Below are 83,752 nucleotides of genomic sequence, written 5' to 3' on the forward strand. Positions count from 1 at the left end.
TTGGATACCACCTAAAACTTTTTATAAAATATTATAAAACAAAAAAGCAGAAGAAAGTTGTAATTTAAACATTCTTCTGCTTAATTAAGTACTAATTGTACATTCGATATTTAGCTTTTGAATGGAGCAAATGGCGTAGACTCCAGCGGGGGAAGAAGCGACATTGTTGAGACCCCGCAACGAAGTGAGGAGGCTCAAGGTCGCCCCGCGGAAAGCGAAGCCATTTGCGGAAATCAAAAGCGGTGTCTTAACAATATCTAAAATTAAGAACTTTTTCAGTGGCCTCCAACGAAGTGAGGAGGCTCACGGACCGCCCGCAGGCAAGCGAAGCGCCTGGAACGGAAATCAACCGATTCTCCTATCAAATAAAAAAAGTGAGGACCTAAGTCCCCACCTTCCTGTTAGTTTCTAGATAAAAACAGTTCTTCCAAAATCCGAATCTTTTCATCCGTATAATGTTCAAAACCATCATTATAGGACTTAGGATCTTTCGGATTGGCAAAGCGCGTGATCTTTCCTGTTTCAGGGTGAACAAACTTACTTGATGCCCCACATCCAAGTCCAATAATCGTCTGTTTCTCTTCCATAATCATGATGTTATAAATACTGTCCTGGCCTGGCAATGCATATCCGACATTCTCCAGATTACCAAGGATGTTTTTCTGGCGATATAGATAATACGGTACATAATTGTGGTTAGTGGTCCACTCCGTCGCCATATCCATCATCTTTCCAATCTCATAACGATCTGCCACCCTGTAGCGATTCTTATTTTGCGTCATTTCAGAAGCTCGTTTAAACGACAATGTATGAACCGTCAATGATTCCGGCATCAGTTTTTCCGTCTCTTCTAGTGTATGGGCGAACTCTCCCACTCCTTCACCAGGCAAGCCGATGATCAGGTCCATATTGATATTATTCATCCCCATCTCACGCGCAAGGTGGAATTTATCAATGGTTTCCTCTACAGTATGATGGCGACCGATGGCTTTCAATGTTTCCTGTGTATAAGACTGCGGGTTGATACTGATGCGGTCAATATTCCACTTTTTCAACACGTCAAGCTTCTCCGGTGTAATCGTATCTGGACGTCCGGCTTCCACTGTTACTTCTCGAACTTTTTCCATGTCAGGGAACGAAGCATACATCTGCTCATAAAGCATGTCCATCTCTTCTGCCGTGATACTTGTAGGCGTGCCACCGCCGTAATAGACCGTGGTGATCTTTATTCCTTTTTCCTTCAACCAGGCACCGATAGCATCGATTTCATGATGTAGACCGCCAAGGAAGGAGTCCACTTTCCCTTGTTTTCCATTAATCGCATAGGCAGGAAATGTACAATACGCACATTTAGTCGGGCAGAATGGGATCCCGATATAAATGCTGACTTCTTCGCCCAAGTCATGTAAATCTGGCACAACATCAAGCTGGCGATCTACAATCTGCTGCATTAAGTCTATCTTCTCATCTGTAATCAAGTAATCTTCTCGCAGCTGTTGATGGACTTTTTCTCGCGGCTCTCCCTTTTGAAGCTTAGAATGAAGAAGTTTTGTTGGACGGATCCCTGTTAGGATTCCCCACTTCTGAATAATTCCCGTATGCTCCTGCAATAAAGTCAAATAAACATAGGAAACGGCTTGTTTTTTACGGCGAAAGCTTTCTTTTTCATCTGACTCGCCTAATTCTTTCTCATGGGAACAAGTAAGTTCGCCGAGTTGTCCTTTTACAATAAACGTAGTGTCTTTCTCTTCCGCCTCAAACGTTATCTTTAATTCAGAAGATGGGTCTTCTCCAAGCACCACTTCTGTTTCTTCAAAAAACAAATCCGCAATCAATGATAACGGACGCTGATATCTATCATCATGCAAACCATTTATAGCAATCTTCAAGTTAATCACCTTTCACACTTGCCTTGTTATTCAGCAAGATTTTTCACTTCCACTAGTGTAACGGATGTAGCCGATGCATATCAAGATAATACCGTTGGAAAAGAAGTATCTATGACAAATAAAAAAGACAAACTCCACATACAGAGTCTGTCTCTTCCCTACTATACTATATTTTCATTTTATTTAAAAAGGCAATGCGTTGTTGTTTACGGAAATGTTCCTTAATCATATAGGCTACTCCGTTTTCATCATTGGTTCGAGTAATCCAGTCCGCAGCAAGCTTCACTTCTTTTGGTGCATTCCCCATCGCTACCCCCAGTCCTGCCACTTCAATGATAGGCAGGTCTTCCATCGTATCGCCAATGACCACCATTTCCTGCGGTGGAATTTTCAACACTTCACCAAGAGTTAACAAACCATCCATCTTTGTTCCACCGTCAGGTAATATATCCACTTTCCCGTCAGCATGAACAAGAATTTCAATCCCCTCAAACGCGGATTTCAAGGTTTTCAATACTCGTTCTCTCTCTTCTGGCTCTGTAAAATAAACCTCTATTTTCGGTGGTGCAATAGGATTGTCAATTAACGTATCTCCTAAAGACTCCACAAATTGCATCGGGTAAATTAATGGATCACTAGAACCAAGTACTGCCCTAGCCATCAAGTTGTTAGCACCTCGAAGTCTGTTTCCAATGGAATATCTCTCGTGCAAGATCCTAACGGTACAATCATAATTTTCAAGCACTTGCACAAGATTGAATGTCTTATCCTCTGAGAGCCGCTTCACATGAAGAGGTTGCTCCAGTTTAGAGGCAATAAATGACCCTCCGTGCGTCACTAAAAACGTATCAAGTTTCAATGATTTAGCCACTTTCTTAGCAAAAGCGAAGTTTCGGCCGGTCACTAATGTCACATAGACTCCCTTGTTTTTCACATACTCTATCGCTTCTTTCGTTTCCTTTGCCAATCTTCCATTTGATTTCAATAGCGTTCCATCTATATTGATGGCGAGCAGGCGGTATATCATGGAGAGACCTCCTTATCTAAGATGTTTGTACTTATTGATATGAGTATGAGGAATTTAAGGGAATTAGAACATAGGGAGCATCAGGTAGAGAAAAAATGAGAAAGAAAAAAAACGCATCTTCATGCAGATGCGTTTTTCCTGACAAGCGTCTTTCCACCAAATATTAGTTAGCGGAATCTACGTTGCTATATAATTCTTCTAGTGGTTTCATGATGATTTTGTTTAGTTCGCTTACCATCATGCTCATGCGTTGCTCTGCTTCCATAAGTTTTGCGATTGATTCGTTTTGTTGAACGACTGCAACAGTTTTTTGAGCTTGTTCTACTTCTTCTTGTGTAATTTCTTGGCCACTCATTTGTTTTTGTTGAAGTTCAAGTTGAATGTTGCGGAAGTTTTCGAACATGTTTTTTGTTGTTTCGTCAGCGAATACCTCTTTATATAAAGTTTGTAAGTTTTTGAACTCGTCACTTTCTTTTACTGCTGTTTCTAGGTTGTACGCTACATCGTATACGTTGTTTGCCATTTGTATGTCATTCCTTCCTTTTTTGCCCATCTTCCAGGCATGCTAGTGACCAGTATAACAAACATGCCACAGTCATTCAAACCATAAGGGTAGAGAAGTTTTACTTCCTCCTGTAGATTTCCGTTTCAGGTATTCGCTTTCCGCGGGACGGTGCTTGAGCCTCCTCGGCTTCGCCTGTGGGGTCTCAAGCTACCGTTATCCCCCGCAGGAGTCTCATACCTTACACTCCAATCTACAGGGAAAACTCTCTCTTAAAGAATCAGCACCAGCAGTCCTTGTAGCAGTCCGATAAGGCCGCCTAGTAGGGCTCCTAGGTAGGTGATTAGTTTTAGTTCGCGACGGGAGACGGAGAGGACCATTTCTTCCACTTCTCGCAGGGAAAAGGATTCGACCTGATCTCGCACCACTTCCTCGAGCTTTAATCTTACAAGCAGTTCTTCTAATTTCTCCAGCAAGAGCTCGCTGCCTGTGGAGAATGCGGAAGGGATTAATTTGTCCATCATCCATGGATAGATAGGTTCTATTGCTTCCTTCACCGTTTTATTCATCCATTTCGGAACGTTCACTGTGCGTTCTACCACTGTATGAAGAGAGGTAAGAATTGCTTCTCTGGAGATTTTATTTTCGAGGTCTTGAACCTCCATCTCCTTCAATTTATTCCATTCGCGGTACAGGACATTTATTAACACATCTTTTGTACCATCATGTTTGAGGAATTTAATGATTTCCGGCTGCACTTTATCGACCAACGGATAGTTGCCCATAAACATTTGCACAACACTTCCCAATTTCCCTCGGGTTGCGATAAAGTCGTTGATCATTTTAGACAACTGCCGTTTCCCTTCCACACTTTCAAAATGGTGGATTGCTTTATTCAGGATGAATTCAGAAACTGCAGGAATATTGCTCTCAACAGAATGCAGCAAATGCGCCGGCACTACCTGTCGAATTGGCTTCGAACGCAATTGTGTCATAACCTCTTCATATTTACTCTCCACAATTTGATGTAAGTTTTCTTGAAAGAGTGTTTCTGCGTCCTCTATTCCAAACTTCATTAGTACTTCTTGGACACTGACTCCTTTTTCAAGGTATCGGTCCACCTCTTCTTTAATCCATTGCTCTGACTTTTCCTTAAAAGAACTGTTCATTAGTCTTCTTTTCATACTTTCTGCGGTCAAAAGGTGCTCCATCACCAATTTTCCGAGTTGGTCTGCAAGTTCCGATCTTCTTTTTGGTATCAATCCAGGCGTAAAAGGAACTCGTTTTCCAAAGATATAAACAGGATTATATGGTCTGAAAAGCATTCGAATGGCAAGGGAATTGGTAACCCCTCCAATCAAGGCGCCAATCGCCATCATCATCACAATAACAAACAAGATATCCATCTATCGTCAACCTCTTTCTAATCACCGATTTATCTCCATTTCAATACTATAGATTGTGGGGCAAATTCCCCTGTTTCTCCTAAACAGCCTAACCTTAGACAAAAATGAGGGAAAAACATGAATTTTCTAGCAGCAAGGGTAATACCTTTTGAAAATAATACACCTGTACCAATTATACAAATAAGTGAAGCTTTAGCAAAAAAATTAAAGCTTCCAGAACATATATCTTTACTTACCATTCAATGCAGCCGGAATACAATGACGTGTAATATCGTAACTATCAATATAGTAGAAAACGTGTTGAAGATGGACCGCAGTATCCAAAAGTCCTTGTTTCTTTTTGAAGAAGAACGAACATACCTCATCACGTATAACAGGGAATCCAACACACTCCATATTGGTCCTGTAGTCGCACTCCTCACTGAAATTGGAATGAAAGATGAAGAATCTATCGACCTTAAATCCATTGAAGAGTATTGCATGGAGCTCGCCAACTATTCAGAGGATATCGGTATTATCTTCTATGTTTTCTCCCTTCACAATCATTGGAAGGAAAAATATATTGAAGGATACTACTTAGAGAACAGTAACTGGAACAAAGCGTTGCTTCCTTATCCTCAAGTGGTGCATAACCGTCTCCATAAACGTACGAACGAGAAGAGTGAAATGTTTCATGAATTAACGGTACAACTGCAAGAATGGGAGATTCCTTACTTTAATAATCATTTTCTCAATAAATGGACAGTGCATGAGCAACTTGCCTCCGCTGACCACTTGGCCCCTTATTTGCCTGAGACAGCACTATTTTCAGCCAAACGACTGGAGTCATGGCTAGAAACTCACTCGACTCTTTTTTTAAAACCAATCAATGGCAGTCAAGGAAAACAAATATTTAAAGTCTCTAAAACGGAAGAAGGATACACACTGGATTACTCTTCCCTTCAACAACAAGTATCACAACCATACAGCAGTATTACCGATTTGTACAAGCGACTTTCTCCTGAAATTAAAAAAAGACAATATATTCTTCAGCAAGGGTTAGACCTTCTTCACCTAGATGGGAGGCCGGTTGATTTCCGCTATTTGTGTCATCGAGCTGAAAACAATCGCTGGCAGGTTACCTCCTCTACCGCAAGAGCATCCAAAAGCGGGTCATTCGTCTCAAATCTTGCCCAAGGGGGAGAAATGCTTTCTGTCACACATGTCCTTCGAACGAAATTTGACACAAGGGAACTACCCCAAATCCGTAAACTTTTAAAAGAATTGGCACTTGAAGTGGCAAACGAAATCGCTAGTGCCTCAGAAGGGGTTTTCGGTGAATTGGGCATTGACCTTGCTATTGATACCGATGGTCATCCTTGGATCATTGAGGTAAATACCAAACCTTCTAAGAATTTAGATCAACCAGCAAACGCAAGAAGCATCCGCCCTTCTGCCAAAGCTGTCATCATTTACTGTCTATATCTTATACACGAACACTTAAAGGAGAGATAATATGATCACCCTAGGTGTCCTCTCATTTTCACAACCGACTTCTTATCTTACAAAAATAGCCGAACATGCTGCGAAAAATGGTGTCATGATGTGCATCATTTCACCAACTCAATTAACAGAAAGTAGATCTCACGTATCAGGCCTCATGTACACTTCAGACAAAAAGGAATGGAAGGATTCCACCTTTCCCATTCCTTCCTTTATTTATGACCGCTGTTATTACGGAACGAAGAAAGCGCAACTCTTTAAGACAGTAACAGACTCATTAAAGTTGCAGGAAAATGTACAGTTCCTCGGATACGGACTTCCAAACAAATGGGATGTCTATAACAAACTATCATCCATACAGGAAATTCAACCCTTCTTTCCACTAACAAAGAAACTAACCAGCGTCACATTTTTCTTATCTCACTTCCGTCTAAAAAACAGTTGGCTTATCAAGCCCATCAACGGCTCCCAAGGAAGGGGATTAATAAAGGTCGAACGAATCGAAAGTCAATATATCGTAAAAGAAGTGGTTCAGCCAGGAGAATCACTCTATATATTTAAGACAGACCATCACCTAAAAAAGTGGCTACATAGCCGTATGAAGATTTCAGAATATATTTTCCAACCGTTTTTACCTTTGCAAAATAAAAAGGATGTTCCATTTGATTTAAGGATATTTTTACAAAAAAACGAGGATGGGTACTGGACAGAAAGAGTAAGGTGTATCCGGACAGGCCCAAAGAACCATATTACATCCAATCTTGCAGGTGGCGGGGAGATGCTTCCTTTCTCTGTCATTACTCAGGGCTTGCAACGTGCAAAAAGAGAGGAATTAGAAAAAAAGTTGCAGATCATCGTGGAACATCTTCCTTCTGCGATTGACCAGTCAATCTCCCCTCTTTTTGAATTAGGAATAGACATTGGGATAGATCCTGACTATAATTTATGGATTTTAGATATTAATTCAAAGCCCGGTCATAAGATAGTAACAATGGCTTCTCCTTCTGTACAGGCAGAAATCTATGAAGCCCCGAGCAAGTACTGCATGTACTTGTCGTCTATCAAAAGGTGAGCAAACGGGAGTTGATGATGATGAAAGCACTCATACCTGTTAAATGCAGAGATGACTTAAAAGAACACCAAATTCTTGTTCCAGAACAGATCAGCGACGTCCACATAGAATCGATAGCTTTTGGAACACACCAGTATTCCTGCCATGGAATTTTACATGGCGGGCATTCTCTTTATCTTTCCGAATCATTATTTAAAAAGTTGCTCCTTCCTTATGAAGGAAACATCCATGTATTCGTCCATGAAGGCACTCTTCACCTTGGCCCACTGATTGGTATTTTCACAGCAGGCTTTACCAGTTCCATGATTCGGCCTATAGGAGAACGCTCTTTGTTTTTCTCCAAACTGCTTTCAACCGAAAGAAAAGTCGGTGCCTATATGTTTCTTTTCGGTGCCAATCACATTGATTGGGAAGAGGGTACAATGGAAGGCTTCATGTTTACAGAACATGGCTGGAAAAAAAAGACTCTCCCTTTTCCACATGTCGTTTACGATCGCCTTCCAAACAGGCGGACAGAAAAACATCGATTGCTTGCCCAAACGAGAGAAAAGATGCAAACAGATTATGCAATCCCATGGTTCAACCCAGGATTTTTTAATAAATGGGATATCCATCAAAAGCTGATGATTGAAGAAAATATCGTCCCTTACCTGCCAGAAACGCATAATGACGTGTCTATTGCGAAAATGGAAAAACTATTATCTAAGTATCCTTTCATTTACTTGAAACCTACAAATGGCAGTCTAGGCCTTGGCGTTTACAAAATAATTTATAACCGTGAAGAAGAAACATATTACGCACGCTATAAAAATGAGGACTTTGTCAATAAACTGCAGCGCTCCTCTTCCCTTGAAGCCTTATTGACTCATGTTTTGAAAAATAAGGACTTGTCCTGTTATCTCATTCAACAAGGCATTCCATTACTCAAAGTGGATGATTCCCTCGTTGATTTTCGCGTTCATACAAATAAAGACGAGCAAGGAAATTGGGTTGTAAGTGCGATGGCCGCGAAACTTAGTGGCAAAGGAAGCATTACCACCCACGCCAACAGCGGCGGGATAATCAAGACGGTTTCTGAAATTTTTTCAGATAAAACCGAACAAGAGGCAGTCATCCATAAATTGTCTCAAGCTTCCCTTTTAATAAGCAATGCCATTGATACACATATGCCGGGGTTTATCGGTGAAATTGGATTTGATTTTGGACTTGATAAAGAGCACAAGCTTTGGATGTTTGAAGCAAATTCCAAACCTGGCCGCTCCATCTTCTATCATCCAAAATTGAGAAACGAAGATATTTTAACACGCAAGCTGTCTATTGAATATGCGGTGTATTTGACCGAACATACAATAAAAAATCCGGAAGGTGTTTTTTCATGATTGAACTTTTTTATGAGATTGCCTCCCAGTCTTGGTACCAGCGTTTTGATAATGAGAAGAAAGTGACAATGGGAAAGTATTTTTCTGTCCCATATAAAAATGAGCATACCAGCAAATTTCTTAGCTTCACTTTTCTGCAAAAGGACATGAAAGCAGGTCCGCTCATCGGTATCCTAGCCAGTCCAAAAAAGGACGGATTTGTAGGGAATATCGGTCTGTTTAAAAGAATACAACGAAACCTCCAACAATCTGGTGGTTTATCAATAGTAGTTACTCCACAGCAACTTACAGAGGATGGAATGGATGGGTTTTGTTATCTGCCAACGCATGACCAATGGGTAAAAATACAAACTCCACTTCCAGATCTTTTGTATAATCGCTTGTCACGATATGAGGACGAAAAACTTTTCTTAGAGCAAACAGAAAAACTGACCTCTCTTTATCACATTCCCGTTTTCAATCCTCATTTTTTTGATAAATGGGAGTTATATTTACAACTGAGAGATAATGAGTTATTGAAACACCATCTCCCAAAAACGGACCTTCTATCTGAAGAAGCCTTAACCGAGTACTTAACAACATATCCTGAAGTGTACATTAAAAAAAGAAAAAGCAAGAAAGGAAAAGGAGTTTTCCTGATCATACGAAACGGAAACACATTTTTGATGAAATCAACGTCCACTACCACCGTTTTATTTCCGTCAATTAGTAAACTGGCAAGTTACTTTGAAAAAGAAGGATCATTAAATTCTTATATCATCCAAGAAGCCATCACCACTTTACCGATGAAAGGCAAGAAATTCGATTATAGAGTATTGGCTCACTCAAGTGGCAATCGCTTTGCTATTACTGGGGTTGGCGTTCGAATGGCTAAGAAACAGCAGGTAACCACCCACGTCCCTTCTGGTGGTGTAATAGTAGCAACAGAAGAACTTCCGGTAACAACCGACCATGAAACAATAGAACAGCTAATTAACCAATGTGGAAAACAGCTCACTTCTTTCTACGATGAAATTGGGGAATTTTCGGCAGACATTGGAATTACTCCTGAAGGTAAACATTACATTTTTGAATTAAATGCCAAGCCGATGGATTTTGATGAGGCAAAAATCAAACAGCGGGCCACCGAGAGTATTACCAAGGTTTTCTATGAACGATCTGGATTTCTCATGCAGGAATCCTCCACATAATGTCGAATAATATTACAAGTCGCCATTACATCATGAGGAGGAAAAGGCATGATTTCACACTTTCAATTAAAACCTTTCTATCAAAACAACCAACTACCTGGCTGGCATCTTTCTTTTTTTTACAAAGGGCACGCCATTAAAGCTGTCTATCACAAAAACGGTTCCATAGAATGGCCAGAATCACAGACCTTTTCCGAAGAAGAAAAACAAGCGGTGGAAGCGCAGATTCATGAACTCATGCTATTTCACGTTTACGATTGAAGAATCATTTTCCCTCCTTTAGATAAACTAACTAAAAAGGAGGGAATTTTTATGTCTGACGAGAAAAAGACGGATAAAGGTCCACAAAATGAAGGTCGAGATGAATATTTCATGGATGTAGACAGATATATTAATGAAGGACTTGCAGGTGGAACTGTCTTTGAAAGAGACCGCTACACGAACATAGAAGAAGCACGAGATTTGGTCAAAGAAGAACCTCCAACAGAAAACCAATAAAACTCTTCCCTTTAAGGAGGAGTTTTTTTAATTCCTTTGTATACTGCGTTCTCTTCGATATAATAGAAAGAATAGCTCAAAAGGAAAGGGATTAAGCATGTACAACCAATTAAAAAAAATATATAAGGATGCTCTCATCCAGACATCTGCCCCACATAGTTTTTCACGTTATCTTTGGTTCACTTCTTCAGACAATGATTATTATGGAATAGAAAAAGAAGCGTTGACTACAAAAGATATATTGCTATTAGAAACTTTTTTACAAAAGGTAGAAGAACATCAACTATCCATGAGTGAAAAGGAACAGTGGTGGCATGAATTATTATTTGGCCAAGCTTCTCAAAAGAGTCCCTACACGCAACCAAGGCCTTTCCGCTTTATCCACTTTGAATTTTCGGAACCATTGTTGAACAAAGAGGAATGGAAAGAAGCTCTTATTGCGTTTTTTGATAATGATTTGGAGATTGTATGGAAAAACTTCACTTCCGGCGTAATTGTAGACTTTTTGTCCGAAGTGAAAACGGAAGAAACTATCCCTCTTCATGACATCATCGACATCACCGCCTCCGACTTTTATACAAATGTAAAATTGTATATCGGAACATACACTCATTTAGAGGAAAATTTAACAGACTTATTTCACTGGGAGCAAACATGCTTTGAGCGATCGTTACAAACAAGGAGGCAGGCAAATATCCATACCTTCCAACATGCCCTCCCTTACATGCTGATCGAAAACATAGATGCCGAACACATCTCATATATTAAGAAAATGTTTGGCACGATACCGGAAGATGAAAAAGAACTACTGCAAAGCGTAAAAGTGTATATAGAAAATAATATGAATGTATCCCTAACAGCCAAAAAACTCTTCATGCACCGTAACAGCCTTCAATACCGAATTGATAAATTCATTGAACGGACAGGCATAGACATAAAAAACTTCCAAGGTGCCATGGCAGTCTACCTAGCAATAATCATCATCGAAAAGTAACACGATGTAATGCAAAACCCGAGTTGATTGTAGTGGAAGACGCGCAGACACCCGCGGGAGGAAGGGACAGGTGAGACCCCGCAACTGTAGGGGCAACTAAAATTCTGACAACATAAAGTTTTCGTAAATCCCTAGCTGGTGATTGGAGCAAAAGGCGAAGACTCCTGAGGGAGATAGTGCTAGGTGGAGACCCCGCAGGCTTGCCGAGGAGGCTCCAGCAGCGCCCCTAGGAAAGCGAAGCCATTTGCGGAAATCAACAGCGGCGTCTATACAACCGTTAAAATCCAAGAATTTCTCAATTGCCACCAACGGAGTGAGGAGCTCACGAACCGCCCGCAGGCAAGCGAAGCGCCTGGAACGGAAATCAACCGTTTTCATGAAACTAAGTAACGTTGCACAAAGACGTTGCTTTTTTTTGTGCAACTTGTACATTTACGAAATGTATGCGTTTTCGGTAAACTAATAACAGATTAAGAAAACGATTTCATAGGGGGAAACACAAATGGCAGAGTTAAAATTAGATCACATCTATAAAGTTTATGAAGGCGACGTAACAGCTGTTAAAGATTTCAATTTACACATTAAAGATAAAGAGTTTATCGTATTCGTAGGTCCGTCGGGTTGCGGTAAATCAACTACTCTTCGTATGATTGCAGGACTTGAGGAAATATCCAAAGGTGATTTTGAGATTGATGGTAAAAGAATGAACGACGTTGCACCAAAAGACCGCGACATCGCAATGGTTTTCCAAAACTATGCACTATATCCGCACATGAATGTCTATGACAACATGGCATTCGGATTAAAATTACGTAAGTTTCCTAAAGAAGAGATTGACCGCCGTGTAAAAGAAGCTGCAGCAATCCTTGGCTTGGAGCAATACCTTGATCGTAAACCAAAGGCATTATCCGGTGGTCAGCGTCAACGTGTAGCACTAGGTCGTGCAATTGTTCGTGATGCAAAAGTCTTCTTAATGGATGAGCCTTTATCCAACCTTGATGCAAAGCTTCGTGTAGCGATGCGTGCGGAAATTTCCAAGCTTCACCAACGTCTACAAACAACTACTATCTATGTAACGCATGACCAAACAGAAGCGATGACAATGGCAACTCGTCTTGTTGTTATGAAAGATGGAATCATCCAGCAACTTGGTTCTCCAAAAGAAGTTTATGAAAACCCTGAAAATGTATTCGTAGGCGGATTCATTGGATCTCCAGCGATGAACTTCTTCAATGGAAAATTAGAAGATGGCAATTTCATTATTGGTGATCAAAAAATTACGGTACCAGAAGGAAAAATGAAAGTACTTCGCGATCAAGGCTATGTTGGAAAAGAAGTAATTCTTGGGATCCGTCCAGAAGATATCCATGATGAGCCTGTATTTATCGAGTCCTCTGTTGGAAGCACGATCACAGCAGTTATCGAAGTATCTGAGCTTCTTGGTGCAGAATCCATGCTTTACTCTCAAATTCACGGCCAAGATTTCGTAGCACGTGTTGATTCTCGTACAGACGTGAAGCCTCAACAATCGCTTCAACTTGCATTGGATATGAACAAATGCCACTTCTTTGACCTTGAAACAGAATCTCGTATTCGTTCTAAATAATATATTTTATGAAAAACAGGTCCTAAGCGGCCTGTTTTTTTATTCTTGAATAGGAATGATCTGCTCTTTTTGACAAACTGGACAATTGAACAAATGCAAGCAAACGTGATTTTCTACACTGTTTAAGTCCCCATCCACCATCTTCAAAAGGTTTATTTCCATATATGCACTATAATCATCTAAATAGTCCGTCACCTTCCCTGTATCAATAAGCATGCTAGCGCAGGATACGCAAGTTCCATGATAATCTTCCAACCCATTACATAGCGGACATATCTCCATTAATGCTCCTCCAGTTCCTTACTTCTTCTACTTTCCATTAATTTTTACATCTTACCCTCAAATATGCGTAATACCGAAATAGAAAATATCCATAAATTACCTAAAAATAAATGGATAAAGATTTTAGGAAATTCCTATAATACAAGTAACAACTTATCACCCAATGGACCAAGCCTAGACGGCAGCAGAGACCTCTGCACTTACTGGTGCAATCCCAGTTGGTCCAGCCAAAACTATAGTACGAGGAGATGAATCACATCATGGCAAGCAGAAACAATTCGTCAAATCAATTAGTAGCACCTGGAGCTCAAGCAGCTATCGACCAAATGAAGTACGAAATCGCAACTGAATTTGGTGTAAATCTTGGTGCAGACACAACTGCTCGCGCTAACGGATCTGTTGGTGGAGAAATCACTAAGCGTCTAGTTCAAATGGCTGAGCAATCCCTAGGCGGAAGATAAGTTTTTAGTTTTTATGTAGCAACATAATTTTATATGTATGGCTTGAGGCACCTCAATTTTGGGGTGCCTTTCTTTTGTTATTACAAAATACGATTCCTATATATTAACATATTTTCAAAATATGGTATTTAATTTTAGTGGTTGGGGTATTAAATCCTATAGCTTTTAAATTAATTTGTGAATAGGAGGAAAAAAGATGCACTGGTATTTAGAGGGGTTTAGAAATTATTTTAATTTTAGTGGGAGGGCTGGGAGGAAGGAGTATTGGATTTTCACGCTTGTACATTCCGTCATTTTTTGGGTAATACCTATGTTTATAGCTTACTTTTTTCAAGATTCCGAAATAATCGTTGGTATCTTTGGTCTCTTTTATCTAATTTTTATCCTCGGGACAATCATACCCGTTATTTCCATAAATGTAAGAAGACTTCATGATATTGGTAAAAGCGGATGGTGGTATTTAATCATATTAATACCGATTGTAGGAGGGATAATTCTTTTCGTATTCGCATGCATTGAAAGTGAGCACGATAACAAATACGGACCCAATCCCAGAAAATATGATTCCTCTCCTAAAGGAGAAGCCCTGACTCATTAAATTAGTATTTGCCCGAATAATATATTACACTTTAGCCAAAACCATAAAGGCGGCGAAGTTATTGAACGTTGTATTAGTTGGTGGAGGCCACGCTCACTTGAAGTGTTTATTAGATATACGGAAGAAGCCTCTTCCCAATCAAAACATTTATTTAATCTCTCCTGACCGGTATCAATACTACTCAGGAATGTTTTCAGGGTATACGGAAGGCTTGTACTCTATAGAAGAAATAAGAATTGATTTAAAAGACATGTCTGAAAAAGCAGGGATAACTTTTATTGAAGATAAAGTGACAGAGGTTTCTGTTTGTGATAAAACACTCATGACAAAGGCTGGGACCAGCATTCCTTTCAGTGTAGTCTCATTTGATACAGGCTCATTTATAAAGGGTCCATCCTCTTTTAAAGATTACCTGATACAAATTAAACCAAATTATCTTTTTGCAGATAGGATGAAGGAATACCGCGCTGTTAAATTCCCAGTAGTTGTCGGGGGCGGTGCTTCAGGGGTAGAAATTGCCTTAGCAATTACGGCTTGGAGGAAGAAAAACGGCTATCCCACTAATGTCAAACTGATTACTTCCTCGAAGCTGTTGCCCTCTTCTTCTAGCAAAGCCTCCATATTGATTAGAGAAATTGCTGTGCACAAAGGACTATCAATAATCGAGGATGATAGTGTAGAGGAAATGAATGAGAGTCATGTAACAACACAAAAAGGAAGAAGTCTCCCTCATTCTCTAGTTCTGTGGTTGACTGGCCCAAGTTCACCTGACATCTTTAAGAGAGGTTCTCTTCCTTGTGATCAGAATGGCTTTCTCTTGGTTGAGAATACCCTTCAAGCCAAAGGGCTGCCGTTTATTTTCGGAGCAGGTGATTGTATAACTCTTGAATCGTTTCCTGACCTTCCTAAAAACGGGGTATATGCAGTGAGACAAGCGAATTTGCTTTGGAAAAACATCACCAGCTACCTGAATGGAGAAGTGTGTTCTACATTCTCTCCCCAGCGTCATTTTTTATCGTTACTATCCACAGGTAATAATGAAGCCTTACTGCAATACGGAAGCTTTACAGTTCACAGCAAGCTAGCATGGAAGCTTAAGAATAAGATTGATACAGACTATATGAAGAAATTTCAAAAATAAATCCCCGTAACTTTTAACAGTAACGGGGATTTTCTATTTAATCATACTCCACTTTCAATCATACGAAGGAATTGCTTCGTTCGATCTGTCTTTGGATTTATAAATATTTCTGCAGGTTTCCCCTTCTCGACAATCTTTCCGTCATCCATGAAAATCACTTCATCTGCCACTTCCTTGGCAAATTTCATTTCATGGGTAACGACCACCATCGTCATTCCTTCCTGTGCCAATTCCTTCATTACTCTTAGCACCTCTCCGACAAGTTCGGGATCTAGTGCAGAAGTAGGTTCATCAAACAGCATCACTTTCGGCTCCATTGCAAGTGCGCGGGCAATCCCGACACGCTGCTGTTGACCGCCTGAAAGCTGAAAAGGATAAAAGTCCAGTTTATCTCCAAGGCCTACCTTTTCAAGCAACCTTTTAGCTCTCTCTTCCACCTTTGCCTTTGCCTCTTTTTTCACTGTGATTGGACCTTCCATCACATTCTGAAGGGCCGTTTTATGAGGGAATAGATTATAACTTTGAAATACCATACCAGTTAGTCTTCTAAAGCTGGCAATCTTGTTGGAAGATACCTTTCCGGAAAAATCAAGGGCTTGCTGATCGATCTCCACCTTACCAGAAGTGGGAGTTTCTAATATATTTAAGCAACGCAGAAGGGTGGTTTTACCAGATCCAGATGGCCCGATTACCACTACCACCTTGCCTTGCTCCACGTTTAAATCGATGCCTTTTAATACTTCTAACTCTCCGAATTGCTTGTATAAGCTCTGTACTGATATCATATCTTGAGCTCCTTTATAAATGGCTGTTTTCTAAAAAAATCATTTTGCAACATATCTGTCCAAACGGCGTTCTACTCTACCTTGAACAAGTGACAAGCAGAAGCATATTACCCAATAGATGGCACCTGCTTGCGCATAAAGTAACAGGAATTCATAGTTGGTTGCAGCAATCTGTTGCGCCACCCTGAACATCTCTGTTACGAGAATTAAGGAAGCAAGCGATGTATCCTTTACCAAGCTAATAAATGAATTAGACAATGGTGGAATCGAAACTCTTGCTGCCTGTGGCAATATGATTCGTCTAAGCGCTTGAGGATAACTCATCCCCATTGAATATGCCGCTTCCCATTGTCCTTTTGGTGTGGAAAGGATCGCCGCACGGATTATTTCCGATGCATATGCTCCTACATTTAAGGAAAATGCAATCACTGCTGCTGGAAAAGAATCGATGGTAACCCCGATGGAAGGCAATCCATAGAAAATAAAAAATAATTGCACTAAAAGAGGAGTTCCCCGAATAATCGAAACATAAATTCTAGCTACAATCTGCAATGGCTTAATTGGCGATATTCGTGCCAATGCCATTAATATGGCAATCATCAACCCAAAACTGAATGAAAGTAACGTCAATGGGATTGTATTAGACAAAGCTCCCTTCAACAAAGGAAGAAGGGAGCTTTGTGCGATTGTCATCCATCTATCTAAACGTTCCGGATCTGTCAGGATATTAGTTAAGTACATTTTCACCAAACCATTTCTCTGAAATTTCTTCGTATGTTCCGTCTTCAATAATTTCAGCAAGAGCTTTATTTACCGCTTCTACTAATTCATCACTACCTTTGCGGAACATCATACCACTCTGTGCAGCATCTCCTGCTTCATCAACAATTTTAATTTGAGCATTTGGACGGTTTTTTTGGAAATCAAGAACAGATAATTTATCATTGATCGTTACATCAACACGGTTGGAGTTAATTAGTTCTATTGCTTGGTTAAATCCATCAACGCCTTCAATTTCAGCTTTATATTCACGCGCGATATCTGCATAGTTACTTGTTAAGGATTGTGCAGACTTCTTGCCTTCAATGTCTTCAAAACTTTTTATTTCATCATTATCTTCTTTTGCTACTAGTACTGCGGCTGAAGTAATATAGTGGTCAGAGAAATCGTATTTTTCTAAACGGTCTTCACGGATTCCCACTTGGTTCGCAATCATATCAAAACGCTTAGAATCAAGACCTGCAAACATAGCATCCCATTGTGTTTCCATGAACTTTACTTCTACACCCATTTTCTCAGCAATGGCTTCTGCTATTTCTACATCAAAACCTGTCAACTTTCCAGACTCATCATGGAATGTAAATGGAGGGTATGTACCTTCTGTTCCAACTAGAAGTTCCCCTTCCCCTTCCACCTTGCTAAGAAGATTATCCGTTTCTTCTTTCGGAGTATCTCCTGTAGCACCGTTATTATTAGTTGTACCACATGCAACTAAAAGTACTGCAGATAGTAAAAGTAATGTGAATATAGATAAAATTTTCTTCATCTTGTTAAACCCCCAGTATTCTTATATGAATTATTTTTTACGCAACATACTGTATAGTATAAGAAGTCTTTAAGCTTGTCAAAGACTTTGTTTTGCATATTTATTTTCTCCCAATATCCGTAAAAATAACAAAAAGGCCATGGAGGTAATTTCCCCCCATAGCCTAATGATTTTACACAGCAAGATCTTTTCCACCCTGCTGTAATTCGTACATCTGATAATACTTTCCTTTTATTTCCATTAGTTCGGAATGGTTGCCTCGCTCCACTATTTCTCCGCGGTCAAGTACAAGTATTTGATCTGCGTTTTTAATAGTAGAAAGTCGGTGGGCAATGATGAAAGTGGTTCTTCCTTTTTTCAATACTTCTAATGCCTGCTGGATAACAGCTTCCGTTTCTGTATCAATACTTGCTGTCGCCTCGTCAAGAATCAAGATAGCCGGGTCGAACGCAAGAGCACGTGCGAAGGAGATCAGTTGACGTTGTCCGGAAGATAACGTACTTCCTTTTTCAATCACTGGCTCCTCCAGTCCTTTTGGCAAGGCGTTGATAAAATCCATTGCCCCTACATCCTCTAGTGCCTTTTTCACGCGATCCATGGAAATGGAGGAATCATCTAGACTTACATTAGATGCAATCGTCCCAGTAAACAAGAACGGATCCTGAAGTACGATTCCCATATGCTGTCTGATTGCCTGTTTGGGCAGTTCCTGAATGTTTTGCCCATCAATGACGATTTTCCCTTTTTCAATATCATAAAAACGGAATAAAAGATTCATGATCGAGCTCTTTCCTGATCCAGTATGCCCGACCAGTGCTACTGTCTCCCCTTTTGAAGCAGTAAAGGAAATATCCTTTAACACATATTCATTTTCCTTGTAACCAAACCAAACAGACTGAAAGGAAACATTTCCTTCATAGCGGGGATGTTTTATATCAGAAACCTGAACTCCCGCTTCATCCATCAACTCAAACACGCGGACCGCAGATACACGTGCCTGCTCTAGGTTTGCCAATTGATTGACCATCCCGGTAATCGGACCGAACATTCTACCTAAGTAGTCAACAAATGCATATAAAACCCCTAGTGAAACAATGGTTCCAATCCCTAAAGAAGCACCTCCAAAATACCAAATCACGACGACAAATGAAATATTCCTAAGTACCCCCACAAGGTTATGGGATGTTAACGCATTTAGACTTAACAGTTTATTTTGGTAAGTGAAATGCTGCTCATTCCACCCTTCAAACTCTTCTGTTGCCTTCTTTTGACGTCTAAAGGCTTGGATGATGGTCATCCCTTGAATAGACTCATTAATATTCCCGTTTATATCACTTAGAAGCGCTCTGATTTTATGATTATAAACAGAGGCATATTTACGGTAAAAAATAAACCATACAATTAGAATCGGTATTAAGGTCAAGCAAATTAAGGCCAACCTTACATCAAGTAAAAATAAAGCGATATAAATTCCAGTTATATAAATCAGTCCCGAAAAGAAATGTTGCAAGGACTGTTACATATAACTCCTTGATCGTTTCCGTGTCATTGGTAATCCTTGATACTACTTTCCCTGCAGGGAGATGATCAAAGTATTGTATCGGTAATTTCTGTATCTGCCCAAACACATCCTCCCTCATTTTCTGAATGATGCGGTTGGCAGATGTCTGAAGATAATAACTTTGGCCGTATTGAAAAAATGAAGCCACTACAAGCAAGGCAAAATATAACCCTACAAGATAGATAATATATTTTACTTCTGGCTGATAAAAGTTGATCAATTCACTGTTAGTCAATCTTTGTGCAGGATAGCTTTGCTCCTCTTCTCCTCTTCTAATGGTGACCTCACTATTAGAAGCAGACCTTTCCCCATCAAAGCGGATATCTGAAGGCAAGAAATAATACTCTCTGCCGACCTGAAGTATCCTTGCTGTGTTTTCAGAGGTTGCACTTTCTTCTTCCCTGTCTTCCCTGCCATAATAGTTTCCTTCAAAATATACTCGATTTTCACCATCTTGCTCTGTTTCGATCCAAGCTTTTTCAATGCCAAGAATATGCTCGTCAATCATTCTTTTAGCGATAAAAGGACCAGTCAATTCTGCTGCAACCGCAATGGACAGCATGAACAATGCAATAATGATGATTCTCTTTTGAGTTAGTGCATATTGAAATAGGCGTTTGCCTGATTTTATTTCTTTGATGTCTTTCATGTTAAAACCTCGCCTCCTTTTGGCGATTGAACTTGCTGCCTAACAAACTGTTCTTTGTACCAGCCTCCGATGGCCATCAACTGGTCATGCATGCCGGATTCTACAATTTTTCCGTCTTCCAACACAATAATCCAATCAGCATGCTGTACCCCAGATAGGCGGTGTGTGGTAATTATTGTTGTTTTTCCAGCGCGTTCATTTCTAATATTTTCAATGATTGTTGCTTCTGTTTTCGCATCGACTGCTGATAATGAATCATCAAGTATCAATATTTGAGGATCTGCAATAAGGGCACGTGCAATGGAAATACGCTGTTTCTGTCCTCCTGATAACGATACTCCTTTTTCTCCAACCAACGTCTGCAGCCCTTCCGGAAGCAATTCTAGATCTTTTTCAAAAGCAGATGATCTGATAGCTTGCGCAATTTCTTCATCCGTTGCATCTTCTTTTCCAAATAAGATGTTTTCTTTAACAGACCGCGAGAATAGGATATGATCCTGTGGCACATAGCCAATCCAGCCTTGAACCGTATCCAACGGGATTTTTTCCAAATCCACCCCATTTATATTTATGGTACCTGTACCAAGTGGGTACTCTCTTAAAAGTTGCTTAATCAATGTTGTTTTTCCGCTTCCTGTTTTCCCGACAATACCAAGTGTTTGCCCTGCTTTTAGATGGAAAGAAACATTCTTTAAATTTTCCGCATTAGAGGAAGGGTATTTGAATGTAACTTTATTGAACTCAATCATGGAAGGAGTAGACACATCTATCGTTTCATGGTGATCGCGGACATCCTCTTTGTAAGCTAGGGTCTCGTTAACACGATCGAGCGATGCATTTCCCCTCTGCATGACGTTGATTAGCTCACCAATTGCAAACATCGGCCAAATTAACATTCCCAAATATACATTGAACGCCACGAGCTCGCCTAAAGTAATCGATTTATGGAAAACCAAGTAAGCCCCATATCCGAGACCAATCAGGTAACTTGCCCCGACAAGCAGTTTAATGGTCGGCTCAAAGAGAGAATCAATGATGGCAACTTTTACATTTTTCTTATACACATCATCCGTCATCTCATGAAATCTGCCCTGATCCGCTCTTTCCTGTACATAGGCGCGAATAACTCTGACCCCTGCAATGGATTCGAGGACTTTGTCGTTCATATCTCCAAAAGCATCCTGCGCTTCTGTAAAACGCTGATGAATTTTCTTCCCATATATATTCATAGCAATTGCCATCAATGGTAGTGGAATGATAGCTGCTAATGTCAGCTTCCAACTGATCATAAAGCCCATCGTCCCCAAGATGATCAACATGAACACACTAGAATCAATGAGTGTTAAAACCCCGAAACCTGCTGTGGTGGAAATGGCTTTCAAATCATTCGTTGCCCTTGCCATTAAATCCCCCGTGCGGTTTTTCTCATAAAATGTAGGTGTCATCTTTAACAAATGGCCCATCAATTTTGACCTTAGTGATCTTTCCACTAAGAAGGAGCTTCCAAAAAGCTGATACATCCATGTGTAGGTAATCCCATAAATGACTATCGCCAATATGGTTAGAAAAATTACGTATTGCATTAACTTTTCAGGCGTGAAGGCACCTATTTGTATATCATCAATGGCCATTCCGATCATCTTCGGCGGAATAACCTCTAAGATTCCTGCAAAAATAAGTAGTGCAATTGCTACTGTATATCTCTTCCAATGTTCTTTAAAAAACCAACCCAATTTTCCTAGTACTGAAAACATAATGAAAAACTCTCCCTTCTATGCTGAATTCAAGTTTCTTGCTACCCTCCATCTGAAGCCACTTTGTACATCATTAAACGAACATAAACATTTCCCATATTGTATTCCTCCTGTTTATATGGAAGCGTTGAGACTTCCATTGTTTAGTTTTTGGAAAATTATAGAAACTTTTCAAAACAAAAAGGTGGCATACCGAACGATCCTCGGTATGCCACCTTTTTTCTCCATAAAAAAAGCACACGTCACGCCCTGATGGTGACCTGTGTTTCCCCACAAAGAAATCCTTATACGTCTATACGTTGAAAGGAATAGATAATTCGATTAGTAAACAATAACCGAATTTCTTTCAGGACAGGTCACGATATTTATTAAATTGATGGATTTACGAACTACAATTTCAGTTGTCATTAATTTAATCATCATCGAACCCTCCCTTTCCTTCATAATTTGAATTAGTTTCATATAATTTCCACTTTTTAAACTTACCACCGAGGACAAGCACTTGTCAATCACCAATTTCACCAAAATTACAATAATTTAAATATTTCAATCATGTTACATTTATTAAATTAAAAGAGAGGGGACAGACCCGCAAAGGGATTTCCCCTTCTATAACGAAGCTCCACGCAGTTTAGTGTATTTGTGTTCTCCTCTTGCTATTTTTGGGTGAAACTGTTATTCTTAAGTAGAATTATTTTTGTTCGGTATGTAAGGATTCAAAGTTAAGATTTAACTTTCGCCTTGATATTTTTAAGAGCAAGAATAGTAATACATTGTGTGGCAAGCACACTAGGAGGTAACAACATGTTACAAGGTACAGTAAAATGGTTTAACGCAGAAAAAGGTTTCGGATTCATCGAGCGCCAAGACGGAGACGACGTATTCGTTCACTTCTCAGCGATCCAAGGCGAAGGTTTCAAATCTTTAGAAGAAGGTCAATCTGTTACATTTGAAATCGTTCAAGGTAACCGTGGCGACCAAGCTGCTAACGTTAACAAAGCATAATTTATAGCACAGCATATAAGGGCTCCCAGTAATGGGAGCCTTTTTGTTTTGGTTTTTATTATTAAAGAATTCATCAGACAGCCTAACTTGTGACCAATTTGTTAAAGATGTATTTTATATATTACTTTAATCTAGCCCTTCCTTTATAATAAAGATGTATTTAAAATATATCTTTATTATAGGGAGGCATTTCGATGCTTAGCTCAAATACTATACAAATTGTTAAATCAACCGCTCCAGTCTTAGCCGTAAAAGGTGAGGAAATTACTACTCATTTCTATAAAACTTTATTTACCAATCATCCAGAGTTATTAAATATTTTTAATCATGCCAATCAAAAGAAAGGTCGTCAGCAAACAGCCTTAGCAAACACGATATATGCAGCAGCTACTTACATCGATCAGTTGGAAGTCCTTTTGCCTGCTGTAAAACAAATCGCCCACAAACATAGAAGTTTAGCCGTTAAACCGGAGCATTATCCGATAGTCGGGGAACATTTACTTGAAGCAATCAAGGCTGTTCTCGGTGATGCAGCAACAGATGAAATTATTGAAGCATGGGGAGAAGCATACGGTGTAATTGCAGATGTCTTCATTTCTGTTGAGAAAGAAATGTATGAGACAGCAGCTCGACAAACAGGCGGCTGGGAAGATTTCAAAAACTTTGAAGTGGTGGAAAAAGTCGAAGAAAGCGATCTTATTACTTCCTTCTATTTGAAGCCTTCCGACGGTGCTGCTGTTCCTTCATTCACTCCGGGACAATATATTACAATCAGACTTTCTATTCCAGGAGAAACGAATTTATTTAACCGTCAATATAGTTTGTCAGATGCATCAAATGAGGAATATTTTAGAATTTCTGTCAAAAAAGAAATTGGTGATCCTAGCGGGGCTGTTTCGAATTATCTTCATGACCAGGTAGAAATCGGAAATACATTGGAAGTGACTGCACCAGCTGGTGACTTTATCCTCGAAACAAATCAAGACACACCTGTTTACCTAATAAGCGGTGGGGTTGGAATCACACCAATGCTAAGTATGTTAAAGACCATTGCCAAAGAACAACCGGCAAGACCAACCACTTTCATTCACGCTGCGAGAAATGGCTCTGTACATGCATTTAAAGATGAAGTCAGAGAAACCATTGAAATCATGGAGAACGGGAAAAAATTATTTGTTTATGAAAACCCATCAGATGAAGATGTAAGATTAGGAGCTTTTCATGAACAAGGTTTCATCTCGGAAAATATGTTAAAAGCGTTAAACATAGATAAAGAAGCACTGTATTATGTGTGTGGACCTGTTCCATTCATGAAGTACGTTATCTCGATGCTTGGAAAACTTGGAGTTGCTGAGGAAAATATCAGATACGAGTTTTTCGGCCCTTCCATTGATATGAAGAAGGAAGAAGAAGTGGTAGTAAAATAATAAATGTTGAGGGCTTGCTGCTTTTGTGCGGCAGGCTCTTATTTTCATAAAAAAACCCCCGCTCTAATGTAAGAGCAGGGGAATACATGCAAACATGTTATAAAGTAAATGGTGATTTTATTATATCATTGATTGGATGAATTAGTGATTAATTTGTGACAATGTTGTGAATACGGATAAACTCTTTCGCTGCTTCCAAAGCCGATTCCGCTTTTGAGATGGCAGAAATCACCGCAACTCCATCTGCTCCAGCCTCTAACACATCCAAAGCGTTTCCCGCATCGATGCCGCCAATTCCTACAATTGGAACCGTCAATCCAGCATGCCTAATCTCCCTGATTACCTCCGGCCCCTTTACTTCCCTGATGTCTTTTTTGGTCGTAGTAAAGTACATGGGACCTACTCCAATGTAATCTGCCCCATCATCCACAGCCGCTGAAGCCTCTTCCACCGTGTGACATGATACACCGATAATCATCTCAGGTGTTAGACGTTCCGCTACCATTGAAAAAGGTGTATCTTCCTGCCCAATATGCACACCATCTGCTTCAACCTCCAAAGCTAATTCAATGTCATCATTCACAATAAATGGGATATCATGCCTCTTACAGATTTCCTTAAGCTCCCATGCAAGCTTCCTTTTTTCCATCCCTACCTTGGCACCATGCCCTTTTTCACGAAACTGAAAAAAACTTACACCTCCATTGATTGCTTCCTGCAGCACACCCCTAGGATCGCGACCATCACAATCAGTACTCCCCATCACAAAATATAGGTTCAGCCACTCCCTCTTCATACCCCAACACCTGCTTTTCGGTATGCCCAATGATTGGTCGGGCCATGACCACTTCCAATTCCAAGCTGTACCTCAATGGCGAGGTGGATAAATCGTTTCGCCGTCAAGATGGCATCCTCTGCGGTACTACCTTTAGCAAGACCTGAAGCAATTGCCGCTGCGAACGTACAGCCAGTTCCATGAGTGTGCCTTGTATCAATTCGATTACTTTTCAATTCCAAAAAGCTACTCCCATCATATACAAGGTCAATCAACTCTTCCCCTTTCCCATGCCCACCTTTGATGACAACATGGGAAGATCCGAGTTTATGAAGCATTCGAGCAGCTTCTTTTCTTCTGTCCATGTTATCCAACGTCATTTCCGTCAGCACTTCCGCTTCAGGGATATTCGGCGTTGTAACAGTTGCAAGTGGTAAGAGCTTTTCGCGAATAGCTTTGATGGCATCCTCTTGTAAAAGTTTCGCTCCGCCCTTGGCTATCATAACGGGATCCACCACTACATTTCCCCAGCCATACTCTTGGATCTTGGCTGCTACCGATTCTATGATGACGCTGCTGAAAAGCATTCCGGTCTTTAACGCATCTGGTTTTAGATCTGTTGCAATGGAATGCAATTGTTCTAACACCATGTCAACGGGAATGGGATAGACGCTTTGAACCCCTAATGTGTTTTGGGCAGTCAATGCGGTGATGGCCGACATCCCATACACATCCAGTTCTTGGAACGTTTTGATATCTGCCTGGATGCCGGCCCCTCCGCCACTATCGGAACCTGCTATTGTTAATACTTTTGCTACCATAGGTTTCTCAGTCCCTTATCCTAAATATCGGTGATACAATGTTTTCGCTCTAACAATATCCTTTGTTCCATGAACTAGCACTCTACCGTCTTGGAAAGCTACCAAACGATGGCCTTCAACATGAAAGGACATCAAGTAAAGATTTGATTCCACACTTATTCCCTGAGTTGTTAAAAGCTCTTTCAGAACCACCAGATCTCTTGACATCGTTTCCGCCGGCCTTATCTGCACAGAATCCCTTCCGCATAGAACAGCCATTTTCGTCTGGTTTTCAAAAGATAGATAAGGATATGCCTTATTCTCTCCGCAACTTAAACACTCAGTGTTCTTCAATCCTGCTACATTCAAGGAGACATACTGCCCCTTCCATATGTCAAAGGAAACGAGCTTACGATTGCAGTCCCTTCTGTTACCTGAAAGGATTTTCAATGCCTCTGCAACTTGATGCGCGACCACCATCCCAACAGCAGGGGCAATGATTCCGACTGTATCGCAGGTTGCCCCTCCCAGTGGAACGGTTTTCAGCAAACACTGCAAGCATGGGCTTTCGCCTGGAAAGATCGTAAAAGAAATACCATAGCTCCCCACACATGCCCCATATATCCAAGGAATACCATGCTTTTGGCTTATATCATTCATAATCATGCGGATATCAAAGTTATCGGTTGCATCAAGCAACAGGTCGAATCCCTCTTTTTTCACTAGCGCATCCAGCATGTCTGCAGTCACATCCGCAACGTGAGCATTTATTTCCACTTCTGAATTGATTAGCTGGAGCCTCTGCTTTGCTGCCACTGCTTTTGGCAATTTTTCACGTGCATCCTTCTCGCAATAAAGCTGTTGACGTTGAAGGTTGCTCCACTCCACATAATCTCTGTCTATAATCGTTATCTTTCCGACTCCCGCTCTGACCAGCGCCTCCGCATTTCCCGTGCCCAATGCCCCTGCACCGATGAGTAACACGTGTTTTTCACCGATGCTTTTCTGGCCGTCCACTCCAATCGGTGCGAACAGAGTTTGACGTGAATACCGATCCATTACCCGACACTCATTCCTTCACTTGGGCTACTGGCTGTCGCATAACGTTTCTTTTCCATTCTTCCAGCCTCATAACCGAGACGCCCAGCTTCAATCGCAAGTTTCATAGCCTCTGCCATTTTCACGGGATCTTTAGCTGCTGAAACAGCCGTATTTAATAGCACTCCATCGGCTCCCAATTCCATCGCCTTCGCAGCATCTGCTGGTGAACCGATTCCTGCATCGACGATAACCGGTACATTTGATTGCTCAATAATAAAGCCCAAGTTCAGCTCGTTGATGATTCCTTGACCAGAACCGATTGGAGAAGCACCTGGCATGATGGCATGGGCACCAAGCTCTTCTAGTTTTCGAGCAAGCACGACATCATCTGACGTATACGGAAGCACCGTAAATCCTTCTTTTAAAAGTTCTTCCGTTGCCTTTAACGTTTCTACCGGATCTGGCAAGAGTGTTTTCCAACAACCAATTACCTCTACCTTGATCATGTCGCAAAGCCCGGAAGCCTTCGCAAGCTTCGCTATTCTTATAGCTTCTTCGGCCGTTTTCGCACCTGCTGTGTTCGGTAGCAACGTGTATTTCTCCAAATCTAGCTTTTCTAAAAAGTTTGGCTGACTCGCTTCAAAGATGTTCATTCTTCTGACCGCAAATGTCAGTATTTCCGTTTCTGAAACATCCACCGCTCTCTTTTGAATATCAAAGTCTGGGTACTTCCCTGTTCCTAACAACAACCTCGAATCAAATGAATATGAACCAATTTTCAACATATTAACCGCCTCCTACGAAATGTACTAATTCGAATTGATCTCCATCTTGCACGTTCTCTGCTACATGGTCTTCCTTTTGCAGTATCTCTTTATTCTTTTCCACTATGACCACCTTCTGGTCCAGTTGAAAATGCTTTAACAGTTCCGATACGGTCTTAACCGAATCCGGAATTTCGATAGCCTCACCATTAATCATCAACTTCAAACTACTCACCCCTTGCATATTCTTTTAATCTATCTAACTTGAAAGCTTCCATATAAACAGGCAAAGGTTCACCATGAATCATTTTTTCTACGAGTTTTCCTGTGATAGGTGAAAGCAAAATTCCATTCCGGTAATGTCCGGTAGCGATGACGAGATTCTTAAATTCCGGATGCTGCCCAAGATAAGGTAAACCGTCCCCCGTTTGCGGCCGTATTCCAGACCAGGACCGTTCAAAAGTGGCACTCCTCAAAGCCGGAAGCACTTTGGCAGCCTCCTTCATTAATTGAAAAAGTCCACCTACCGTAACATTCTCGGAAAAAGTGTCAGGAATCATCGTGGCTCCGATAACCAGCCTGTTTCCACACTTCGGAACAATGTAACAACTTTCTGTAAAAATAGTACTTGCCAACAACGGTCGGTCTGTGATGACAGAGAAGCACTCCCCTTTAACTGGGTAAGCCGGTAAATTCACTCCACATTCACTTAGCAGCCTTTTACTCCAAGCTCCTGTTGCAACGACTACATTCTCCCCATGAAATGTACCATTGCTAGTTTCGACACCTTTAATGGTACTCCCATCCATCAGCAGCGAGTACACCTCTACATACTCTTTCACTTCCGCTCCAAGGTTGACTGCCGATTTAGCAAACGCATGGGTAAGTCGTTCAGGGTTGACATGGCCATCCATTGGAATGTCCATCGCCCCCACCAGTGCATCCGATAGTTGGCCCTCCCTTTCCTTTACTTGTTCTGGGGCAAGCCACTCTGCCCGTTCCCCTAACTTTTGTTGAAAGTCTATCGTGCTTTTTAGATGCCGTGCCTCTTCCTCATTCATGGCAAGCTTCAGCATCCCTTTCTGCACAAGTTCAATGTCGATTCCCGAGTGCTCTTTCAATTCGTATTGAAGAGAGGGAAACATCGCCCTGCTTTCCTTGGCAATGTCAAAAAGTGCTCCTTCTTCTGTCACTTCCACCTGTGCTCCAAGCATGCCGGCAGCCGCACTTGATGCCTTACCCGCCAACTTTTCCCTTTCCAAAAGCAATATACTATTGCCTTCACAAGCAAGGTAATACGCAATGGAACAGCCGTTGACACCACCACCGATAATAATTACGTCATAGCTTTTATTCATCCAATCTCCTCCTTTTCGGCAAGCAATGCTGCTTGAAAGGCTTTCGCTGCACGAACATTATCTTTTGCATCCATGATTCCGGACATGACCGCGATTCCTCCAGCCCCAAAAGCCCTAAGCTCCTTAATTTTGTCAGGAGTTATTCCACCTATGGCAATAACGGGTATCTTCAAGGATGTTGTTAATCTTTTTAATTCCAACAGACCTTTAGGTACCAACCCCTCCTTGGAAGAGGTCGAATAAATATGGCCAAATAGAATAAAATCAGCCCCGTCCATTTCTGCCTGTAAGGCCTCTTCGTAACTATGTACCGATTTACCAACCCTTAAGTCAGGAAAATTTCTGCGAATCTCTGAAACTCCAAGACTGTGATAGGCCAATTGTACGCCGCCGACATAAAGCACATGGGCAACATCGACACGGTCGTTTATAATGATTTTCCCGGGCCGGACTCCAGATCTAATCAGTTCATGCACAAGTTCAAAGACCTCCTGTGCACTTCGATGTTTTTCTCTTACATGGATAAAATCCACTGACTCCTGGACTTTACTCAAGATGGCAACAAGCTCTTCCTGCGTTTTTTTACCATCTGTAATAAGATGTAATTGCAAAGATCCTCACCCTTTTTTGAAAAATCTTACATGTCTGTTTAACTCCTGTTGATTTCCGTTCCAGGTGTTCGCTTTCCTAGGGGCGATGCTTGATCCTCCTCGCAACGCTTGCGGGTCTCAAGCTACCGCTATCTCCCTCAGGTGTCTCACACCTTGCACTAAAATCACCAGGGGATTCTAATGCAACATTATAAAATACAAAAAACCCACTCTTTAACGTAAAGAGTGGGTTTTCATCTATATGTGGTATGTAAAGCCAACAGTGATAGAACATTTCCACTTCCCTACGCTAGTACAAACTAGATCAGGTTCAAAGGGTCTGGAAATTACTCTTTCCATCTCAGTCACTATTGACTCCCCTAGTGTTACAAGTTATTCAATTGATGGCTTCAGTATAGCACACAATTCCTAATTTTCAAAAGAAAATGCATACTATCCGCTGTATCTGACATCTGTTACCGGTACATAGGGTAGCCTTATGCCAAGATAAAGGGACAAAGCAATCATCAACAGGATTAAAAGCACGAACCACAGATCCTTCCGGGAGTAGCCCATCTGGTAATAATAGGTCCGATTATCATGATTACTGAAACGCTTCGCTTCCATGGCCACTGCTATTCTGTGCGCTCTCCTGATACTCTGGGATAGTAATGGAATGCTGTAAAAATACACCTTTTTCAACAAACTGCCTTTCTGTTCCACTCCCCTAACAATCAGCGCCTTTCTTAAGGTGAGAAATTCCTCCAGGATTAACGGCAATAGACGGATACCAGCCATAAAGCTATAAGCAAATTTCGGCGGCAGCTTCCATTGCTGCATCAAGGAATAAAATAAATATACCGGCTGGGTCGTAAGGGCAAAAATCAACCCGCAAAAAGCAAATGCCAGTGACCGTAAACCCAGGTGAACTCCACGATAAAAACTTTCCTCAGAGACATTTATCAATCCAAATTCAAACCAGATGGTATCTCCTCTACCAAACAAGACCATAGAGATCGCCGAAGTGAAAAATAAAAAAGAAAAATGGAACCAGTAATAAAAGTTTCAGTTTATAGGATTGTCCTGTCATTAAAAGATAGACCAACAATAGAACTCCTGTTAAGTTCAGTATCACATTGATATTATGAATGAACAGAACACCTATAAAGAGGAGGACCATCCCTGATAGTTTAAAGCTGGGATTAATATCATGCATCCATGATTTATTTTTATAAAGCTCCAACTGCATCCTTTTCTCCCCTGTCTCTTACCCTTATATTACTCCTAATATCAATCAGCCGCCCGTCCATTACTGTCCAAATTGCATCAGAAAACTCAGATACGATGTGCTCATCATGAGTGACCATCAAGATTGAGACACCTGCATTCTTTAATGCTTCTAACCATTCCAGCATGGCAAATGTGTTTCTGCTGTCCTGGCCGAATGTCGGTTCGTCTAATAGAAGAATACTTGGCTGATGAATGACTGCAGCCGCTACGCTAAGCCTTCGTTTTTGGCCAACAGATAGTTGGTAAGGGTGGTGATGACGCACATAGTCCAGCTGAAAAAGCTTCAGCATTTCTTCTACTTTTTCCATTACCGTTTCTTCTTCCACTTTCCTCAAGCGCAGTGAATAAGCTACTTCAGCTTCCACGGACTTGGTCACAAATTGGAATTCAGGGTTCTGGAAAACGAAGGTGATTAGGTCAGTGGGGGTTCTTTTGACCTTTTCCCCATTGATTTCTAGGGTACCTTCTGTCTTTATCAGCTTCATTACCGATTCAAGCAATGTGCTTTTCCCTGCCCCATTTTCCCCTATCACGGAAATCCATTCCCCCTTACGAATTTCCGCTTCCTCCACATAAATCTTTTTCTCTTTACCACGATAGCCTGAAAGACCGTTCACTTTTAACACCGTTTCAGCCTCCATGTTAAGCATGGAGAAGGGTTTTCTGTTTTTCAAATAATTCTCCCAAGCACCCGGGTACCATATTCCATATTGGTTTAAATGAGAAAGCGAGGTTTTAAAGACATCTTGCGTCTTACCATCAGCAATTATATTTCCAGCGTCATCCAAAACGATGACCCTCTCCACGAAGTCGAGCAACTGCTCCACTTTATGTTCCACGATGATCACAGTTTTATCATCTGCCACTTTCTTAATGGTGTCCCATACATCCTTAGTACCTTCAGGATCTAGTAAAGCTGTCGGCTCATCCAAAAAGAGCACGTCTGGCTCCATCAGGAGGACAGAGGCAATGGCAAGCCGCTGCTTCATCCCCCCTGAGAGTTGCTGGATTTTTGAGCGGGGATTCGCCAACTCCAATCCCACCATTTCCAGGGCATCCGCAATTCTACTTTTCATCTGCTCTCTTGGAACTGAAAGGTTTTCCAGTACAAAAGCAAGTTCTTCATCTACATAGGGCATACAAAACTGGGCATCAGGGTCTTGGAAGACATACCCCCATGAATTGGGCAAAAGCTGGTCTTCCACAATCATCGGCACTTCCACCACATTTGGAATAATTCCTGGGAACACTTGAAGGAGCGTGGATTTCCCACTTCCGGAGGGTCCAAGAATCAATACTTTTTCCCCTTTTTTGACCTCAAGGGACAAATCATTAAAAATCTTATTGCCCCCAGGGTATTTGAGCCTTAAATTGTTTAATTTTATGATTGGTTCCATTTCTGCCTCCCTATTGCCTTAAGGAATCATAATCATCCTTGCTCACCGGTCTCAGTAGGCTTGTGACTCCCGTTGCTTCTAGTGCTTTTACTAAAACATAAGCAAGTACTCCAGCTAAAAGTATCGCGCCGATCAAGCGGAAAGAGACCAGCAATGTTACATTCCACCATACATAATCAAACAGGTAGCCTCTAAATAGGTCCAAAAGAAGCGAGCCGACACCTGCTGCGGCCCCTGCAAGAGATGCTACAAGCACATCAAACCTCTTATAGCGGAAAGCCATAAATACCATTTCAGCAAAAAAACCTTGTATCACCCCATATATCAACACCATCAATCCATATTCCGACCCGACCAGGAACTCACCTGAGGCGGCTGCCACCTCTGCCAGGAAAGCGACACCGGCTTTTCTGATCAGGAGATAAGCAACTGTAGCGGCAATGAACCACATGCCATACGTCAGCTCTTGAAGCTGCAGACCGAATGGAGCCAGGACGTTATACACCGGGGCCCAAATCTTATAAACAATCCCGAATACCAATGCAATAATAACCGTCACCAAAATATCCGTAAACTTTAATCCTTTGCTCATAATAATTCCCCCCTAAGCCTTCACTACCGCTTCAGATACCGGCCACTGCTCCAAAGTGTAGGCCATTTCCCAGAAGGAATATTCGTACTGACTGCTGATGGTGAAATACTCAAGCATTCTCGCTTTCTCTTCTTCTGTTGCTTTTTCCGCCAATTCATCCAATCTATTGATCTGCTCTTCCACAAGCTCCTTGAACCATTCCCCACCATATGCTGCAATCCACTCCTGATAGATTGGTTCTGCTGGCGTGCAGTCTTTTAATCTCTCACCAATTTCATAATATAACCAGTAGCAAGGCAACAGGGCTGCAATCACTTCTCCCAATCCGCCTGTCAACACCGCACGATACATGTGGGAAGTATAAGCGTGTGCGGTCGGAGCTGCCTGGAATGACGCCTTTTCTGCTTCTGTCACCCCAAGACGTTTCGAAAAGTTTTCGTGTAAGGATAATTCCGCTTCATATGTACCTTGTGCATGTGCTGCTAGTCTTGCTGTCGTTTGTAAATCAAAAGCCTTCGCTCCGGCATATGCTTGAACTTTTGCAAAATGGCTTAAATAATAGGCATCCTGCAGTACATAATATTTAAACGACTCCAATGATAAAGTTCCATCTGCTATCCCTTTTACAAATGGGTGATGGAAGCTCGCCTCCCAAATATGATCCGCTTTCTTTCTTACCAACTGTGAAAATTTCATTCTCCATTCCTCCTAAAATTGTAAGTAAAATGCAAAAAACCACCTTCCTCGCTTGCGCAAAGAAGGTGGTAAATTCACTAGTACAGCTAACATTATAAGTATAGTGTTTCGACCCCACTTCCCTACGCTGGTGTTAACCAGATCAGGTTCTAAGAGTCTTGAAGTCACACTTCAATCTCAGCCTTATAAAGGCACCCCTAGTGGTAGATTCGTATAAAGTTTTCGGAAAGCAATTTCTGATACCTATGTTAATTTGCTTTTTCTATTTTGTCAAAGATTAATTTTACACAGAAGCGGAGTTTTCCAATCCATCGGCTCCCTCTTCCTCTTCAGTAGCGTGTTTAGGCAAGGTGAACATATAAAATAATCCAACAAACAATAAGCAGCCCCCTACAAGAAGATGAAGCCCTTCCACCGAAAGGATTTTTTGAAAAGTTAACGCAATCACTCCAAGAGTAATAGATTGAGATAACATCATCAATGGCGTAATCCATCCCTGTACCCTGCCCATCATTTTAGGATCTACAATCCTTGGTAGCCATCCCCCAATTCCAATGTTGACAAAAGGCAGGCCAAGACCAATTAAAGCGGTGAATGCTAAATAGTAATACATATCCGGGCTATATCCACTAGCCACGACAAAAGCACCAGAGACACCTAAACCAATGATGACCATTTGATACAGTTTTAGCTTCTTCGCCATCATCGAGGCAACAATGCTTCCAATTAAAACCGAGATGCCAAATACTACTCCCATTACTATCATGAACTCCTCATAGTCTTTTGGGGCAAGTTTATATTTAAGTATATAGGCCGGCATGACGGAAAGCCCTCCGTTTACAATTCCAAAAACAAAGAAACCAATGATAAGGTAGACCAACAAAGGATTTTTTATAATATAAAGCATTCCATCTTTAAAATCATTCGCTACAAACCTGACATTAAGTTGCGTCCATTTGTGTCGGCCATTCGGCAAGACGACATTCTCCTCTAACTTACACGCACGGATTAGTATCGCACTGACCATATAAGTGACAAAGCATACAAATATAGCACCCTGAAGGCCAACCGTCCAGTAGATAAAAATTCCAAGAGCATTGCCAAACAACATGAACAAACTGCTTGTCATTTGATTTAGTCCTGCTGCCACTGTGTATTCATCCTTTGTAAGGATTCCTTGGATGATCGCAGCCTGGGCAGGATGGAAAAATTTCGATACCGCACTTCTTAAGAATAGTATTGCAAACACAAGCGGCATCCAATCAATATAGATGGCCCCCATCAGCGCCAGAGACAAAATGGCACAAATCACATCGCTGTATACCGCAATCTTCTGTCGATCCATTCTATCTGCAAGTACCCCCACCAAAAAGAAGACAGCAAGTGTCGGCAAAGAATACATTAATTCCGTCAATGCTGCATAGAATGGCTGATCTGTATATCTGTCCAACAAATACAGCATCAACGCGGCGATACCAACGATACTTCCCATTGTAGAAGTAAAAGATGACCAAAACAGCAAACTGTAATTTGGTTTCTTGAAAATAGTAATCATATTTTTCATTATTTGCCCTCCACTATTTATTATCTATCATCAGTGTATCGTCTTTAATAATGGCTGATAACAGACTGCCGGTTCTTTTTCACTCGGTCTAGAGATGGAGATGAAATAAGGAAAATATAAAAAATGCATAAACCAAGTTATATTATTAATAAACATATAGTTGTGTATAGGATGGTCAAAGGAGGTTTTAGATGGACCCATATGACAAGCAGCGGAACATCGAGGAGCTAAAGGAGTTTCAAAATTGGTTTGATTCGAATAAACAAAAAGACCCTTATCCCTTATATCCTAATTATGGAAAAATAACAGAATACCAAGAAATACCCATCAACTTCCCGGAACAGCGGCAGTTACAACAGCCTGGATTGGAAAAATATATGGTACCAAAGCCTATTATTGAAAATCCGCATTATAAAGGCAGCGGGAAGCTGAAAGGAAAGATTGCACTCATTACTGCGGGTGATAGCGGTATAGGTGCAGCGACAGCGATTTCTTATGCAAAAGAAGGTGCAAATCTAGCCATTTCCTATCTTGATGAACATGAAGATGCCAACAGAACAAAAGCAAGAATTGAAGAGCTTGGGCAACAGTGTATCCTAATGCCCGGGGATTTAAGAGTGAAGAAACAATGTGTAGCAATTGTAGAGCAAACAATCCAAGCTTTTGGAAAGTTGGATATTCTGGTGAATCATGTGGGAATACAATTCCAACAACTAAGTTTGCTTGATATAACGGATGAACAGTTTGACGACACCTTCAAGGTGAATATTTATTCCCATTTCTATACAACTAGGGCTGCTTTGCCCTACCTAAAGTCAGGCAGTTCCATCATCAATACCGCCTCCGTAGTCGCTTATGCAGGGGAAAAACAATTGATTGATTATACCGCTACAAAAGCAGCGAACGTCGGGTTTACACGCGCGCTTGCCAATAGTATCGTTGACCAAGGTATCCGCGTTAATGCCGTCGCCCCTGGAAGAACCTGGACACCTCTCATCCCTGCAAGTTTTTCATCAGATCAAGTAGCAGTGTTCGGTGCATATAACCCAATGAATCGCGCGGCTCAACCTTTTGAGTTAGCCCCAACGTATGTTTATCTAGCATCTGATGACTCCCGATTTGTTACAGGGCAAGTGCTACATGTAAATGGTGGAGAGTTTACGGCTTCTTGACCAAAGAGATCCCTTCAAAAAAATGAACAATAGCTAAGGAGTTGATTATTTTGCGTTATGAATTTAACCCTGAAGTCAAACTATTGTTGATTAATCAATCTGATGCAAAAATCCTAATGGTTTACCAGCAAAATAAGTGGCCGATGCCAAAAATCGGACCACACCCTCCTTACTACTCAGACCCGATTTATGAAGCGGAATACCCTATTATTTAGCGCTAAGAATCATAATAAAAGCCCCCTTGATGTAGGGGGCTTTACTAAAAATCAAGCTAATAACTTCTCTAAAACAGTGCTCTCATTTTCGTTCAAGAGGTTCTTTTGAATAATGGCATCTACCTTTTTATTCATATATTGTTCTAATAATTCGGCTTCTCCCTTGTCTCCAACTAAAATTATTTTCTCCCATTGCTTATTCGCTGCTTTTCTATCAAGCTTGCTGCCAAGGCTCTTTACCCACCTCTTCTGATTCGCATGGATGCGATCTTCGTAATGGTCCACCTGGCTCGCCGTTTTAATGGCTCCACTTCCCATACTAGAACTGTGATGTGATGGACCTTGATGCATTCTCCAATCATCTATTTCTAAATCAAATGCCATCGACTGACTTTCTTCAATCAAGCCGAAGATGGATGTAAGAATTTTAATTTCGTTCTTTTGCATAAGAACAAAACCTGTTAAAGGGTATGCCTGATACATTTTTTGAAGCTCATCTAGTACAGGGTATTCTTCCCAATAAAAATTCGTCGGAACGGAAACTTGTAATTCAAACGTCTCCCATAGACCGCTATCTGCAGATGCAAAGATGATCAGCCCTCTCGGCATTTTGCGTTCTTTACTTTCAACATATTTTTCAACATCTTCACGAATGGAACGCAATCTTTCTAATTCTTCCTTACTGCTAGCCCCTATATATTCTTCAAGTCGATTAAACCCGTTCTTTAACGCTATCTTCCATTCGCCACCTTGCTGGTCCCGATGACTACGGTCTGTGTGCAAATATAAGCTTAGTACTTTGTCCGGCTTAATAAATTTCATGTTTGAAAGTTTCTCCATCGTCTTTTGATAGGTCACAAAATCCCTCCATTAAACTTTTGGTTTAATAGTCTTTATCACGAAATTGTATGGTCTAAACATATAAAAACCACCTCCCCCATTTACCAGGGAAGGTGGTTACTGTCAGTCATCGTCATCTCGGTCTTTTTTGCCACGCTCTTTTTCTTTTTTTTCTCTTTTCTTCTCTTCTTTTTTCTCCTTCTCATCTCTTTTCTTTTCATCTTTCTTTCTTGGCTGTTCTTGCTCCTGCTTTTCCTCTTCCTTATTCGCCGAGGCTGTCTTCTTCTGCAGATTTGCTGGAAGATTGAAGGATTCTACTGGCTCTCCTTCTAAAGCTTCACTTACGACCTGCTGAAATACCTTGGCTGAAGGGCTTCCCGCTCCAGAGATGATGGGAAGGACGTTATCAGCAGATTCTTTATCAAAACCAATCCAGAATGCCCCCACAATTTGTGGAGTGAAACCAACAAACCATTGATTGGAAGTGGCGCCATGGTTATTATCAGCTGTTTGAGTGGAACCTGTTTTTCCGGCAACTTCCCGTCCTTCAATAATAGCGTTCTTTCCACTTCCTTCTTCTACAACGCCTTTGAGCATAAAGTTCATTTTTTGAACGGCTTCTTCGGAAAAAACACGTTCTTTTTCTTCCTCAAAAGTAGCCACTTCTTTTCCTGTAACTGTTTCTATCTTAACAATTCCATGCGATTCAATAATTTCCCCGTTGTTTGCATAGACGGAGTACGCTTCGGCCATATGTTTCGGGGAAACGCCATGAAATCCGCCCAATGCTATATTTCCGAGCGTACGGTCTTCTTTTTCATCAACCGGCAAGTATAGCTTTTTGGCTGCGTCCATGCCTTTTTGGATCCCCATATCATATAGCAGGGAAACCGCAGGAATGTTATAAGAATTCAATACTGCATCATACATGGAAACTTCCCCACGGAAGTCCAAAGTGTGATTTTGTGGCTTGTAATCACCAAATTCCGTTGGGGAATCATTTAACATATCATACACATCATAGCCCTCTTCAAGGGCAGGAGTATAAACAAGCAACGGTTTTGCTGTGGATCCAGGCGGCTTCTTAAGCTTAGATGCACGGTTAAAGTCACGGAACTGATAGTCCCGGCCACCTATCATCCCTAGAATGCCACCTGTTTTCGGATCAAGCAGTACGCCACTGCTTTGTGCCACCTCGCCGGACTTACCCGTAGGAAAATTTTCCGGATCTGCATACACTTTTTCAAGAGCTTCCTGCACCTTAGGTTCAAGCGTCGTATAAATGCGGTAGCCACCAGCAAGGAGTTCACTCTCACTGATGCCATACATTTTTTCTGCCTCATCAATAATATAATCCGTAAAGCTTGGGTATTTCCCTTTATGAGGATCCACCTGTCTGGTTTCCAGTTTTAATTCTTCTTGTTTTGCCGCTTCCACTTCTTCTGCTGTAATGAATCCTTGTTGGTGCATTAGTGAGAGCACCAAGTTTCTGCGTTGAATGGAGCGCTCCTCATTATTTAATGGAGAAAGCGCAGATGGAGCTTTGATTAATCCGGCCAAAGTTGCAGATTCTGCAAGTGTAAGGTCTTTTGGATCTTTTGCAAAATAAACCGCAGCTGCGCGTTTAATTCCCCAAGCTCCTTCGCCAAAGTAAATCTGATTTAGATATAAACTGATGATTTGGTCCTTCGAATAAGATTTTTCGACCTTTTTTGCTAAAAAGAATTCGTCTGTTTTACGTTTTAATGTTTTATCATGTGATAAAAAGACGTTTTTGGCCAATTGTTGGGTAATTGTACTTCCACCCTGCACGTAGCCCCCAGCTTTAACATTTGTTGTAAGGGCACGCAGAGTTCCTACAAAGTCAAACCCATCATGCTCATAAAATCGCTGATCTTCTACTGCTACAACCGCCTGCTTCATCACTTCAGGAATTTCGTCAGATGGTACACCTTCTATCTGATTGGAGGTTATCCTGCTAGCGACTTCCCCATCCCTATCATAAAGTACCGATGATTGCGGTAAAGGATCTGTCAGTGCACTGACGTCTCTTGTATTAATATATAATTGCATTCCAAGCAACATAATTAGAGCTAACAAACCTGCAATGAGTAGTACCGCTCTAAAACTGACTTTTCGTTTATACTTACTTGCTCTTTCAGCCATATGAACCCCCTATATGCAACAAAACTAATAATAGTTATTCGAATGCAGTCCCCTCTTTTTTAGGGTGACATGCATAATCAAAGATTGGCCATATTAAAATATGTAAAAGCCATTCTTCTTTGTTGATAATACCATTCCTCAAACTTAAACACTATTACATACCCTTTTTCAACAAAAGCCAACCCTTTTCCCAAATTCGAAATTTTCCGGCTATAAATAGAAGCTTGACGTAAATTCCTCCACCCCACTATAATGGGAAAAATACTCATATTGAACTACTCGTATAATCTTGGAGATATGGTCCATAAGTTTCTACCAAACTACCGTAAAGAGTTTGACTACGAGAATCCCCACCTTCTTATTTTAACTGCATCAATAGTGCAAAAAGATTGAGGGGTATTCTCCATGGTCGAACTCCAAGTTATTGCTTGGAGTTTTATCTATTTTGGAGGGGAAAAACATGACACTTAACTTGAAATCTATGATAAAAGCAGCAGCAAAAAGGACAAAAGCCGACCTCGTTATAAAAAACGGAAGAATAATAGATGTATTTAATTTAGAGATTCTAGAGCAAGATCTTGCGATAAAAGACGGCATGATTATCGGTATAGGTAATTATGATGGGCATGAAGTAATAGATGCTAAAGGAGCATTTATTTGTCCAGGACTAATTGATGGGCATGTTCATATGGAATCCTCCATGATTCATCCCCACTATTTTACCCGGACAATTCTAGCACATGGAGTCACTACCATCATTACCGATCCTCATGAAATTGCAAATGTAAGTGGTACTTCTGGAATTCAGTTCATGTTGGATGCTACAGAAGAATGTCCGGTTGATGTCTTTTTCATGCTACCATCTTGTGTACCTGCTACATCTTTCGAGTACAATGGAGCCACTATCCAGGCACATGACCTTGCTCCATTTTACGAACATGAGAGGGTTATCGGACTGGCAGAAGTGATGGATTTCCCTGCTGTCCGTGATGGCAACGAAGCAATGATTGCAAAATTGACACAAGCATCTCAGCAAAATAAGAAAATTGATGGACACGGCGCAGGCCTTGCTCCTGAAGACTTGAACATCTATGCCTCTGCCAACATAAAAACCGATCACGAATGCGTCACCGCACAAGAAGCAAAAGAAAGACTAAAGCGGGGAATGTACGTCATGATGAGGGAAGGAACTGTCGCAAAAGATATTAGAGCCTTAATTCCTCTTGTAAATGAAAAAAATGCAAGACGCTTTCTACTCTGTACAGACGATAAACACCTTGATGATTTGGTAAATGAGGGTAGTATCGACCATAATATTCGAATCTCCATTCAAGAAGGACTTGACCCTCTGCTAGCTATACAAATTGCGACATTAAATGCCGCAGAGTGTTTTTCTTTAATGGATAGAGGAGCGGTTGCACCAGGGTACCGCGCAGATTTACTATTCATAGAAGACCTTGAAAAGTTCTCTATCAAAGATGTCTATAAGAATGGAAAAAGAATAAAGAACCAGGATCATCAACACTCTCGCATCGTCGTTCCGGAACTTTTAAAGGGTTCTCTAAACATGAAACCTATCCATAAAAGTGATTTGAAAATATGTGTGGAAGCAGACAAACCATGCAACATTATAGAAATCATCCCGAACAGTCTTGTTACCAAGCACATAAAAGAAACCGTGACGACCTATAATGGGCACTTTGTACCCAACCATGATGAAGATCAATTAAAACTCGCAGTGATTGAAAGACATAAGCGTCGTGGGCATATTGGACTTGGAATTGTTAAAGGGTTTCAAATAAAAAATGGAGCAATAGCATCCACTGTAGCACATGATTCTCACAATATTGTTACAGTCGGAACTAACGATGAAGATCTGTTAGTTGCTGTCCAAGCAATCGAACAGATGAAGGGTGGCCTAGTGGTTGTTTGTGAGGAAAAAGTAGTAGCCTCATTGCCACTTGAGATTTCGGGCTTGATGGCCAATATGACGACAAAACAAACTCTTTCGTATTTGAAGGACCTTCATGATGCTCTTCATCTTATTGGCAGCCAGGATAACTTTAATCCTTTTGTGGCGTTATCCTTTTTAAGCCTTCCTGTTATCCCAGAACTGAAGTTGACGGATACTGGACTTTTTGATGTAACAAAGTTCGAGCATATTACCATTCAAGCAAAGTAGAGGTTTTCCACATCTTCTCTGTAGTTTTAAAAGTTATTGCTTAGGGTATTTAATTTATAACAATAAACTTACTTAAAACGATGAAAAAGGAGCAGATAAAAATGGAAACTTTCAATAATATTTTAATTGCTTATGACGGTTCCAAGAGCAGTTTGAAAGCAGTACAGATGGGGATAGAAATGAAGAAAAGGCTTCACTCACGCATTACCATTATACATGTCCTTGAGGAAACATCTGTAAATGTTCCGATACCGGCTACAAGACCTGACACTCTTCCTGCTGGTGGAATGGGCAATGTAGACGGTTTGAACATTTATACAAGTAATGTAAAAGATACGGTGCCGAGTAAACAGCGAGTTGCTACAGCTGAAAATGATGAAATAACTCAGTCATTAAATGAAGTTCATGCACTTTTATCTCAAGAACGAATTGAAGCTCCAGTAGAGGTCATGCAAGGAGACCCAGCCAAAACAATCTGCAATTTTGCCGACACACAAGGAAACGACCTCATCATTATAGGTAGCAGGGGTCTTGGAGGATTAAAGAAATTAATTCTGGGAAGTGTAAGCGATAAAGTTACAAACACCGCTAACTGCCCCGTGTTAATAGCAAAATAATAACAAAACTAATCAGGTTTCCTTATTGGAAGCCTGATATTTTTTTTGGCCATTATTCATCCAAAAACCATCTTTTGTTTCACCATCCTCTGGGCGCCTGCATACCGTATAGAGAATTGAATAGAAGGGAGCAATCCTATGTATCCTTATCGTCAACTTAGTTTTCCACCATTCGGACCGCCTCCCGGTGGTGGGCAAGGGCCTGGTTTTGGACCACCTTCTGGAGGACCACCTGGATTTGGACCACCTGGAGGGCCTGGGGGAGGACCTGGGGGAGGACCCGGAAGCGGACCACCATCCGGACCGCCGCCATCTACTCCACCACCTCCAACTGCCAGCTTCGGTGCCCCTGGTGGACCTACTGCTTTAGCAGTGGATCCGGGTGCATTTTATGGATGTTTATATCGTTTTACATGGGTAAGGTTAAATAATGGGGAGCAATTCTGGTTCTATCCTACATTTATCGGAAGAAGATCTGTCGCTGGTTATCGTTGGTTCTTCTTTACTTGGATGTACTTCGGAATAGACTCTAATCGAATTCGTTCTTTCCAATGCGTGTAGAAGATTTTAAAGAGCGAGTCCAGACATAAAAGTAAGCAAATGGAAACACACCACAGACCAACTGTGGTGTGTTTCATTACCCTTGTATTTTCTTTGCTTCAATGTTCACTTCTTCGTCATTTTCCTTCATTTTGTTTATCATGTTGTGAAAAGCACTCCACTTTGATAACTTATCAATGGCTTCTTTTTCAGATTTCACACCTGTAACCTTGAAAGAATTATCGTTGACTGACACCTCATAAGCAGGCTGAGCAGCTTTTTGCGCTTTTCTATTTTTCTCGCGCTCCATATGGCTATTAATTCTTTTTGTACTCAAGATAATACCTCCTTACTGTAATCTCTAGTTGTGAGTTGATGTGTATTGATCTGAGCTCCTTGTCGTGAGGCTGCTAAACGAATGGTTTTACCTTTGGCTCTGTGCTCGGTTTGTGATTTAAAAAGAGCCTGCCTCTTCTCCAACTTGTCTTTCAACCTCTTATTCACATCAATTCCTCCCTCATCTCTTAGCTTTTAAATACCCTCTCCATTCAAAAATAAAACTAATTGATTTAGTAGGATACTTAACATATAATATGATTTATCGCCAACCTAACGAACGGTAGGTAGTTTTATTTTTCAGGAGGTATAACATGTCATTTTCTACTTCGGAGCTTATCAAGCAGCATGCACTCCAACTTTTTGCTCAGAAAGGGTATTATGGGACATCTTTAAATGATGTGGCATCATTAGTTGGTATTAAGAAACCCTCTTTGTATGCTCATTTTAAAAATAAAGATGATTTATATATGACCATCCTTCAAGAACTGATGGAGACGTTTATGGACAGAGTCGCTATTGATTCACTAGAGATTCAATCAAGTTCTACAAAACCATTGTTGAAGCGTCTATTAATTAACATGATAGATTTCTGGAAGGACGAAACACTGGGTTTATTGTATAAACGCACCCTACTTTTCCCTGAAGAAAAATTTCGGTCATCAATACATGAACATTTTCTACAAACAGAGACTTATACGACTGATATTTTGTCTAAAATTTTCAGCAAAGGACTAGACAAAGGTGAAATCCCACCACAACCGTTAGAACCTCTTATTGACGCATATTACTGCTTGATTGATGGATTGTTTGTACAACGGTTCTTTTATACAAGTTCTGACTTTGACAAGAAAGCAGAACATGCATTTGAACATTACTGGAAAGCAACGGAGATAGGAGGAAAATAGAAATGCAATGGATGTATATTTTTATCGCAGGTCTATTGGAAATTATCTGGGTTATTGGATTAAGGTATTCGGAAGGCTTTACGGTTCTAGTGCCTAGTATAATAACTCTAATTACATTGGCAATCAGTTTTTATTTGTTTTCTAAGTCTTTAAAGTTCTTGCCAATAGGAACGGCATATGCCATTTTCACAGGTCTTGGTGCAGCAGGAACTGCAATTGTAGGGATATTATATTTTCAAGAATCAGCAAGTCCTTCCAAACTGTTTTTTCTGAGTCTTATGCTGATTGGAATCATTGGATTAAAAATGACAACTTCTGATGATACAAAGGAAACAGAAGTCCTAGAGGAGGGGGAATAAAATGGCTTGGATCTTCCTTATCATAGCTGGAATTTGTGAAATCGGAGCAGTGGCATCTCTTAAATTAGCAGAAGGCTTCAAAAAGCTTGTCCCTTCCATATGTTTTGTAGTAATTGGATTGTCTAGTTTCTACTTTCTGTCCCTTGCCTTGAAAGAAATACCTATGGGCACTGCTTATGCTGTCTGGACAGGCATCGGTTCTGCGGGGAGTGTAGCCCTTGGGATGATTTTCTTTCAAGAATCAAAAGACAGAATCCGAATCTTTTTGCTATCACTAATAATAATCGGTGTAATCGGCCTGAAAATCTCACAATAAAAAAAGCTGCCCAGTCCTTTACAGCATAATATATTAGTTAGTAGTTAATCGCCGCTGTTTCTTTCCGCAAATGGCTTCACTTTCCGCGGGACGGTGCTAGAGCCTCCCAATGCTTCAGGGGTCTCAACCTACCGTTACTCCCCCGCTGGAGTCTACGCCATTTGCTCCAATCCACAGCTGAAAATTGCGTAAATGTTAAGTTAATGCTTATTCAGTCACAGGATTGCATTGCAAAAACCCTTCAATAAATGAAGCTACCTTGTTGATTGGAGTGGAAGGCGCGCAGACGCCCGCGGGAGGAAGGGACAGGTGAGACCCCGGAAGGCGAAGCCTGAAGGAGGCTCACGGACCGCCCGCAGGCAAGCGAAGCGCCTGGAACGGAAATCAACAAAATTTTATACTTACTCATCTTCAATAAGAAAAAGCCATTCCAGATATACAATCCGGAATGGCTTTCGATTTATATTCTTTGTTCCTCTGGTAGTTTAACTTCCCCATCTTCAGATCTTGCAACTATATAAGCACATGCTGCATCACCTGTGATATTAACTGCTGTTCTAGTCATATCAAGTAGTCGGTCAATTCCTAGTATTAAGGCAATTCCTTCAACCGGAAGGCCAACCTGCCCTAGCACCATGGCAAGCAGGATAAATCCTACTCCCGGAACACCTGCTGTTCCGATACTAGCAACAACAGCCAAACCTACGACAGTCAGAAGTTGCGTCAAACTTAAGTCAATTCCGTATACTTGAGCAATAAATACCGTGGCAACACCCTGCATGATTGCTGTTCCATCCATATTTATAGTGGCGCCTAGCGGTTGTACGAAACTACTGATCCTCTTTGGAACTCCAAGATTTTCTTGTGCGACATCCATGGACATCGGTAAGGTTGCATTACTGCTTGATGTACTGAAAGCAACACTCATTGCAGGAATAAAACGCTTGAAGAACGTAATTGGATTGATTCTCCCCAAGAAGAATAAAGCACTACCGTATGTGATAAAGAAATGTAAAAATAAAGCTAAAATAACGACTAAAAAGTATGCCCCCATAGCCTTAATAGCATCTAAGCCAAGTCCGCCAACGGCTGAAGCAATTAAACCAAATGCCCCATATGGAGCTGTTTTTATTATGATATTTACAAGCAGCATGACAATATCATTTGCTTGTTCAAGTAGGGTTTTGACCTTTCCTGCCTTTTCCCCCAATGCATTTATCGCAAAGCCAAGCAATACGGAGAATGAAATAATTTGCAGCATTTCACCTTCTGCCATTGCTTTGATCGGGTTTGTAGGAATAATGTTTAATAGTGTTTCCATAACCGGAGGAGCTTTTTCCGGTGTATCTTCTTCAGCTAGTTCGTCAACCAACATACTCTCAAAATCACCAGCAAGTCCAGGTTGAATAACCGAGGCAAGTGTTAGACCTATTGTTATGGCAATACATGTAGTAATCATGAAAAACAAAATAGTTTTAAGACCAATACTTCCAAGCTTTTTTGTATCCCCTAGTCCGACTACTCCCAGTGTAATGGAGATGAGTACGATTGGAACAACAAGCATTGTAATGAGGTTTAGAAAGATTTTCCCTAGTGGTTGAAATAAATATGTATCTAATGGATCGAATAAGGACGGTGCATAAACATTCAAGGCAAGGCCAACTAAAATACCTAATATAAGACCGATAATTATTTTTTTCGTCAATGTCATTTTCACATTGAAATCCTCCCTTTTGTAATACTAGTATAATTTCTCTTTTCGGATTTCGGTGTTTCTTTCTTTCATTCGACAAAAGGCGACTTTTTTCATTCTACGTGGTATTTTTATTTCTGTAAAGTGATTTATGATAGACCAATTTCTCAACACCTGTTATAATACACAATAAAAAGATCAAAAGTCGGGTTGTTTTCCTTTCGAAAATTTGATATATTTTAGCACTGATTTCTACTTTTATTTACCCATTATTTTAACTTTTATAGCATTTACAAATAGAAAATTTTTCATGCAATCGATGGAGGGGTTTTAAATGAAATTACTTTGGAGGGTATTCGTTGCAATATTTGTCCTTATTGCTGCAAAAGTCGCTTTGGATTCCTATCAAATAATTAAAGTTGCTGCTGGTGGAGATCACATTAGGATCGATCCTGCATTGTACTTTAACTTATCGTATGTCATTTTTGGTTTAATTGGATTGATGTTTTTCTCGGATATTTATAAAAAGCACATGAATAAACGAAACAACCAATTAAAGTTCTAGTGGTAATTCGTCCAATTTTTAGGTGGAATACAAAAAGCACAAATAAAAAACCAGGCCAATGGTCCTGGTTTTTTATTATGAAAATATAATAAAATTAATCCACTTCTTTTCCTTTTGATGCTTCTAAAATTTCAAACCACTGCTGTGAATTCAGTTTGATATCCAATGAAGAAACCGCTGACTTTACTCTTTCAATCTTCCCTGAACCTACTATCGGAAGGATTTTTGAAGGATGCGTTAATAACCAAGCATATAAAACTTGATCCATAGATTCTGCCCCAATTTCTCCTTGTATCTTTTCTAATGTATTTCTTACCCGGTTAACTTTTTCCTCTGTACTAGTGAAAATACTCCCTCCGCCTAGAGGTGACCATGCCATCGGAGAGATTCTATCCATTTGACATTGCTCGATTGTTCCTTTATCGAAGTGTTCTAAATGGGTAGCGGAAATTTCAATCTGATTTGTTACCAACGGTTCATCTAGATAAGAGTTGAGTAACTTATACTGAGAAGGAGCAAAGTTGGAAACGCCAAACCGCTTTACTTTTCCTTGTTCTTTTAACTGTGTGAATGCTTCTGCCACTTCACTTGGATCCATCATTGGATCTGGTCTATGTATCAATAGAATGTCGATATAATCCGTTCGAAAGTTCTTTAATGATTTTTCTACGGATCGAATGATATGTTCTTTGCTTGTATCATAATATTTAATTTTATGTTCTGGTCTATTAGAAGAAATCAGCTTGATTCCACATTTCGTAACTATTTCTATCTTGTCCCTTAGTGATGGCTTTAGTTCTAATGCTTGTCCAAATTGCTCTTCTACTGTGTAATTACCATAAATGTCTGCATGATCAAAGCTTGTAACGCCAAGATCCAAACACTTTTCTATAAATTCCACAACCTCTTCCTGGCTGTAACCCCAATCACTCAAACGCCACATTCCATGTACAATTCTAGAGAGGGAAACATCTTCTGCTAACTGAGTTCTTTCCATACTAACACTCCTATCTGTTCAATAATAAGAAATTATACCTCTTTTAAATATAATTAGCCAAAAATACTGCTTATTTCCTATTCTTATCTAGTAAATGATATACATGTTTTAGACTTTAAATTAAAATAGAAATTAATATATCAATTAAAATACAACTGGCTAAAAGAAAGGACTCTAACATGACGAAGACGCCACACTCCCTAATAGGACAGAAGTTAATAGATTCACAGAATGAAGTAGCTGCTAGCATGCTTTTGGAAATACAGAATGCTTATCCTAATGTACCGCAATATCGAGAAGAAGAAGTAGAGGTTCAGATCAAGGAAATCTTTAAAACGTTAGTGGTATTCTTGGGTGACTATGTCCGCGATCCTGAAAACAATGTCTTAGACCGCGCAAAAGAATGGGGGGAATCTGTCGGATTCATGTCTGTAAAGGCCGGCGGGTCACTTGAAGAGACACTCTCTAATATGACGTTATATAAAAAATGCTTGTGGGAGTTTATTCAACGTGAAGGTGTGGAAGATGGACTTCACATGAATCAGATTACAGATATTTTCATTCTGATAGATGAAATCTTCAATATTATTGTGTATGGATTCAGTCACGCCTTTTCCATCGCTACTGAACAGAAAATGATAGAAACAAAAGCTTCTTATATTCGACTGTCTATCCCAATTGTTCCTTTACAAAAAGGAATGGGAGTGCTGCCTCTTGTCGGAGAAATTGATGAGATTCGCGCAGGAATACTGATAGAAGAAACGTTGGAGAAAAGTAAGAACCTTTCCATTTCCCACTTAATCATTGATTTTTCTGGTGTTTACCGTTTAGACGAAACAGTTCTGCACACCATGGACCTACTCATCCGGTCACTCAAGCTAATCGGCATCACACCAATCATAACAGGCCTCCGCCCGGAACTAAGCTTACAATTCATCAACTCCGGACTCATCTTGAAAGACATTCAAATCAGCGGCTCTATTGAGCAAATATTACAAGAACAATAAAAAAATCTTGCCGGGGTCAGACCCCGGCAGGATTTTTCACCTTCACGTCGAAGCCTCCATAAAATGTCTTGCCATTTGCTTGTGTTTCCATTATGATAGTACTATCATCCACACAAACACTATATATAGATAGTACAAAACAAACATATAACTACATATAGTAATTATAACTTTTTACGATAAAGGTGTCTTTTTTAGACTTAATAGGGAATCCGGTGAAAATCCGGAACTGTACCCGCAACTGTAAGTGCTGACGATTTTGAGAAACCACTGTACATGAAGGCTTAACGGCTCTTGTATGGGAAGGGTCAAAAAAGGAAGAAGCACGAGTCAGGAGACCTGCCTTTACCGATTTAGTTTCTCTTTCTTCGGGAGTTGAGAAGATGAAACGATACATAGAACACGGTAAAAGCAGGACAAGGTTCTTTTGATTATTTCTGACGCACCTCAGTATATTATCTAAGAATCCTCCCCTTCATTTTCTCCCTTTTTCTATGATCGTTTGATCCACTCAACTATTGAGTGGATTTTTTTATTTTTGATGAAGTGGAGAGTGAAAAAATGACCGTTCATACCGAAACTGTACATAAAAAGAAAAAGAGTCTAACTACCTTTCAAGAATACCAGAGCCATTTAGAGACTGTTTTGTCCGAGTTTCCAACATTTGAAACAAAAAGTTTTTTACAAAAAGCTACCAAGATTATCGATAAACTGCTGCACCACAACAACCAAGATGAACTAACAAACCAACTAATACTAGAAGCCCTCAATCATGTGGACGAACTAGAACCAGACTGGACCTATGTTGCATCAAGATTATTATCACAAAAGCTGCAACAGGAAGTTTGCAGAAACAGAAACATCTCCAAACCCTATACGGACTTTTATTCATTAATCAAAGGCTTAACAGATCAAGGAATCTATCAACCTCAAATCCTAAAAGCATACACACATAAAGAAGTAAATGAATTAGAGGCAATCATTGATCCTCAAAAAGATTATCTATTTACCTATATTGGCCTCAAAACGTTATCTGACCGCTATTTAACACGTGATCATCATAAGCGTTTACTAGAGTTGCCTCAAGAACGATTCATGATCATTGCCATGACCCTCATGCAAAAGGAAGAAAATAATCGGATTCATTACGTGAAAGAAGCTTATTGGGCACTAAGTAATTTGTATATGACGGTTGCCACACCGACATTTGCCAATGCCGGAAAAACATATGGACAGCTCTCAAGCTGCTTCATTGATACAGTTGATGACAGCTTGCAAGGAATATATGACAGCAACACCGACATTGCAAACCTCTCCAAATCAGGAGGCGGCCTTGGCGTCTATCTCGGCAAAATACGCAGTCGCGGCAGTGATATACGTGGATTCAAAAGCGTATCGAGCGGAGTGATACCGTGGATGAAACAACTAAACAATACGGCCGTAAGTGTCGACCAGCTAGGACAACGGAAAGGAGCCATTTCTGTCTATTTAGATGTTTGGCATAAAGACATTTTTTCTTTTCTTGACAGCAAGCTCAACAATGGTGATGAACGCATGCGTACACATGACCTTTTCAATGGAGTGTGCATTCCGGATATGTTCATGGAACAGGTGGAAAACAGAGGAGACTGGTATTTATTTGATCCTCATGAAGTTAGAAAACTAATGGGCTATTCCCTTGAAGATTTTTATGATGAGAGTGTCGGTGCTGGCAGCTTCCGCCAAAAATATGAAGAATGCATCAATCATCCTGAGCTCCCGAAAGAAAAAGTACCAGCAATAGAGATTATGAAAGCAATCATGAAAGGTCAACTAGAAACCGGCAGTCCGTTCATGTTTTATCGTGATGAAGTGAACAGAATGAATCCTAACGCTCATAAAGGAATGATTTATTGCACAAATTTGTGCACAGAAATTACCCAAAATCAAAGTGCCACGATAACGAAAAAGCAATACGTAGAAGATGGTACTATCATAACTGTGAAAACACCCGGAGATTTTGTAGTGTGTAACTTGTCCTCCATTAACCTTGCTCGCACTATAATAGCCGGTCAACTGGAACGCCTTATTCCCATTCAGGTTCGGATGCTAGATAATGTGATTGAATTAAATGAAATACCGGTACTGCAGGCAAAGATGACTAATGAGAAATATCGTGCCATTGGGTTGGGGACATTTGGTTGGCATCATCTGCTTGCCATAGAAGGAATTAAATGGGAGTCAAATGAAGCGGTACTTTATGCAGACGAACTTTATGAAAAAATTGCGTTTCACACGATTCAAGCTAGCTGCCTTCTTGCTAAAGAGAAAGGCTCATACCCAGCTTTCGAAGGGTCAGATTGGCAAACTGGTGACTATTTTTACAAACGGAATTATGGGGCATCCTCCAAACTGGATTGGATTACGCTTCAAAAACAAGTAGCGAATTACGGCGTCCGAAATGGGTATCTAATGGCAGTTGCTCCGAATGCTACTACATCCATTATTGCTGGAAGCACTGCTAGCATCGATCCCATTTTCCTAAAGGTGTATTCAGAAGAGAAAAAAGATTACAAGATTCCCGTAACGGCACCTGATCTTAACGCAGAAACAACGTGGTTTTATAAATCTGCCTACCATATCGATCAGCATTGGAGCATCGCCCAGAATGCTGCAAGACAAAAACATATCGATCAGGCCATTTCCTTTAACCTGTATGTTACGAACACCGTGAAGGCCAAAGCGTTACTTGAACTTCATCTAGATGCATGGAAGCAAAAGTTGAAAACAACCTACTATGTTCGGTCTACATCTTCAGAATTAGAAGAATGTGAATCGTGTTCAAGTTAGAAAGCTATCATTAATGCCCTCAGAAGCATACCAATAAAAAGGAGAAAAACAGATGAATACTCACCTAAAATCACGCATCATAATGGATGTGGACGCACCGAATAGATCGACCAAAATAATAAATGGAAAAAGCTCAAATGTCCTAAATTGGGACGACGTGGCATTTTCATGGGCTTATCCAAAATATAAAAAAATGCTCTCCAATTTTTGGTCTCCATTTGAAATCAATATGTCACAGGATATCAAGCAATTTCCTCACCTGTCACAACAGGAACAGGATGCATTTTTGAAGATCATTGGCCTTCTTGCACTCCTTGACAGCATTCAGACTGACTATGCAGGAAAAGTGGCAGATTATTTGACCGATTCCAGCCTTAATGCGCTAATGATTATGCTAGCCCAGCAAGAGGTAATCCATAACCATTCCTACTCCTATGTCTTATCAAGTCTTGTGCCGAGGAAGAAACAAGAAGAAGTGTTTGAATACTGGAGAACAGAACCCATCCTTAGAAAAAGAAATGACTTTATAACAGATGGGTACAAAGCATTTGCTGAAGCACCATCTGTAGATAATCTCCTAAAATCCATTGTATATGATGTTATTTTGGAAGGTCTCTTCTTCTATTCAGGCTTTGCATTTTTCTATCATTTGGCGAGAAATCAAAAAAATGGTCTCTTCCAGCACGATGATTAATTATATTAACAGGGACGAACAAATTCACGTGGATTTGTTTGTGAAAATCTTTAAAGAGGTTCTTCTGGAATACCCAGAATGTAACACTGCTAGTCTAGAACAGTTCGTCGAGGAGACTTTTCAACAAGCGGCACAACTGGAGATTGAATGGGCAAGACATATTATTGGAGATCATTTTGCAGGAATCGAATTGGAGGATGTGGAAGCATATATCAAATTTTACGCTAACGTCCGTGCCCATCAACTCGGTTTCAAGCGCCCTTTTGAAGGATACCGCACAAACCCACTTAAATGGATTAAAGCATACGAAGACGTAGACCTGGGTAAATCCGACTTCTTCGAACAAAAGTCCAGACAATACACAAAAGTAAACGTAGTAGATAACGGCTTTGATGAATTATAAATAATACGAAAAACTAGTGGTGTATGAAATACCCTAGTTGATTGGAGTGGAAGGCGCGCAGACGCCCGCGGGAGGAAGGGACAGGTGAGACCCCACAGGCTGAAAGCCGAGGAGGCTCACGGACCGCCCGCAGGCAAGCGAAGCGCCTGGAACGGAAATCAACCGTATCATATACTTTCTTATTTTATAAAGATAGGCCGTGTATATTTTGTATACACGGCCTATCCTTATTCGTAAAGTTAAAACAACCCCAAATATTGAAGCGCCAATATCACAACTCCCAAAATCCATACATAAATCGCAAATATCCGAAGAGAATGCCTTTTCAAATAATTAATCATCCATTTCACCGCAATATATCCAAAGAAACAAGATGCTAAAATTCCAATAATTAATGAAAATAAAGAAATATCCTCCCTGCCTACCTGTGCAACCTCAACCGTTTGCAAAAACACAGCCCCCGCAATGGCGGGTGTTGAGAGCAAGAAAGAAAAATATGCCGCTGTTTCCCTATCTAACTTCCGAAACAAGCCTGCTACAATCGTTAATCCCGATCTCGAAATGGCAGGGAATATAGCAGCAGCTTGGAAAGAACCAATAAACAATGCGTCCTTCCACGTAATATCCTCCATCTTTTTTGAACCCTTTTTAATGGAGTCCGCAAACCAAAGAAAGGCACCTGTAATCAGAAACTCCCAGCCAATCGTCACACCTGTTTTGGAAATTTCCTCAAAATAATCTTTAAAAGCAAGTCCAATAACAACTGCTGGAATAGTACCGATAACCAACAAAAATGATAATTTATCAAAAGGATTACGGATGATCTTATAAAATTCTTCCCGGTAAAAGTAAAGGACTGCTATCAACGTTCCGAAGTGAAGCATCGTATCAAGCAATAACCCAGCTTCTTGCAAACCAAATAGGTTCCTGCCTAAATATAGGTGACCTGTGCTTGAAATTGGCAGGAATTCCGTTAGTCCTTGAATAATCCCCAGTATGAAGGCTTCAATTTTGGACATATCCTCTCCCCCTTCCTATTCCGTTCTTTTTCTATCAAATACAAAATATGTGATGGCTCCAAGTATAATTAAAATCATTAATGGAATAATTAGCGGTTGCGCAGCATGTTTGATTTCCCGCCAATTCTCCCCCAGTTGAAGGCCTATATATAAAAATAAAAAGGTCCACGGAATGACCGCCGCCACTGTATATACCAAAAAAGGAAAAAACTTCATTTTGGCTATACCTGCCGGAATGGAAATAGCATGCCTTACCACCGGGATAAAACGTGCTGTAAAAATGACAATCGGCCCGTAATTTTGAAACCACTTTTCCGAGATGTCCAAATGTTTGGGCTGTATCAATATGTACTTTCCATATTTATCAAGAAACGGCCTACCGCCAATACTACCTGCCCAGTATAAAAAAAGCTGAGCGAGTGTACCTCCAACCACCCCTGCAAGCATTGCTCCCATAAATTCTATCTCACCAATAGAAATTAAATAACCACCATATCCAAGGACGATTTCGCTAGGAATGACCTCCACCATTAAACCGAGAGCGATCCCCCAAACCCCCAATGTGGTGAAAAATTCAAAAACAGATAAAAAAAATTGCTCCATATCCTCACCTCATTTGTAAGAGAGTTGTCCCTAACAATGTATGAGAGCACGTCCACGAAAAGCACTAAATTCAGAAAAGGGTTTTCACTAATTATGTCGAATAATAAAAGGAATGGAGGTGCTGATAAATGAAGAAAATCTTTATTCTATCCTTATTCCTCCTTTTTCTAACAGCCTGCGGTATGCCTGCACACATTCCGGATCGTTTTTCTTATATTGAAGTGGTCGAACAAAAAGAAGATGAATCACTGTCAGAAATTGAAGATATCGAAATGATCTTAAAGGACAGTGACGTAGTCATCGGATTAGATGAGGCAGCGGAGAAGTATCCAGATTACAATATTGAAAATACTCCCGCTTATATAGTGTTTGAATATACAGGATACCTTACCAACGATATGATTCTGTTCACCTATGACAAGGAAGAGGCTGTAACGTTATTGAAAGAAAAGATTCAAGACGAAAAAGAAAAAGTGGAATGAACAAGAAAGTCGAACAAGAGCAACAGCCTCCGTTCGACTTTTCAACACCCTTTTATGTAACCGCTTACTTCAATAGATAAAGCATAAACTTACCTTCTTTTTCATATAGTAAAAAAATTGTAATTGGGAGGATTTATATGGGGGAACTATGTCTACAATCTTCTTGCGTCGGTTATGATTTAATCTTGATTACCTTAGGCTGTATACTAATTCTATACATTGGGTATCGTTTTCTCGGTCACGAAGACTAAACTACCTCATGAATTCACTTCTTTTGCTTCATACTAGAAGAGAGGTGATAAAAATGAGGAAGGTAATTTTGCTTCTATTGCTCTTCTGTGTAGCTTTTCCCATAACCTTTTCTGCACAGCCGCTTCCAATAGAAGTCTTTGATGTTACACAAGGTAAGGTAATAAAATCCATTCCTTTGGATGAGAAAAACAAGGCAGAAGCCCTAAAACTTGTAAAAAGTACAGACTCCCTCTTTCCAAAACTTAACCCTACTCCAAAAACAGGGTTTATGATTAAGGTGATTTTTGATCCAGCTGAAGATGTTGAAACAAAAGTATTTAAGCAGCCTGTCAAACAAGTCATTTTTATTTTTCCAGATGCAGAAAAGCCTTATATACTAATCTTCAACGAGAAAGATCAACCTATGTTTTATTACTTCAGTGAAGATTTCGCACCATTTCTGGAAATGCTCGGAATAGATTAATTATAAAAATGGAATAATGGGTACACTATCTTCAACTTTAACCTTTCAAGGAGGGGTTGGATTGAGAAATGTACTTGTTATTCTTTTTATTGCATTTTGCACCCTAATTTCAACTGGGTGTGGAACAGAAAACGAAGGAAGCCAAGGAAATGCAGAAGCCCCAGTTCCACTATTACCAACTTCAGGAGATTACTCCTTCCGACGCTATATAGAAGAAAAAGGGCATACAGACTATAGAGTATTGTATCGTCAAGTTGACGATAGTGATATTGTGGAAGTGAGGACCATCGTAGACTTGGAGGCTGCCCAATCTTCATCTGATATATCAGAAACAAGTAATTTTTATGAAGAAACGAAAAATGGTATATATGGATATATCGTATTGTCTGAGGAATTTCCTTCTGAATGGACTGCTGAAGATATTAAGAAATTCCCAAAGACAAAAATAATAGCCTATCCATTGGAGGCCAGCAATACATGGACAGAACGAATCGAGGATTTTGATCTTGAGATCAGTTATCACATAAGGGAAGTTGATGCTGAGATAAAAACTCCGGCAAAGACTTTTAAAGATTGTATTATTATAGATTTTGAAGAGAAAGACAAGGAAGGAAATACTATACGCAAAGGCAATTCAGCTTTTGCACCAAATGTAGGATGGATAAGGCATGAAGTGGAAGACGAAGTATTAAAAGACGTTCATAAGTTAGTAAATATTAATGAAAGATAAGAATTTTATCTTTCATTTTTAAATTAATTGGGCAACTTTTCCCATTAAATTATCGTCCAAGATGTAGAATATTTCGTTTTGCGAATATTTTACATAACTGTAATGATGAAATTACCAATTTTATTGTATAATTACAAACATACCTTACCCTAAACATGGGTATAAAGGTACCCAATACTATTTACTATGTTATACTTCTATAGTTAAGGAGGAGATGTAACTTTGAGTCTGAGTAAAATTGTTTTTGTGATCAGTATTATGGCAAGCTTTCTTATGCTTGTGGCATCCGTAATTGCATTTGTAATTCAAGACATCGGGTACTTTTGGATGATGTTCATACTTATGGTTGTGAGTATACTTCAAAACATCTCCGTTTATAAACATATTTCCACAACGGATGAACCAATAAAAAGTTAGGCCGATTCCTGTGAAAGCCAAAAGCCAGCAAATCAGCTAGCTTTCAACTCTGTACGTACATATTTGCCTTCTTTATCATACAAATGAAATTTTTTTAATAAGCTTTCCATGCCCATCTGGGAGCTCCGGTAAAGATACATGTAAAAGGAATTGGTTTTCGACCACATTACTTGAAATTTGGTAAATTACTTCCTCTTTCCTTTGCACTTCTAGAACCACTTTTTGAATTTCTTCTTTTTTCGGTACTAATCCATGAATATATGTATGCTCCGTATCGTCTGCTTTCACATTTTTTTCTTCGAAGCAAAAATCTTTTTCTTCCTTCATCGAATAGAAGTTAGGTTTCTCCATTCCGGTTACTTCAAAGCCATGATCATTATATTGATAAACGCCCAGGACTGTTTTTAATATAGAGTCCTCTTTAGAATAGATTAGAAAGGATTGATGGTCTTCGTCCACGAACATCAACTCCATCCCATCCATATTATCAGCGGCCCCAGATATGGCTCCTTTCAATGTTCTATATATATAGTTAGGTTCTGACTCAATTTTTGAGACATGATCAATTTTCCTGATCCTTGAAAAATATTTTTGAGGTGGGACGGCTAACTTTACTCTCTCCCCCCTGCTAACGATATCTGTTTCGATGGTCTGTATGGAAGTTTGTTTATTCTCTCCAATGAATAGGATGAAAGTTCCCTTTTTCGTATCAATAATTTCAGAATAAAAGGACCGATCAAGCAGTACTTTTTCAGGTTTCAATTTCCCGTATAAACCTTTTTGAAAAATAACTGCTCCCAATTCCTTTTCATTATGCTCAAATGTAGCAAGCACCTTATTGGTATATTCAATTGGATACGTTTCCAATAACAACGGCCTCGTCTCCAAATCCGCTAGGTGTTCTTGAATAAAGCCTGTAATCCCGCTTTCTGAATTCACTATCGTAAAACTGGTATATTCATAAGTAGAGTAACCAACGAGAAATACTAGACCTGACAATGAAATGAGCATAAGTATTCGTTTCAACATCCTTACCTCCTGTTCCATAACTGCAAAACATAAAAATAAAGAAAATATAGTTCTATAGCCCTAATTCCATTTTAAGGCAAATAGTTTAAGAGGGCTATTGGGAAAGTTGTTTGGATTTCCGTACAATCATTCGCTATTTTAGTTGCCCATTTTCATAAGAAGGAAGTAATTTTAATTCAGTGACATCTTCATATTCATACATTTTCCGAATCCATATTAACTTTTTTATTTTTTTATTCGTGTTTTTCTCCAAAAACCCTTTTCAAAAAGTGCTTTTTCCTTTATAATCACTTCATAATCCAAACAATATAATAAATAACTCGTATAATAGTGGGAATATGGCCTACAAGTCTCTACCAAGCTACCGTAAATGGCTTGACTACGAGTGATACTTTAATTTTCCCGTACTTAGGTTCAACCACCTGGGTCGATTATTTGCATTCCCGAAAGTTTAAAGTGGTCACTTGTAGATCTTGTGCCGCTTACAACTTTCGGGATTTTTTTATTTTCAGGAGGAGGAACAAACATGAAATTACTACAACAAACCATTCTTGAAAAAGGGACGGTATTACCAAACGGGGTTCTAAAAGTTAATACTTTCTTAAACCATCAAATTGATACTGGGCTGATGATTGAGATAGGAAAAGAATTTGCAGAACGGTTTACTGATTCCAACATTAATAAAGTAATAACCATTGAGTCGTCAGGAATTGCACCAAGTTTTTTCGCCGCTCATACACTTGATGTTCCCCTTATATTTGCAAGAAAAAAGAAATCCCTGACTTTGAAAGATAACGTTTATACTAGCCAGGTTTTCTCTTTTACTAAACAAGAAACAAGTGAAATCACGGTGGCAAAGGAATTCTTAGCTGAAAACGATAGAGTGTTGATCATTGATGATTTTTTGGCTAACGGACAGGCTGCGCAAGGATTGATAGATGTAGTGAAACAAGCTGGTGCCTCTGTTGCAGGTATTGGTATTGTCATTGAAAAAACCTTCCAACCTGGTCGACAGATTCTAGAGGACAAAGGATATCGTGTAGAATCACTAGCCAGAGTCAAGTCGCTACAAGACGGCCAAATAACCTTTCTACAAGAACAGATCAGCGTCACCAATTAACCTTATGGAGGTCATCTTATGAAAGCTACTACTGTACATTATCCATGGTATAAAAAAGAAGATACAGATGCATTCTTCGCTCTTTTTCAAAACAACTTGGCAAACTTCGTCATCATCGCCGTAACAATGCTAGGTATGGGATTTCCTGCAAGCATCGTATTCGGTAAAGTAATACCTGGTGCCGCCGTTGCTGTTATGGTCGGGAATCTATACTATGCATTTATGGCAAACCGACTTGCACAAAAAGAGGGAAGAACGGATGTCACTGCCCTCTCATACGGAATAAGCACCCCAGTTATGTTTGTCTTCCTGTTTGGTGTATTGGCTCCAGCTAATGCATTAACAGGTAACCCGGAACTTGCCTGGAAAATTGCTGTAGCTGCTGCGTTTTTGAGCGGATTGATTGAAACTCTTGTAAGCTTTACAGGAAACTGGGTAAGAAATCATCTGCCTCGCGCTGCAATGCTTGGAGCATTAGCTGGTGTTGCTCTCACCTTTATTGCAGGTGAAATGCTTTTCAATACTTTCTCCATTCCGGTAGTGGGGTTAGTCGCTTTAGTGATTATTATTGCTGGGGTGGTAGGAAAAATGGCCATGCCTTTCAAAATTCCAGCTTCCCTGTTTGCGGTTATTATCGGTACAGTTTTAGCTTTCACTTTAGGTTATCAATCTCCCTCTCAAATAACAGATGGTTTGAAAAACATTGGATTTTATCCAATTTTGCCAACTTTTGCCGCTTTTGAAGGGATGACGTACCTGTTTGGAACACTAATTGGTTTACTTGCAATCATCCTTCCTATTACGTTGTACAATGCCATTGAAACGATGAATAATGTAGATGCCATGTCTGCGGAAGGCGACTCATATGATGTTCGTGAATGTCAGGCAGTGGATGGGGTTGGAACAATGCTTGGGGCGGTTTTTGGTGGCCTCTTCCCTACAACTGTATACATTGCAACAGTAGGCTCAAAATGGATGGGTGCCGGTAGAGGATATAGTATTTTAAATGCAATTGTATTCGGTCTTGCAGCCATGACAGGAGTTATTGCAGCCCTTGCAGCCATCATTCCGCTTGCTGCAGTTGCACCCATATTAGTGTTTGTGGGAATCTCCATGGTGGCAACAGCCTTTGGATCTAATGATAAAAAATACTTCCCGGCCGTTGCAATTGCCATGCTACCTTATTTCGCTAACTATGTAATGACACGCTTTAATAACAGTGCAGGTGAAGTCGTAGCCGGCATATCCGAAGGTATTGTCCCTCTTGGCCAAGGAGCTATGTTTACTGCAATTGTACTCGGTGCAATTACTGTTTATATTATCGACCAGGATTATCGTCGTGCTTCTTATTTTGCTCTAATTGGTTCCTTCTTATCTTTCGTTGGTTTCATGCATGCTCCTAAGCTTGCAGTGAACGCAGCTCCTGATTTTGCGATTGGGTATGTGTTAATTGCAGTATTTTTAGTTTATTGTGCATACCAACGTGCTTCAAGTACGGTTACAGAGACTGATCACAAAGTTGCTGTTAAGAGGCAAGTAGCTTCTTAAACTTGATACTCTAAATAATATATTTAATATTTAAACATTGAGGAACCAGGAGATACTTCTTGGTTCTTTTTCTATTTGCTCTTAACAACCGCTAATGATTTACTAATTTTCCGTCTCTTAAGACATTCGCCCACGAGTTCTGGACGAATGAACATACAATACAAAGTAGGCATAGATAGGAGGAAAAGAAATGCTTTTACAACAACAATGGCATGGACATCGTGGACAACGCTCTATTGGACCAGGATATGGTGGTAGACCTGGACCTGGATTTGGAGGTTTTGGCTTTGGATTCCCCTTATTAGGAGGGATTGCAGGAGGTTTACTTGGCAGTGCTCTTTTTAATAATTTCGGCTATGGTGGAGGATTTGGCGGTTATCCAGGCTTTGGTTTCGGTGGCGGTCCTGGCTTCGGTGGCGGTCCTGGCTTCGGCGGCGGTCCTGGCTTCGGTGGCGGTCCTGGCTTCGGTGGCGGTCCTGGTTTCGGTGGATGGCAAGGCACACAAATTAGTGGCCAATAAATAGTAAGTAGAAAAAACCTCCCACTTCATTAGTAGTCGGGAAGGCTTAAATAAGGCTCTTTTCTTCATACTTGTTGGTTATACGGGTTTAGTAACAAGTATCAGAAAACAGTCTTTTTTATATATTTCAAAAAAGAAATAGAAAGGGTGACTCGAAACAAAACGAGGTATCATTTTTAATAAAATAGAAAAACTACTTATATCCAATACAATGAGAGCAGGCTCTTTATGTCCATTAAGGAACAATACATAGAAGTTTTTAATAAAAATCAATCTTCGGTTCAATCCCATGTGAATTTTTGGGTGGAACATGTCGTTTTCTCCTGGCAGTGGTGGATCATGGTAGCTACATTCATAATATGCTGGACAGTATTTTGGAAGCTAAAAAAATCAAAACACCTCCCTAGAATCACCATATACGGACTGCTTTGGATTATTGTCGCATCCAACCTGGACGGCTTGGGGTATGAACTTGGACTTTGGGGGTACACGTACAACCTCAGTCCCTTTTTACCTAAATCATATGTATTTGACTATTGTCTCATCCCCATTACTTATATGCTTCTCTATCAATATTTTCAAAAAGGTAAGGGATTTCTTTACGCAAATATTGTTTTGGCTGTTGGCGCCTCATTGATTGCAGAACCGGTTGCTCAAAAACTCGGTCTTTATATCCCATTTCACTGGAGTAAATTTTACTCTGTGCCTTTATATATAATGATTGCTTACATTCTGAAATGTATTACCGAAAAAATTTGTCGTTCTATCCTACCAAAAAACTAGGATAACCATAAGGCTATCCTAGTTTTTTAAACGGTTTCTTTTATCTCTTCTTTATTATTGGTATCTTCTTCTACTTCAGTTTCTTCCCCATCCATAATAGGCTCAGCCTCTTTTTTCTTTTTGAGGAACTCTTCTAAAGCAAGTTTACTTTCTCTTGATGTTAGTATATACAAGAAATCCTTATCCTTAATGACAGTATCACCAGATGGTGTCACAAGAATTCCTGCTCTAATGATGGCATTAATAAGTGTCTTATCAGGGAATTCCAACTCAGCAAGTGTTTTTCCGACCATATCCAGATCCTCTTCTACTTGGAACTCAATTATTTCTGCATTTGCTTTCCCAATGGAAACTAACTCTAAAGAATGTATAGGTGCTATCTTCTTTGGCCCAGTGAGATCTAATTTTTTTGCAAGCATCGTAATGGTAGATCCTTGAACAAGAGTCGATGTCAAGACTACGAAGAATACAACGTTAAAGAACAGTTGTGCATTAGGAATGCCGGCAATCATTGGAAATGTAGCGAGAACGATCGGTACAGCTCCTCGTAGACCCGCCCATGAAAGAAACACTTTTTCTTTGATACTGAAATCCATGCCTAATGTGGAGAGGAATACGGCTATAGGTCTAGCTACAACTATCAAAATTACAGATAATAACAATCCCTTAAGCATAATATCCCACTGGAACAACTGTCCTGGGAAGACCAGTAATCCCAATATGATAAACATAAGAATCTGCATCATCCATGCAAACCCTTCATTAAATCTGAAAATCGACTGTCTATAGGTAAGTTCATTGTTCCCTATTATTAATGCTGCCACATACACCGCTAATAGTCCGCTTGCACCCATCAGTGCTGCGATACTGTAAGTTAAAAGGGCGAATGCCATGGCAAAGACAGGATATAGACCAGAGGAGTCGAGGTTTATCTTATTAATGGAATAGGAAGCCAGCTTACCAAGACCTAATCCCAACAGCAAACCAATTCCCATCTGCCAGAAGAAACTTCCGATAAACCCTATGTAACTGGGATTGGAGGCAGTTAGCAATTCAATAAAAGATAATGTCAAAAACACTGCCATAGGATCATTCGTACCGGATTCTGCTTCAAGAGTTGCCCCCATCCGTGCTTTAATGTTCTGTCCTTTTAATACGGCAAAAACTGCTGCTGCATCTGTTGATCCAACGATGGCTCCAAACAGGAATGCTTCTAACCAAGACACATCGAGAATAAGTTTGGCAGATACTGCAACCAGTGCAGAAGTCAGGATTACCCCAAGAGTAGCCAATGATAAAGAAGGTTTGACAACCTTGCGAACTGTTCCCCATTTTGTTTGCAAACCGCCTTCAAATAAGATAATCACGAGAGCAAAAATACCGATTAATTGAGCATACTTTACATTATCAAAGTAGATGAAACCAAGTCCATCACTGCCTGCCATCATACCAACAATTATGAACAATACAAGGGCTGGAACACCTAGTTTTGATGAGAATTTTGTTGTTATGACTCCAACAATCAGAAGAAATGCGGTAAGTAAAATAAAATAATCAACATTGAATGCACCTTGTATCATCTTATCCCCCCTTATAAATTGACATCGATTCTTACAGATAATTTTTCATGCTTGTCTATTCCAAGATAACGGAGTGTTTCCGAAGGTGAAGTGTGGTTAAAATGTTTTTGGAGAAGAGCAACTGCAACACCGCTTCTATAGGCATGGTAGCCGAAGGTTTTGCGCAAAGTATGAGTACCCACTTTACCAGGCACACCTACTTCTTTCGCTGCTTTATTAATGATGCGGTATGCTTGTTGCCTTGTAATCGGTGAACTGCACTTTTGGGATTTGAAAAGGTAATCCTCTGGCTCAAGGGTTCTTTTGTCAAGATAGTCCGCTATCGCTTGTTTGACATGTTTATTCATATAAATAAAATGCCCATTTTCCAATTGGTAATAGTCATTTACTTTTCCATCCAGTGTCACATCTTCGACTTTAACATGCAGAAGTTCACTAAGTCTTAACCCCATGTTGATTCCCATTACAAAAAACAAGTAATCTCTTAAGGAGTAATTTTTTAAATATTCTTTAATGTCGCGGATGAATTTGCGATCTTTTAAAGCCTCGACATATTCCATAAGATTCTCCTCCTTAATGTTACTTAACTCTATTATAACATATATATATGTAACATTTTAATAATATGCTTATTAAGATATATTAGGAGAAAATTCCGGTCCTTCTTTAGCATACAACATTAGTTATTGGTTATTCGCCGCTGTTCCTTTCCGCAAATGGCTTCGCTTTCCGCGGGACGGTGCTTGAGCCTCCTCACAACGCTTCAGGGGTCTCAAGCTACCGTTACTTCCCCGCTGGAGTCTACGCAATTTGCTCCAATCCACAGCTGAATATCGCATAAACGATACGTAAATGCTTATTCAGTTAAAACAGTTAAATTGCTTTTCATAAACCATTGATTAAATGAAGTAACCTTGTTGATTGGAGTGGAAGGCGCGCAGACGCCATCGGGAGGAAGGGACAGGTGAGACCCCGGAAGGCTTGCCTGAGGAGGCTCACGGACCGCCCGCAGGCAAGCGAAGCGCCCGCAGGCAAGCGAAGCGCCTGTAACGGAAATCAACCGGATTCTATGCTTTCTTATTCCTTTAAAAAAACACCACTGGAAAAGTGGTGTTTTGTAAAAAGTATTATAAAAAGAGTACTACTAGCGTTCCGACAATGAAGCAATATATGGAGAAATAAATCAAATTACCTCTTGCCATTATTCCCATAAACCATTTTAAAGAAAAATAAGAAGCAATAAGAGAAGCGATAAATGCCAAGGAATATGGTAAAAGGATTTCATTCACATTATCCATGCCGATAAGATCTTTAATTGCCAACAGGATGCTCCCAACACTTACAGGAATAAAAAGTAGGAAAGAGAATCTCAGTGCTGTCTCCTGTTTCATTCCTCGAGCCATTGCAGCAACAATTGTTGCACCAGAACGGCTTATCCCAGGAATCAAGGCCACAGCCTGTGCCAACCCTACAATAATTGCGTCCTTGAAGGAAAGTTCTGCATCATTCTTTCTACCTCTTAAGTTACGAATCAACCAGAGTGCAATACCTGTAACAATCAAAGTAACACCGATAACTTTAATATTATCAAGCGCCTCTGATATTACATCACCATAAACACCCCCAATAACTCCTGCAGGGATCGTTCCGATAATAAGATAAATTACAAACATGAAATCTGCTTTGTCTTCCTTATCTTTTTTTCGCCACAAATCTTAATGCCCCGAAGAAAAGTCTCGCTATTGATTCACGATAAATAATAAGGATGGCAATTAAGGATGCTGCATTTACAACTATCTCGAATGTTAACCCTTCGAGATCCATTCCCATGAGTCTTTGCAAGATCATTACATGACCACTTGAAGAGACAGGAATTGGTTCAGTAATCCCCTGGAAAATTCCAAGGAATATGTACTTCAATAAAATCAAAATTTCTTCCATACCAATTAAACCTCAGTTTCTTAAAATGATAAATACTAAATATAAGACGTAAGCTATAGCCAAAAAGGTTCCTTCTATTTTCCCAATTCGGAAATTTGTTCTTGAAAACACTAAGAGAATCACCGTTAACACTACTAACAAACCAATATCCACAAATATTTTGCTATTTACAGGTAGTGGAGTTATTAGTGAGGCCGTTCCCAATACAAATAAAATATTGAAAATATTACTACCTACGATATTACCCAGGGCAATTTCACTTTGTTTCTTGACGGCTGCCATAATTGATGTAACAAGTTCTGGCAGGGAGGTTCCTATTGCTACAATCGTCAATCCGACAAGTGTTTCACTCATACCCAATGATACAGCAATCTCTGTACTATTTCTTACTACTAATTCTCCACCGAATATGATGGCAGCTAGCCCGATGACCGTCCAAAAAATGTTCTTTCCCCAAGTTACTTTCTCTGAAGTTTCTTCTACAGGAATCTTATCCCGATTATTTCTTGCGACTTCAAAAATATAATACATAAACACAGCGAAAATCAATAGAAAGATTAACCCATCACTTCTAGTAAGCAAATTTTCAGAAAAACCTTGTAGCGCAATATCGCTAATTAACACAAGTAGCACTGCACTTCCTAATAAGGTGAAAGGTATTTCCTTTCTGATTGTTTCGCTCTCCACCTTTAATGGATTCAATAGAGCCGTTAGTCCAACTACTAGGGTAATATTAAAGATATTACTACCAATAACATTTCCCAGTGAAACTTCTGCGTTCCCATCTAACGCAGCCAGAATACTTACTGTCGCTTCCGGCGAACTTGTTCCAAATGCTACTATGGTCAAACCAATTAACAATGGGGAAATACGAAGGATCTTGGCGATGCTAGAAGCACCATCCACAAACCAATCCGCCCCTTTAATCAACAATGCGAATCCAACAACCAATAATAAATAGGTCATAATTTAATGTTCCCTTCTTGGAAAATTAAAGATTTAATGCTATTCTGCTTCACTTGACTGCTCTACCAATTGATAATACCAATCTTTTGTTTTTTCTGCATCTTTTGAGTTAATGAAGATAGTATCATCATTTGTTTTTATTAATAAATAAGGCGAATTTCCCTTATATATAAACAGCAGACTGCTTCCATAATCCTTGACCTTAAAGTGCCCTTTAGAGATGGATTGCATTCCATATCCATTTGTACGTAAATACACTTCCGGCATTTCCTCCACTAGGTCGACTTGTGTGATGTCTTCAAACCTCCATTCATCACCATAAACTCCACTTATCTCAAATGAATTTTCCCTCAAAGTTAATTCAGCCTCTTGAAAACCTAAGTAAGAAACGACAAATAAAAAACCAAAATGTGACAACAGCAATAGAAGTACTAATGATGTAGCTTTTTTTACGTTTTTTTGGCACCTCATATTTGGAAAGATATATGAATCCCCCAAACAACAGGACTACCATTACCCCTATTTGAACTTCCATAGCATAGGGGAAAGAAGTAAATAATAAAGGAAGCATGATTAATAAGACGATGGCTGTCCCAATGAGGAGCTTTCCTGTTTTTTGCGGATAGCCATTTTGAATCAATTCTTCTTGCTCTTCTTTAGGACGAGAACGAAAACTAGATATCAGCCCATATGCCTCCTTTTTTACGATAGCCCATCCAATCAATAAAAAGATCAGCACCACTGTGAGTTGTATAAAAAATAATAACAACATTTATAATACCTCCTTTCCCTCTTCACTCTTTTCTATTCTTACGTTTTTTCAATTCTATAAGTTTCATTTTCGAAATATCTTATTAGTAGCCCTAAATCATGATTTCGTGAGGTTCTTAGGAAGGTCTTCCATTATTGATTAGAAAGGAGCATTAGTATGATACGAGTAGTCTATTATTATGTAATATTGTTTATGACCTTAATGATGACCATTGGAGGAAGTGTCGCAGCATTCATGGCAATTGCAGATATTGTTTCCCCTTCTAGCTATTATCAAACTTATAGCGAATATAAGGAGATGAAAATCGCCAACAAAACAAAATATGATGAATCAGGCAAACCGATTTCTCAGCCAGAAATTGATGACGACGAATTGCTTGCCGAATATAACACAGTCGTCTCTCAAGAGAAAGAACGGAACAGAGAAATGGCATGGAATACATTGATTAAGAGTTTTGGATGGATTATCATCCCACTACCTATCTTTATTTTCTACCAGCGCAAAGTTAGGCGGAACGAATAACCGATAAAACAAAACAAGAACCTGGCGGAATTTTCGCCAGGTTCTTTAAAAGTAAAAACCTCTGTTATTTGTTTATCGCCGCCGTTCCTTTCCGCAAATGGCTGCGCTTTCCGTGGGGCGACCTTGAGCCTCCTCGCTTCGCTGTAGGCCACTGAAAAAGTCTTTGATGTTAGATTTTTTTAAGACACCGCTGTTGATTTCCGCAAACGGCTTCGCTTTCCACGGGGCGACCTTGAGCCTCCTCGGGCTACGCCCTGCGGGGTCTCAACATTGTCGCTAATCCCCCACAGGAGTCTCCGCCATTTGCTCCAATCCACAGCTGAAAATCACGAAAACTAACGTTAATTCTTTATCAGTTAAACCGGGTAGATGCCATTACACAAACCCTTTAGTGAATGAAGTCACCTTGTTGATTGGAGTTGAAGGCGCGCAGACGCCCGCGGGAGGAAGGGACAGGTGAGACCCCGCAACGGAGTGAGGAGGCTCACGGACCGCCCGCAGGCAAGCGAAGCGCCTGGAACGGAAATCACCAGTATTTTATACTTTCTTATCCTTAGACAAAAAGACCGGGCGAAATTGCCCGGTCTTTTTTTAGCCGCCTCTTACTTTTCTTTTCTCATTTTCTGCTAAACCGCTTTTCTGTTTAAGATATCGGTACAGATAAATACTCGGCAATATTGCAATCAATAATGCAACGAGCATATAGCCCTCAATGTCTGCTGATAATAACCCGTTAGCTACAAAACTTAGTAATAATAAATAAAGTGCATTTCCGATAAAGGTAGCTGTCAGAAAGGGCATTAACCTGATGGAACTCACCCCACCCGTTATATTTATTAAGCTAGATGGAACAAATGGGATCAATCGCAATAATAAAACGAAAAAAACACCATTCTGTTCCAACTTTTCTAGATATGATTTTTTCACCTTGTTGATAAGGAGCGATTGGAACCAATACCGAAATACGACGAAAGCGACAAGTGCGCCAATCAAGCTTGTAGCTAGACTCCATATATATCCGCATACCAGTCCAAACAAGGCAATATTAATAACTATTATCCCTACAATCGGTATGAGTGTGAACAAGTTTTGGATTAGCATTAAGGAGAAGGTCAGTAATAACAAGAAATATATTTCCTCTTCTAACATCATTTGAATTTGTTCAATATCGCCACTTTTAAAAATGGAAAACCACTCTGTTTGAACAACCCAAACTAATGAACATACTACCAGTATGAAGGTTAATATCCTCCAAATTTTTTGAGTGTGTATGAATGCTCCCCCCCTGCCAGATCCTAAAGTCTCTTAACTAATTATAGCAATTTTATCTTAATAAAGTACTATCTTACACTCTCCGTGTTAATTATTTTTTGATAAGGACATTTTTCTTCCATAGATTAAGTTGAAAACGCTTTACATGTTTTTTACAAATTATCTATTGACGAAGTGAAAAAAGGGGAGTAAATTAAGTATCATCATTCTATACATTTTAACCTATTGCTTAATCTTTACAGAGCGGGGGAACCATATTGATATCCTGATAATTTCGGCATATCTAGGGGTGAATCGTACTTATACGAAGAGGACTCTCATCCTCTAACCCGACAGCTAACCTCGTAAGCGTATTGAGAGAAGGGTCTGATCGTTATAAAAGAGACCATTCTTTGAGTTGCAAAGATGGTCTCTTTCTGATTTTTTTCAAAACCCTCACCTATTTTTCAAGAGAGAAGGAATAAACATGAAGAAGCAATTTGTTGTCATTGGATTGGGCCGTTTCGGAGGCAGCATCGTAGAAGAGTTCTCCACACTGGGTGTAGAAGTACTCGCCATCGACAAAGACGAAGACAACATTAACAAAATAAGTGAATATGCCACACATGCTGTTCAGGCCAACGCAACAGACGAAGCTACACTTAACTCCTTGGGTATCCGCAATTTCGATCATGCAATTGTATCTATGGGGGATGACATTGAATCAAGTATTCTTACAAGCCTGCTTCTAAAGGAAATGGGAATCAAACAAGTGTGGGTAAAAGCTACTAATAAATACCACCAAAAAGTATTGGAGAAAATCGGCGTGGACAGAATCATCCAGCCAGAGCGAGATATGGCCAAAAGAGTTGCCCACCATGTCGTTTCAGATAAAATCTTCGACTATATCGAATTATCCAACAACCATAGTATTGCCGAGCTTTTTGCATCAAAAAAAGTAAGTAATAAAAGCTTGACCGATTTGGATCTACGCGCAAAATTCGGTTGTACACTTATTGGGATACAAAGAGACGGTGATATTATTATCTCCCCTGCAGCAGATGAAGTTATTCGTGAGGGGGATTTACTGATAATTCTCGGTCGTAACGAAGACATTCATCGATTTGAAGATGTGGGTATCTAACCATGTGGCGCCGTCCTTTTATTAAACTAAGTCCGCCGCAGCTTTTAATTGTTGTATTCATTTTTTTCGGATTATTAGGGACGTTATTATTGAAATTGCCGGTTTCCACTACTGAATCCATCACACTGGTTGATGCCCTATTTACTGCTACCTCTGCAATGACAGTGACAGGGCTTGCTGTAGTGGATACTGGAACAGCATATACTTTGTTTGGCCAAATTGTCATCTTGTTTCTTATACAAGTAGGCGGAATTGGTATCATGACATTCGCAGTATTGATTTTTATTATGTTAGGCAAAAAAATTGGCTTTCAGGAAAGGTTGATATTACAACAGGCACTCAACCAAACATCCGTCGGGGGAATCATCTTACTGGTCAGAAGAATTATTATATTCTCTTTCCTAATTGAAGGAATTGCCGTATTACTGCTGTCCTATCGATGGATTCCTGAATATGGATGGTGGGACGGTTTTTACTTTAGTGTCTTTCACGCCATTTCCGCCTTCAACAATGCCGGTTTTTCCATTTGGTCAGATAGCTTGATGCAATATGTGGGTGATCCTGTTGTAAACATTGTGATTTCTTTTCTTTTCATCATCGGGGGGATAGGGTTTACAGTGTTGACAGATCTGTGGTACACAAAAGAGTTTCGCAGACTTACCCTTCATACAAAGATTATGCTATTCGGAACATTGGGGATCAATATACTTGCCATGTTTGTATTTTTTGTTTTGGAATACTTTAACCCTAGCACTCTAGGAAACTTTACTTTCATCGAAAAAATATGGGCCGCCTATTTCCAAGCGGTTACCACTCGAACCGCCGGCTTTAACACGATTGATATCGGGGCCATGGAAACCTCCTCCATTATGTGGACGCTTCTGCTTATGTTTATAGGAGCAGGAAGTACTTCAACAGGTGGGGGAATTAAATTAACAACATTTATTATCATCATATTAGCTGTGAACACTTTCATAAAGGGCAAGCGTGAAATAGTCATTTTCAATCGTTCGATACACCAAAACTATGTAGTAAAAGCTCTTGCGATTTCAACCATTAGTATTTTATTTATTTTCTTCTCTTTGTTCATCTTAACGATAACCGAACAAGCAGACTTTCTTTTATTATTATTTGAAGTGATTTCCGCATTTGGTACGGTTGGATTATCCATGGGGATTACCGGAAATTTAACAGACATCGGAAAATGCGTTATTGTTTTCATCATGTTGCTTGGAAAACTGGGACCTTTGACATTGGCCTATTCCTTAGCAAAACCAAAACTGTCAAAGGTACGATATCCAAACGAGGACCTGCTTACAGGATAAATGTTAAGGCTCCCCTTTGTAATGGGGAGCCTTAATTGTTTAATAATATCGCTTACGGAATCCTTCTTCCATCAAGTACTGCTTTGCTTCATTATAGGAAGGAAATGTTCCATCTAAATTTTTGCCAGCATACACATTCCACATATCGTCTTCTTGAACCACATGTAAAGAGTGTCCTTCATCATTTGCCCAACGTTCTTCCTCAAATGCTTCTGTTTCAAGGTCTGTCTCCACTTCATAGTCTCGTCCTAGTAACTCAATGGACTTATTGATCAGTTCACGCAGTTCTTCTTCACCAAACTCACGAATATTTACCATGCCTTTATCGTCAGTCTTATAGCCTTTGACTCCTTTGGCATAAACAAACCCATTGCCATTTGGATGCAAGTGATAGACTACATTTTTCTTATCGCTTTGACTATCTTCATATTGGAAGTTTACCCGTTTAAGAGATACGTCTTTTCTTGTGAGTTGCGGGAATGATTCTATAATTTCAAGCTTTTGTTCAAAAGTTAGCATATTGCCTCCATGTTATGTATAGATTCTTTTCGATACATTATAGCATTTGCATTGATTGAAGGAAAGGAACGTTGGTTTAGGTTTGGAGAATTTTTGTGGATGGGAAAATTTGAAATAACACCGGGTAGCTTACCAGCCACCCGGTTAATCAGTTGCTTAAACAATATTATTAAAATGTATGTGCTTTATCTTTCGCACGCGCAATCGCGTCCGCTTTAATTTCATCTGCTTTATCAGGCATTGCTGCATGACCTTCTACAAACAACCCTTCAAAAGATGGCACCCCGAAGAATTGCATAAGCACAGTTAAGTAGCGATGTCCCATTTCCATGCCGGCCGCTGGACCTTCTGAATAAATGCCTCCGCGAGCCTGGATATGGATTGCTTTCTTGTCAGTCAATAATCCAACTGGACCTTCAGCTGTGTACTTGAACGTTTTACCTGCAACAGCTACTGAATCTAAATATGCTTTCATTACAGGTGGGAAAGAGAAGTTCCAAAGTGGTGTTACAAACACATACTTATCAGCTCCGATAAACTGTTCTGTTAACTCGGACAGACGGCTAACTTTTCCCTTCTCTTCTTCAGAAAGCTCTTCAAATCCTTTGCCTGTTTGCAATTTACCCCAACCGCTGAAAACATCTGCATCAATATGCGGAATATGTTCTTTGTAAAGATCGACATGAACTATTTCATCTGATGGGTTCGCCTCTTTGTATGTGTCAATAAAAGCCTTTCCTACTGCCATGCTGTAGGATAGTGTGTCATCATGTGGATGTGCAGTGATGTATAAAACTTTAGCCATGTTGTATCTTTCCTCTCTTGTTTGAATTAGTTTTTTTTAGTGTGCTACCAAAAGGCATAACTTACCAACTATCTTGAATTAAATTATTATTAATTCGAGATAATAATATTGAATCTTAAGCTATTTTGCAAGTAAATTGCTCACACGAAAAAAAAAGACCTGACATTAATCCCTGTCAAATCTTTTGGAAAAGCTTTTATTCTTCATTATGTAGGATATAGGGATTACCACCGATATTCTTTCTCATATCGTCAGTTAGTACAAATGACTCATTCAAATCTCCGGTTACTTTTTCTTTTATATCAGCTTGAACACTGCCATCATAATGATTTGGCTTTCCTTCCATTTACAACACCCCCTACAATAGTATGGTTAGTTTACACAACTATTGTACTATTTTATTCTAGGTTTTGATAGATGGTTTTGGGATAAAAAGAAAAATAAACCATTATTTCTAATTATTTTCTGGAACGATTTAAGAAAGAGCAACTGCTTTACACAGTTGCTCTTTTATACTTGTATTACTCACCTTTTTGCACCCTTATTTTCTCCATAAAATCTTGGACCTTTTCTTCATCTTGGAGTGTCTTTTCCAAAACTTCTTGCTTCCATAAAGTTTGATCTTTTGCAAACTCATTTACGTCTCGTCCATATAAATCTTCCATTTGGGATCTAGTTATTGTATATTTTCTATTTTCTCCATAATAATCAATATCGAATGTCACATAGTCTCCATTTGTGAAAAATGTAAAATATGCGGTAGCATTAAACGTGATGGTCAATGGAAGGTTGGAAACATGAAATACTTCTTTCTCAAAACCTTTAGCGGACGTCTCTTCTGTCACTTTATAGTGCATGTGGATTCCCATTGGCTGTTCTTCGTCTGTTTGAAGTTCCATTCCATTCGCATAGTGTTTACCAGGCAAAACTTGACCGTGATATTTGCCGAGCACACTATTGTTGCCAATATATGCCTTGTCAGCATCTATTTGGTCATACACCTCGATAGATTCTAAGTAAGAAACATAATTCTCATAATATTTCTCCTCCGGCGCAGAGGATCTTGGAGCTTCCCCTTCGTTACCTGTGAATAGGATAAAGGAGAATAATGCTATTGCAAGGATACTGACCGTCAACAATGCTGCCGATTTTAATTTCGGCAACCATTCTACACGCGCCGCTCCTTCGTTATGGTCCATTATGGCTTGATGTAAAACATCCTTCGTTTCTTCTCTTAGTTTTGGCTTGGGCAATGTTTGAAGCTTTTTATCCAATTCTTTACTCAACTACATTCCCTCCCAACTTTTTTTGCAGGGCTGATTTTGCACGATGGAGCGTGGAACGAACCTTATTTTCATTCCAGCCCAGGGCCGCTGCGGTTTCTTGTACAGATAACTCTTTAATACTTCTCATGATGAGCACTTCCTGATAAGATTCCTTTAAACTCCGGATCGCGTTTAATAATTTCTTTTGTTCTTCTGAGACAAAGAATAATTGCTCCGGTGTATCTTTTCCCGTGCTCTCAGGAACTGTTCCACTTTCAACCTGCAACAGCCATTTCCATTTATCGCGTTTCTTTTTTCTGTGGGCATCAATAGCAATATTCCTTGCAATGCTATAAAGCCATGTTTTGGGTGAAGCTTCCCCTTTATAGCGATCCAGGCTTTTCAATGCACGGATAAACACTTCCTGTACTAAATCCTCTACATCATGATGCTTGGAATTTAATCGGTAAAATAGAAATTGATAAATATCATCACTATATAAATAAAACCATTCCGAAATGACTTGTTTATTGGACATCCTTTTCCCCCGTTTTTTGCAGTCTCTATATGTATAGACGAATCCTTTTTCATTTTATCGCAGTTTAAATAGAAAAAGAGCCCTTCCTTATTACCAGGAACGGCCCTTACTTATGTGACAAATCTATTTAGTAGGTTTCTTTTATAAAAGTAGGCAATCAACAATAAGAACTTTGAAGGCAATTTTCTTGGGAATATCTTCTTTTTGTAAAATTTATAATAACCCCGTTTTAAATCATCCCATTGATTGCACTGTTTAACCTGTTCGAAACGCACAACATCAATGAGTTTCACATTTCCATCTATGGTGATCAGTATATTATGAAGATGGATATCTGAGGGATTAAGCCCTCTGCTCTTTGCTAATAAAATCGCATGATCTACTTCATTCAACACTTTTTCATCAATACGTTTTCCCATCACTAAACATTCAAAAAGGGTGAACCCTTCAATATAATCAATAACAATATAGTTTTCTCCTGAGGCATGCATCACAGGGAAATAAGTAATGCCCTCTAACTTTTTATATATCTTCGCTTCTCTCTTGGCTAGATGTTCAAAGGGAGGATAGAACACTTTCAGCACTCTTTTTGTATTATGAAGCTTAAAAACATACGCACTTCGTCCAGATCCAGCTATAGTTAATTGCTTGTCATTGAAAGATTCTACTACAACGTTTTTATTAGTTCTCTTAAAAACAACAGATTCTGCAAGCTGCTGATATGTTGTGTCTCTTTCTGCAGTTCCCCTCATCTGGCATCCCCTACTCTCCTTAAAACATTAAGAACCTAATTCCTCCAATAGGTTCATCATAGTCGTCACTTCATTTATTAATGTGTATAGCTCCGAATCTTGCAGCTTTTCTAGCGCCACTTCCCCGTCCACCATAGCATTTTCAATAACATCTTTTATTGCTTGATTTTTATCTACAATCTGCTGATGAACGCTTTCTGCTATAGCTGGTGCGTCCGTGTTATTAAACTCTTCTATTTCCACAAGCATTTCATTTAATCTTGTTTCCAATTCTTCCTTGGCATTGGCATCTGCAGCTGCTTCTTGGATCATTTGTGGTGCTTCCGCTCCAAAATCCTTCCAAGTATCAATATGCTCTGTTGCTTCATTGACATATTCCAATGAACTATTGACTTCTTCCAAAACAGAACAACCGCTTAATAGAATAGATGATAACAAAGTAAATGTAATGATAATTTTACGCATATAAATTCCTCCTATTTCTTCATTCGTTTTTTTACTTCTTTCATTACAACCGGCAAGACCTTTTTCTTTGCCAGGGTCACTCCCTTTTTCAACACTAATGCTTTAATAAATTTCTTAATCATCGATATGACCTCCTTATTTTTTTATCCAAAAGAAAAAGACCTTTCACCATAATGGCGAAAGGTCTCTGAATATTCTACAGACCTTTGCCAGACTAATGAAGCTGACAAAGGTCTCGCTAACAACGTATTGTTGCCAACAAAGCCGAGGACATCGTGTCCCGTAATGACGACTTTGCTGAAAAGCTACTCCCCTTTGGGATAAACATAATTTTATTACTTTCATTCTAGCCCATTAGGCTGAAAACGTCAACTTTACAAAGAGTTTGTAAAGGTTACGTAAAGGTTATATTATTTTTTTTGAGATACTACTAGGTATGATATATTAATATCGAATCAAAAGACAATGTAAAGTAAAGAAGGTGATCAACATGAAGAAACCAAACAAATTAATGTCATTAATAGAGATCTTAATTGTATCAACAAGACTAGGGCTGACTTCTTTCGGTGGACCAGTAGCCCATCTCGGGTACTTTCATACCGAATATGTACGACGTAGAAAATGGATGGATGAAAAAAGTTACGCCGACCTTGTAGCCTTATGCCAGTTTTTGCCTGGACCTGCGAGCAGCCAGGTCGGAATAGGTATAGGCGTGATGCGAGCAGGAGTTCTTGGGGGCATTGTTTCCTTTTTAGGATTCACGTTACCATCAGTTTTAGCATTAATTATTTTTGCTATCATCTTACAGGGGTTTGACGTAGGTAATGCCGGATGGATTCATGGATTGAAGATTGTCGCGGTAGCTGTTGTCGCTCATGCCATAATAGGAATGGCGAACAATCTGACCCCAGATTTAAAAAGAAAAGCAATCGCATTATTTGCACTAGTCATTACATTATTGTGGCAAACCGCATTTTCCCAAGTTGGAGTAATCCTCGTAGCGGCGATCATTGGCTTTATCTTGTTTAAACAAACCATCACAGCAGATGACTCTCGTATGGAGTTTCCAATTTCCAAGCGCCTTGCGGTAATCTGTTTGACATTATTTTTCGGGCTGCTTATTTTGTTGCCTATTTTAAGAGAAGCGACTTCGTTGAACTGGGTGGCACTATTTGACAGCTTCTACCGTTCAGGATCCTTAGTTTTCGGTGGAGGGCATGTAGTACTTCCTTTACTAGAGCGCGAATTTGTACCAACGGGCTGGATTAGTGAAGAAGCATTTCTAGCGGGTTATGGTGCTGCCCAAGCAGTCCCAGGTCCATTATTTACATTCGCCGCTTATATCGGTGCTGTCATTGACGGCTGGAAGGGAGGACTGTTAGCAACATTCGCTATCTTCCTTCCAGCGTTTCTATTAATTCTTGGTACACTACCATTTTGGGATTCTTTGAGACGTAATTCCAAAGTGAAAGCAGCATTAATGGGAGTTAATGCTGCTGTTGTTGGAATTTTGATTTCCGCTTTCTACTTCCCAATTTGGACAAGTTCGATCTTAGCACCAATTGATTTTGCTTTTGCAGCTATTTTGTTCAGTATGCTTGTCTATTGGAAGCTTCCACCCTGGGTGATTGTATTAACAGGTGCCATTGGTGGAACTTTGATGGGATTGTTTCTATAACTAATAGGGAAATTCTTGTCTATGAGGACAATGTTTGGTGGTTTTCACTTCTAGTGGGAGTCATTGATCTCGTATGAGGACAATGTTTCCTTATTTTCTCCTCCTCCGGGCGTCATTGCTCGCCTATGAGGACAATGTTTGATCAATATTGAAGCCGCAGGGAGTCATACACCACCATTATACAAGCCAAGCCTAAACAACCGACCTCTCACACGAGAAGTCGGTTGTTTTATTACCAGTAGCGGCTTTGCCAGTTAACGATTGATAGACTCATATGCCCCTCCTTGAGTATTTCCCTTTTATCGCATCTGCCACCATCCATCCACTCAAGCTGCTCCCTAATGAACCTGCTCCTGGAAAAACGGTATCTCCACAAAACCATAGCCCATCCACGCGTGAGTTCGGAGAGTAACTACTAAATAAACTATATTTTCCCGAAGGAATATAACCGCCTACCTTTCCGTGAGCGCGTTGGGTATAACGCTTAAAAGTCACTGGAGTTCCCGCCATTTTCACATCAATATTGGAAGAAAAATTCGAAAATCTCTTATCAATAGAATCAATGATTCTCTCCATGTATTCTTCTTTTCTACTTTCATACGATTCCCTCTCCCACCACTTGTTGACATTGGTGTGAGTGGAAATAGTAATGGACGTTTTTCCCTTTGGTGCGAACTTCGTATCCCCCTCTTGTGACATGGAAAATAAGAATTGATTACCTTCTGCTAAAGGGGATTCATAGGAGGAGATGAACTGGTGAAATGGGATGGAACTCGTTTCTGGCATCATAAACGAAGGCTCTGCTCCAATATAGAGAGTAAAGGCACCCCAAGCTTCCCTACTACTTTCTTTTTGTTCTTTAATAGGAAGGCTTTTATGCAACTCAGGCTCTAGCAAAGAAAATATATTATGAATTGGAGCATTCAAAATAACCTGTCTAGTTCTGAATACTTGCCCACGTTTCGTCATAACTGTCCAGACTTCCCCCTGTTTGGCTATACTGACAACTTTATGACGCAGGCGTAGTTCCCCTCCTGAGGCTCTATAGTTTTCCGCCAATGCATGAATGATGGATGCGAGTCCACCCTCTACGTAAAAAGCGCCCTTATGAAAAATACTTAATGCCATATAACCTAACAAAGAAGGACTAAATGCTGCCGTCGTCTGAACACTATCCATGAGCTGACCATTGATAAACGTCATAAACGGTTTGTTTTTCGTCAAACCATGTTTAGATAGCCGGTCTTGTACGGATTGAGTTAAATATGGAGCCAATCCTAGAAGTTTTAAATCCAAACTTCTTAATAACGCAAAGGATTCTGAAATAGTAACTGGTGGAAAGATAGCTCGTTTCTCTACAAATTTCCGCAATATGTCGGCTACATTAAATACTTCTTCAAAAAATGCATGAATACGGTCTTGATCGCACTCAAATTTATCCATGACTTCTTTAAACCATTTCTCTTTTTCCGAGAAATAAGTAACTGTACGGTCAGGAAGATACACATTCATTATTTCATCAAGCTTTCTCATTAGCGGAATCGGTATTTCTAGCTCTCCAAAGAGTCTTTTTAACATTCCACCCTCTTCAAAACCCATGCCAACTGTCGCGCCTGCACTGAACCGGTATCCTTCACGGTCAAATTTGCCCGCACACCCACCAAGCTCACTTGCAGATTCAAGTGTCAAAACATCGGAACCTGATTTTGCAAGGAGGGCTGCCGCAGTAATTCCACCAAAACCAGTTCCGATAACGATTGCGTCTTTAAGCATGCTGTTCCCTTCTTTCTTACATGGTAGTTCCTATTATATACAATGGGTACAAAGTCTCTAACGTTTGATGTGTTTGAAACTTTAATTAGAAAAAGTGATGAGATACCCCATCACTTTTTCATCCATTTTACATCGCAACTCTTTTTTTCAGCAATCCGACCATTACCGCTGTCACAGCAGCTCCGATCATGATTGCCAACACATACATGAATATACCTCCGGTCACAATCGGAATAACAAAGATTCCACCATGAGGCGCAGGGAGTCCTATTCCAAATAACATGGCAAGCGCACCGGCAACTGCTGAACCTACGACTGCAGAAGGGATGACGCGTAACGGATCCGCTGCCGCAAACGGGATGGCACCCTCTGTGATAAAGGAAGCTCCCATGATATAACATGTTTTTCCTGCTTCCCGCTCTTGCTTGTTGAATTTACTCTTAAAGATGGTTGTAGCAAGTGCCAATCCAAGTGGAGGCACCATACCTGCTGCCATGATCGCTGCATGCGGTGCATAGTTTCCTGCATCAATCATCGCAATACCGAATGTGAATGCTGCTTTGTTGATAGGACCACCCATATCTATGGCCATCATAGCACCTAATATGACTCCTAATATAACCAAATTCCCTGCGCCAAAGCCACCTAGCCAAGACGTCAATCCTTGATTAAACGCTTTTAGGGGAATTACCAATTGGATCATGATCATTCCTGTTAAAAAGATACCGAATAGCGGATACAGCAGGACAGGTTTAATCCCTTCAAGAGATGCTGGCAACCCACTGAAAACTTTCTTTAAACCTAGAACGAGATATCCTGCAAGGAAACCGGCAATGAGACCACCCAAGAAACCAGCTTCACCCGTATATGCAATCAATCCACCAACCATTCCTGCAGCAAATCCAGGACGGTCCGCAATACTCATGGCAATGAATCCAGCAAGCACAGGAATCATTAAGTAAAAGGCATTTCCGCCTCCAATAGTCATAAGAGCTTCCGCAAACCAATGATAGCTAGGATCATTTGGGTCTGATGCATTGATTCCAAACATGAAGGAAATCGCAATCAGGATACCACCACCTACAACAAACGGTAGCATATTGGAAACACCGCTCATCAGATGTTTATAGAACCCGGAACGACCTTTTTTTCCTTCCGAGTTTGAAGCGCCAGTTCCTGTAAAGGTTTCACCTTCTCCTCGGCTTGCTTTAGTCAAAAGTTCTTCTGGTTTACGGATCGCTTGAGCAACAGGAACCTGAATGATCTTTTTGCCATGAAAACGTTCCATCTCCACTTGCTTATCGGCAGCGACGATGATCCCGGATGCTTTTTCTATGTCTTCTTGAGTGAGTTCATTTTTCACACCACTCGAACCATTCGTTTCCACTTTTAAAGTGAAACCTAAATCTTTTGCTTTTTGCTTGAGCGCATCTGCAGCCATATAGGTGTGTGCGATTCCAGTAGGGCAGGCAGTGACAGCGAGAATCAAGCCTGCATGATCGGAAGAAGGTACTTCCTTATTTTCCTCTTCATATAATTCCTTTTCCTTCTTATCTATGAGACTGATAATCTCTTCTTTTGTAGATGCATTTAACAAGGCAGTACGGAATTCCATGTCCATCAGCATCGAAGACAAACGAGATAAGGTTTCTAAGTGTTCATTGTTGGCTCCTTCACTAGCCGCGATCATGAAAAACAGCTGACTCGGCTGACCGTCCAATGACTCGTAATCCACTCCATCCTTTGCAACACCGAAGGCAATGGCAGGTGTCTTCACCGCATTCGTTTTCGCATGCGGAATTGCTATCCCCTCTCCAATTCCAGTCGTACTCTGGGCTTCCCTTGCAAGGATGGCTTCTTCATACTTCTTTTTGTCTGCTAGCTTGCCGGCACGATCAAGTGATTCAATCAATTCCCTAATAACCTCAGGTTTTGTGCCTGATCTCAATTGCAACGTAACCGTGTCTTTCGTCAAGAGATCTGTAATCTTCATAACTCTCTCCCCTTCAAAGTTTTTCTAAGTGTACTTGCTCCAATAAGTGATTTACATCAACCTTTTGACAAAGGTCATAAGAAAATGCTGTTGCACTGCCCGATGCGATTCCATATCGCAAAGCCTCTTCAATATTGTTTGAATTTACAAATCCCGCCAGGAAACCTGCGACCAAGGAATCCCCTGCACCAACAGAGTTCCTTACTTCTCCTTTAGGTGCTTTTGCAAAATAAACTCCAGATTCTGTGTACAGAATGGCCCCTTCTCCTGCCATGGATACGACAACATTCTGTACTCCTTGTTCATGAATTTTTCCTGCGTAATGGATGACATCATCTATCGATTGGATATTGATACTAAACAAATCACCAAGTTCATGGTGGTTCGGTTTAATGAAAAAAGGTTTATAAGACAGTAACGCTTTTAACGTTGATCCTCCAGTATCAAGCACCACTTTAGCATCGTGCTCCTGACACTTCAGAATGAGAGTTTCATAAATGTTGGAGGGAACTGTGCCAGGCACGCTTCCTGCCAGCACAACAATATCCTCACTGGTAAGATGGTTTAGCTGCTGAAGCAATCTCTTTACCGCATCATCATCTACCAACGGGCCGGTCCCGTTGATCTCCGTTTCCTTAACCGCCTTTAGCTTCACATTTATACGGGAATGCCCATCAACTTCCAGAAGCCTGACCGCCACTTGTTCCTCTATCAGCTTTTCTTTAATAAAATTCCCGGTAAAGCCTGCCGCATAGCCGAGTGCTATTGTATCTGCCCCAAGTCTTTTCAATACCCTCGAAACATTAATCCCTTTACCTCCAGGGTAATATCTTGTTTCGCTTGCCCGGTTTACGGTCCCTTCTTGAAACGACTCCACTTCCATCACATAATCTATGGAAGGATTCAATGTAATTGTATAAATCATGACATCACCTCTATCACGATTGTACTTTCTCTATAAGCAGCTGCAATCGACTCATCCAAATGATCTATTAAAAGTGCAGCCGAATGAAGCGGTGCAATTTTTGCAAAAGTCACTTCTTTGATTTTGGAGGAGTCGGCAAGTATAAAAGCTTCGTTAGCAAGCTTGATTGCCAGACTTTTCACACTTGCTTCCTCTGGGTCTGGAGTCGTATAACCACTTTTTAAATGGACACCGTTAGCTCCAATAAATGCTTTATCGAAATTATAGTCAAGTAAAGACTGGTTAGCTTTACTCCCGATGATGGCCCCCGTCTTATTCTTCATGAATCCACCCACGATATAAGTGGTGACTCCTCTTTCCATCAATGATTGAATATGTGCAAAACCATTGGTGACAACGGTAACCTGCTTGTTTTCAAGGTATGGAATCATTTGAAAAGTAGTTGTTCCGGCGTCAAGGAAAATGCAATCTCCATCTTTCACAAGCTCTGCAGCCTTTTTGGCTATCTTGTTTTTTTTCATGAAGGTTTATGGAAGCCTTTTCAAGTATGCTTCGCTCCTCCGTCTTTTGATAAACTTTTGCAGCTCCCCCATGCACCCTTTTCAATTTGTTCGCTTCTTCAAGCTGACTTAGATCTCTACGTATGGTTGATTCCGATGCGCCTGTTGCATCCACAAAGTCCTGAAGCTTCACTACATCTTGTTTTTGAACTAATTCAAGTATTTTCTGCTGTCTTTCTGGTGTTAACATGCAAATCACCTTCTCCTGGTTCGTTAATATGTATTTTCATTGTAATGTAAGCTCTTACAAAAATCAATCATTATCAATCAAAAATAATCACTATCAGTCAAAATCAATCAACAATATCTCCATCCTGATTAACCCCGATATCGCTTTTGCTGTGGGTATTGGTGTAGCAGTCAATTAAAATACTTATAATTGTTGTTCATGTTATAATGAACTGGATATCTTCTAGAATAAACAATAAGTATTCTGTTTGTTTTGGTTGAGATCAAAATACGTATTTAGAGGTGAGACCAATTCCTGCTTTTACCCCCCAAAACCTAGAGAGTATCACGGAAGGGCATGTCTACTATCGTTTTAAAGAGATAGACGTCTATCTAGACCATTTACTATCATTTATAGACTCAGGCATTAACAATAAAGAAAATATACTTATTATTGAAAGTATGAAAAACCTCCCAAAAATAAAAGATACAATAAAGCAGCGATACAGCGAAGATCAGCAATCCGCCATAAGAATCGTCAATAATTTTGATTATTATTTTTCAGGTGGAGATTTTAATACCAAGACAATATTGGGGCATTTCGAAAAAGATGTTACTATATTGAAAAAAAACAATCGCTCCATCCGTACCTGGGCTCATGTAGAGTGGGCATCAGACGAGCCGGATGCTGAGCAGCTTCAGGAATACGAAATTACTTCAGATGACTTTGTTGTTAGAGAAGGTATGCTTTCAGTTTGCGCATACTCCTGCAATTCTTTGTCACCTGTCCTGCATTCGGCATTGGAACAAGTTCATAAATATGTAATGACCGATGATGATTTTTACACCTCGGAATCATATAAAAAACCTTGAGGGAACCGAAC

The 83,752-nt window shown here is 40.0% G+C and carries 86 protein-coding genes, 5 pseudogenes and 6 riboswitches; of the genes and pseudogenes, 38 read left to right on the forward strand and 53 right to left on the reverse strand.

The window, feature by feature from the left end:
• Positions 1-401: 401 nt before the first annotated feature.
• The 4 genes from M313_RS0117980 to M313_RS0117995 all read right to left on the reverse strand — a co-directional run bounded on the left by M313_RS0117980 (position 402) and on the right by M313_RS0117995 (position 4,824).
• Complete coding sequence (locus tag M313_RS0117980) at positions 402-1,889, reverse strand: coproporphyrinogen III oxidase (protein ID WP_010198465.1); 1,488 nt, start codon at positions 1,887-1,889, stop codon at positions 402-404.
• A gap of 166 nt (positions 1,890-2,055) precedes the next feature.
• Complete coding sequence (locus tag M313_RS0117985; RefSeq protein WP_010198469.1) at positions 2,056-2,916, reverse strand: Cof-type HAD-IIB family hydrolase; 861 nt, start codon at positions 2,914-2,916, stop codon at positions 2,056-2,058.
• A 163-nt stretch (positions 2,917-3,079) separates the two neighbouring features.
• A complete protein-coding gene (locus M313_RS0117990) occupies positions 3,080-3,439 on the reverse strand; it encodes a YlbF/YmcA family competence regulator (protein ID WP_029326584.1) in 360 nt (119 codons plus the stop codon).
• Positions 3,440-3,690: 251 nt separating this feature from the next.
• Positions 3,691-4,824 carry a DUF445 domain-containing protein gene (locus tag M313_RS0117995; RefSeq protein ID WP_010198481.1) on the reverse strand — a complete coding sequence of 378 codons (1,134 nt, stop codon included), beginning with the start codon at positions 4,822-4,824 and terminating at the stop codon, positions 3,691-3,693.
• A 117-nt stretch (positions 4,825-4,941) separates the two neighbouring features.
• On the opposite strand from M313_RS0117995, the gene M313_RS0118000 reads away from it, so the two are divergent.
• The 8 genes from M313_RS0118000 to M313_RS0118040 all read left to right on the forward strand — a co-directional run bounded on the left by M313_RS0118000 (position 4,942) and on the right by M313_RS0118040 (position 13,045).
• Positions 4,942-6,318, forward strand: coding sequence for a YheC/YheD family endospore coat-associated protein (locus M313_RS0118000; protein ID WP_010198484.1), 1,377 nt, complete (start codon positions 4,942-4,944; stop codon positions 6,316-6,318).
• 1 nt (position 6,319) lies between these two features.
• Entirely contained in the window at positions 6,320-7,378 is a 1,059-nt protein-coding gene (locus M313_RS0118005; RefSeq protein ID WP_010198486.1) for a YheC/YheD family endospore coat-associated protein, read from the forward strand.
• 20 nt (positions 7,379-7,398) lie between these two features.
• A complete protein-coding gene (locus M313_RS0118010; RefSeq protein WP_010198489.1) occupies positions 7,399-8,757 on the forward strand; it encodes a YheC/YheD family endospore coat-associated protein in 1,359 nt (452 codons plus the stop codon).
• Complete coding sequence (locus M313_RS0118015; protein ID WP_010198493.1) at positions 8,754-9,947, forward strand: YheC/YheD family protein; 1,194 nt, start codon at positions 8,754-8,756, stop codon at positions 9,945-9,947. The genes M313_RS0118010 and M313_RS0118015 overlap by 4 nt, the downstream gene beginning before the upstream one ends.
• 48 nt (positions 9,948-9,995) lie before the next feature.
• Positions 9,996-10,208, forward strand: a complete 213-nt coding sequence (locus tag M313_RS0118020; protein ID WP_010198495.1) for a YheE family protein — start codon at positions 9,996-9,998, stop codon at positions 10,206-10,208.
• A 51-nt stretch (positions 10,209-10,259) separates the two neighbouring features.
• Positions 10,260-10,445 (forward strand): hypothetical protein, encoded by a 186-nt coding sequence (locus M313_RS0118025; protein WP_010198496.1) that lies wholly within the window; start codon positions 10,260-10,262, stop codon positions 10,443-10,445.
• A 97-nt stretch (positions 10,446-10,542) separates the two neighbouring features.
• Complete coding sequence (locus M313_RS0118030; protein WP_010198497.1) at positions 10,543-11,439, forward strand: PucR family transcriptional regulator; 897 nt, start codon at positions 10,543-10,545, stop codon at positions 11,437-11,439.
• Between the two features lie 502 nt (positions 11,440-11,941).
• The gene (locus tag M313_RS0118040) at positions 11,942-13,045 is read left to right on the forward strand and encodes an ABC transporter ATP-binding protein (protein ID WP_010198501.1); all 1,104 of its coding nucleotides are present in this window, start codon (positions 11,942-11,944) and stop codon (positions 13,043-13,045) included.
• A 39-nt stretch (positions 13,046-13,084) separates the two neighbouring features.
• Here the strand turns inward: M313_RS0118040 and M313_RS0118045 are convergent, their stop codons facing one another.
• A complete protein-coding gene (locus M313_RS0118045; RefSeq protein ID WP_010198502.1) occupies positions 13,085-13,327 on the reverse strand; it encodes a hypothetical protein in 243 nt (80 codons plus the stop codon).
• Positions 13,328-13,587: 260 nt separating this feature from the next.
• Here M313_RS0118045 and M313_RS0118050 point away from each other — a divergent pair, with 260 nt between their 5' ends.
• The 3 genes from M313_RS0118050 to M313_RS0118060 all read left to right on the forward strand — a co-directional run bounded on the left by M313_RS0118050 (position 13,588) and on the right by M313_RS0118060 (position 15,527).
• Positions 13,588-13,788 (forward strand): alpha/beta-type small acid-soluble spore protein, encoded by a 201-nt coding sequence (locus M313_RS0118050; protein WP_010198503.1) that lies wholly within the window; start codon positions 13,588-13,590, stop codon positions 13,786-13,788.
• Between the two features lie 196 nt (positions 13,789-13,984).
• Entirely contained in the window at positions 13,985-14,386 is a 402-nt protein-coding gene (locus M313_RS24000) for a DUF805 domain-containing protein (RefSeq protein WP_010198504.1), read from the forward strand.
• 61 nt (positions 14,387-14,447) lie between these two features.
• The gene (locus tag M313_RS0118060) at positions 14,448-15,527 is read left to right on the forward strand and encodes an FAD-dependent oxidoreductase (protein ID WP_029326587.1); all 1,080 of its coding nucleotides are present in this window, start codon (positions 14,448-14,450) and stop codon (positions 15,525-15,527) included.
• A gap of 41 nt (positions 15,528-15,568) precedes the next feature.
• Here M313_RS0118060 and M313_RS0118065 read toward each other — a convergent pair whose 3' ends face one another.
• The 8 genes and pseudogenes from M313_RS0118065 to M313_RS25940 form a co-directional block, all read right to left on the reverse strand.
• Positions 15,569-16,312 (reverse strand): amino acid ABC transporter ATP-binding protein, encoded by a 744-nt coding sequence (locus M313_RS0118065; RefSeq protein WP_010198506.1) that lies wholly within the window; start codon positions 16,310-16,312, stop codon positions 15,569-15,571.
• A 39-nt stretch (positions 16,313-16,351) separates the two neighbouring features.
• Positions 16,352-17,053 (reverse strand): amino acid ABC transporter permease, encoded by a 702-nt coding sequence (locus tag M313_RS0118070; protein WP_010198507.1) that lies wholly within the window; start codon positions 17,051-17,053, stop codon positions 16,352-16,354.
• On the reverse strand, positions 17,040-17,858 hold the full coding sequence (locus tag M313_RS0118075; RefSeq protein WP_010198508.1) for an amino acid ABC transporter substrate-binding protein: 819 nt from the start codon (positions 17,856-17,858) through the stop codon (positions 17,040-17,042). Before M313_RS0118075 ends, M313_RS0118070 begins: the two co-directional genes overlap by 14 nt.
• Before the next feature lie 172 nt (positions 17,859-18,030).
• A pseudogene (bmrD, locus tag M313_RS27060) lies at positions 18,031-18,702 on the reverse strand (multidrug resistance ABC transporter ATP-binding protein/permease BmrD); the annotation flags it as partial.
• Between the two features lie 252 nt (positions 18,703-18,954).
• Positions 18,955-19,368 (reverse strand): annotated as a pseudogene (locus tag M313_RS27065) (ABC transporter transmembrane domain-containing protein); the annotation flags it as partial.
• On the reverse strand, positions 19,304-20,068 hold the full coding sequence (locus tag M313_RS27070; protein WP_442778104.1) for an ABC transporter transmembrane domain-containing protein: 765 nt from the start codon (positions 20,066-20,068) through the stop codon (positions 19,304-19,306). The gene M313_RS27070 and the pseudogene M313_RS27065, both read right to left, overlap by 65 nt.
• Positions 20,065-21,822 carry an ABC transporter ATP-binding protein gene (locus tag M313_RS0118085; protein WP_010198509.1) on the reverse strand — a complete coding sequence of 586 codons (1,758 nt, stop codon included), beginning with the start codon at positions 21,820-21,822 and terminating at the stop codon, positions 20,065-20,067. The genes M313_RS27070 and M313_RS0118085 overlap by 4 nt, the downstream gene beginning before the upstream one ends.
• 321 nt (positions 21,823-22,143) lie before the next feature.
• On the reverse strand, positions 22,144-22,284 hold the full coding sequence (locus M313_RS25940; protein ID WP_157182507.1) for a hypothetical protein: 141 nt from the start codon (positions 22,282-22,284) through the stop codon (positions 22,144-22,146).
• 342 nt (positions 22,285-22,626) lie between these two features.
• Between M313_RS25940 and M313_RS0118095 the strand changes: the two genes are divergently transcribed.
• Together M313_RS0118095 and hmpA are read left to right on the forward strand one after the other, a co-directional pair.
• Entirely contained in the window at positions 22,627-22,827 is a 201-nt protein-coding gene (locus M313_RS0118095; protein WP_010198513.1) for a cold-shock protein, read from the forward strand.
• A gap of 194 nt (positions 22,828-23,021) precedes the next feature.
• Positions 23,022-24,254, forward strand: a complete 1,233-nt coding sequence (hmpA, locus tag M313_RS0118100; protein ID WP_010198516.1) for an NO-inducible flavohemoprotein — start codon at positions 23,022-23,024, stop codon at positions 24,252-24,254.
• A 148-nt stretch (positions 24,255-24,402) separates the two neighbouring features.
• On the opposite strand, the gene thiE is transcribed toward hmpA, so the two are convergent.
• The 13 genes from thiE to M313_RS0118160 form a co-directional block, all read right to left on the reverse strand.
• Positions 24,403-25,050: a thiamine phosphate synthase gene (thiE, locus tag M313_RS0118105; protein ID WP_010198518.1), complete on the reverse strand. Its 648-nt coding sequence runs from the start codon at positions 25,048-25,050 to the stop codon at positions 24,403-24,405.
• Positions 25,047-25,850: a bifunctional hydroxymethylpyrimidine kinase/phosphomethylpyrimidine kinase gene (gene thiD / locus M313_RS0118110; RefSeq protein WP_010198520.1), complete on the reverse strand. Its 804-nt coding sequence runs from the start codon at positions 25,848-25,850 to the stop codon at positions 25,047-25,049. Before thiD ends, thiE begins: the two co-directional genes overlap by 4 nt.
• 15 nt (positions 25,851-25,865) lie before the next feature.
• Entirely contained in the window at positions 25,866-26,888 is a 1,023-nt protein-coding gene (locus M313_RS0118115; RefSeq protein WP_010198521.1) for a thiazole biosynthesis adenylyltransferase ThiF, read from the reverse strand.
• Positions 26,888-27,655, reverse strand: coding sequence for a thiazole synthase (locus M313_RS0118120; protein ID WP_010198523.1), 768 nt, complete (start codon positions 27,653-27,655; stop codon positions 26,888-26,890). Before M313_RS0118120 ends, M313_RS0118115 begins: the two co-directional genes overlap by 1 nt.
• Before the next feature lies 1 nt (position 27,656).
• Positions 27,657-27,860 (reverse strand): sulfur carrier protein ThiS, encoded by a 204-nt coding sequence (thiS, locus tag M313_RS0118125; RefSeq protein ID WP_010198527.1) that lies wholly within the window; start codon positions 27,858-27,860, stop codon positions 27,657-27,659.
• A 1-nt stretch (position 27,861) separates the two neighbouring features.
• Positions 27,862-28,992: a glycine oxidase ThiO gene (gene thiO, locus M313_RS0118130; RefSeq protein WP_010198529.1), complete on the reverse strand. Its 1,131-nt coding sequence runs from the start codon at positions 28,990-28,992 to the stop codon at positions 27,862-27,864.
• Positions 28,989-29,603 (reverse strand): thiazole tautomerase TenI, encoded by a 615-nt coding sequence (tenI, locus tag M313_RS0118135; RefSeq protein WP_010198532.1) that lies wholly within the window; start codon positions 29,601-29,603, stop codon positions 28,989-28,991. The genes thiO and tenI overlap by 4 nt, the downstream gene beginning before the upstream one ends.
• Before the next feature lie 264 nt (positions 29,604-29,867).
• A riboswitch (TPP riboswitch) is annotated at positions 29,868-29,974 on the reverse strand.
• Between the two features lie 61 nt (positions 29,975-30,035).
• Positions 30,036-30,593 carry an energy-coupling factor transporter transmembrane component T family protein gene (locus M313_RS24010; RefSeq protein WP_010198534.1) on the reverse strand — a complete coding sequence of 186 codons (558 nt, stop codon included), beginning with the start codon at positions 30,591-30,593 and terminating at the stop codon, positions 30,036-30,038.
• Complete coding sequence (locus tag M313_RS26845; RefSeq protein WP_010198535.1) at positions 30,577-30,831, reverse strand: hypothetical protein; 255 nt, start codon at positions 30,829-30,831, stop codon at positions 30,577-30,579. The genes M313_RS24010 and M313_RS26845 overlap by 17 nt, the downstream gene beginning before the upstream one ends.
• Positions 30,812-32,269: an ABC transporter ATP-binding protein gene (locus M313_RS0118145; RefSeq protein WP_010198536.1), complete on the reverse strand. Its 1,458-nt coding sequence runs from the start codon at positions 32,267-32,269 to the stop codon at positions 30,812-30,814. Before M313_RS0118145 ends, M313_RS26845 begins: the two co-directional genes overlap by 20 nt.
• A 10-nt stretch (positions 32,270-32,279) precedes the next feature.
• Positions 32,280-32,861 (reverse strand): ECF transporter S component, encoded by a 582-nt coding sequence (locus M313_RS0118150; protein ID WP_010198538.1) that lies wholly within the window; start codon positions 32,859-32,861, stop codon positions 32,280-32,282.
• A 12-nt stretch (positions 32,862-32,873) separates the two neighbouring features.
• Positions 32,874-33,557, reverse strand: coding sequence for a thiaminase II (tenA, locus tag M313_RS0118155; RefSeq protein ID WP_010198541.1), 684 nt, complete (start codon positions 33,555-33,557; stop codon positions 32,874-32,876).
• Between the two features lie 102 nt (positions 33,558-33,659).
• Positions 33,660-33,766, reverse strand: a riboswitch (TPP riboswitch).
• A 74-nt stretch (positions 33,767-33,840) separates the two neighbouring features.
• Complete coding sequence (locus M313_RS0118160) at positions 33,841-35,121, reverse strand: MFS transporter (RefSeq protein ID WP_010198543.1); 1,281 nt, start codon at positions 35,119-35,121, stop codon at positions 33,841-33,843.
• 191 nt (positions 35,122-35,312) lie between these two features.
• On the opposite strand from M313_RS0118160, the gene M313_RS0118165 reads away from it, so the two are divergent.
• Together M313_RS0118165 and M313_RS26180 are read left to right on the forward strand one after the other, a co-directional pair.
• Entirely contained in the window at positions 35,313-36,293 is a 981-nt protein-coding gene (locus M313_RS0118165) for an SDR family oxidoreductase (protein WP_010198547.1), read from the forward strand.
• 50 nt (positions 36,294-36,343) lie between these two features.
• Positions 36,344-36,508, forward strand: coding sequence for a hypothetical protein (locus M313_RS26180; protein ID WP_010198550.1), 165 nt, complete (start codon positions 36,344-36,346; stop codon positions 36,506-36,508).
• A 51-nt stretch (positions 36,509-36,559) separates the two neighbouring features.
• Here the strand turns inward: M313_RS26180 and M313_RS0118175 are convergent, their stop codons facing one another.
• The gene (locus tag M313_RS0118175) at positions 36,560-37,366 is read right to left on the reverse strand and encodes a VLRF1 family aeRF1-type release factor (RefSeq protein ID WP_010198551.1); all 807 of its coding nucleotides are present in this window, start codon (positions 37,364-37,366) and stop codon (positions 36,560-36,562) included.
• Between the two features lie 105 nt (positions 37,367-37,471).
• Positions 37,472-39,514, reverse strand: a complete 2,043-nt coding sequence (locus M313_RS0118180; protein ID WP_010198552.1) for a transglycosylase domain-containing protein — start codon at positions 39,512-39,514, stop codon at positions 37,472-37,474.
• Positions 39,515-39,773: 259 nt separating this feature from the next.
• Positions 39,774-39,875: riboswitch (purine riboswitch) on the forward strand.
• 99 nt (positions 39,876-39,974) lie between these two features.
• Here M313_RS0118180 and ade point away from each other — a divergent pair.
• The 3 genes from ade to M313_RS0118200 all read left to right on the forward strand — a co-directional run bounded on the left by ade (position 39,975) and on the right by M313_RS0118200 (position 42,874).
• Positions 39,975-41,696 carry an adenine deaminase gene (ade, locus tag M313_RS0118190; protein WP_010198554.1) on the forward strand — a complete coding sequence of 574 codons (1,722 nt, stop codon included), beginning with the start codon at positions 39,975-39,977 and terminating at the stop codon, positions 41,694-41,696.
• 101 nt (positions 41,697-41,797) lie between these two features.
• Positions 41,798-42,313, forward strand: a complete 516-nt coding sequence (locus M313_RS0118195) for a universal stress protein (RefSeq protein ID WP_010198555.1) — start codon at positions 41,798-41,800, stop codon at positions 42,311-42,313.
• A gap of 138 nt (positions 42,314-42,451) precedes the next feature.
• Positions 42,452-42,874 (forward strand): hypothetical protein, encoded by a 423-nt coding sequence (locus tag M313_RS0118200; protein ID WP_010198556.1) that lies wholly within the window; start codon positions 42,452-42,454, stop codon positions 42,872-42,874.
• A 76-nt stretch (positions 42,875-42,950) separates the two neighbouring features.
• Here the strand turns inward: M313_RS0118200 and M313_RS0118205 are convergent, their stop codons facing one another.
• Entirely contained in the window at positions 42,951-43,190 is a 240-nt protein-coding gene (locus M313_RS0118205; protein ID WP_010198557.1) for a hypothetical protein, read from the reverse strand.
• Positions 43,187-43,357 (reverse strand): hypothetical protein, encoded by a 171-nt coding sequence (locus M313_RS25945; protein WP_010198558.1) that lies wholly within the window; start codon positions 43,355-43,357, stop codon positions 43,187-43,189. The genes M313_RS0118205 and M313_RS25945 overlap by 4 nt, the downstream gene beginning before the upstream one ends.
• A gap of 146 nt (positions 43,358-43,503) precedes the next feature.
• Between M313_RS25945 and M313_RS0118215 the strand changes: the two genes are divergently transcribed.
• The 3 genes from M313_RS0118215 to M313_RS0118225 are packed head-to-tail and all read left to right on the forward strand — an operon-like array spanning position 43,504 to position 44,772.
• A complete protein-coding gene (locus tag M313_RS0118215; protein ID WP_010198559.1) occupies positions 43,504-44,097 on the forward strand; it encodes a TetR/AcrR family transcriptional regulator in 594 nt (197 codons plus the stop codon).
• Positions 44,098-44,099: 2 nt separating this feature from the next.
• Positions 44,100-44,456, forward strand: coding sequence for a DMT family transporter (locus M313_RS0118220; RefSeq protein ID WP_010198560.1), 357 nt, complete (start codon positions 44,100-44,102; stop codon positions 44,454-44,456).
• A gap of 1 nt (position 44,457) precedes the next feature.
• Complete coding sequence (locus M313_RS0118225) at positions 44,458-44,772, forward strand: DMT family transporter (RefSeq protein WP_010198561.1); 315 nt, start codon at positions 44,458-44,460, stop codon at positions 44,770-44,772.
• A 460-nt stretch (positions 44,773-45,232) separates the two neighbouring features.
• On the opposite strand, the gene M313_RS0118230 is transcribed toward M313_RS0118225, so the two are convergent.
• Complete coding sequence (locus M313_RS0118230) at positions 45,233-46,483, reverse strand: dicarboxylate/amino acid:cation symporter (protein WP_029326589.1); 1,251 nt, start codon at positions 46,481-46,483, stop codon at positions 45,233-45,235.
• Between the two features lie 316 nt (positions 46,484-46,799).
• Between M313_RS0118230 and M313_RS0118235 the strand changes: the two genes are divergently transcribed.
• Entirely contained in the window at positions 46,800-47,030 is a 231-nt protein-coding gene (locus M313_RS0118235) for a hypothetical protein (RefSeq protein WP_010198565.1), read from the forward strand.
• Between the two features lie 94 nt (positions 47,031-47,124).
• Here M313_RS0118235 and M313_RS0118240 read toward each other — a convergent pair whose 3' ends face one another.
• Complete coding sequence (locus M313_RS0118240; protein ID WP_010198567.1) at positions 47,125-48,027, reverse strand: aldo/keto reductase; 903 nt, start codon at positions 48,025-48,027, stop codon at positions 47,125-47,127.
• Between the two features lie 179 nt (positions 48,028-48,206).
• On the opposite strand from M313_RS0118240, the gene M313_RS0118245 reads away from it, so the two are divergent.
• The 3 genes and pseudogenes from M313_RS0118245 to M313_RS24015 all read left to right on the forward strand — a co-directional run bounded on the left by M313_RS0118245 (position 48,207) and on the right by M313_RS24015 (position 52,960).
• A complete protein-coding gene (locus M313_RS0118245) occupies positions 48,207-49,034 on the forward strand; it encodes an STAS domain-containing protein (protein WP_010198568.1) in 828 nt (275 codons plus the stop codon).
• A gap of 166 nt (positions 49,035-49,200) precedes the next feature.
• A riboswitch (cobalamin riboswitch) is annotated at positions 49,201-49,395 on the forward strand.
• Positions 49,396-49,595: 200 nt separating this feature from the next.
• Complete coding sequence (locus M313_RS0118250) at positions 49,596-51,863, forward strand: ribonucleoside-diphosphate reductase subunit alpha (RefSeq protein ID WP_010198569.1); 2,268 nt, start codon at positions 49,596-49,598, stop codon at positions 51,861-51,863.
• A gap of 52 nt (positions 51,864-51,915) precedes the next feature.
• Positions 51,916-52,960 (forward strand): annotated as a pseudogene (locus tag M313_RS24015) (ribonucleotide-diphosphate reductase subunit beta).
• A gap of 239 nt (positions 52,961-53,199) precedes the next feature.
• Here the strand turns inward: M313_RS24015 and M313_RS0118260 are convergent.
• Both M313_RS0118260 and uptA read right to left on the reverse strand, forming a co-directional pair.
• A complete protein-coding gene (locus M313_RS0118260) occupies positions 53,200-53,979 on the reverse strand; it encodes an undecaprenyl-diphosphate phosphatase (protein WP_010198570.1) in 780 nt (259 codons plus the stop codon).
• Positions 53,980-53,994: 15 nt separating this feature from the next.
• On the reverse strand, positions 53,995-54,582 hold the full coding sequence (gene uptA / locus M313_RS0118265; RefSeq protein WP_010198571.1) for an undecaprenyl phosphate transporter UptA: 588 nt from the start codon (positions 54,580-54,582) through the stop codon (positions 53,995-53,997).
• A 128-nt stretch (positions 54,583-54,710) separates the two neighbouring features.
• Between uptA and M313_RS0118270 the strand changes: the two genes are divergently transcribed.
• The 4 genes from M313_RS0118270 to M313_RS0118285 all read left to right on the forward strand — a co-directional run bounded on the left by M313_RS0118270 (position 54,711) and on the right by M313_RS0118285 (position 56,926).
• Positions 54,711-55,064, forward strand: coding sequence for a hypothetical protein (locus M313_RS0118270; RefSeq protein ID WP_010198574.1), 354 nt, complete (start codon positions 54,711-54,713; stop codon positions 55,062-55,064).
• 304 nt (positions 55,065-55,368) lie between these two features.
• Positions 55,369-55,779, forward strand: coding sequence for a hypothetical protein (locus M313_RS0118275; protein ID WP_010198577.1), 411 nt, complete (start codon positions 55,369-55,371; stop codon positions 55,777-55,779).
• A gap of 61 nt (positions 55,780-55,840) precedes the next feature.
• Positions 55,841-56,509, forward strand: coding sequence for a hypothetical protein (locus tag M313_RS0118280; protein ID WP_010198579.1), 669 nt, complete (start codon positions 55,841-55,843; stop codon positions 56,507-56,509).
• A 222-nt stretch (positions 56,510-56,731) separates the two neighbouring features.
• The gene (locus M313_RS0118285; protein ID WP_010198581.1) at positions 56,732-56,926 is read left to right on the forward strand and encodes a hypothetical protein; all 195 of its coding nucleotides are present in this window, start codon (positions 56,732-56,734) and stop codon (positions 56,924-56,926) included.
• 75 nt (positions 56,927-57,001) lie between these two features.
• Here M313_RS0118285 and M313_RS0118290 read toward each other — a convergent pair whose 3' ends face one another.
• On the reverse strand, positions 57,002-57,955 hold the full coding sequence (locus M313_RS0118290) for a hypothetical protein (protein WP_029326590.1): 954 nt from the start codon (positions 57,953-57,955) through the stop codon (positions 57,002-57,004).
• A gap of 300 nt (positions 57,956-58,255) precedes the next feature.
• Positions 58,256-58,357: riboswitch (purine riboswitch) on the forward strand.
• A gap of 124 nt (positions 58,358-58,481) precedes the next feature.
• Here M313_RS0118290 and M313_RS0118295 point away from each other — a divergent pair.
• From M313_RS0118295 to M313_RS24020, 4 genes are all read left to right on the forward strand, one after another.
• Positions 58,482-59,075: a xanthine phosphoribosyltransferase gene (locus M313_RS0118295; RefSeq protein WP_010198585.1), complete on the forward strand. Its 594-nt coding sequence runs from the start codon at positions 58,482-58,484 to the stop codon at positions 59,073-59,075.
• 18 nt (positions 59,076-59,093) lie between these two features.
• Complete coding sequence (locus M313_RS0118300) at positions 59,094-60,623, forward strand: NCS2 family permease (protein ID WP_010198587.1); 1,530 nt, start codon at positions 59,094-59,096, stop codon at positions 60,621-60,623.
• A 190-nt stretch (positions 60,624-60,813) separates the two neighbouring features.
• Positions 60,814-61,143 carry a hypothetical protein gene (locus M313_RS0118305; RefSeq protein ID WP_010198589.1) on the forward strand — a complete coding sequence of 110 codons (330 nt, stop codon included), beginning with the start codon at positions 60,814-60,816 and terminating at the stop codon, positions 61,141-61,143.
• A 228-nt stretch (positions 61,144-61,371) separates the two neighbouring features.
• Positions 61,372-61,926: a CBO0543 family protein gene (locus M313_RS24020; protein ID WP_010198064.1), complete on the forward strand. Its 555-nt coding sequence runs from the start codon at positions 61,372-61,374 to the stop codon at positions 61,924-61,926.
• 26 nt (positions 61,927-61,952) lie between these two features.
• On the opposite strand, the gene M313_RS0118315 is transcribed toward M313_RS24020, so the two are convergent.
• From M313_RS0118315 to M313_RS26485, 6 genes and pseudogenes are all read right to left on the reverse strand, one after another.
• On the reverse strand, positions 61,953-63,506 hold the full coding sequence (locus M313_RS0118315) for a potassium/proton antiporter (protein ID WP_010198066.1): 1,554 nt from the start codon (positions 63,504-63,506) through the stop codon (positions 61,953-61,955).
• An 11-nt stretch (positions 63,507-63,517) separates the two neighbouring features.
• Complete coding sequence (locus tag M313_RS0118320; RefSeq protein ID WP_010198068.1) at positions 63,518-64,066, reverse strand: tyrosine-type recombinase/integrase; 549 nt, start codon at positions 64,064-64,066, stop codon at positions 63,518-63,520.
• Between the two features lie 567 nt (positions 64,067-64,633).
• Positions 64,634-65,447: pseudogene (locus M313_RS24025) on the reverse strand (undecaprenyl-diphosphate phosphatase).
• 12 nt (positions 65,448-65,459) lie between these two features.
• Positions 65,460-66,413 carry a calcium/sodium antiporter gene (locus M313_RS0118330; protein ID WP_010198605.1) on the reverse strand — a complete coding sequence of 318 codons (954 nt, stop codon included), beginning with the start codon at positions 66,411-66,413 and terminating at the stop codon, positions 65,460-65,462.
• 39 nt (positions 66,414-66,452) lie between these two features.
• Complete coding sequence (locus tag M313_RS26480) at positions 66,453-66,767, reverse strand: PH domain-containing protein (RefSeq protein WP_010198606.1); 315 nt, start codon at positions 66,765-66,767, stop codon at positions 66,453-66,455.
• Positions 66,768-66,774: 7 nt separating this feature from the next.
• Entirely contained in the window at positions 66,775-67,185 is a 411-nt protein-coding gene (locus M313_RS26485) for a DUF3784 domain-containing protein (RefSeq protein ID WP_010198607.1), read from the reverse strand.
• Positions 67,186-67,341: 156 nt separating this feature from the next.
• Here M313_RS26485 and M313_RS24035 point away from each other — a divergent pair, with 156 nt between their 5' ends.
• Positions 67,342-67,707, forward strand: a complete 366-nt coding sequence (locus M313_RS24035; RefSeq protein WP_010198613.1) for a hypothetical protein — start codon at positions 67,342-67,344, stop codon at positions 67,705-67,707.
• A 591-nt stretch (positions 67,708-68,298) separates the two neighbouring features.
• On the opposite strand, the gene M313_RS0118345 is transcribed toward M313_RS24035, so the two are convergent.
• Positions 68,299-68,832 carry a TVP38/TMEM64 family protein gene (locus tag M313_RS0118345; RefSeq protein ID WP_157182508.1) on the reverse strand — a complete coding sequence of 178 codons (534 nt, stop codon included), beginning with the start codon at positions 68,830-68,832 and terminating at the stop codon, positions 68,299-68,301.
• 363 nt (positions 68,833-69,195) lie between these two features.
• A riboswitch (cyclic di-AMP (ydaO/yuaA leader) is annotated at positions 69,196-69,344 on the forward strand.
• Between the two features lie 101 nt (positions 69,345-69,445).
• Between M313_RS0118345 and M313_RS0118350 the strand changes: the two genes are divergently transcribed.
• Together M313_RS0118350 and M313_RS0118355 are read left to right on the forward strand one after the other, a co-directional pair.
• Positions 69,446-70,102, forward strand: a complete 657-nt coding sequence (locus M313_RS0118350) for a potassium channel family protein (protein WP_010198616.1) — start codon at positions 69,446-69,448, stop codon at positions 70,100-70,102.
• Between the two features lie 2 nt (positions 70,103-70,104).
• Positions 70,105-71,427 (forward strand): TrkH family potassium uptake protein, encoded by a 1,323-nt coding sequence (locus M313_RS0118355; RefSeq protein ID WP_010198617.1) that lies wholly within the window; start codon positions 70,105-70,107, stop codon positions 71,425-71,427.
• A 39-nt stretch (positions 71,428-71,466) separates the two neighbouring features.
• Here M313_RS0118355 and M313_RS0118360 read toward each other — a convergent pair whose 3' ends face one another.
• The 7 genes from M313_RS0118360 to M313_RS0118390 all read right to left on the reverse strand — a co-directional run bounded on the left by M313_RS0118360 (position 71,467) and on the right by M313_RS0118390 (position 75,771).
• Complete coding sequence (locus M313_RS0118360) at positions 71,467-71,946, reverse strand: hypothetical protein (RefSeq protein WP_010198618.1); 480 nt, start codon at positions 71,944-71,946, stop codon at positions 71,467-71,469.
• Positions 71,947-72,115: 169 nt separating this feature from the next.
• Complete coding sequence (locus tag M313_RS0118365; RefSeq protein ID WP_010198619.1) at positions 72,116-72,751, reverse strand: FMN-dependent NADH-azoreductase; 636 nt, start codon at positions 72,749-72,751, stop codon at positions 72,116-72,118.
• Positions 72,752-72,947: 196 nt separating this feature from the next.
• Entirely contained in the window at positions 72,948-73,097 is a 150-nt protein-coding gene (locus tag M313_RS26185) for a hypothetical protein (RefSeq protein WP_010198621.1), read from the reverse strand.
• Positions 73,098-73,272: 175 nt separating this feature from the next.
• Positions 73,273-74,037, reverse strand: coding sequence for a DUF4825 domain-containing protein (locus tag M313_RS0118375; protein ID WP_010198622.1), 765 nt, complete (start codon positions 74,035-74,037; stop codon positions 73,273-73,275).
• Entirely contained in the window at positions 74,030-74,554 is a 525-nt protein-coding gene (locus M313_RS0118380; protein WP_010198627.1) for an RNA polymerase sigma factor, read from the reverse strand. The genes M313_RS0118375 and M313_RS0118380 overlap by 8 nt, the downstream gene beginning before the upstream one ends.
• A gap of 110 nt (positions 74,555-74,664) precedes the next feature.
• Positions 74,665-75,306 carry a serine/threonine protein kinase gene (locus M313_RS0118385; RefSeq protein ID WP_010198630.1) on the reverse strand — a complete coding sequence of 214 codons (642 nt, stop codon included), beginning with the start codon at positions 75,304-75,306 and terminating at the stop codon, positions 74,665-74,667.
• A 27-nt stretch (positions 75,307-75,333) separates the two neighbouring features.
• A complete protein-coding gene (locus M313_RS0118390) occupies positions 75,334-75,771 on the reverse strand; it encodes a DUF6376 family protein (RefSeq protein WP_010198633.1) in 438 nt (145 codons plus the stop codon).
• Between the two features lie 490 nt (positions 75,772-76,261).
• Between M313_RS0118390 and M313_RS0118400 the strand changes: the two genes are divergently transcribed.
• On the forward strand, positions 76,262-77,449 hold the full coding sequence (locus tag M313_RS0118400) for a chromate transporter (RefSeq protein ID WP_010198639.1): 1,188 nt from the start codon (positions 76,262-76,264) through the stop codon (positions 77,447-77,449).
• A 270-nt stretch (positions 77,450-77,719) separates the two neighbouring features.
• Here M313_RS0118400 and M313_RS0118405 read toward each other — a convergent pair whose 3' ends face one another.
• The 4 genes and pseudogenes from M313_RS0118405 to M313_RS24040 all read right to left on the reverse strand — a co-directional run bounded on the left by M313_RS0118405 (position 77,720) and on the right by M313_RS24040 (position 82,890).
• Complete coding sequence (locus tag M313_RS0118405; protein WP_010198641.1) at positions 77,720-79,222, reverse strand: phytoene desaturase family protein; 1,503 nt, start codon at positions 79,220-79,222, stop codon at positions 77,720-77,722.
• Between the two features lie 127 nt (positions 79,223-79,349).
• Positions 79,350-81,215 carry a PTS fructose transporter subunit IIABC gene (locus M313_RS0118410; RefSeq protein WP_010198644.1) on the reverse strand — a complete coding sequence of 622 codons (1,866 nt, stop codon included), beginning with the start codon at positions 81,213-81,215 and terminating at the stop codon, positions 79,350-79,352.
• A gap of 13 nt (positions 81,216-81,228) precedes the next feature.
• A complete protein-coding gene (pfkB, locus tag M313_RS0118415) occupies positions 81,229-82,140 on the reverse strand; it encodes a 1-phosphofructokinase (RefSeq protein WP_010198647.1) in 912 nt (303 codons plus the stop codon).
• Positions 82,137-82,890: pseudogene (locus M313_RS24040) on the reverse strand (DeoR/GlpR family DNA-binding transcription regulator). Before M313_RS24040 ends, pfkB begins: the two are co-directional and overlap by 4 nt.
• A 281-nt stretch (positions 82,891-83,171) precedes the next feature.
• Here M313_RS24040 and M313_RS0118425 point away from each other — a divergent pair.
• Positions 83,172-83,741 (forward strand): MEDS domain-containing protein, encoded by a 570-nt coding sequence (locus M313_RS0118425; RefSeq protein WP_010198653.1) that lies wholly within the window; start codon positions 83,172-83,174, stop codon positions 83,739-83,741.
• Positions 83,742-83,752: the final 11 nt, after the last annotated feature.

The organism is Bacillus sp. m3-13 (assembly GCF_000175075.1).
Classification (GTDB): domain Bacteria; phylum Bacillota; class Bacilli; order Bacillales; family Bacillaceae_I; genus Sutcliffiella_A; species Sutcliffiella_A horikoshii_C.

Excerpts from the sequence above, each read along its gene's own strand:
- M313_RS0118085 (WP_010198509.1), bottom strand. The coding sequence starts at position 21,822 with ATGTTTTCAGTACTAGGAAAATTGGGTTGGTTTTTTAAAGAACATTGG.
- M313_RS0118305 (WP_010198589.1), top strand. The coding sequence starts at position 60,814 with ATGCTTTTACAACAACAATGGCATGGACATCGTGGACAACGCTCTATT.
- M313_RS0118215 (WP_010198559.1), top strand. The coding sequence starts at position 43,504 with ATGTCATTTTCTACTTCGGAGCTTATCAAGCAGCATGCACTCCAACTT.
- M313_RS0118160 (WP_010198543.1), bottom strand. The coding sequence starts at position 35,121 with ATGAAAAATATGATTACTATTTTCAAGAAACCAAATTACAGTTTGCTG.
- M313_RS24020 (WP_010198064.1), top strand. The coding sequence starts at position 61,372 with ATGTCCATTAAGGAACAATACATAGAAGTTTTTAATAAAAATCAATCT.
- M313_RS0118295 (WP_010198585.1), top strand. The coding sequence starts at position 58,482 with ATGAAATTACTACAACAAACCATTCTTGAAAAAGGGACGGTATTACCA.
- M313_RS0118010 (WP_010198489.1), top strand. The coding sequence starts at position 7,399 with ATGAAAGCACTCATACCTGTTAAATGCAGAGATGACTTAAAAGAACAC.
- M313_RS0118030 (WP_010198497.1), top strand. The coding sequence starts at position 10,543 with ATGTACAACCAATTAAAAAAAATATATAAGGATGCTCTCATCCAGACA.
- M313_RS0118225 (WP_010198561.1), top strand. The coding sequence starts at position 44,458 with ATGGCTTGGATCTTCCTTATCATAGCTGGAATTTGTGAAATCGGAGCA.
- M313_RS0118260 (WP_010198570.1), bottom strand. The coding sequence starts at position 53,979 with ATGTCCAAAATTGAAGCCTTCATACTGGGGATTATTCAAGGACTAACG.
- ade (WP_010198554.1), top strand. The coding sequence starts at position 39,975 with ATGACACTTAACTTGAAATCTATGATAAAAGCAGCAGCAAAAAGGACA.
- M313_RS25940 (WP_157182507.1), bottom strand. The coding sequence starts at position 22,284 with ATGAAACTAATTCAAATTATGAAGGAAAGGGAGGGTTCGATGATGATT.
- M313_RS0118315 (WP_010198066.1), bottom strand. The coding sequence starts at position 63,506 with ATGATACAAGGTGCATTCAATGTTGATTATTTTATTTTACTTACCGCA.
- M313_RS0118145 (WP_010198536.1), bottom strand. The coding sequence starts at position 32,269 with ATGGAACCAATCATAAAATTAAACAATTTAAGGCTCAAATACCCTGGG.
- M313_RS0118250 (WP_010198569.1), top strand. The coding sequence starts at position 49,596 with ATGACCGTTCATACCGAAACTGTACATAAAAAGAAAAAGAGTCTAACT.
- M313_RS0118400 (WP_010198639.1), top strand. The coding sequence starts at position 76,262 with ATGAAGAAACCAAACAAATTAATGTCATTAATAGAGATCTTAATTGTA.
- M313_RS24035 (WP_010198613.1), top strand. The coding sequence starts at position 67,342 with ATGATACGAGTAGTCTATTATTATGTAATATTGTTTATGACCTTAATG.
- M313_RS0117985 (WP_010198469.1), bottom strand. The coding sequence starts at position 2,916 with ATGATATACCGCCTGCTCGCCATCAATATAGATGGAACGCTATTGAAA.
- M313_RS0118360 (WP_010198618.1), bottom strand. The coding sequence starts at position 71,946 with ATGCTAACTTTTGAACAAAAGCTTGAAATTATAGAATCATTCCCGCAA.
- M313_RS0118380 (WP_010198627.1), bottom strand. The coding sequence starts at position 74,554 with ATGTCCAATAAACAAGTCATTTCGGAATGGTTTTATTTATATAGTGAT.
- M313_RS0118095 (WP_010198513.1), top strand. The coding sequence starts at position 22,627 with ATGTTACAAGGTACAGTAAAATGGTTTAACGCAGAAAAAGGTTTCGGA.
- tenA (WP_010198541.1), bottom strand. The coding sequence starts at position 33,557 with ATGAAATTTTCACAGTTGGTAAGAAAGAAAGCGGATCATATTTGGGAG.
- M313_RS24010 (WP_010198534.1), bottom strand. The coding sequence starts at position 30,593 with ATGGTCTTGTTTGGTAGAGGAGATACCATCTGGTTTGAATTTGGATTG.
- uptA (WP_010198571.1), bottom strand. The coding sequence starts at position 54,582 with ATGGAGCAATTTTTTTTATCTGTTTTTGAATTTTTCACCACATTGGGG.
- M313_RS0118405 (WP_010198641.1), bottom strand. The coding sequence starts at position 79,222 with ATGCTTAAAGACGCAATCGTTATCGGAACTGGTTTTGGTGGAATTACT.
- M313_RS0117990 (WP_029326584.1), bottom strand. The coding sequence starts at position 3,439 with ATGGCAAACAACGTATACGATGTAGCGTACAACCTAGAAACAGCAGTA.
- M313_RS0118385 (WP_010198630.1), bottom strand. The coding sequence starts at position 75,306 with ATGAGGGGAACTGCAGAAAGAGACACAACATATCAGCAGCTTGCAGAA.
- M313_RS0118330 (WP_010198605.1), bottom strand. The coding sequence starts at position 66,413 with ATGACCTATTTATTATTGGTTGTTGGATTCGCATTGTTGATTAAAGGG.
- M313_RS0118350 (WP_010198616.1), top strand. The coding sequence starts at position 69,446 with ATGAAGAAGCAATTTGTTGTCATTGGATTGGGCCGTTTCGGAGGCAGC.
- M313_RS0118075 (WP_010198508.1), bottom strand. The coding sequence starts at position 17,858 with ATGAAGAAAATTTTATCTATATTCACATTACTTTTACTATCTGCAGTA.
- M313_RS0118275 (WP_010198577.1), top strand. The coding sequence starts at position 55,369 with ATGAGGAAGGTAATTTTGCTTCTATTGCTCTTCTGTGTAGCTTTTCCC.
- M313_RS0118065 (WP_010198506.1), bottom strand. The coding sequence starts at position 16,312 with ATGATATCAGTACAGAGCTTATACAAGCAATTCGGAGAGTTAGAAGTA.
- M313_RS0118020 (WP_010198495.1), top strand. The coding sequence starts at position 9,996 with ATGATTTCACACTTTCAATTAAAACCTTTCTATCAAAACAACCAACTA.
- M313_RS0118300 (WP_010198587.1), top strand. The coding sequence starts at position 59,094 with ATGAAAGCTACTACTGTACATTATCCATGGTATAAAAAAGAAGATACA.
- M313_RS24000 (WP_010198504.1), top strand. The coding sequence starts at position 13,985 with ATGCACTGGTATTTAGAGGGGTTTAGAAATTATTTTAATTTTAGTGGG.
- M313_RS0118150 (WP_010198538.1), bottom strand. The coding sequence starts at position 32,861 with ATGAGCAAAGGATTAAAGTTTACGGATATTTTGGTGACGGTTATTATT.
- M313_RS27070 (WP_442778104.1), bottom strand. The coding sequence starts at position 20,068 with ATGAAAGACATCAAAGAAATAAAATCAGGCAAACGCCTATTTCAATAT.
- M313_RS0117995 (WP_010198481.1), bottom strand. The coding sequence starts at position 4,824 with ATGGATATCTTGTTTGTTATTGTGATGATGATGGCGATTGGCGCCTTG.
- M313_RS0118270 (WP_010198574.1), top strand. The coding sequence starts at position 54,711 with ATGAAGAAAATCTTTATTCTATCCTTATTCCTCCTTTTTCTAACAGCC.
- M313_RS0118365 (WP_010198619.1), bottom strand. The coding sequence starts at position 72,751 with ATGGCTAAAGTTTTATACATCACTGCACATCCACATGATGACACACTA.
- M313_RS0118320 (WP_010198068.1), bottom strand. The coding sequence starts at position 64,066 with ATGGAATATGTCGAGGCTTTAAAAGATCGCAAATTCATCCGCGACATT.
- M313_RS0118040 (WP_010198501.1), top strand. The coding sequence starts at position 11,942 with ATGGCAGAGTTAAAATTAGATCACATCTATAAAGTTTATGAAGGCGAC.
- M313_RS0118245 (WP_010198568.1), top strand. The coding sequence starts at position 48,207 with ATGACGAAGACGCCACACTCCCTAATAGGACAGAAGTTAATAGATTCA.
- M313_RS0118220 (WP_010198560.1), top strand. The coding sequence starts at position 44,100 with ATGCAATGGATGTATATTTTTATCGCAGGTCTATTGGAAATTATCTGG.
- M313_RS0118120 (WP_010198523.1), bottom strand. The coding sequence starts at position 27,655 with ATGTTGAAAATTGGTTCATATTCATTTGATTCGAGGTTGTTGTTAGGA.
- M313_RS0118165 (WP_010198547.1), top strand. The coding sequence starts at position 35,313 with ATGGACCCATATGACAAGCAGCGGAACATCGAGGAGCTAAAGGAGTTT.
- M313_RS0118200 (WP_010198556.1), top strand. The coding sequence starts at position 42,452 with ATGTATCCTTATCGTCAACTTAGTTTTCCACCATTCGGACCGCCTCCC.
- M313_RS0118240 (WP_010198567.1), bottom strand. The coding sequence starts at position 48,027 with ATGGAAAGAACTCAGTTAGCAGAAGATGTTTCCCTCTCTAGAATTGTA.
- M313_RS0118290 (WP_029326590.1), bottom strand. The coding sequence starts at position 57,955 with ATGTTGAAACGAATACTTATGCTCATTTCATTGTCAGGTCTAGTATTT.
- thiE (WP_010198518.1), bottom strand. The coding sequence starts at position 25,050 with ATGAAGAGGGAGTGGCTGAACCTATATTTTGTGATGGGGAGTACTGAT.
- M313_RS0118410 (WP_010198644.1), bottom strand. The coding sequence starts at position 81,215 with ATGAAGATTACAGATCTCTTGACGAAAGACACGGTTACGTTGCAATTG.
- thiO (WP_010198529.1), bottom strand. The coding sequence starts at position 28,992 with ATGAATAAAAGCTATGACGTAATTATTATCGGTGGTGGTGTCAACGGC.
- M313_RS0118230 (WP_029326589.1), bottom strand. The coding sequence starts at position 46,483 with ATGACATTGACGAAAAAAATAATTATCGGTCTTATATTAGGTATTTTA.
- M313_RS26845 (WP_010198535.1), bottom strand. The coding sequence starts at position 30,831 with ATGCAGTTGGAGCTTTATAAAAATAAATCATGGATGCATGATATTAAT.
- M313_RS0118390 (WP_010198633.1), bottom strand. The coding sequence starts at position 75,771 with ATGCGTAAAATTATCATTACATTTACTTTGTTATCATCTATTCTATTA.
- M313_RS26485 (WP_010198607.1), bottom strand. The coding sequence starts at position 67,185 with ATGTTGTTATTATTTTTTATACAACTCACAGTGGTGCTGATCTTTTTA.
- M313_RS0118025 (WP_010198496.1), top strand. The coding sequence starts at position 10,260 with ATGTCTGACGAGAAAAAGACGGATAAAGGTCCACAAAATGAAGGTCGA.
- M313_RS0118115 (WP_010198521.1), bottom strand. The coding sequence starts at position 26,888 with ATGGATCGGTATTCACGTCAAACTCTGTTCGCACCGATTGGAGTGGAC.
- M313_RS0118015 (WP_010198493.1), top strand. The coding sequence starts at position 8,754 with ATGATTGAACTTTTTTATGAGATTGCCTCCCAGTCTTGGTACCAGCGT.
- M313_RS0118235 (WP_010198565.1), top strand. The coding sequence starts at position 46,800 with ATGAAATTACTTTGGAGGGTATTCGTTGCAATATTTGTCCTTATTGCT.
- M313_RS26185 (WP_010198621.1), bottom strand. The coding sequence starts at position 73,097 with ATGGAAGGAAAGCCAAATCATTATGATGGCAGTGTTCAAGCTGATATA.
- M313_RS0118180 (WP_010198552.1), bottom strand. The coding sequence starts at position 39,514 with ATGGCTGAAAGAGCAAGTAAGTATAAACGAAAAGTCAGTTTTAGAGCG.
- M313_RS0118050 (WP_010198503.1), top strand. The coding sequence starts at position 13,588 with ATGGCAAGCAGAAACAATTCGTCAAATCAATTAGTAGCACCTGGAGCT.
- hmpA (WP_010198516.1), top strand. The coding sequence starts at position 23,022 with ATGCTTAGCTCAAATACTATACAAATTGTTAAATCAACCGCTCCAGTC.
- M313_RS0118195 (WP_010198555.1), top strand. The coding sequence starts at position 41,798 with ATGGAAACTTTCAATAATATTTTAATTGCTTATGACGGTTCCAAGAGC.
- M313_RS0118005 (WP_010198486.1), top strand. The coding sequence starts at position 6,320 with ATGATCACCCTAGGTGTCCTCTCATTTTCACAACCGACTTCTTATCTT.
- M313_RS0118070 (WP_010198507.1), bottom strand. The coding sequence starts at position 17,053 with ATGTACTTAACTAATATCCTGACAGATCCGGAACGTTTAGATAGATGG.
- M313_RS0118355 (WP_010198617.1), top strand. The coding sequence starts at position 70,105 with ATGTGGCGCCGTCCTTTTATTAAACTAAGTCCGCCGCAGCTTTTAATT.
- thiD (WP_010198520.1), bottom strand. The coding sequence starts at position 25,850 with ATGGTAGCAAAAGTATTAACAATAGCAGGTTCCGATAGTGGCGGAGGG.
- pfkB (WP_010198647.1), bottom strand. The coding sequence starts at position 82,140 with ATGATTTATACAATTACATTGAATCCTTCCATAGATTATGTGATGGAA.
- M313_RS0118045 (WP_010198502.1), bottom strand. The coding sequence starts at position 13,327 with ATGGAGATATGTCCGCTATGTAATGGGTTGGAAGATTATCATGGAACT.
- M313_RS0118000 (WP_010198484.1), top strand. The coding sequence starts at position 4,942 with ATGAATTTTCTAGCAGCAAGGGTAATACCTTTTGAAAATAATACACCT.